The sequence below is a fragment of the Methylobacterium sp. A49B genome (assembly GCF_053346215.1).
In genome coordinates, this window is sequence record NZ_JBKFBO010000070.1 from 1 (window position 1) to 115,343 (window position 115,343).

General features: G+C 68.4%; 93 protein-coding genes and 3 pseudogenes (1 of these 96 running past the window's edge). 44 read left to right on the forward strand and 52 right to left on the reverse strand.

Features of this window, described 5'->3' with window-relative positions; genetic code table 11:
• Positions 1–18 precede the first annotated feature (18 nt).
• From ACLBX9_RS06500 to ACLBX9_RS06510, 3 genes are read left to right on the forward strand one after another with little or no spacing between them, the layout of a single operon-like run.
• A complete protein-coding gene (locus ACLBX9_RS06500) occupies positions 19–144 on the forward strand; it encodes a hypothetical protein (protein ID WP_447718403.1) in 126 nt (41 codons plus the stop codon).
• A gap of 23 nt (positions 145–167) precedes the next feature.
• A complete protein-coding gene (locus ACLBX9_RS06505; RefSeq protein WP_447718328.1) occupies positions 168–821 on the forward strand; it encodes an IS3 family transposase in 654 nt (217 codons plus the stop codon).
• Complete coding sequence (locus ACLBX9_RS06510; protein WP_447718329.1) at positions 743–985, forward strand: integrase core domain-containing protein; 243 nt, start codon at positions 743–745, stop codon at positions 983–985. The genes ACLBX9_RS06505 and ACLBX9_RS06510 overlap by 79 nt, the downstream gene beginning before the upstream one ends.
• 150 nt (positions 986–1,135) lie before the next feature.
• Here ACLBX9_RS06510 and ACLBX9_RS06515 read toward each other — a convergent pair whose 3' ends face one another.
• From ACLBX9_RS06515 to ACLBX9_RS06525, 3 genes are all read right to left on the reverse strand, one after another.
• Positions 1,136–1,666, reverse strand: a complete 531-nt coding sequence (locus tag ACLBX9_RS06515) for an AAA family ATPase (protein ID WP_447718330.1) — start codon at positions 1,664–1,666, stop codon at positions 1,136–1,138.
• Positions 1,667–1,677: 11 nt separating this feature from the next.
• Positions 1,678–1,803, reverse strand: coding sequence for a hypothetical protein (locus ACLBX9_RS06520; protein ID WP_447718331.1), 126 nt, complete (start codon positions 1,801–1,803; stop codon positions 1,678–1,680).
• Between the two features lie 198 nt (positions 1,804–2,001).
• Positions 2,002–2,931 (reverse strand): crotonase/enoyl-CoA hydratase family protein, encoded by a 930-nt coding sequence (locus ACLBX9_RS06525; RefSeq protein WP_447718332.1) that lies wholly within the window; start codon positions 2,929–2,931, stop codon positions 2,002–2,004.
• A 186-nt stretch (positions 2,932–3,117) separates the two neighbouring features.
• Here ACLBX9_RS06525 and ACLBX9_RS06530 point away from each other — a divergent pair, with 186 nt between their 5' ends.
• The 10 genes from ACLBX9_RS06530 to ACLBX9_RS06575 all read left to right on the forward strand — a co-directional run bounded on the left by ACLBX9_RS06530 (position 3,118) and on the right by ACLBX9_RS06575 (position 15,095).
• A complete protein-coding gene (locus tag ACLBX9_RS06530) occupies positions 3,118–4,212 on the forward strand; it encodes an efflux RND transporter periplasmic adaptor subunit (RefSeq protein WP_447718333.1) in 1,095 nt (364 codons plus the stop codon).
• A complete protein-coding gene (locus ACLBX9_RS06535; protein ID WP_447718334.1) occupies positions 4,209–7,322 on the forward strand; it encodes an efflux RND transporter permease subunit in 3,114 nt (1,037 codons plus the stop codon). The genes ACLBX9_RS06530 and ACLBX9_RS06535 overlap by 4 nt, the downstream gene beginning before the upstream one ends.
• 239 nt (positions 7,323–7,561) lie before the next feature.
• Entirely contained in the window at positions 7,562–8,104 is a 543-nt protein-coding gene (locus ACLBX9_RS06540; protein ID WP_447718335.1) for a TetR family transcriptional regulator, read from the forward strand.
• 170 nt (positions 8,105–8,274) lie between these two features.
• Positions 8,275–9,246, forward strand: coding sequence for a Vgb family protein (locus tag ACLBX9_RS06545; RefSeq protein WP_447718336.1), 972 nt, complete (start codon positions 8,275–8,277; stop codon positions 9,244–9,246).
• A 90-nt stretch (positions 9,247–9,336) separates the two neighbouring features.
• Positions 9,337–9,885 (forward strand): PaaI family thioesterase, encoded by a 549-nt coding sequence (locus ACLBX9_RS06550; RefSeq protein ID WP_447718337.1) that lies wholly within the window; start codon positions 9,337–9,339, stop codon positions 9,883–9,885.
• Between the two features lie 48 nt (positions 9,886–9,933).
• Positions 9,934–11,118: a thiolase family protein gene (locus ACLBX9_RS06555; RefSeq protein WP_447718338.1), complete on the forward strand. Its 1,185-nt coding sequence runs from the start codon at positions 9,934–9,936 to the stop codon at positions 11,116–11,118.
• Between the two features lie 77 nt (positions 11,119–11,195).
• Positions 11,196–12,617: an MATE family efflux transporter gene (locus ACLBX9_RS06560; protein WP_447718339.1), complete on the forward strand. Its 1,422-nt coding sequence runs from the start codon at positions 11,196–11,198 to the stop codon at positions 12,615–12,617.
• An 18-nt stretch (positions 12,618–12,635) separates the two neighbouring features.
• Positions 12,636–13,007 carry a DoxX family protein gene (locus tag ACLBX9_RS06565; protein WP_447718340.1) on the forward strand — a complete coding sequence of 124 codons (372 nt, stop codon included), beginning with the start codon at positions 12,636–12,638 and terminating at the stop codon, positions 13,005–13,007.
• Positions 13,008–13,176: 169 nt separating this feature from the next.
• A complete protein-coding gene (locus ACLBX9_RS06570) occupies positions 13,177–13,998 on the forward strand; it encodes an oxidoreductase (protein ID WP_447718341.1) in 822 nt (273 codons plus the stop codon).
• 170 nt (positions 13,999–14,168) lie between these two features.
• Positions 14,169–15,095, forward strand: coding sequence for an SDR family NAD(P)-dependent oxidoreductase (locus ACLBX9_RS06575; RefSeq protein WP_447718342.1), 927 nt, complete (start codon positions 14,169–14,171; stop codon positions 15,093–15,095).
• A 68-nt stretch (positions 15,096–15,163) separates the two neighbouring features.
• On the opposite strand, the pseudogene ACLBX9_RS06580 reads toward ACLBX9_RS06575, so the two are convergent.
• Positions 15,164–15,475, reverse strand: a pseudogene (locus ACLBX9_RS06580) (SAM-dependent methyltransferase); the annotation flags it as partial.
• 1,231 nt (positions 15,476–16,706) lie between these two features.
• Here ACLBX9_RS06580 and ACLBX9_RS06585 point away from each other — a divergent pair.
• Positions 16,707–17,456 carry a flavin reductase family protein gene (locus ACLBX9_RS06585; RefSeq protein ID WP_447718343.1) on the forward strand — a complete coding sequence of 250 codons (750 nt, stop codon included), beginning with the start codon at positions 16,707–16,709 and terminating at the stop codon, positions 17,454–17,456.
• A gap of 205 nt (positions 17,457–17,661) precedes the next feature.
• Here ACLBX9_RS06585 and ACLBX9_RS06590 read toward each other — a convergent pair whose 3' ends face one another.
• Together ACLBX9_RS06590 and ACLBX9_RS06595 are read right to left on the reverse strand one after the other, a co-directional pair.
• Positions 17,662–18,723, reverse strand: coding sequence for a DMT family transporter (locus ACLBX9_RS06590; protein WP_447718344.1), 1,062 nt, complete (start codon positions 18,721–18,723; stop codon positions 17,662–17,664).
• 263 nt (positions 18,724–18,986) lie between these two features.
• A complete protein-coding gene (locus ACLBX9_RS06595; RefSeq protein WP_447718345.1) occupies positions 18,987–21,386 on the reverse strand; it encodes a putative bifunctional diguanylate cyclase/phosphodiesterase in 2,400 nt (799 codons plus the stop codon).
• 680 nt (positions 21,387–22,066) lie between these two features.
• Between ACLBX9_RS06595 and ACLBX9_RS06600 the strand changes: the two genes are divergently transcribed.
• From ACLBX9_RS06600 to ACLBX9_RS06620, 5 genes are all read left to right on the forward strand, one after another.
• The gene (locus ACLBX9_RS06600; protein ID WP_447718346.1) at positions 22,067–23,185 is read left to right on the forward strand and encodes a PAS domain-containing protein; all 1,119 of its coding nucleotides are present in this window, start codon (positions 22,067–22,069) and stop codon (positions 23,183–23,185) included.
• Between the two features lie 792 nt (positions 23,186–23,977).
• The gene (locus ACLBX9_RS06605) at positions 23,978–25,438 is read left to right on the forward strand and encodes a methyl-accepting chemotaxis protein (protein WP_447718347.1); all 1,461 of its coding nucleotides are present in this window, start codon (positions 23,978–23,980) and stop codon (positions 25,436–25,438) included.
• Positions 25,439–25,572: 134 nt separating this feature from the next.
• Positions 25,573–27,306 carry a putative bifunctional diguanylate cyclase/phosphodiesterase gene (locus ACLBX9_RS06610; protein WP_447718348.1) on the forward strand — a complete coding sequence of 578 codons (1,734 nt, stop codon included), beginning with the start codon at positions 25,573–25,575 and terminating at the stop codon, positions 27,304–27,306.
• Positions 27,307–27,608: 302 nt separating this feature from the next.
• Positions 27,609–27,824, forward strand: coding sequence for a hypothetical protein (locus tag ACLBX9_RS06615; RefSeq protein WP_447718349.1), 216 nt, complete (start codon positions 27,609–27,611; stop codon positions 27,822–27,824).
• Between the two features lie 588 nt (positions 27,825–28,412).
• Positions 28,413–28,550: a hypothetical protein gene (locus tag ACLBX9_RS06620; protein ID WP_191991848.1), complete on the forward strand. Its 138-nt coding sequence runs from the start codon at positions 28,413–28,415 to the stop codon at positions 28,548–28,550.
• Between the two features lie 286 nt (positions 28,551–28,836).
• Here ACLBX9_RS06620 and ACLBX9_RS06625 read toward each other — a convergent pair whose 3' ends face one another.
• From ACLBX9_RS06625 to arsH, 4 genes are all read right to left on the reverse strand, one after another.
• On the reverse strand, positions 28,837–29,019 hold the full coding sequence (locus tag ACLBX9_RS06625) for a hypothetical protein (RefSeq protein ID WP_447718350.1): 183 nt from the start codon (positions 29,017–29,019) through the stop codon (positions 28,837–28,839).
• 27 nt (positions 29,020–29,046) lie between these two features.
• A complete protein-coding gene (locus ACLBX9_RS06630; RefSeq protein ID WP_447718351.1) occupies positions 29,047–29,748 on the reverse strand; it encodes a GntR family transcriptional regulator in 702 nt (233 codons plus the stop codon).
• Between the two features lie 305 nt (positions 29,749–30,053).
• Positions 30,054–31,355 (reverse strand): oxalate/formate MFS antiporter, encoded by a 1,302-nt coding sequence (gene oxlT / locus ACLBX9_RS06635; RefSeq protein ID WP_010684149.1) that lies wholly within the window; start codon positions 31,353–31,355, stop codon positions 30,054–30,056.
• A gap of 789 nt (positions 31,356–32,144) precedes the next feature.
• Entirely contained in the window at positions 32,145–32,891 is a 747-nt protein-coding gene (gene arsH / locus ACLBX9_RS06640; RefSeq protein WP_010684150.1) for an arsenical resistance protein ArsH, read from the reverse strand.
• Positions 32,892–32,941: 50 nt separating this feature from the next.
• Here arsH and ACLBX9_RS06645 point away from each other — a divergent pair, with 50 nt between their 5' ends.
• Both ACLBX9_RS06645 and ACLBX9_RS06650 read left to right on the forward strand, forming a co-directional pair.
• Positions 32,942–33,301, forward strand: a complete 360-nt coding sequence (locus ACLBX9_RS06645) for an ArsR/SmtB family transcription factor (RefSeq protein WP_447718352.1) — start codon at positions 32,942–32,944, stop codon at positions 33,299–33,301.
• A pseudogene (locus ACLBX9_RS06650) lies at positions 33,294–33,497 on the forward strand (arsenate reductase); the annotation flags it as partial. The gene ACLBX9_RS06645 and the pseudogene ACLBX9_RS06650, both read left to right, overlap by 8 nt.
• A 29-nt stretch (positions 33,498–33,526) precedes the next feature.
• On the opposite strand, the gene ACLBX9_RS06655 reads toward ACLBX9_RS06650, so the two are convergent.
• Positions 33,527–33,802 carry a hypothetical protein gene (locus ACLBX9_RS06655; protein WP_010684152.1) on the reverse strand — a complete coding sequence of 92 codons (276 nt, stop codon included), beginning with the start codon at positions 33,800–33,802 and terminating at the stop codon, positions 33,527–33,529.
• Positions 33,803–34,297: 495 nt separating this feature from the next.
• Between ACLBX9_RS06655 and ACLBX9_RS06660 the strand changes: the two genes are divergently transcribed.
• Together ACLBX9_RS06660 and ACLBX9_RS06665 are read left to right on the forward strand one after the other, a co-directional pair.
• Positions 34,298–35,896 carry a porin gene (locus ACLBX9_RS06660; RefSeq protein ID WP_010684153.1) on the forward strand — a complete coding sequence of 533 codons (1,599 nt, stop codon included), beginning with the start codon at positions 34,298–34,300 and terminating at the stop codon, positions 35,894–35,896.
• A 681-nt stretch (positions 35,897–36,577) separates the two neighbouring features.
• Entirely contained in the window at positions 36,578–36,874 is a 297-nt protein-coding gene (locus tag ACLBX9_RS06665; protein ID WP_010684154.1) for a hypothetical protein, read from the forward strand.
• Between the two features lie 83 nt (positions 36,875–36,957).
• Here the strand turns inward: ACLBX9_RS06665 and ACLBX9_RS06670 are convergent, their stop codons facing one another.
• The 4 genes from ACLBX9_RS06670 to ACLBX9_RS06685 form a co-directional block, all read right to left on the reverse strand.
• Positions 36,958–38,343, reverse strand: coding sequence for a sensor histidine kinase (locus tag ACLBX9_RS06670; protein WP_010684155.1), 1,386 nt, complete (start codon positions 38,341–38,343; stop codon positions 36,958–36,960).
• Positions 38,330–39,010, reverse strand: a complete 681-nt coding sequence (locus ACLBX9_RS06675) for a response regulator transcription factor (protein WP_010684156.1) — start codon at positions 39,008–39,010, stop codon at positions 38,330–38,332. Before ACLBX9_RS06675 ends, ACLBX9_RS06670 begins: the two co-directional genes overlap by 14 nt.
• A 176-nt stretch (positions 39,011–39,186) precedes the next feature.
• Positions 39,187–40,575 carry an efflux RND transporter periplasmic adaptor subunit gene (locus tag ACLBX9_RS06680; RefSeq protein WP_447718353.1) on the reverse strand — a complete coding sequence of 463 codons (1,389 nt, stop codon included), beginning with the start codon at positions 40,573–40,575 and terminating at the stop codon, positions 39,187–39,189.
• A complete protein-coding gene (locus ACLBX9_RS06685; protein ID WP_447718354.1) occupies positions 40,575–43,844 on the reverse strand; it encodes an efflux RND transporter permease subunit in 3,270 nt (1,089 codons plus the stop codon). The genes ACLBX9_RS06680 and ACLBX9_RS06685 overlap by 1 nt, the downstream gene beginning before the upstream one ends.
• 638 nt (positions 43,845–44,482) lie before the next feature.
• Here ACLBX9_RS06685 and ACLBX9_RS06690 point away from each other — a divergent pair.
• Complete coding sequence (locus tag ACLBX9_RS06690; protein WP_039893307.1) at positions 44,483–44,770, forward strand: hypothetical protein; 288 nt, start codon at positions 44,483–44,485, stop codon at positions 44,768–44,770.
• Between the two features lie 368 nt (positions 44,771–45,138).
• Positions 45,139–45,459: a PsiF family protein gene (locus ACLBX9_RS06695; RefSeq protein WP_447718355.1), complete on the forward strand. Its 321-nt coding sequence runs from the start codon at positions 45,139–45,141 to the stop codon at positions 45,457–45,459.
• A gap of 221 nt (positions 45,460–45,680) precedes the next feature.
• On the opposite strand, the gene ACLBX9_RS06700 is transcribed toward ACLBX9_RS06695, so the two are convergent.
• Positions 45,681–45,932: a hypothetical protein gene (locus ACLBX9_RS06700; RefSeq protein WP_447718356.1), complete on the reverse strand. Its 252-nt coding sequence runs from the start codon at positions 45,930–45,932 to the stop codon at positions 45,681–45,683.
• A 183-nt stretch (positions 45,933–46,115) separates the two neighbouring features.
• Here ACLBX9_RS06700 and ACLBX9_RS06705 point away from each other — a divergent pair, with 183 nt between their 5' ends.
• The 3 genes from ACLBX9_RS06705 to ACLBX9_RS06715 all read left to right on the forward strand — a co-directional run bounded on the left by ACLBX9_RS06705 (position 46,116) and on the right by ACLBX9_RS06715 (position 48,256).
• Positions 46,116–46,526, forward strand: a complete 411-nt coding sequence (locus ACLBX9_RS06705) for a response regulator (protein ID WP_447718357.1) — start codon at positions 46,116–46,118, stop codon at positions 46,524–46,526.
• A gap of 442 nt (positions 46,527–46,968) precedes the next feature.
• Entirely contained in the window at positions 46,969–47,442 is a 474-nt protein-coding gene (locus tag ACLBX9_RS06710; RefSeq protein WP_010684162.1) for an SRPBCC family protein, read from the forward strand.
• 100 nt (positions 47,443–47,542) lie between these two features.
• Entirely contained in the window at positions 47,543–48,256 is a 714-nt protein-coding gene (locus tag ACLBX9_RS06715; protein ID WP_447718358.1) for a hypothetical protein, read from the forward strand.
• 44 nt (positions 48,257–48,300) lie between these two features.
• Here the strand turns inward: ACLBX9_RS06715 and ACLBX9_RS06720 are convergent, their stop codons facing one another.
• The 5 genes from ACLBX9_RS06720 to ACLBX9_RS06740 all read right to left on the reverse strand — a co-directional run bounded on the left by ACLBX9_RS06720 (position 48,301) and on the right by ACLBX9_RS06740 (position 54,986).
• Positions 48,301–48,687: a hypothetical protein gene (locus ACLBX9_RS06720; RefSeq protein ID WP_010684164.1), complete on the reverse strand. Its 387-nt coding sequence runs from the start codon at positions 48,685–48,687 to the stop codon at positions 48,301–48,303.
• A gap of 293 nt (positions 48,688–48,980) precedes the next feature.
• Positions 48,981–49,676, reverse strand: a complete 696-nt coding sequence (locus ACLBX9_RS06725) for a VIT1/CCC1 transporter family protein (protein ID WP_010684165.1) — start codon at positions 49,674–49,676, stop codon at positions 48,981–48,983.
• Positions 49,677–50,212: 536 nt separating this feature from the next.
• Entirely contained in the window at positions 50,213–53,377 is a 3,165-nt protein-coding gene (locus ACLBX9_RS06730; RefSeq protein WP_447718359.1) for an efflux RND transporter permease subunit, read from the reverse strand.
• A gap of 9 nt (positions 53,378–53,386) precedes the next feature.
• On the reverse strand, positions 53,387–54,733 hold the full coding sequence (locus ACLBX9_RS06735; protein WP_447718360.1) for an efflux RND transporter periplasmic adaptor subunit: 1,347 nt from the start codon (positions 54,731–54,733) through the stop codon (positions 53,387–53,389).
• 55 nt (positions 54,734–54,788) lie between these two features.
• Positions 54,789–54,986: a polyhydroxyalkanoate synthesis regulator DNA-binding domain-containing protein gene (locus ACLBX9_RS06740; RefSeq protein ID WP_447718361.1), complete on the reverse strand. Its 198-nt coding sequence runs from the start codon at positions 54,984–54,986 to the stop codon at positions 54,789–54,791.
• Positions 54,987–55,232: 246 nt separating this feature from the next.
• On the opposite strand from ACLBX9_RS06740, the gene ACLBX9_RS06745 reads away from it, so the two are divergent.
• Together ACLBX9_RS06745 and ACLBX9_RS06750 are read left to right on the forward strand one after the other, a co-directional pair.
• Positions 55,233–55,910 (forward strand): response regulator transcription factor, encoded by a 678-nt coding sequence (locus tag ACLBX9_RS06745; RefSeq protein WP_447718362.1) that lies wholly within the window; start codon positions 55,233–55,235, stop codon positions 55,908–55,910.
• Entirely contained in the window at positions 55,903–57,288 is a 1,386-nt protein-coding gene (locus ACLBX9_RS06750; protein ID WP_447718363.1) for an ATP-binding protein, read from the forward strand. The genes ACLBX9_RS06745 and ACLBX9_RS06750 overlap by 8 nt, the downstream gene beginning before the upstream one ends.
• Before the next feature lie 492 nt (positions 57,289–57,780).
• Here ACLBX9_RS06750 and ACLBX9_RS06755 read toward each other — a convergent pair whose 3' ends face one another.
• The 13 genes from ACLBX9_RS06755 to ACLBX9_RS06815 form a co-directional block, all read right to left on the reverse strand.
• Positions 57,781–58,704, reverse strand: a complete 924-nt coding sequence (locus tag ACLBX9_RS06755; protein WP_447718364.1) for a hypothetical protein — start codon at positions 58,702–58,704, stop codon at positions 57,781–57,783.
• Between the two features lie 246 nt (positions 58,705–58,950).
• Positions 58,951–62,139, reverse strand: coding sequence for an efflux RND transporter permease subunit (locus ACLBX9_RS06760; RefSeq protein ID WP_447718404.1), 3,189 nt, complete (start codon positions 62,137–62,139; stop codon positions 58,951–58,953).
• 139 nt (positions 62,140–62,278) lie between these two features.
• The gene (locus ACLBX9_RS06765) at positions 62,279–63,448 is read right to left on the reverse strand and encodes an efflux RND transporter periplasmic adaptor subunit (protein ID WP_447718405.1); all 1,170 of its coding nucleotides are present in this window, start codon (positions 63,446–63,448) and stop codon (positions 62,279–62,281) included.
• Between the two features lie 64 nt (positions 63,449–63,512).
• On the reverse strand, positions 63,513–63,830 hold the full coding sequence (locus ACLBX9_RS06770; RefSeq protein ID WP_244625548.1) for a hypothetical protein: 318 nt from the start codon (positions 63,828–63,830) through the stop codon (positions 63,513–63,515).
• An 815-nt stretch (positions 63,831–64,645) separates the two neighbouring features.
• Positions 64,646–65,953, reverse strand: coding sequence for an MFS transporter (locus tag ACLBX9_RS06775; RefSeq protein WP_447718365.1), 1,308 nt, complete (start codon positions 65,951–65,953; stop codon positions 64,646–64,648).
• An 81-nt stretch (positions 65,954–66,034) separates the two neighbouring features.
• Positions 66,035–67,207, reverse strand: a complete 1,173-nt coding sequence (locus ACLBX9_RS06780; protein WP_447718366.1) for a CaiB/BaiF CoA transferase family protein — start codon at positions 67,205–67,207, stop codon at positions 66,035–66,037.
• Between the two features lie 59 nt (positions 67,208–67,266).
• Positions 67,267–68,055 carry an enoyl-CoA hydratase gene (locus ACLBX9_RS06785; RefSeq protein WP_447718367.1) on the reverse strand — a complete coding sequence of 263 codons (789 nt, stop codon included), beginning with the start codon at positions 68,053–68,055 and terminating at the stop codon, positions 67,267–67,269.
• Between the two features lie 2 nt (positions 68,056–68,057).
• Positions 68,058–69,446, reverse strand: coding sequence for an MFS transporter (locus ACLBX9_RS06790; protein WP_447718368.1), 1,389 nt, complete (start codon positions 69,444–69,446; stop codon positions 68,058–68,060).
• A 14-nt stretch (positions 69,447–69,460) separates the two neighbouring features.
• Complete coding sequence (locus ACLBX9_RS06795; RefSeq protein WP_010684180.1) at positions 69,461–70,804, reverse strand: MFS transporter; 1,344 nt, start codon at positions 70,802–70,804, stop codon at positions 69,461–69,463.
• Positions 70,805–70,874: 70 nt separating this feature from the next.
• Complete coding sequence (locus tag ACLBX9_RS06800; RefSeq protein WP_010684181.1) at positions 70,875–72,248, reverse strand: MmgE/PrpD family protein; 1,374 nt, start codon at positions 72,246–72,248, stop codon at positions 70,875–70,877.
• Positions 72,249–72,253: 5 nt separating this feature from the next.
• The gene (locus ACLBX9_RS06805; RefSeq protein ID WP_447718369.1) at positions 72,254–73,057 is read right to left on the reverse strand and encodes a class II aldolase/adducin family protein; all 804 of its coding nucleotides are present in this window, start codon (positions 73,055–73,057) and stop codon (positions 72,254–72,256) included.
• A gap of 86 nt (positions 73,058–73,143) precedes the next feature.
• Positions 73,144–73,929, reverse strand: coding sequence for an IclR family transcriptional regulator (locus ACLBX9_RS06810; RefSeq protein WP_447718370.1), 786 nt, complete (start codon positions 73,927–73,929; stop codon positions 73,144–73,146).
• Between the two features lie 122 nt (positions 73,930–74,051).
• Entirely contained in the window at positions 74,052–74,945 is an 894-nt protein-coding gene (locus tag ACLBX9_RS06815; protein WP_447718371.1) for an amidohydrolase family protein, read from the reverse strand.
• A gap of 200 nt (positions 74,946–75,145) precedes the next feature.
• Here ACLBX9_RS06815 and ACLBX9_RS06820 point away from each other — a divergent pair, with 200 nt between their 5' ends.
• From ACLBX9_RS06820 to ACLBX9_RS06865, 10 genes are all read left to right on the forward strand, one after another.
• Positions 75,146–76,402 (forward strand): alpha-hydroxy acid oxidase, encoded by a 1,257-nt coding sequence (locus ACLBX9_RS06820; protein ID WP_447718372.1) that lies wholly within the window; start codon positions 75,146–75,148, stop codon positions 76,400–76,402.
• 34 nt (positions 76,403–76,436) lie between these two features.
• The gene (locus ACLBX9_RS06825; protein ID WP_447718373.1) at positions 76,437–77,420 is read left to right on the forward strand and encodes a 2-hydroxyacid dehydrogenase; all 984 of its coding nucleotides are present in this window, start codon (positions 76,437–76,439) and stop codon (positions 77,418–77,420) included.
• Positions 77,421–77,473: 53 nt separating this feature from the next.
• Positions 77,474–78,943, forward strand: a complete 1,470-nt coding sequence (locus tag ACLBX9_RS06830) for an MmgE/PrpD family protein (RefSeq protein ID WP_158169202.1) — start codon at positions 77,474–77,476, stop codon at positions 78,941–78,943.
• Between the two features lie 73 nt (positions 78,944–79,016).
• Positions 79,017–79,190 carry a hypothetical protein gene (locus ACLBX9_RS06835; RefSeq protein WP_447718374.1) on the forward strand — a complete coding sequence of 58 codons (174 nt, stop codon included), beginning with the start codon at positions 79,017–79,019 and terminating at the stop codon, positions 79,188–79,190.
• Positions 79,187–80,086, forward strand: coding sequence for a LysR family transcriptional regulator (locus ACLBX9_RS06840; protein ID WP_051072195.1), 900 nt, complete (start codon positions 79,187–79,189; stop codon positions 80,084–80,086). Before ACLBX9_RS06835 ends, ACLBX9_RS06840 begins: the two co-directional genes overlap by 4 nt.
• 188 nt (positions 80,087–80,274) lie before the next feature.
• Complete coding sequence (locus ACLBX9_RS06845; protein WP_010684190.1) at positions 80,275–81,000, forward strand: PIG-L deacetylase family protein; 726 nt, start codon at positions 80,275–80,277, stop codon at positions 80,998–81,000.
• On the forward strand, positions 80,997–81,686 hold the full coding sequence (locus tag ACLBX9_RS06850) for a 4-carboxy-4-hydroxy-2-oxoadipate aldolase/oxaloacetate decarboxylase (RefSeq protein WP_447718375.1): 690 nt from the start codon (positions 80,997–80,999) through the stop codon (positions 81,684–81,686). The genes ACLBX9_RS06845 and ACLBX9_RS06850 overlap by 4 nt, the downstream gene beginning before the upstream one ends.
• 123 nt (positions 81,687–81,809) lie before the next feature.
• A complete protein-coding gene (locus tag ACLBX9_RS06855; protein ID WP_447718376.1) occupies positions 81,810–83,117 on the forward strand; it encodes an MFS transporter in 1,308 nt (435 codons plus the stop codon).
• 551 nt (positions 83,118–83,668) lie between these two features.
• A complete protein-coding gene (locus ACLBX9_RS06860) occupies positions 83,669–84,721 on the forward strand; it encodes a hypothetical protein (protein ID WP_447718377.1) in 1,053 nt (350 codons plus the stop codon).
• A 40-nt stretch (positions 84,722–84,761) separates the two neighbouring features.
• Positions 84,762–85,865 carry a TAXI family TRAP transporter solute-binding subunit gene (locus ACLBX9_RS06865; RefSeq protein ID WP_447718378.1) on the forward strand — a complete coding sequence of 368 codons (1,104 nt, stop codon included), beginning with the start codon at positions 84,762–84,764 and terminating at the stop codon, positions 85,863–85,865.
• 621 nt (positions 85,866–86,486) lie between these two features.
• Here ACLBX9_RS06865 and ACLBX9_RS06870 read toward each other — a convergent pair.
• The 9 genes and pseudogenes from ACLBX9_RS06870 to ACLBX9_RS06910 form a co-directional block, all read right to left on the reverse strand.
• Positions 86,487–87,233 (reverse strand): ABC transporter substrate-binding protein, encoded by a 747-nt coding sequence (locus ACLBX9_RS06870; RefSeq protein ID WP_447718379.1) that lies wholly within the window; start codon positions 87,231–87,233, stop codon positions 86,487–86,489.
• Between the two features lie 153 nt (positions 87,234–87,386).
• Positions 87,387–88,436 carry an Ldh family oxidoreductase gene (locus tag ACLBX9_RS06875; RefSeq protein WP_447718380.1) on the reverse strand — a complete coding sequence of 350 codons (1,050 nt, stop codon included), beginning with the start codon at positions 88,434–88,436 and terminating at the stop codon, positions 87,387–87,389.
• Between the two features lie 128 nt (positions 88,437–88,564).
• Positions 88,565–90,277 (reverse strand): IlvD/Edd family dehydratase, encoded by a 1,713-nt coding sequence (locus ACLBX9_RS06880; protein ID WP_447718381.1) that lies wholly within the window; start codon positions 90,275–90,277, stop codon positions 88,565–88,567.
• A gap of 552 nt (positions 90,278–90,829) precedes the next feature.
• A complete protein-coding gene (locus ACLBX9_RS06885; protein WP_447718382.1) occupies positions 90,830–91,987 on the reverse strand; it encodes an SRPBCC domain-containing protein in 1,158 nt (385 codons plus the stop codon).
• A gap of 35 nt (positions 91,988–92,022) precedes the next feature.
• Positions 92,023–93,621, reverse strand: coding sequence for an MFS transporter (locus tag ACLBX9_RS06890; protein ID WP_447718383.1), 1,599 nt, complete (start codon positions 93,619–93,621; stop codon positions 92,023–92,025).
• A 157-nt stretch (positions 93,622–93,778) separates the two neighbouring features.
• Positions 93,779–94,270 carry an ArsR/SmtB family transcription factor gene (locus ACLBX9_RS06895; RefSeq protein ID WP_447718384.1) on the reverse strand — a complete coding sequence of 164 codons (492 nt, stop codon included), beginning with the start codon at positions 94,268–94,270 and terminating at the stop codon, positions 93,779–93,781.
• A 287-nt stretch (positions 94,271–94,557) separates the two neighbouring features.
• Positions 94,558–95,894: pseudogene (locus ACLBX9_RS06900) on the reverse strand (LLM class flavin-dependent oxidoreductase).
• Positions 95,895–95,908: 14 nt separating this feature from the next.
• On the reverse strand, positions 95,909–96,961 hold the full coding sequence (locus tag ACLBX9_RS06905; RefSeq protein WP_447718385.1) for an LLM class flavin-dependent oxidoreductase: 1,053 nt from the start codon (positions 96,959–96,961) through the stop codon (positions 95,909–95,911).
• Between the two features lie 5 nt (positions 96,962–96,966).
• Complete coding sequence (locus tag ACLBX9_RS06910; protein WP_447718386.1) at positions 96,967–97,974, reverse strand: ABC transporter substrate-binding protein; 1,008 nt, start codon at positions 97,972–97,974, stop codon at positions 96,967–96,969.
• A 634-nt stretch (positions 97,975–98,608) separates the two neighbouring features.
• On the opposite strand from ACLBX9_RS06910, the gene ACLBX9_RS06915 reads away from it, so the two are divergent.
• From ACLBX9_RS06915 to ACLBX9_RS06930, 4 genes are all read left to right on the forward strand, one after another.
• Positions 98,609–99,832 carry an acyl-CoA dehydrogenase family protein gene (locus tag ACLBX9_RS06915; RefSeq protein ID WP_447718387.1) on the forward strand — a complete coding sequence of 408 codons (1,224 nt, stop codon included), beginning with the start codon at positions 98,609–98,611 and terminating at the stop codon, positions 99,830–99,832.
• 118 nt (positions 99,833–99,950) lie between these two features.
• Complete coding sequence (locus tag ACLBX9_RS06920) at positions 99,951–100,910, forward strand: aliphatic sulfonate ABC transporter substrate-binding protein (protein ID WP_447718388.1); 960 nt, start codon at positions 99,951–99,953, stop codon at positions 100,908–100,910.
• A gap of 345 nt (positions 100,911–101,255) precedes the next feature.
• Positions 101,256–103,598, forward strand: coding sequence for a TonB-dependent siderophore receptor (locus ACLBX9_RS06925; RefSeq protein ID WP_447718389.1), 2,343 nt, complete (start codon positions 101,256–101,258; stop codon positions 103,596–103,598).
• Positions 103,599–103,608: 10 nt separating this feature from the next.
• On the forward strand, positions 103,609–105,165 hold the full coding sequence (locus ACLBX9_RS06930) for a PepSY-associated TM helix domain-containing protein (protein ID WP_010684207.1): 1,557 nt from the start codon (positions 103,609–103,611) through the stop codon (positions 105,163–105,165).
• Between the two features lie 48 nt (positions 105,166–105,213).
• On the opposite strand, the gene ACLBX9_RS06935 is transcribed toward ACLBX9_RS06930, so the two are convergent.
• The 9 genes from ACLBX9_RS06935 to ACLBX9_RS06975 form a co-directional block, all read right to left on the reverse strand.
• Positions 105,214–105,765: a copper chaperone PCu(A)C gene (locus ACLBX9_RS06935; RefSeq protein WP_447718390.1), complete on the reverse strand. Its 552-nt coding sequence runs from the start codon at positions 105,763–105,765 to the stop codon at positions 105,214–105,216.
• A 51-nt stretch (positions 105,766–105,816) separates the two neighbouring features.
• Complete coding sequence (locus ACLBX9_RS06940; RefSeq protein ID WP_447718391.1) at positions 105,817–108,147, reverse strand: TonB-dependent receptor family protein; 2,331 nt, start codon at positions 108,145–108,147, stop codon at positions 105,817–105,819.
• Between the two features lie 69 nt (positions 108,148–108,216).
• The gene (locus ACLBX9_RS06945) at positions 108,217–108,618 is read right to left on the reverse strand and encodes a hypothetical protein (protein ID WP_447718392.1); all 402 of its coding nucleotides are present in this window, start codon (positions 108,616–108,618) and stop codon (positions 108,217–108,219) included.
• A gap of 25 nt (positions 108,619–108,643) precedes the next feature.
• Positions 108,644–110,023, reverse strand: coding sequence for a PepSY-associated TM helix domain-containing protein (locus ACLBX9_RS06950; protein ID WP_447718393.1), 1,380 nt, complete (start codon positions 110,021–110,023; stop codon positions 108,644–108,646).
• 38 nt (positions 110,024–110,061) lie between these two features.
• A complete protein-coding gene (locus ACLBX9_RS06955; protein WP_447718394.1) occupies positions 110,062–110,433 on the reverse strand; it encodes a hypothetical protein in 372 nt (123 codons plus the stop codon).
• 152 nt (positions 110,434–110,585) lie between these two features.
• Entirely contained in the window at positions 110,586–110,915 is a 330-nt protein-coding gene (locus ACLBX9_RS06960; RefSeq protein WP_447718395.1) for a CsbD family protein, read from the reverse strand.
• Between the two features lie 167 nt (positions 110,916–111,082).
• Positions 111,083–111,424, reverse strand: a complete 342-nt coding sequence (locus ACLBX9_RS06965; protein WP_447718396.1) for a hypothetical protein — start codon at positions 111,422–111,424, stop codon at positions 111,083–111,085.
• Positions 111,425–111,584: 160 nt separating this feature from the next.
• A complete protein-coding gene (locus ACLBX9_RS06970) occupies positions 111,585–112,832 on the reverse strand; it encodes a DUF2254 domain-containing protein (RefSeq protein ID WP_447718397.1) in 1,248 nt (415 codons plus the stop codon).
• 70 nt (positions 112,833–112,902) lie between these two features.
• Positions 112,903–115,343, reverse strand: the 3' portion of a protein-coding gene (locus ACLBX9_RS06975; RefSeq protein ID WP_039893321.1) for an efflux RND transporter permease subunit. It continues 724 nt past the right edge of the window; the window shows 2,441 of its 3,165 coding nt (coding positions 725–3,165); its start codon lies beyond the right edge, outside the window; the stop codon is at positions 112,903–112,905.

Consider the following 115,343-nt stretch of genomic DNA (forward strand, 5'->3'; position numbering starts at 1 on the left):
CGTTCGCGCTTCGGCGGCATGGAGGTCTCGGACGCGCGCCGCCTCAAGGCGCTCGACGAAGAGAACCGCAAGCTCAAGAAGCTGCTGGCCGAGGCGATGCTCGACGTAGCGACGCTGCGTGAGGCGCTGGGAGAAAACTTCTGACGCCCGGCGCACGGAGAATAGCCGTGAGCTGGGCCATCGAGGAGAAGGGCTATTCGCAGCGTCGCGCCTGCAGGCTGATCGGCCTGGAGCCGAAGACGTACCGCTACGCCTCGACCCGTGACGACGACGCGGCCGTGCGGGTACGCCTGCGCGGCCTGGCCGGCGAGCGCCGCCGGTTCGGCTACCGACGCCTGCTCATTCTGCTGCGGCGGGAGGGCCTCACGCTCAACCACAAGAAGCTCTTCCGGCTCTACCGAGAGGAACGGCTGTCGGTGCGCAAGCGCGGGGGTCGCAAGCGAGCACTGGGCACGCGAGCGCCGGCCGCGGTGCCGCAGGAGCCGAACCAGCGCTGGAGCCTCGACTTCGTCTCCGACACGCTCGACGACGGGCGCCGCTTCCGCATCCTCGTCGTGGTCGATGACTGCACGCGGGAGTGTCTGGCCCTGGTGGTCGACACGTCGCTGTCTGGACAGCGGGTCGCGCGCGAACTCGACCGGATCATCAAGGGCCGAGGCAAGCCGCTGATGATCGTCTCGGACAACGGCACCGAGCTGACCTCGCATGCCATCCTGCGCTGGCAGGAGGAGCATGCGGTCGAGTGGCACGACATCGCCCCCGGCAAGCCGCAGCAGAACGGTTTTGTCGAAAGCTTGAACGGGCGCGCGACGAGTGCCTGAACGAGCATCTCTTCCGGAGCCTGTCAGCGGCCCGGACCATCATCGAGGCATGGCGGGTCGACTACAACACCTGCCGCCCGCACACGAGCCTCGGCGGGCTCACCCCGAACGCGTTTGCAGCCCGGTCCCGACAGGACCAGAACCAGAACGGACTCTGGTTATGAACGGGGGCAAACAGGGGGCAAGGTCAACCTCGCCTGCAACCTCGCGAAGAACAAGTACGGGCAGGAGCAGTTCGACGATTGGGTTCTCGCCGTCCGTGGTGTCCAGCCCGAGGCGAACCTTGACCCATCGCCGCCTCGGGCGCGAGGTGATTAGGATATTACGAATTCAACCTGACTTGGGGGTAGCGACCGCCACCATGCGTCTGGTGCCCGAAAGGCGTCGTAGGTCAACTGCAGGACGGTCTCCGACTGCCGATGCGACGGGTCGATCCTGCCGCGCTCCTCGTTGCGGGCGAGGAGCATTTCCCACGACAGGTCGAACACCTTCCACTCGACCGACAAGCCGTATCGCTCGATGACCTGAAGCTCGGCCTTGAACACCTCGCGGGTCAGGTGGGTGTCGGCCATCACCACGCTGAACCCCGCTGCCAGGGCCGCATCCAGGGCAGCGACCTTCACGCTGTGAAGGAGCCCGCGCGCCTCCTCATCCCAGCCCGTCCGGCGCACTTGCCAGTAGACCTGACGGTCCGGCGGCCAGAATGTCTGGCGCAGATCGTCCAGGGTGAGGTGCACCCAGCCCTGCAGCGGGTCGTACCGGCGCGCGTAGGTCGACTTGCCCGCGCCGGGGCACCCGATCAGCCCCGCCACCCTCTGCCGGCGCGGGGGTGCCTCAACGTCCATCGAGCGTGGGTTTAAGCATTGTTGGCGGCATCCTCGTTCTCGTCGAACTCGGGGTCGGCCTCGACGGTCTCGCCGCACAGGTAGCGCGCCTGGACCTCGGCGACACGGCGAGCCGCCTGCGCGTGGCGGTTCGACACGAGGCTGTCCGGCGGGAGTTCACCGCTGTGCTTGGCCGAGAGTGGATCCAGATCACCCCGCCGGTCGATCGGAGCCTGGAAGGTATCAAGTCTCGTGCGGTACACCGCGATGTGCAGTCACAACATGCCCTTGATGGGAGGCGCCGCATGACCGCGGCGGAAGCAAGCCAAGCAGTATCGCTCGTCGCATCAGTGAGCTTATCGGCCATGGTAGACGGGCGGCCGCCCCTCGGCCTCGGCCTTCCGGCCTTCGAGAAAGTCCTCTGTGCCATAGAGGGCGCGATACTGCTCCCCGAGGTTGGAGAAGGCCCTTCCCTCCCACTGGTCGACCGCATTGCGGGCGGATGCCAGGGTGGCCTTGATTCCCAGTGGACCGCATTGGGCAATCCTAGCCGCCATGCCCAACCCCAGTTCCAAGGCGGCGCGAGGGTTCGGGGCGATCTCCTGTACCAGCCCCATGCGGCGCGCCTCCTCGGCTCCCCAATGGTCGCCGGTCAGCATGTAGCGCATCGCGTTGCCCCAACCGGCCTCCCTCGGAAACCGAACCGTCGAACCTCCCCCTGGAAACCGTCCATGGGTGTTCTCGTCCTGGGCGAAGCGCGTCTCGGCGGACGCGATGCGGAGGTCGGCCACGAGGAAGAGTTCGTGCCCCATGTTCCAGGTGTCGCCGTGGACGACCACGATAAGCGGCTTCTTCAAAAGGGCTCGCCGTCCAAGCGGATCGATCCCGTCGGCATCAGGCGCCCGAGCCTTGCCCGTTCTCAGGAGCTCGGCGAAGGCATCGACGTCGATGCCACGCGAAAAGTCCTCTCCGTGCCCGAACAACACGGCGGCGCGGAGATCGTCGTCGGCATCGTACGTGGCGTATGCCCGTGCCAAGGCGCTGAACGCCTCGGGATCGACCCGATTGTGAACATCGGGCCTGTTCAGGCCGATCAGGCAGATCTGACCGCGTCGCTCGACCGTGACCTTGCGCCCGATGGGCGGTGGGCTCGGGCCGTCGACACCGCGTTCCGAGGCCTGCGAACCCTCGGCCGGAGCACCCTGGGCGAGCAGGCCTGACGCCGACCCGACAAGGGAAGACATGACGACCGCGCGCCGCGACGGTCGGGGCATCAGAATTGACATCGGCAACACCTTCAGCTTCGAGGTCGTCTCCTTGTCCCAGCCTCGCCAGCCGCGCCGAACGAGGCCTGAACCCCGAATACCGCGGCATCCTCGACCGCGAGAACGGAGGCCATTGACGATAGATGTCGACCATAATAGATGATGATCTTAATTTCAAACCGTCGACTGGCCGTGGGGGAACTGGCTATGGATGCGAGGTGGGTGATCGGTCTGGCCGGGGTGGTCGTCACGGCTGTCTCGGCCTGCTCGCCGGCCGAGACAGCCGTGCCGCCGGAGCCTCCGTTGGTGCAGGTCGCCGAGGTCGCCCCGGGCGTCGGTGGGGTGTCGCGCTACACCGACGTGATCAGGGCTCGGACCGAGAGCAATCTCGGCTTCCGCGTCGGCGGCAAGATCTTCGAGCGTCTCGTCGATCCGGGCGATCACGTCCGCCTCGGTCAGCCCCTGATGCGCCTCGACCGCACCGACTTCACCCTTGCGCTCAACGCCGCCCGCGCCTCCGTCGAGGCTGCGCGCGCGCAAATGATCAAGGCCAAGGCCGATGAGGAGCGCAGCCGCAAGCTCGTGGGTGATGGCTGGACCTCCAAGCAGACCTACGACCAGAACAAAGGCGCGGCGGACGCTGCCATCGCCCAGTTCGCCAATGCCGAGGCGCAGGCGAACCAGATCGAGAACCAAGCCGGCTATTCCGAGCTGAAGGCCGACGCCGACGGCGTGGTCATGGACGTGCCCGTCTATCCGGGCGAGGTGGTCACGGCCGGCCAGACCATCGTGAAGCTGGCGCGCGACGGCGCACGGGAGGCCGAGATCTTCCTGCCGGAGGCGAGCCGGACGCTCGCGAAGGGCGAGGCGACGGCGGCACTGTATGCCGAGGGCGAGACGACCTTCCAGGCCCGGCTGCGGGAATTGTCGGCCATCGCCGATCCGGCCACGCGGACCTATCGCGCCCGCTACATCCTTTCGGGAGGCGGCGAGGATGCCCCGCTCGGCGCCACGGTGACCCTGCAACTCAAATACCCCGATACCGCCCGCGCCCCGATGGTCGAGGTGCCGCTCGCGGCCCTGTTCAACCAAGGCCCCGGTACATCGGTCTGGCGCTACGACGCCGCCACCGAGACGGTCAGGCCACAAGCCGTGAAGGTCGACCGCATGGGCGAGGAGCGCGCCGACGTCGTCGCCGGGCTCAATCCCGGCGACCGCATCGTGGCGCTGGGCGCCCACCTGCTGAAGCCCGATCAGAAGGTCCGCCTCGCTCCCTCAAGCATGACGGGGGCGGTCCAGTGAACGCGTCCCACTTCAACCTCTCGGCCTTGGCGGTGCGCGAGCGCGCCGTCACCCTGTTCCTCCTGATCGCGCTCGTCGGCGCCGGCTTCTTCGCCTTCGAGAAGCTCGGACGCGCCGAGGATCCGGCCTTCACCGTGAAGGTCATGACGGTCGCGGCCGCTTGGCCAGGCGCCACCGCGGAGGAAATGCAGCGCCAAGTCGCCGACCCTTTGGAGAAGCGGCTGCAGGAGCTCTTCTACTACGACCGGGCCGAAACGACGGTCCGCCCCGGCTTGATGACGACCAAGGTCATCTTCAAGGACAACATGCCGCCGTCGAAACTCCAATCGGAGTTCTACCAGGCTCGCAAGAAGCTCTCCGATCAAGCCTCCAGCCTACCGCGGGGCGTAATGGGCCCCCTCTTCAACGACGAATTCTCTGACATCTACTTCGCCCTCTACGCCGTGCAGGCCAGGGGCCTGCCGCAACGACAGCTGGTGCTTCGAGCCGAGGACCTTCGCCAGCGGCTGCTGCGGGTGCCCGGCGTCGAGAAGATCAACATCCTCGGCGAGCAGGCGCAGAAGATCTTCGTCGAGGTCTCCTACCAGCGCCTCGCGACGCTGGGCATCACCGGCCAGCAACTCCTGGCGGCGCTCGCCAACCAGAACGACGTGACGCCGGCGGGCTTCGTCGAGGCCGACGGCCCGCGGGTGTACCTGCGGCTCGACGGCGCCATCGACAACCTTGATGCGATCCGCAACCTGCCGGTGGCGGCGGGCGACCGCAGCCTCAAGCTCGGCGACATCGCGCAGGTGAAGCGCGGCTACGAGGACCCGAAGACGTTCGAGATCCGCAACGACGGCGAGCCGGCCCTGATGCTCGGCCTCGTGATGAAGCCCGGCTACAATGGCTTGGCCCTCGGCGAGGCGCTGAACGCCGAGGAGGTGGCCATCCACCACGAGACGCCGCTGGGCATCACCTTCACCAAGATCACCGACCAGGCGAAGGTCATCGACGATGCCATCCATGAGTTCATGGTGAAGTTCTTCACCGCACTGGGCGTGGTGATCTTCGTGAGCCTCGTGGCGCTGGGCTTCCGGGTCGGCATCGTGGTCGCCCTGGCGGTCCCGCTCACCCTCTCGGCCGTGTTCGTGGTGATGATGCTCACGGGTCGCGACTTCGACCGCATCACGCTGGGCGCCCTCATCATTTCGCTCGGCCTGCTTGTGGACGACGCCATCATCGCCATCGAGATGATGGTGGTGCGCATGGAGGAGGGCTACGACCGGATCGAAGCCGCGACCTACGCGTGGAGCTCGACCGCCGCGCCGATGCTCACCGGCACGATCGTGACCATCGCGGGCTTCCTGCCGGTCGGCTTCGCCGCCTCCACGGCAGGCGAGTACGCCGGCAACATCTTCTGGGTGGTGACCTTCTCGCTGCTCATCTCGTGGATCGTGGCCGTGACTTTCACGCCCTACCTCGGCGTCAAGCTCCTGCCGAACATCAAGAAGGTGGATGGCGGGCACGACGCCATCTACGCCACGAAGAACTACGAACGCCTGCGCCAGCTCGTGCGGATGTCGGTCGACCACAAGTGGATGGCGGCGGGCATCACCCTGGCCCTCTTCGCCGGGGCCGTGGTCGCCATGGGCAAGGTCGAGCAACAGTTCTTCCCGAACTCGGAGCGTCCGGAACTCATCGTCGAGGTGACCCTGCCGGCAGGCTCCGCCTTCGCCACCACCGAGGCCAGCGTGAAGAAGGTCGAGGCGGCCGTCCGGCAATTGCCGGAGGCGCGCGAGATCACGAGCTACATCGGCCAGGGCATGCCGCGCTTCGTCCTGTCCTTCGATCCGGAACTGCCGGACCCCGCCTTCGCGCAGATCGTCGTCCAGGCTGCCGACGCCCATGCCCGCGACGTGCTGCGCGGCAAGGTGCGCCAGCTCGTCGATGAGGGCCGCTTCCCCGAGGCACGGGTGCGGGTGCTGCAGATCGTGTTCGGGCCACCGGTGCGCTTCCCCGTGGCCTTCCGGGTGGTCGGCCCCGACCTCGACGTCATCCGCCGCATCGCCGTGGAGGTGCGCGACGTCATGTTGACCAACCCGAATATGCGGATGGTCCACCTCGACTGGGGCGACAAGACGCCGACCCTGCACCTCGCCTTCGACTTGGAGCGCCTGCGCCTGATCGGCCTGACGCCGAAGGAGGCCGGCCAGCAGCTGCAGAACTACCTCAACGGCACCCTCGCGACCCAGGTCCGCGAGAACCTGCGCTCCGTGGACGTCCTCTTGCGGAGCCCCGGTCCGGAGCGGCGTTCGCTCGGCGACATCGGCGACCTGACCCTGACGACCCGAGACGGGCGGCAGGTTCCCGTCTCGCAGGTCGCCCACCTCGAAACCCGGTACGAGGATGCGGTGCTCAAGCGCTACAACCGCGAGACCTACATCCGGGTGCAGGGCGACGTGGTGGACGGCAAGCAACCGCCGGACATCCACGCGCAGGTCTCCCCTCTGCTCGACCCGATCAAGGCGAAGCTGCCGCCGGGCTACCGCATCGACACGGCTGGAGCGGTGGAGGAGAGCGCGAAGGCGCAGATGTCGCTGGCGGCAGTGTTCCCGCTGATGCTGATCGTGACCCTGACGGTCATCATGCTGCAGGTGCGCTCGTTCGCCACCATGTTCATGGTGCTCGCGACCGCACCGCTCGGCCTCGTCGGGGCCGCGCCGACCCTGCTGCTTTTCAACCAGCCATTCGGCTTCAACGCGATCCTCGGCCTCATCGCGCTGTCGGGCATCCTGATGCGCAACACGCTGATCCTGGTGGACCAGATCCACCACGACCAGGCGGCGGGCCTGGGGGACTACGACGCCATCGTCGAGTCGACGGTGCGGCGTGCCCGTCCGGTGATCCTGACGGCGGCCGCCGCGATGCTGGCGTTCATCCCGCTCACCCACTCGGTGTTCTGGGGGGCGCTCGCCTACGTCCTCATCGGCGGCGTCGGGGTCGGCACGCTCCTGACGCTTCTCTTCCTGCCCGCGCTGTACGCCCTGTGGTTCCGGGTGAAGCGGGAGTCGCGAGAGGCAAGGGACGCCACCCGAGCGGACACGATGCCGATGCCGGCCAAGAGCTGAGGCTCTTATGACCACCATTGACGTCCCGGCGACGGGACGTCCCGAGATCGCGCGTTTCTCCTCCGACCGCGCGGTGCATTGACCGAGCTGCGCTTCGCCCCCTCGCGCAGGTCGGTCGACAGCCTATTCCCGAAGCCTGGGGAGGATCGGACGGTGAAGCGCGTCCAACCTTCCCCAGGGACTTTAATACATGACCGATTGCATCTATATTGAGCTCATTCGCTTCGAAGGACAGTAGGATGCCGAGGGTCTCGCAAGAGCAAGCCAAGCTCAACCGCCAGCGTGTCGTGGAGGTGGCTTCCTCCCTGTTCCGGGAGCGCGGCCTGAACGGCATCGGCGTCGTGGACATCATGGCGGCCGCAGGCCTGACCCACGGCGGCTTCTACGGCCAATTCGCCAACAAGGAGGCCCTCGCTGCCGAGGCGTTCGACGCCGCCATCGGCAACGAGTACAGGGCGGACCTCGACACCTTCATCGAAAACTATTTGTCCCTAGGCCATGTACGCACACCCGGCAGGGGCTGTCCCGTCGCCGCACTGGTGAACGATATCGGGCGTGAGCCGCCGGGGAGCATGCTGCGGTCCCGGTTCACCCATGCGGTCAAGGGGCTCGCCGGCCTCATCGCGGATCGACTTCCCAAGTCCTCGAAGGAGCGGCGCCGGCAGCGGTCCTTGATCGCGTTGTCGACCATGGTCGGTGCGGTGGTGCTCGCGCGCGGTGTCGACGACGAGGCTTTGGCCGACGAACTGCTCGCGACTGCGCGCGCTACCATCACCGGCTGAACCATTCCCGGGTAGCAATCTTCGACGCCTGCCGCTTTCGGAGACAATATCCGGTTGACCCGTTCAGCGCGCTCCAATAGATTACGAATATAATTTTAAAGTGTCGATTTCCTGCCGGGGCCGATGGGTCCGGCAGCCCGGCACGCCTGATCCACGCAAGGGAGCGCACGATGAAGAACCCACCTCGTCTGGCGCGACGCGGCTTACGCTTTCCGGCGGCGGTGGGACTGTCGCTCGTCATCGCGTCCTTGAGCGTGCCCGCCCTCGCCGCGGGCGGGACGACGAGCGTCCGGTTGCCGGACGGCAGTCGCTTCCCGGAGAGCGTGACCTCCGACGCGAACGGCACCCTCTTCGTGAGCAGCATCGCGGATGGTGGAGTGCTCGAGGTCGCTACAGACGGGGCCGTCACGTCGCAGTTCCTGAAGCCGGGTGACCACGGCACCCGGTCCACCTTCGGTTTGCTGGCGGATCCCAAGCGCGGGGTGCTCTGGGTCGCCTCGAACGACGCCACGGTCCTGGGAGCGAAGGGGCCAACGGACACGGAAGGGGCGTGGATCAAGGCCTTCGACGTCGCGACGGGCGCCATGAAGACGAGTGTCAGGCTGCCGGGCGCCAAGGCTCTCGCGAACGACATGGCCCTCGACGGCGACGGCTCGCTCTACGTCACCAACACCTTCGCCCCTCAAATCCTGCGGCTCAAACCCGGTGCCACGGAGTTCGAGGTGTTCGTCGAGAACCCTGCGCTCGCCAAGGGGCTGGACGGCATCGCCATCGGCAGCGACGGCAACCTCTACGTCAACACCTTCATGGGCGGCGAGCTGTTCCGCATCGCCATGAACCAGGGTGTCGCCGGTGAAGTCACGCAACTTGAGACGACACGGCCGCTGAAATTCCCGGACGGGCTGCGGACCTTCAAGGACGGGTTCCTCATGGTCGAGGGCAGCGGTGCCCTGAGCCGCATCACTGTCTCCGGCAACGCCGCCAAGATCGAGCCTGTCCACCAGTTCGCCGGTCCCACCGGTGTGACGGTCGCAGGTGACAAGATCTGGGTGGCCGAGGGGCAGTTGGGCCTGATGTCCAAGCCGGTCGAGGCCGGCAGCGAGGCGCCGAGCTTCCATCTCCGCTTCGTGGACGCGCCATAGCGCGTCGCCCGACTGTCTCCGTCGAACGGGGCTGCGTCGGGCGCAAAGCTTCATGCCCGACGTTCGATAGTTCACCGTGAAGGTCCAGCGATGATCGACGAAGTACCTCCGAAAACGCATGCGCCTTCACGGCGCAGGACGGTCGAGTGGGCCGATCCACGCACCATCGCCACGGCGGGACAGAGCCTTTCGGGTATCGACTTCCTGCGCGCACTCCTGGCGGGGGAAATTCCGCCGCCGCCTGCGATCCAGCTGCTCGGCATCGAGTTCGTCTCGGTCGATCCTGGCACGGCCAGCATGCGCATGCCGGCCGCGGAGTATCTCTTCAACCCGCTGGGGTCCGTCCATGGCGGGTCCCTCGCCACGCTCCTCGACAGCGTCATGGGGTGTGCCGTGCATTCCACGTTGCCGGTCGGTCGCGGCTACACGACGCTTGAGTTCAAGATGAATTTCATGCGTGCGGCGACTGGGAGGTCCGGTCTGCTGACCGCCTCCGGACAGGTCATCCACTCCGGGCGGCAGCAAGCCGTGGCCGAAGGCCGTCTTAGCGACGAGTCCGGCCGCCTCGTCGCGACCTCAAGCACGACCTGTCTCGTGTTCGATCTGCCCGAGGCCGCGAAACATGGGTCGGCCGGCTGACCGAGCAGAAGCTTTGACGCCCACAGTCCACGCGAGCGAATTCCACCGATGACGTCACGCCAGATCGTTCTCTGCCATCCCGTCCGCACAGCGATAGGGGCCTATGGCGGTAGCCTCAAGGATGTCGCCGCGACCGAACTCGGTGCGGCTGCGGTCCGGGAAACCCTGCGCCGAGCCGGCCTCGACGCGGGCCGGCTCGGCAGCGTGACGATGGGCAACGTCGTGCAGGCCGGCAACCGCATGAACCCGGCCCGGCAGGCTGCGGTGAACGGCGGCGTGCCGGTCAACGTGCCGGCGCTGACCGTCAACCGCGTGTGCGGCTCGGGCGCGCAGGCCATCGCGACAGCGGCCGACGAAATCCGGCTTGGCCATCACGACGTCGCGGTCGCGGGCGGGATGGAGAACATGGACCGGGCGCCGTACCTGATGGATGGCGGGCGCTGGGGCCATCGGATGGGTCACGCCCAAATCCTCGACAGCATGCTCAACGACGGCCTCGTCGATGCATTCTCGGGCGAGCATTCAGGCTGGCACACCGAGGACGTGGCAAGCCGGTCCCAGATCGGCCGTGAGGCGCAGGATGCGTGGGCGGCCCTCTCTCAGGCACGGTTCGCGAGGGCACAAGCGGCGGGCGTATTCGAAGCCGAGATCGCACCCATCGAGGTCAAGGGCCGCAAGGGCGCCGAGACCTTCGCGCGGGACGAGGCGCCGCGTCCCGAGACGAGCGTCGAGTCGCTGGCCAAGTTGAGGCCGGCCTTCCGCAAGGACGGGACGATCACGGCCGGCAACGCACCGGGCCTCAATTCGGGCGCGGCGGCGATGATCGTGGCGGAGAAAGGTTTCGCCGAGGCCAACGGCCTCGACGCCTTCGGCCGCCTCGTCGCCTACGGCGTCGGCGCCTGCGAGCCGGGTCTGTTCGGTCTCGGGCCTGTCCCGGCGGTTCGGCAGGCGCTGGAACGGGCCGGCTGGTCACTCAGAGACCTCGACCGGGTCGAGATCAACGAGGCGTTCGCGGTCGTGCCGCTCGCCGTCGCGAAGGAGCTCGGCCTGCCCGAGGACATCGTCAACGTCGAGGGCGGGGCCATCGCCCACGGCCACCCCATCGGCGCGACCGGCGCGGTCCTGACGACCCGCCTGCTCCACTCGTTGCGCCGAGATGGCCTCCGGCGCGGGATGGTCACGCTGTGCATCGGCGGCGGCCAGGGTATCGCGCTGGCTATCGAGACGGCCTGAGCCGATGCGCTAGACGGCGCCAACCCGCCGTTCTGAGCGCCTGGGCTCGCGGTTCATGATCTTGCGAGAGTTCCACCATGGACACACGCACACGCCGCCTGTTGGAAGCGCCTCTCGTGCCGACCCTGGCTCGGATGGCCGCACCCAACGTCACAGTGATGGTGGTCCAGACTTCAGTCGGGCTTATCGAGACGTACTTCGTGTCGACGCTCGGCACCGACGCACTGGCCGGAATGGCCCTCGTCTTCCCGGTGGTGATGCTGGTCCAGATGCTCTCCGCCGGCGGGATGGGCGGCGCGATCCAGTCGGTGGTCTCGCGAACCCTCGGTGCCGGCCGGCAGGCGGACGCCGGACTTCTGGCCTGGCACGCGACGGCGATCGGCCTGGCGCTCGGGATTGCGACGAGCCTCGTCGCAATCCCGTTCGGACCATCCCTCTACGCGCTCATGGGCGGGGAAGGCGGTTCGCTCTATGCTGCGACCACCTATGCGGGCATCGTCCTCGGCTGCGCGGTCCTGATCTGGCTGTTCAACGCCCTGTCGGCGGTGATCCGTGGCACCGGCAACATGGGGCTTCCGGCCTTGGTCACCTGCGTCGGGGCTCTGGTGCTGGTCCCGCTCTCGCCCGCGCTGATCTTCGGCTGGGGGCCCCTTCCGGCGCTCGGCATCAGAGGTGGGGGCGTCGCGTTCGCCGCCTACTACGCCGTCGGTACGGCGGTATTCGCACACTACCTGTGGTCTGGCCGCGGCGTGCTGCGGCCGACCCGGCGAGTGCCGAGACTGACCTGGGCCCCGTCGCGGGAGATCCTGCGCATCGGGCTGCTCTCCGGCATCGCCAGCGTGACCTCCAACGTCACGGTCATCGCCGCCACCGCCTTCGTCGGGGCGGCCGGCCCTGCCGCCGTGGCCGGCTACGGGACCGGCGCACGGCTCGAATACCTACTCGTGCCCCTCGTCTTCGGTCTGGGCTCGCCCATCGCGGCCGTCGTCGGCACGGCGCTGGGGGCCGGCGACCACGCCCGCGCGCGTCGGGCCGCCCTGACCGGTGCGGCCGTCGCGGGCGCCCTGACGGAGGGCATCGGCGTCGCGGCCGCCCTGTATCCGGGGGCTTGGCTCGGCCTGTTCGGCGACGATCCGGCGATGCTCGCCACGGGCACGATTTACCTGCGTATCGTCGGTCCGTTCTACGGGTTCTTCGGAGCCGGCCTAGCGCTCTATTTCGCCGCCCAGGGTGCGGGTCGCGTGGGCTGGCCGCTCGCCGCCAGCCTGCTCCGGATGGGGGTGGCACTCGGCGGGGCCTGGACCGCCTCGGTGCTCGGGTTCGGACTGACCGGCACTTTCCTCGCCGTCGCCGCCGGGTTCGTCGTCATGGGCCTCGTCAATGCCGCCGCTTTCGCGTCCGGCCGCATGTTCCCGGGCGGTCCTACGGAGGAAACCATCCCGATAGCGCCGACCCTCGCCTACGCCCCGGGGGCGGTCGCGGATCGCCGATTTTCCTGAGCAAAGGAGAATACATCGATGTCCGCGACATCCGGTTGGAAAGGGTTCGGGGAACTTGCCTTACGGCTCCTTCTCACGACCGTCTTCCTGGGGGCGGCCGTGATGAAGCTCGCGGCGTCGGGGTTCGAGGTCTCGAACTTCGAGCGCTTCGGCTACGCGACCTGGTTCATGTACGCGGTGGGCGTCGCCCAGTTGATAGGTGCGATCCTGCTTTGGGTGCGAGGCTACGTCGCCTACGCGGCGCTGTTCCTGGCCGCCCTGATGGCCGGAGGCGCCGTCAGTCACCTCCGTGCCGGCGATCCGGTGGCGATGGCCATCCCGGCGCTCGGGCTGACGGCGCTCCTGGGCGGCCTCGCCTTCGCCCGCCGTCGTGAGATCGCATCGGTCTGAAGCCGGTTCGGCGACCGCTTCGGTTCGGGGGCGCGGTCCTCGTCGGCCCCCGACGTCGAGTGTGACGGCGGCGGGAAAAAGATGGCCCTCTTGGCTTGCCGCTTAAGATTATGAACTTAATTTATTAGTGCGCATTGCAGCAGGCATCTCGCCTCAACGGGAGGGCATCATGGCCCAGAAAAGCAACAGGACCGCAATCGTCACGGGAGCCGCCTCGGGCATCGGGCTATCGACGGCGAAGGCTTTGCAGGCCGAGGGCTACCGGGTGTTCGGGACCAGCCGGAGGCCCGTCCCGGACGCAGGCGGCGGGATCAGGATGCTGGTGTGCGACGTCACCGACGAGGCGTCCGTCGCCGATATGGTCGAGACGGTCTTCGGCGAGACTGGCCGGATCGACCTCCTGGTCAACAACGCCGGCTTCGGCATCAGCGGCTCCGCCGAGGAGACCTCGGTCGCGCAGGCCCAGGCCATGTTCGACGTGAACCTGTTCGGCGTCATCCGGACGACCCAGGCGGTACTCCCGCTGATGCGTGCCCAGAAAGGCGGACGGATCGTCAACGTCAGCTCGGTGCAGGGCTTCATACCGGCCCCCTTCATGGCGCTGTACGGCGCCAGCAAGCACGCCGTCGAGGGCTACTCGGAGTCGCTCGACCACGAGGTCCGCGGACAGGGTATCCGGGTCGTGCTCGTCGAGCCCGCCTTCACGAAGACCGCCTTCGACCAGAACCTAGTCCAGCCGGACCGACCCCTCGACATCTACGCGGCGGACCGTGCCGGTCGAGGCAGGTTCTGGAGCGAGGTCATGAAGACCGCCGATGAGCCGGAGGTCGTGGCGAAGGTGATTGTGAAGGCCGCGACCGCCGAGCCACCGAAGCGCCGCTACGCCGCGGGACCGAAGGCACGACAGGTCAGCTTGCTGCGCCGGTTCGTTCCGGCGGGTGCGTTCGACAAGGCCATCCGGAAGGAAATGCAGCTTCCGCCGATGGCGTGAGGACCCAGGCCCGTCCGAACCGACGCCCGCCCGCCGGAATGACGTTCGCCTGGCCTTCGAGGCCGAACGGCGCCGCCCGCCCACGGCCGATCCGACCGCAAGTGTCGATCCAGGTCGGACCCGGCTCGCCGGATGATTCAAATCAGCATCGCAATCACCCGAGGCAATACATGAAGCTCGAAGACATCGACTACGCCCGCTCGACGGCCCTGGTGACGGGCGCAAGCTCTGGCATAGGCCGCGCTATCGCCTTCGAACTCGCCGTCCGCGGCATCCAGAAGATGGTCGTCGTCGCCCGCGGCGAGGAGAAGCTCGCCAAGGCCGCGTCCGAACTCAGGCAATCAGCGCCCGGCATCGACGTGCGCGAGATCAGCATCGACCTGTCCAAGCACGACGCTCCGGCGGAGGTGCAGCGGCAGGTCGAGGCGTGGGGATGGCAGATCGACTTCTTGGTGAACGACGCCGGCCTTGCCCGAAAGCAGTTGTTCGCCAAAGACATGGAAACGGATATCTCGCTTCTGACCGTCGACCTGATGATTCGGGCGGTCATAGACCTGTCCCTCCGCTTCCTTCCGCCGATGGTCGAGCGGGGTCACGGAGGCATCCTGAACGTCTGCTCGACGGCGGCCTACAACCCCGTCCCCTTCACCGCGATGTATGCCGCCAGCAAGGCGTTCATGCTGTCCTGGTCTCAGGCGGTCCGCGAGGAGAACCGCGACACCGGCGTCCGGGTGACCTGCATCGTGCCCGGCGTCACGGAGACCAACCTCGACGGCGATGGCCACGGCGAGCGTCGCGGGCTCCTCGATGCTGTCGGCATCGACCAGCCCGAGGATGTCGCAAAGGCTGCCGTCGATGCCCTCGAAGAGAACGCCGCCCAGAGCATCGTCGGCGCCAACAACAAGCTCTTGCAAATGGCCCAGGGACTGTTGCCGGACGCGCTCAAGGCACGTCTCATCAGCAAGGCCCGGGGGGCACCCGAGGAAAGCGACAACATCGGTCCGAAGGCTGACCACGTAACCCAAGGGGCTCGACGCCTGCCGCGGGACACTGATCCTGACGCACGGCAAGTGCGAACGGGAAGGACGACGGACTGATCACGTCCATCCTTTTCACGAGACCGAAAACTAGCCATCGGGATGGGACGTCCTGGTTGTCGGCCCCGTCAACCTGCATGAATGCGCGCCATGACGATCCCCGCAGTGCCATCCATCATCACCGACCGCTCGAAGAGGCGGACCGCGAAGGCGGCACGAACCGCGGCCAAGGAGCAGGTTCGAACGTCGTCGGGCTGGTCGGCGAGTGCGCGTGTCAGCGGGCCGACCTCGAACGTCATCTCAACAGCGAAGTCGAATGCAGCGTTCCGCGTGTCGCCTTCGCCGAACGGGACGGCGGTATCGAACGGCACCATGTCGATATCAGTGAAGGCCGCTGTCGACAGAATGCGCTCCACCCGGCCCCGGTCGCCGAACGAGAAGGCTTACGGTTGCGTGGGCAATGCCTTCACTGAGCGGCTTAAGGCGGTACCGTCGCCTTCCCCGTCGCCCGGGGATCTCCGCTCGGCTTTCTGCCAGGCAACAGACCTGTCCCCAGGAGCTCGCCTCGCTTGGATCTGCCGACGCTTGCAGGGGCGCATGGACAAGCCCATTGGGGTGGTACACACGCCGTCGAGGCGGATCGCCTAAGTCATTGCCGCAGTTCAATATTCTGGATCATCTGGCGGAATCCCCCCCCTCTCCGCCAGTCCTTCCCTAGGCCTTTGATCCGGAATAAAGCTAAAGCATCTCTGGTGCTTATGGCCGTCGCGGTGGTGCACAAAGGTGGTGCACACCAGGCCGTGCCGTCCGCGCGCCCGTGGCGCCATCCGAAGACGGCCATGGACTGGTTCCGGCGCCGAGTGCTCAAGGAATTGTAACCGCTGCTCGGAAGGTGCGAGGAGCGCAGGCCGCTCGTAACGGAGGAGTCGGCTCTTTCCAGGATGCGGTACCGCCCGGCAGCCGTCGAGAGCGACGAGCGGTGGAGGCTTCTGAGGCGATCGGCGGCTGGCTTGGCCGCCCTCGCGCCGCTACCCGACGGTGTGCCCGGAGGCGGCGTGCAGGCTCCTTCCAATCGGCGTCGATCCGATTGTGCCTTGCGAAGCAACTCGAGAAGGGCCGCTTCTGGTCCTTCAAGCATTCCGGCCGTTCCGTTCGCACCGACGGGATCCGTTCCCCGGCGTCCGGTCTTCGAGGCCTACGCGCTCGAAGCGAAGCTCGCGCCATCCACCATCAGGCGCTGGGCCGGCGTCCTGACGGCGCGCGGGGAAGCAGACCTTTCGTCTGGACAAAGCCGGCCACCAACAGCCTCGCCGCCGTCAGCCGGTCCCCTGAACCATCCGTCTGAGTCCGTGCACCAGTCTCTCTGCATTGCTTCAGCATGTCGCCCCGGAAGGTTTGCATCCCGAAACCGACCGGCGGAAAGCTACCCCGAGCCGCTGTTCTGCATCCGACTCATGCCGGTCGTGCGAAGAGCCCGTGGGTGCATCCTGGGAGCGGTCATCCGAGTGACCGCTCTGCAATCGCGGTTTGGGGTGACTGTGCGCCGGTCCGCGTTCGAGCGGCATGCGAATCGATGCGGCGCGCGAAAGTTGAATTGCGGCGCAAGAAGCGGGAAGCGTCGCAGACTGGGCAGTCGCATACGTGGTCCATCGCCAAGCCACGGAGCCACTCGTGAACGGTCCCCACGTCACAATCGAGCCGTCGATCCTCTACCTCGGAACCCCGGTGGTCCTCATCAGCACGCAGAACGAGGACGGCACCGCCAACCTTGCGCCGATGTCCTCCGCGTGGTGGCTCGGTTGGCGGTGCATGCTCGGTCTCCAGACCGCCTCGCAGACGCCGCAGAACATGATCCGCACGGGTCAGTGCGTCCTCAATCTGGCGTCACCGAGACAGGCTGACGCGGTGAACAGGCTGGCGCGCCTGACGGGCACCGAGACGATACCCGAACTGAAACGGCGGCTGGGCTACACGTATGAGCCGTCCAAGTTCGAGGTGGCCGGCCTCACACCCATCGCGTCGCAGACCGTGGCCGCACCGCGCGCGCTGGAGTGCCCTATCCAACTGGAGGCCGTCGTCGCGGCCCGGCACGGGATCATGGACGACGATCCCCAGGTTGCGGGCCTGATCTCGGCCTTCGAGGTGCGCATCACCCGTGTCCATGTTCATCCGGGCTTGCTGATGGATGGACACGAGAACCGCATCGATCCAGGCAAGTGGCAGCCGTTGATCATGAACTTTCAGAAGCTTTACGGCGTGTCGAGCATCGAGATCGTTCCGTCCCGGCTCGCGGAGATCGAGGAGAAGAGCTACCGCATGCCCGACGTGGAGAGGGCTCGCGACGGTGTCCTTGACCCGGCGGGATGGCGCGAGACCGGCCGCGATGCGTTCGATCCCAATAGAGATCTCAGGCTCGGTTAGCTTCGGTCCGTATTCATTCCTCGTCGCTCGAAAGCAGATCGGCCGAAGCTCACCCCGTGCAGCCTGCCCGCTTTCGACCCGTGCCAATCGTGCGGACGGCCGGCACCGTTGCCCGAAAGCCGTCATTCCTGGGCCATTCCGCACCTTCGGCTCGGGAGCAGATACTGATCCGTCGCCCCGCAGCCGACGCCCCGGCTCCGAACCTTCAGGCATGGCCGTGCTGATGGTGTAGGTCGGGGTAGTGCGGATGGGTGTGACGCAGCGGCTCATGCCGGTGCCAGTGGGTGTGCGGCTCCGTCACGGGCCCATCGTGATGATGCTGGTGGTGCTCGTCGTGGACGTGGGCGTGCTCGTGCTCCATCACCTCGTGGATGTGCTCGTGCTCGTGCCGCTCCGCGAGGTGCAGCCAAAGGCCCACTCCCATCAGCAGACCGGCCACGACAAGCTGCGCCGTTATCGGCTCGCGCAGGAGCGCCACGGCGATCACCGCGCCGATGAAGGGCGCAAGGGAGAAGTAGGCTCCGGTGCGCGCTGCACCGAGGTGGCGCAACGCGAGCATGAACAGGACGAGGCTCACGCCGACGCCGAGGAAGCCGACCAGAGCCGTTGCCCCGATGACCGCCATCGGCGGTACGGCTGCGCCCAGCAGCAGCGCCAGAACGACGTTGACGCTGCCCGCTACCACCCCTTTGATCATGGCCGTTACAACCGGGTCGGCCGAGGAGAGCTTGCGCGTCAGGTTGTTGTCGATGCCCCAGGCCAGACAGGCAGCGGCGATCAACGCCGCGCCCGCATCGAAGGACACACCTTCGCCGTTCCACGATAACAGGACCGCGCCCATAAGGATGGCGGACGCACCGAGCAGGAGCCGCCGATCGACGTTCTCCCGGAACACCACCCACGCGATGAGCATGGTCGCCAACCCTTCGAGGTTGAGCAGAAGCGATCCGGAAGCGGCAGAGGTGCGCGACAGCCCTAGCATCAGCAACAGCGGCCCGGCCAACCCACCCGACAGCACCACCGCCGCCAGCCAGGGTCGATCGTGACGGCGTAGAGGAGCTTCCCGGGCCGGAACGCCGAGAGCAGCCCGGCCGCCATGCACCGCTGCCAGACCGACGCCCGCACCGAGGTAGAGCAGCCCCGCGAGCAGTTGGGGCGACACCGAGCCGAGCAGGAGCTTCGCGAACGGGGTCGAGGCACCGAACAGGACGGCCGAAACGAGGGCCAGCGGCACCCCAGGCCACAGGTGAGAATAGTCGTGCTTCATCCCGCACCTGTAGCAGGACTCCCTCGAGCGCCCGAGATCGAATCCTCCGACCTTCCGCGAAGGAGCGGAAGCAGGCACGGCGGCGGCGTTCGCGTCTCTGCATTCGTCCCCGAAGCAGACCGGCGGCCATCACCCAACTCAGCCGTTCATCCGTGCCCGTGGATGCGGCCGGAGCCGGCCGAAAGCCGCTGGCCCGCTCCGGGATCCGTTCGTCGCAAAGGCAGATGGGCCTCCGCGCGTCCAAGCGAACGTGCGCCTGTTGGTCAGAAGGCGCGAACCAGCGACAGCACCGGGCGCGCGTTGGAGGGCGGCTTCCCCTCAGCCGCTGCATCGGAGGCTCTTACGACCGGCCGGCCCCTTGGCGCATCCTCGCGCGCCGGCGGCGGCAGGGGCACGCCCTCGATCCGCGCGATGAGGGTCGCGACCTCGGAGGCCGGGCGTGCCGGACTGTAGAGGAAGCCCTGGGCGATATCGCAGCGCTTCTCCCTGAGGACGTCGAGTTGCTGGCGGGTCTCGACGCCCTCCACCGTCACGTTCATCGAGAGGGCGCGCGCCATCCGAGCGATGGCCTCGACCACCGCAACCTTCTCGGGGCGGCCCTGAAGGTCGCGCACGAACGAGCGGTCCACCTTCACCTTGTCGAACGGAAACTCGGTCAGGTAGCTCAGGCTGGAGTAGCCCGTTCCGAAGTCGTCCAGCGCGATCCTGACGCCCGTCGCGCGCAGGCGCTTCAGGTTCTCCAATACCTCCGGACCGTGATCCAACAACACCGACTCGGTGATCTCGATCTCCAAGCGTCCCGGCGCGAGGCCGGTTTCGCGCAGGACGGCCGCCACCTCCTCGTGGAAGCTCGGCATGCGCACGTGAATGGAGGAGATGTTCACCGCGACCCGCAGGTCGGGCCAGTCGCGGGCGTCGGTGCAGGCGCGGCGCAGGGCCCAGCGCCCGATCTCGACGACGAAGCCGGTCGTCTCAGCGATCGGGATGATCTCGCCGGGCGAGACCCAGCCATATCCTGGCTTGTTCCAGCGCAGCAACGCCTCGAAGCCCGTGACGCGGCCGCTCCTCATGTCGACCAGGGGCTGGTAGTGCAGTTCCATCTCGTCGGCCGCGAGGGCAGCGCGCATGTCCAGATCGAGCTGTCGCTGGCGGACGACCCGCTCCTCCAGTGAAGGATCGAAGGTGCGCCAGCATCCCTTTCCGTCCGCCTTGGCCGCGTAGAGGGCAAGGTCGGCGCGCATGAGCAGGCTCGCCGGCTCGATCGCATCGTCCGGCACGTAGGCGATGCCGACGCTGACCCCGATCTCCAGCTGGGCTTCGTCGATCTGGAACGGTCGCCGAAGCTCGGCCACGATGCGTGAAGCCAGCGCCTCGGCCTCGGCGCGCTCGACGTCACGGACGACCACGGCGAACTCGTCGCCGCCGAGGCGATAGCCGCCGTGTGGGCCGCCGATCGCGAGCAGGCGCACGGCGACCTCCTTCAGGAGGCGGTCGCCGACGAGATGGCCGCGGCTGTCGTTGACGGCCTTGAAGCCATCGAGGTCGAGGTAGAACAGCGCGCTCCGGCGCTCGGACGTGCGGACCTCGCGGCAGAGTGCCGCCAGCATTTCCTGGAAGCCGCCGCGGTTGGGCAGGCCCGTCAGGCTGTCGTGCCCCGCGAGGAAGGCGATGCGGGCTTGCGCCTCCCGGCTCTCGGTGGCGTCCGAGCCCACGCCGCGATAGCCGGCGAACGCCCCTTGTGCGTCGAAGACGGGCTTGCCGTTGAGCGTGAGCCATCGGATCCCGTCTGCCGTACGAAGCCGGATGGTTCGGTCGCGGAACGGCGCGCGGGCCTCGATGGCCGCAGCGACCGCGGCCGCATCCGCACCATCGCCGTCGGGGTCGGCGAATTCCCGGAGAAGCGCGGATAGCGTCCGGTGGCGCAGCCAGGCCGCCTCGATGCCGAGCAGGGCGGCGACCGCCGCGCGAGCCTGCCGCAGACGCCCGACCGTGTCGGTCTCCCAGAGCCAGTCGCTCGTGCCCTCGGCGAAATCCCTGAGGAGGAACCCGATGGTCTCGCTCTGCGCGCGTACGATGACCCGGTCTCGGATTCGCTGGTAGGAGTGACAGCATATCCGACGCGCACTGACGAACACGAAAGCCGCGTAGATCGCGAGAAGGATCCCGACATACTGCCCGACCGGGCCTTCGCAGCCGGCGAGCCCGACGAACAGGCCGATCACGACGGGGGCCACGGCGAGCACCGCCAGGGAGAAGATCGGGCCCGCGACATAGGCGTGCGAGATCAGGGCGGCGCAGACCGCGCCGACCACGATCCGGTAGGCATTGTCGAGGGATGGCAACAGGACCGCCGGCATGCTCGCCCACGCGAGCCCCCGACCGAGCGCGAGGCCATGGAGCACCACGAAGGACTCGCGGGCGATGGCGTCCTCGCCGAGACGGCCGTGGTAGCGCCGCAAGGCGACCATGGCCAGAGTGCACAGCGCGGTGACCGACGCGGACAGGCCGGCGAGGTACTGGTGCGACGCGACCTCCCAGAAGATGGCCGTCAGCACCAGCACGACGGCTGCCTGGGTAAACGCCGTGTATCTTCCGAGCTGCAGCGTCTCGGCCAGCATCGCAGCGCGCGTTGCCTCGCGCAGGCGCGTGTCCTGGTCGGACATGGTCAATTCGTCGGTGTCAGCCGGCAATATGATCTCACTCATCACCGCGCACCCCGCGCGGCCGTACGCGGCGCCTCGATCGCCGGCCCGGCCATCACGCCAGCCCGGTCCACCGCATGGGGGACCCGAGAGCTGTCGCCGGGGGCAGCCTGGAGATGGGCGTGGATCGCCGATCGCGTGCCCTCGACGCCGGACGCGACCGGCAAGGCGTTCGGCGGAAGCGGCCGGATTGGGAGATCGTGATTCTGAAGCCGCATGTGATGCCCCTACGCCGAAGAAGTCCCTTGCCGTCCTGTTTCATGAGGATGAGCGACGCGCGCTGCTGGAGTCTCAAAGCGATCGGCGAAACACGGGTCGATTCGTCGATTTTTGGATCGAATTTTCTGTCTTTTCGAAGCTTGCGGCTCGAGAGCCGACGGAGATGGAGATTTTCATGCCATCACCGGCTGTCTTGAGCATTCATGGCCGGGCTGTTCGTTAGCGAGGCATGAAATTCGAAGACACATGATCGGAAAGCGTCGATCGAGAACACGAAGACCGTTCGACCCTCGTCGAAAACGGCCGCGGGCCGCGATCGTGCAGTCTTAGCGACAGAAATCGTGCATTTTAATAAATTGTAAACCGGCGCCATGACATGAAGACTGCCACAACATGCGACATCGGTGTCGGGAGGCGGAGCGGTGCCCACACGTGCCTTGATGCGGCGCTCCGTGCCTGCGGAGGTGGGCGTGCCGCCGCGCCAGATCTCGTCGCGCCATTTCCTCAAGTTGATCGAAGACACCGGCAAAGTCGGCTTCTGGTCGGCAGACCTGCGCGCGGACCGGTTGGAGGCCTCGCCCGGCCTCTACCGCATCCTCGGCCTGGACCCCGCCTCCGAACTCACGTTCGGCTTCGGCCTCGACATGATCCATCCCGAAGACCGGGCCGCGCATGGCGACCAGATCGCGGTCCTGCGGTCCGGCCAGCCGATCAGCCGCGAGTTCCGCATCATCCGGCCGGACTGGACCCAGCGCTGGGTCCTGCACCACGCCGAGGTCGTTCTCGGTCCGGACGGCATTCCGAGCCAGGGCCTTGGCGTCGTCTTCGACGTCACCGCGCAGCACGATGCCATGATCGCCCTCATGCAGCGCCATGATCGGCTGAATGCACTCGTCGCCGCCACCGCCTCGGTCTTCTGGGTCAACAAGGCCAATGGCGAGCCCAGCGAGATGCCGCAGTGGATGGCGCTGACCGGCCAGACCCACGCGCAGATGCAGGGGTGGGGATGGCTGGATGCTGTGCACCCGGACGACCGCGCCCGCACGCTCGCCGCCTGGACCACGGCGGTCGAGCACACCGAGCCCTACAACACCGATTATCGCGTGCTCTGCGCGGACGGCATCTACCGTTGGTTCAATGCCCGCGGTGCGCCGGTGCTCAACCGCGATGGGTCGGTCCGCGAATGGGTCGGCGTTTGCCTCAAGGTGGCGGGCCGCAGCCGCTACGGTGCCTCGCCGTCGACGACCGACGCGGCGACGGATTGGCCGAAGGGGGCGAACGCCGCCCACAGGCCGTCCGAGATGGAGGATCTCCTCACGCCCGGACAGATTCGGGCGGCACGCGGCTTGACCGGCCTGTCGAAGGACGAGTTGGCGGCCTTGGCCAAAGTCTCGGTGTCCACGCTCAACCGGCTGGAGGATCCCGCTTCCGAAGTCCGGTCGCGCCCCGACACGCTGCTGGCCGTGCGCCGTGCCCTGGAGGGTGCCGGCGTCGAGTTCATCTTCGAGGCAGGCAAGAGGCCCGGTATCCGCGAGGCGTGACGGCCCAGCGCCCCGCATGACGGCGGCGCCAGGCACGTACGCCCGGCTCGGATCGCAGCCGTGGTTCGCGTGCGGCGCCCGCGCTCCGTCCTCATCGTGACGGCCGGTGAAGGCGTTGCCGTAAAGCCGCCCGGGCGCCGATGCGCCGACCCCTTTCGGTGAGACCCGATACAGTCCGCGCCCACGGCACAGGCCCATCGGGGTCGCTCAGGGGGCACGGTCCTTCTGATCGCACGATACGATCGCTCCGGATGCCGCGCAGGCGTGAGGAAGACCTCGTTCCTTCGCCGGCTATCGCCACAACGACCATCGCGCCATTGGCCGAACCCGGCCAACGCCGGATCCGGATCAGACCCTTCCGAACGACCGTGCTGTCCAATGGACACGGATCACCGGATACGACGCAGGGCAAACACAGCATCGCGCCGGACAATCGACGGCCATGCAGAGCCGGTCTGTTCGAGCACCCGCGTTCCGTATTTCGAGCGTCGATCCAAGTTGATGCAGGGCGAGAACCTGTTCAGCCCGCCTTCGAACGCGGTTGCCCGGAAACGGGAAGAGGCAGGCCTGCCCTCTCGGCGCCCGCAGGTAGCGAGGTACCCGCTGGCGTCGCGAAAAATTCGTTCCAATCGAAACGATTTCTTCCATCGACCACCGAAAGCGGAAGGTAGGATCATATTCACGGTCGAATGACATGCATTCGTTCATGCCGCGCTCGAATCCGGGATCGCCATTTAATGCTGCATTCAAATCTCCGGAGATATAAGCAATCGATCACTTGAGAGCCTGGCCATGTTTTTCCGTGCGACCTACAATGAATCGCAGTCGACACTCGACGCGCTGAGAAAGTCTCTCGCGATCATCGAGTTCGAGATGGACGGCACGATACGGGGTGCCAATCCGATCTTCCTGTCCATGGTCGGCTACGAGCTGGCCGCAATACAGGGCCAGCATCACCGTATCTTTGTCGAGGATGAGGTCGCCGAAAGCTCCGACTACGCGAGCCTGTGGAAGAAGCTTCGCAGCGGCGAGTTCGTCGCCGGGGAGTTCCAGCGCAAGGCGCGATCGGGCGCGAAGGTCTGGCTCGAAGCCACCTACAACCCGGTCCCGGGGCCTGATGGACGCCCCCTTAAGGTCATCAAGTTCGCCAGCGACATCACGGACAAGAAAAAGGAAGCGAGCCGGCTGCTGCGCATGATCGACGATATGCCCGTCGCGGTCATGACGGCAGATCCACGAAACGATTTCAAGATCGATTATATCAACAACACCTCGCGCAAGACGCTGGAATCGATCGAGAAGTATCTGCCGATTAAGGTGTCCGACATGATGGGCAGGTCATTCGACGTCTTTCACAAGAATCCGCACCACCAGCGCAACATGCTGGCCGATGCCAGCCGCCTGCCGCATCGGACCAAGATCAAGGTCGGGCCGGAAACCCTCGATCTGCAGGTTTCCGCGATGACCGACTTGGACGGCACCTATCTTGGACCGATGCTGACGTGGTCCGTGGTTACCGCGCAGGTCGCGATGGCGGGCGAGGTCGCCGGCGTCGTCGATGCGCTCGGTATGGCCATCGGTGAGATGAAGGACTCGGCCCAGGGATTGAACAGGTCGGCCGACGAGGCGAGCGAGCGCGCCAACTCGGTCGCAGCCGGCTCCGAGGAGATGACCAGTTCGATCCACGAGATCTCGGGGCAGGTCGGCCGGGTGTCGGAGCGCACCCAGCAGATCGCCACCCAGGCCGCGGCCACGGACGCGACGGTGCGCAATCTCGCCGCGAACGCGGCCGAGGTCGACACGGTGGTGGGCATGATCAAATCCATCGCCGACCAGACCAACCTGCTGGCGCTGAATGCCACGATTGAGGCGGCGCGCGCCGGGGCCGCCGGCCGCGGCTTCGCCGTGGTCGCCACCGAGGTCAAGGAACTGGCCGGCCAGACCGCCAAGGCGACCGGCGAAATCACCGACAAGGTCCGGGCCATCCAGGAAGCCACGGGCGAGGCCGTGACGGCGATCCGGATGATCACCGACGAGGTGGCCGAACTGTCGAAGCTGACGCTGGCCATCGCGAGCGCGGTCGAGGAACAGGCTGCCTCGACGCAGGAGATGTCCTCCAACATCACGGGTGTCTCGGCCGCGGCCGGAGAGACCGGTAAGCTTGCCGAGATGGTCCGGCAGATCTCGGAAACGCTGGCCGCCCGATCGGCCGGCCTCGGTGCCAGCATGGAAAAGTTCCTCAAGACCGGCTGACGGCTCACGCACGGGACCGGTCGCGGACAGATGTGGGCGAACACGGAAGGGTGCTGCCGAGTGCCTTGCTCGTCGAGTCAAGCAATAGCTTGGCTCGATGTCCGACGCGCGCAGGTGCTTGATTTGGTGATCTCATGGCTCATTGCCTTCCGGAAGACAACAGTCTCAGAACAGCCAATGTCGAGGAGAATTTCTGGATCGACGCCGTCAATGATGTCTTGATCGTGGCCGTCACGGATCCGGCCGGTCGGATCATCCAAGTCAACGATCGGTTCTGCGCCATCAGCGGGTACAGCCGTGGGGAACTTCTCGGTCGGAACCACCGCATCCTCAACAGCGGATGTCACGGCAAGGCGTTCTTCGAAGAGATGTATCGGACGCTCCGTGCGGGCCGAACCTGGCGGGGCGAGATCTGTAATCGCGCCAAGAACGGTACCTTGTACTGGGTTGCGACGACCATCATTCCGGAATTCGACGCCGGTCGCAAAATCGTTCGGTACGTTGCCTGCCGCTTCGACATCTCGGAACAGAAAGCCGCGCAGCAGCGTCTCAGCGACATGGCGAGCCGTGACCCGCTGACGGGTCTGCTCAATCGGAATGGCCTTCAGGCCCTGCTCGCTGACCTGATGACGAGCTCGGAACGGCACGAGCAAGGCTTGCGCGTCCTCATGCTCGATATCGACCATTTCAAGGACGTGAACGATGTCAATGGACACGACGTCGGCGACCGCGTCCTCCGAACGGTGGCGGATCGGCTCCACGCGGTCCTGGTCGGACGAGGATTTGCCGCACGTCTTGGCGGAGACGAGATTGCCGCTGTCCTGCCGGATCACGGTGCGGAGACCTCCGCCCTCATTCAAGAGGCCCAGGATACGATTCGGCAGCCGATAGAACTCGACCAAGGCGTGTTCAATGTCACGGCCAGTATCGGCTTGGCGCGTTTCCCGGCCGACGGCACCTCGGCCGGAGAACTGATCAAATGCGCTGACATCGCCCTCTATCAGGCGAAACGTCTCGGACGGGATCGCTGCGTGACCTTTCAGGCCCCCATGCTCGCGGCGACCCAGCGCCGGGTCGACATCCAGGAGCAGGCCAAGATCGGCCTCGTCCGGGGTGAATTCGAATTGTTCTACCAGCCGATCGTCGCATCGGACTGCAAGTCACCCGCTTCGTGCGAGGCTTTGCTGCGATGGCGGCACCCGGAGCATGGCCTCCTCACGCCGGGACGGTTCAAGGACGTTTTCGACTCTCCACGCCTGATGTCCGCCATTGGCCAGATGGTCCAGAGGCAGGCGATCCGACAGGCCGCCATATGGCTGCGAGCGGGTGTCCCGTTTGAAAAGATCAAATTCAACACGTCGGCAGCCGATTTCGATCTGCGGGGCTTCTCGACGCGCTTGTTGGCTCAATTGGCCGCCGAGGACGTGCCCGTGAGCTGCATCGGTGTCGAAGTGACGGAAGGACTGTTCCTGGGGCAGCGGTCCAGTTCCGTCCGGCAGGAACTCGCCCTGCTCAGCGAGAGCGGTATCGAGGTCGCGTTCGACGACTTCGGCACCGGCTATGCCTCGCTGACGCATCTGCGGGAACTTCCGATCGCGCGGCTCAAGATCGACCGCAGCTTCGTCATGAACATCGGCCATTGCGATCGCGATGAAACGATCGTTCGAAGCATTGTCGAGTTGGCTCACCGACTTGGTATGTTGGTGACAGCGGAAGGCGTCGAGACCGAAGAGCAGTATCGCAAGCTCGTCGAGATCGGCTGCGATCGACTTCAAGGCTACTTTTTCTTCCCCGTCATGCCCGTCGCGGAGGCGGCCGCGGCCCTTCACCTCCTCGTGGAGAATCCCCGCTCCTCTCTGGCGGCTTGAGGTCAGACTTCACCGGCTCGGCGAAGGCATCATGAAGTCACAGGGGTTCAGGTTGGCGTAACGCTCTGCGCGCTCGCCGTGGCGCCGCGCGCCAGATGCTGTCGAGCGCGCCCTCGGATCTCGACAATTGAGCGCATGCCGAGCGATGCCCAATAGGTTTCGCTGTTGAGAGCCTTCGAAGTCAGCAACTTCCTGAATGTGGCGCGATGACTGTACGTAGGCGAACGGGCGAACAAGTCGGCGCCCTCTTGAAACGGACGCAGGACGCACGCCTATCCCTGATCGCGGCCCGCAATCGCACCATGGCGGCCGATGATGTGCGGAATCTGCTCCTGGAACGGCTCGGCCTGATCGAGCGGAATGATGTGGCTTGGCCGCACCCTCTGCGAGGCCAGTCCGTCGTCGAGTGGACCATCACCGACGCAGGCTTGTCGGCGCTGGCTGAGGCCAGGGCTTCAAGGACGTTCAACGGCGCCGATGGCGAAATGCCTCGAGTCTTGAGCCACGATGACCTGTGATCGATGATGCCTTGCGTGCCTCCGGATACTGTCTGCTGCTGCGCAACCGGAACACGACAAGTAATCTCTGCCGAAATCCGCTCCGGCAGTGCCGGGAAAGGCCAACGCTTGGCCGATGCGGGCGCAGAGCGGGTGACCGGAGCTGACCGCAAGCCGCAGGCCCGCTCCGACGAGGGGCGCTGTAGAATTGGACAGGCTCATGCCGATTTATGTCAGCCGCGCAGACAGCCTCCAGCAGATCGCGAGAGCGGCCGTCCGTCGACTCGGCGCCGTCGGCTCACCGTCGAGCGGAATGCAATGGCCCTGCGTCCCGGCGTGCACGGAGATGAGCCTCACTCGCGCGCGATGAGCACTGATCGGACGATGAGGCGGTGGCCAATCGAAGGAGGCTCTCTGGTCTGCGGCTCGACGGACTGCCTACGAGGCGTTCGTGCGGCGACGCTCACTGGATGATCATCGCTCGCGGCCGACGATGGTGTCGGCCTGCCTATGCAATATCTGCATTTCTGGCGTGCGGCATGTGGCATACCAGTCCGTTGTGTGCAGTGCGATATCAATTCTCACGCACCGCACAACAGGACGCCGCCGATGACCCTCCTCACCGCTCTCGCTCTCCTTCCCTTCGCGGGTCTCGCCAACATCGCGATCGTGGTGGCGCTCGCCAATCATTTCGATGGCGACAAGCCGGCCGCCGGCTTCACCGGCCCGGTCCCGACCCTGGCCTGAGCCAGAACGGGCTCGCCGGGCGCAAACGGGACACGGGGGGCGGACTTTGTCCATCCTGTAAGGTGGGCCTCCTGTGCCTGGAGCGGCCTGTCATGCCGCTGCGGCCGACGCGGAGTTTGCATCCGCTTCGACGGATCCCGTCTTCGGACGCAGAGTGGGAAACATCCACTCTGCTCACACGCTCGACCCTGATGAGGGGCCGGAAGTGGGGCCGGTCGACCGTCGCCGGCCCGAAGCCGGGTCGGTGTCGAACGGGAAGAGCTCGATCTTACGCAGGTTGCGTTGCTCATTCGGCGAGCACGAAGGCGAGGCCCAGGATCGCCACCAACAGTGCCCCGCCCGCGAGTTCCTCGCGCGGCTCCTCGGCGAAACGCGGCAACCAGCTTGCGCGGGCGACGCCCGCTCCGACGAGCCCGATGATCAGAAAGCCCAGACCGAGCAGGTCGGTGGTCTGAACCGTCGGTAGCATAGGTCGCTCCTCCAACAGGGATGACGCTTATCGCTCGGGCCAAGCCCAATGCGATTCGACGTGCGCGATCAGCCCGAGAGCATGATCCCGGACGAGGATTGCAGCCTGCTCTGCGTCGCGGGCCTGCAGCGCGACGATGATGGCCGCATGCTCGCGCAACGAATCCGCAATCCTCCCCGGCCGATGGAGGAAGATCGATCGAAGTGCCCGCATGTGGATGAACAGGTTGGCCGTCATCTCGACCATCAGCCCACAACCGCCGAGACGGATGATCGTCTGGTGGAAGTTGAGGTTGGCCTCTTCATAGGCCTTCACGTGCTCCGGCAGGGTGGAAAGCTCAAAATCTTCGAACGCTCGACTGAGCTGGTGAAGATCGGCGTCCGATGCGTGCCTTGCCGCAGCATGTGCGGCCCCGCCCTCGAGCGCGGCCCAGACTGTGATCATCTCGATGATCTCACGCTTAGTCTTGCGCGTCACGAAAAGGCCGCGGCGTGGCACCGTGGACACGAAGCCCTCCCGTTCCAGAAGTGTCAGGGCTTCTCGGACGGGCGTGCGGCTGATGCCAAGCTCTTGCGCAATCTGATGTTCGTTTAGCCGGATCTGCGCCGATCCGTCGTAGAGGTCCATCGCGAGGATCGATTGCTTGATGCTGTCGTAGGCCTGCTCACGCAGGCTCACCGTCTGCCCGATCGAGGTGAGGCCCAGAGAGGTGTCGGAGGGCTGCAGCACAGTAGAACTCCGGGAACGCCAGAATTGATCTTGGACTCGGGTCCGAGGAATGCGCCGAAGCGCCGCCGGGATGTCGAGCAGAAGTGCGGTGCTCGGGAAGCCGTGCATCCCCCAATCGAGGGTGCACCCGCAAAGCCTCGGGACGGTCTGCGCTGAGCAGGCGTGCCGTGGAACAAACGGTCTGCGTGCCGAAGACGCGCGACTGGGCCGGTCGTCTCGACCCCGGCTCCAGGATTCCGGAGCCGGGGCGTCGAGACTTTCATCGAGGCTTTCGCTGAGCCGCTGAGAGCGGCCGCGCCCTGCGCTCAGGCGTGCGCCAGCGTCAGTGCCGGAGCCGCCGCGTTGTTGTTCGCCGCGTGGTGCTGCTTGAGCATCGGCCGCAGCACCGCGATCGCCAGGATGGCGGCGATCAGGTCCATGGTCGCCACCGTGTACAGGACCGTGGCCCAGGTGCCGGTCGCCTGCATGATCAGGTTGCCCACCGGCACGAAGAGCGCCGCGAAGCCCTTGGCGCAGTAGAGCACGCCGTAGATCTTGCCGATGTGCTTGGAGCCGAAGGTGTCGGCCGCGGTGGCGCTGAACAGCGAGTAGACCTCGCCCCAGGCCAGGAACACGACGCCGGACAGGATCACGAAGGCCCACGGGTTCGAGCCGAAGTAGCCCAAAGCGACGATGCCGATACCCTCCATCGCGAACGCGATGAACATCGTCTTCTCCCGTCCGATCCGGTCCGAGATGAAGCCGAACAGCGGGCGCGAGATGCCGTTCATGATCCGGTCGAGCATCAGCGCGAAGGGCAGTGCCGCCATGGCGAAGAAGTACAGGTTGACCTGGAAGTTCTTCACCCCGAGGTCCTGGGCGATCACGCCGAGCTGGGCCACCGCCATCAGCCCGCCCGTCACCGTGCAGGTGAACATCAGCAGCATCACCCAGAACACGGGGGTGCGCAGCGCCTCGCCCAGCGTGTAGTCGCGGCGCGACTGCAGGACCTTGGTGGAGAACGGCACCTGATCCTTGCGCGGCGCGCGCATGGCGATGGCGGCGGCGATGATGATGGCGCCCTGGATCAGGCCGAAGACGAAGAAGGCCTGGGCGTAGTTGCCGCTATCGATCATCTTGGCGATCGGCAGGATGGTCAGCGCCGAGCCGGCGCCGTAGCCGCCCGCCGTGAGCCCGACCGCCAAGCCGCGCTTGTCCGGGAACCACTTGAGCGCGTTGTTGACGCAGGTGGCGTAGACGCAGCCGACGCCGATACCGCCGGCCACCGAGCCGAGGTAGAAGCCGCTCAAGCTGGTGGCGTAGGAGTTGATGACCCAGGCTAGGCCCGTCATCAGACCGCCGAACATGACGACGCGGCTCGGGCCGTACTTGTCGATGAAGTAGCCCTCGATCGGGGTCAGCCAGGTCTGGACGACGACGAAGATGGTGAAGGCGACCTGGATTGCGGCGCGGTCCCAACTGAAGGTCTTCTGAATCTCGGGAACGAACAGCGTCCACGCATATTGAATATTGGCCGCCGCAACCATGCAGATCACGCCGAGCACGATCTGCAACCATCGGTTGGTACTGGGTGTCGCCGTATCCGATCTCGCCTCTGGCATGGCCATGAGCTTCCTCCCTCGTCCCTGCGCTGACGTTCGGCGGCGTGCTATAGGATTGGCGTGCACGTCGCCGTATCGCTTGCCCTCGCCGGAACCACGTGTCGGGCTCCGATACTGGCATGACGGCATGCATTATTCTGTGTGCCAGTATCGGCTGGCAAGAGAAATAATTCAACATCTTGAGTTTTTGAAGTGGGATTATAATTGATCTTCGGACGTGCTGCTCGAATGTTCTGCCGGCGTCGCGTCAATCCAGACCGAAATTCGAAAGTGTTCATCGCCCGCGCCGACGTCACCGACGCCGGGATTGGGTTTGAGGGCGACGCGTGAGGTCGTCCATGTTGCGCCCGTTCGCTTCGGATGTTCGACGATGCAGATGGCTTGGCTGGTTGAAGAAAGACCAGGCCGGATGGCAGGGTCAGCTCGGGCCGAAGCGTTCGAAGTCAAACAGAGGATAAACTCGAAACGTGGAGCGGGCACTGCAGCTTCGTATTCGAAGCTTGGTGCGACCTTCAGGTAAGAGGGTGACCCTGGCGCGCAGGCAACGACTGGCTGCCCGCAGAAATGGTACCTCAGACGTACAGCGTGGGGCGGACCGAAGATCGATCAGGCCCGGACAATGACGGGTCCGATGCGCAAGAGCATCCGCCCGCGCTGGCTCCTGGCTCACGGTCTCCAGATCCAAGACGCTGCAAGAGCCATCTGAATGGCCGCGATGGGCGCAGTGCTGCCGGTCCGAGTGCACCCCATTTCGGACCTTTGAGCCGCGGCCCGTCGATCTCTGTAGGAAGACGTCTAACGCTTTCCGAAACCGACGTCGGCAGCGACGTCGCTCAATCGATCCGGCTCGCGTTCCTTCCGCTCGCTGTATCGGTCCACGAGGTAGTCCGCCCGCTCGCGGGTCAGCAGCGTGAACTTCATCAATTCTTCGCAGACATCGACGACGCGCTCGTAGAGCGGCCCCGGCTTCATCCGGCCGGCCGCATCGAATTCTTTGTAGGCCATCGGCACCGAGGACTGGTTCGGGATGGTGATCATCCGCATCCAGCGGCCGAGGATGCGGAGGCTGTTGACGGCGTTGAAGCTCTGTGAGCCGCCGGAGACCTGCATGACGGCCAGAGTCCGCCCCTGGGTCGGCCGCACGCTGCCCTCGGAGAGCGGCAGCCAATCGATCTGGCTTTTCATCACGCCGGTCAGGTTGCCGTGCCGCTCCGGAGAGACCCAGACCTGTCCCTCGGACCAGATCGAGAGGGTGCGCAACTCCTGCACCTTCACGTGGTCGGCGGTGGTGTCGTCGGGCAGCGGCAGACCGTGGGCGTCGTAGATCCGCACCTCACCGCCCATGGCCTCGAGCAGGCGGGCGGCCTCGTAGGCGAGGAACCGGCTGAACGAGCGCTCCCGCAGCGAGCCATAGAGGATCAGGAAGCGCGGCGGGTGCGTGAACGGCGTCGCCGCTTGCACGCGTTCGCGGGTTGGCACCGCGAAGTGCGCTGTGCTGAGGTTCGGTAGGTCATCGGTGAAGGGTCGTGCGGGCTTGTCCAAGAATCGGCCTTCCGATACGTTCAAAGCTTCATTTGAAGATTGAAATGAAAATGGACGAACCGCAAGCCCTCGCCGCGTTCGCGGCCCTCGCGCAGGAACACCGCCTGCGCTTGGTACGGGCGCTCGTAGCCGCCGGCCCGGAGGGCCTGGCCTCAGGCGTCTTGGCCGTCGCGGTCGGCGTCTCCGCCGCCACTGTGTCCCATCATCTCAAGGAGCTCAGCCGCGCCGGCTTGGTTGCCTCGCGGCGCGAGGGCCGGTTGATCGTCTACAGCGCTGCCTATCCGGCCTTGTCCGGATTGGCCGAGTTCCTGATGAAGGATTGCTGCCAGGGCCGACCCGAGGTCTGCGAGCCGGCCGTCGCGGCTCTGTCCAGCTGTTGCCCGATCGCTGGAGACGTTGCCCATCCCTGAGCCGTTCGATGTGGTGACCGGCCCCGCCCCGGACTGCGGCACGTCCCGAAACGCCCAGGCTGTGATCAGGAACGCCGGGATCGAGCCTCACGGGATCGCGTCCCTCAAGACGCCGTCGAACCGGGCTGCGATCCGGTGCCTCGCTGCGCGAGCCGGGATCACCGTGCGCGATCTCCCACGCGAGAACGGCACGCCCTCATCGGGAGCCCTCCGAACGGCGCAGCCTCAAGCCGGCGGGGTGGCGGCGCTGGCGACGCGCAGGGCCCTGATCAGCCCGGCTCGGATCGCCCAAACGATCCGAATGAGCACGGCGGCCACATAGGCAGAGCTGACCGCGATCAAGGCCACGCCGGTCAGGGTGTTGCCCGCGTCGTCGTACTTCAGCGATTCGCTCAGTGGCAAAAACATCACGTAGGAATGCGAGAACGCGAGCAGGCCGAACAACGACCAAGCCAGGATCATCAGGGATGCGCCGGCAATCCAAAAATCCAGCTCACGCATAGTCTATTCCCCTCAAATGCCGATTTCATACTCGTAATGATCTTTAAAGACCATACCGGCTCCCGATTTGTAAATTGAAATCGGCGCACGACTTCGAAAATCGATCACAAAAGCGAATGAAGATTTCAAAATTTGAAGCTTCGAGGGGCGGCTTGCGAATGGACGGACGTTCATCCCGTATGCGGATCCCGTCCCGACATGCACTCCAAGCCGCTCCAAGCCGCCCCAGGCCGGAAGTCGAAGGGCGTGCGCTATCGGACCGATTTGTAATCGAAAATGTATTTTACGAACATAATATCGATTTTAAATCCAAATCGCATTTTATTTGTCAAACATAGACAGTTTCGATACGGTCAAGCTGTCGATCTCGTGATCGGCCAAATCTCCTAATTACTGTGACAGGCCGCTGGAAACGGGAGCGCCCCGTGGCCCAATCGCAGAGCTTTGGGTTGACGCTTGCACGTATGTGCTCGCGGCGTCGTACGTGGGGACATGATGACTGATCTCAAGACGCTCTTGTTGTGCGGTTCGGCCGTTCTCGTCTCAGGCGTCGCGGCCGAGGCGGCTGATCTTCCAACAACGAAGGCCGCGCCGATCGAGTACGTGCGCGTGTGCAACGCCTATGGCGCTGGATTCTTCTATATTCCCGGCGGCGATACCTGCATCCGCATCTCGGGTCGTGCGCGCTACGATTTTCTGTACCAGACCAGCAAGGTCCGCACGGGGGCTGGCGGCGACCTGACCGGCTATCTGGGCCTGCTGCGCATCAACCTCGATGCGCGCACGCAGACGGATTACGGCACGCTCCGTGCCTTCCTGCGCCTCGACGTCGCCAACCGCAGCGGCCCGTTCCTGACCTCCGGATCGCGTCAGCGCGAGAGCCTCGCGGTTCCAGGCCTGGGTGCTGACGCATTCGGTCGGACGCAGTCCTTTATCAACGCCGACAAGGCGTTCATCCAGTTCGCCGGGCTGACGGCCGGTCGGGCAGCCTCGTTCTTCGACTTTTACGCGCATGACTTCGAACTGATCGGCGGCACGGCCGGCTCGGACACATTCAGCACGAACCTGCTCGCCTACTCGGCGACACTCGGGAACGGCTTCACACTGACCGCGTCGATGGAAGATCCGACCTATCGCCGCTTTCCGATCTTCGGGACCGGTTCCGCTGTCGGCGCCTTCACGGGCACAGGCGGGTTCGCGGGTTACAGCAACGCCTTCAATCCATTCACTCCGTCGACCTTCCTGGCTCCCATCGTCGTCGGGCCCGGCAACGTCGCCTTCGTCGACGTGACCCAGAAGAGCCGCATGCCCGATTTCATCGGCGTCGCGCGCATCGACCAGGCCTGGGGATCGGCACAGGTGTCAGCGGCCGTTCACGAGATCAACGCTGGCGATGCCGGAAGCACGGTGGCCGGTGTCACGACAGCGACGACCGCACTGGGTATCTCGCCCACCGGTCGCGCCTCGAACGCCTACGGCTGGGCGCTGCAGGGCGGCCTGAAGGTCAACCTGCCGTTCATAGCGACGGGCGATGCCCTCTACCTCCAGGGTGCGTACGGCCAGGGCGCTATCACATACACGGGCATCGCCAACTACACGGCTCCGTACGACGCCCTCGGAGCCGCGCCAGTGGGCGGTGGCTCCTTCGCCCAGTACTACGCCGACGCCGTGCTGAATCCCACCACGGGACGGCTTGAGCTATCGACGAGCTTCTCGGCCGTCGCCTCGATGCTCCATTACTGGACGCCCACCTGGCGCTCGGCGTTCTTCGGAAGCTACGCGGAGATCGACTACAACCCGAAGGGCCGCAACGCCCTCGGTCTCCTGGGCTTCGGCTTCGCGCCTGCGGGCGCCAGTGCGGCCAATGCCCTGGCCTTCGCGACGAGCCCGGTGCTGCGCGGCAACAACCAGATCGTCACCGGCGCGAGCCTGATCTGGACGCCGGTGAAGGACCTCGATATCGGCGTCGAGGGTGAGTACATCCGTACCGCTCTCAACAGCGGTGTCACGCCGGATATCTCGAAGAATTCGTTGCGCTACGTGAATGCACAGGACGCGGCGCAATTCCGGTTCCGCGTGCAGCGGGATTTCTAGCGCAGCCGCTCCACGTCTCGTCCCGCGCGCGATCCCGCGCTCGATCAGGCAGGGCCCAGCCGAACGGCTGGGCCCTCAGTTTTTTGCAGGCGACACAGTATCGATCGCGCTTTCAGCATTTAAAACCGATTTTTATTGCCGATAAATCACAGTATTATACAAGTGAATCAGCTCTTCGGAGGCCATTCTTGTCGCCGAGCGAGCGTTGGCTACGGTTTCGAAGTTGACGGGCTCAGGTACCGGGGCAGGTCAAATCGAACCCAAAGCTTCAGACCCATACGACTTCGCCGACCGGGAAACCGGTCGGCATTTTCGTGTTGCGGCCTCGATCTCAAGCACCTGACCGCTGGCGCCTCTCCGCGGGCGCCCTGACGCGATAGACGGGTCCCGGCCGATGGTGCCTCACGGATTGCCGCCGCTCCCGCTATCCCCTTCGGCAGGCCCACACGGTGGGACGTTCATGGCCGGGCACCGGGATTTGAACCCGATCGGCCGCCGATAGGAGCGTCGACCGTTGCGGCGGCACGCGCGCCAGGACGCGCTTGAAACAGAATTTATAAATTCAAAGCACTTCAAAGACCGAAAGAATTATTCTGCAATAAAATATGGAATTTAAAACGAGACTCCCTCACATTGTACTCCCGTCGCCGAGACGCGACAGCTTAAATCTGAGATCGGATCATGAAAAATCTTGTTCTGGTTTGCTCGTTCGGCGCGATGCTGATCTCGGGCGCCGCTTTCGCCCAAGGTTCCGGCGCGCAGATCGATCCCAGCCTCATCACGAGGACGAGCGGCAGCGGGCTCGACGCGTGGTCCTCTGCCGAAGGCAACGACAAGGCGGGCGGCATGTGGGAGGGAGCGACCGGCTACCACGCCTATGCGCCCCAGCAGCCTGCCTACGTCGAATCCGTTCCGTCGAACCGGCAGTGGAGCCATCTGAATACCCGCGTGCGCCGTCACAGCGCTCCGTCTTACTGATCGATCACGCCGGTTCGTCGCCTGCCGCTGCCGCGGCAGGCGACGCCGGTCCCATCCGGCGCAGACCGGGGAGGGCGCGGGCCTCAGCCGGCTTCGACCGGGGCGGCGCCGAGAAGAACGGACCCGCGGTCCTGATGAGGCCACAGCAGGGTGACCCGGCAGCCGGTCCCGTCGCTCGCGATGTCAAACACCGCGCTGTGCAGCCGCGCGATCGAATCGACCAAGCTCAGTCCGATGCCGAACCCGCTCTTGTCGGTTCGGGACGCGCCGCGGCGGTAGCGAGCTCGGACGGCGGTCAGCTCCTCGGCCGGGATGCCGCAGCCGTTGTCCGTGACGCGGATAGCCGTAGGGTTCTGCAGGAGCGCGACTTCGACCCAGCCTCTCGATGGGGTAAACTTCAGGGCGTTGTCGATCAGGTTGCTCACGGCCTCGAAGATCAGGCTGCGGTCACCCTCCACGTCGGCGGCACCGTCTGGCCGCTTCCACCGGAGCTGGATGCCCCGTTCGGCCGCCAGCGGCTCGTAATACTCCACGGCATCCTCGAGCAACCGGCCCAGGTCGACCTGCGTAAACCCGGATCGGCGCAATCGATCCTCCATCTCGGAGATGCGCAGCAACGCTGAGAACCGGATGACGATCGACTTGACTTCCGCGAGCGCGTCCTCGTTGCAGGCGCGGAACGCCTCGACGCTGTCGGCCTTGCGCAGGGACCGTTCCAGCGTCCCGACGACCCGGGTGAGCGGCGTCCGCAGGTCATGGGCGATGTTCTCGTTCACGCCCTTGATCTCCAGCATCAACCGCTCAAGCTGGTCGAGCATGTCGTTCACCACGCGGGTGAGGTGAGCGAGATCGGCCGAGACGCCACGCGTCGGCAGCCGTTCGCTCAGGTCGCCGCGCATGATGCGGACCACCGCGGAGGTGATTGCCTCGTTCTGACGAAGCGATCCGACGCCGAAGATCACGGCGCCGATCAGGCCGATGACGATCGTGGCCGCCATACCCCAGGAGAAGGTCTCGACCAGGGCGTTCTCCAGCGACTGGAGATCCTTGGCTGAGCGGCTGACGAGGACGTACTCGCCGCTCGGCAGCAGCGTGAGCTGGCTGAACAGCGTGCGTGCCCCGTGGTCCGTCTGCTGCGTCAGGACGAAGGGGTGCCCGACCGGTGCCGTCGCCGGATAGGGGATCGGGGCGCCGGCGCGGCGCGCATGATCTGGTCCGAAGAGCACAAGCGGGCGCCCGCCTTCCGCGAAATCCTCCGATGCGTCGATACGCTCGCGCAGGGCCCGGGGAGGCAGGTTCAAGAGATGCTTCGACTCCCACTCCACCCACTCGAAGGCGGCCTTGCGGCCGTAGCTGCGCGTGTCGACGTACAGGAAGCCGCACAGGGCGAGCGATGCGCCTCCGAAGGTCGCGAAGAACAGGCTGGCGACCCGGAAGCCGCTGGTGCGGCGAACCTCAAGAAGGCGCACGGAGGATGAAGCCCGTGTTGCGGACCGTGTGGATCCGGGGGTTCATCCCGTCGGGATCGAGCTTCTTGCGGATCTTGCCGATGTGCACGTCGATGACGCTCGACTGGTGATTGAAGCTGTAGCCCCAGACCGACTCGAAGATCATCTTGCGGCTCACCAGCACGCCGGCATTCTGCATCAGGAACTCGATGATCGCGAACTCCTTGGGCAGCAGCTCGACCGGTCGGCCGGCGCAGTGAAGCACGCGCTCGATCAGGTCGAGGCGCAGGTCACCGACCACGAGCTCGTTGACCGCCTCGGCGGCCATCTTGCGCCGGGCCAGCGCGTCAACGCGGGCGGTCAGCTCGATGAACTCGAACGGCTTGGCGAGGTAGTCGTCGCCGCCCGCGCGCAGGCCGTCGACGCGCTCGTTGACGGCCGAGAGCGCGCTGAGGATCAGAACGGGCGTCGAGACCTTCGCGGCACGCAGCCTGGTGAGCAGCGACAGGCCGTCGATCTCGGGCAGCATGCGATCCAGCACGATCACGTCGAAGTTGCCTTCCATCGCCTTGCGAAGGCCGGTCGTCCCGCTCGGCGCCTCATCGACCTGGAAGCCGTATTCCGCGAGCGCCGAACCGATCTCGGCGGCGACGCGGCGATCATCCTCGACGACCAATACACTGGGCATTCTTTTTTCCTTCTTATTTTGTATTCGACCGCCCGACTTGTTCTCCTGCGCTGTTGCAGGGCAGCCGGGATTATCCTCTCCGGGCGCGCTGTCAAATGGCAGCCGGTCTGCGTTGGCGGAATGCGTCATTTGGCCGGCAAAGCTTACGAGATCGTGATTGGACTGGACCATCCGTCTCACTCCGCACTGGCCTGCTCGGAGAGCTTGGCGATTGGCGCCTCAGAGGCGGAACCGCCCTTCGAAACGACCCGGGCGCCGTCCTGCAGGGTCGCCGGTGGGTTGAGGACGACCGTTTCGCCGCTCTTCAGCCCCGAGCGCAGCTCCAGCCGGGTGCCGAGATCGCGCGCGATTGTGATCGAGCGGAGCTGCACGGTGTCGTCGGGCTGAACGACCGCGACGCGCGTACCCGTCGCATCGAAGATCAGCGCCTCGGACGGCACGGTCACGCGGGGATGCGTGCGCGGCACCGCGAAGGTCACGGCGACGTAGAGACCGGGACGCAGGACCCCGTCGGGGTTCTTCACGTCGACCTCGGTGTCGAGGGTCCGGACGGAGGAGCGCAGGGCGACCGAACTGCGCGAGACCGTCCCGTCGAACGCGCGATCCGGCATCTGCGCGACGCGCACCCGCGCCTGGACGCCGTCGTGGATGCCCACTGCCGCCGATTGCGGCACCTGGACCGAGACGCGCAGGATATCCGTGCTGTCGATGGAGAAGAGCGGCGTCCCTCCGCCGGAATCGGCGTGGACCAGATCGCCGACATCGACCATGCGGGCGGTCACGACACCGTCGAAGGGCGCGACCACATTCTCGAACGTGGTCAGCGTCCGCAGCCGGTCGACTTTGGCCTGCTGTGCCGTGATGTTCGCCTCGGCGACCTGCACCTTGGCGTCGGCGGCGGTCAGGGCCGCGGTGGCCGTCAGCATGCCGGCGCGGGTCTGATCGGCGTTCTGCTTCGACGCCCAGCCCTGGCCGGCCAGCGTCGAGGTCCGGGCATCGGTGGCGTTGGCCAGCGTGACGTTGGCTTTGGCCTGCTCGACATCCGCGCGGGCGACGGCGAGCTGGGCCTGGAACTGGCCGAGCTGGGCCTCGGCCTGGCGTGCCTGCTGGTCGAGGTCGGGGGCGGCGATGCGCACGAGCAGATCGCCCTTTTTCACCCGCGAGCCGATATCCACCCGGCGCTCGGCGATGTAGCCGGTGGCGCGGGCGAAGATGTCGGCATGGTCGAACGCCTCGGTCTGGCCGGGCAGGGTCAGCGTCATCGGCCGATCGTCTTCGGTGGCCGACAGGGTTCGCACCGTCGGGACGAAGTCGGCCGTCTCGGCCTGCGTGACCAGCGAGGCCTGGTAGGTTTGCCAGTGGTGCCAGCCGCCGAGGCCGAGGGCGCTTCCGAGCGCCAGGGCAGCCACCAGGAAGGGCCGCTTGCGCGGGGGCGGCAGATCGGCATGCGCCAGCGTCTCCCCGACCCCGTCCTGCCGCAGGGGATCGATCTCGACGGCGTGGCGATGCGCACGCCCGGCGGCCACGTGGGCGTCGAACGCGTGGACGTCGGACTCTGGGCGCATCAATAATCCTCGAGGGGCTTGATCGGGTTGTGCCGGAGCAGGGTGTAGAGGAGCGGGACGAAGAGCAGCGTCGAGAGCGTGCCCATGCCGATCCCGCCCATGACCGCGCGGGCGAGGGCGGCGTTCTGCTCGGCGCCTTCGCCCGAGCCGATCGCCATCGGGATCAGGCCGAGAAACATCGCCGAGGCGGTCATCAGTACCGGCCGCAGCCGTGTATGGCCGGCCATCAGGGCGGCCTCGCGCGCCGAGCAGCCCGTGGCCTCCCGGTGCTCCTTGGCGAAGGTGACGAGTAGGATCGAGTTCGCGCTCGCCACGCCCACCGACATGATCGCCCCGAAGAGAGCCGGGATCGAGAAGGCCGTGCCCGTGATGAACAGGCTCATCACGATGCCGCAGAAGGCGAGCGGCAGCGCGGCGATGACCACGAAGGGATCGACCCAGGTCTGGTAGTTCAGGACGAGCAGCAGGTAGACCGCCACCAGCGCGATCCCGAGCCCGATCTCGATCCGCGTGAAGGCGCTCTCCATGCTCTCGATCTGGCCGCGGACCAGGATCTTGTCCGGGGCCGGCAGCCGGGCCTGGGCGTCGGCGACGATCCCGTCCACGGCGGTGCGGACGCTGCCGAGATCGGCGTTCTGGACGTTGGCGAGGATGTCGAAGGTCGGCTGCTGGTTGACGTGATTGATCACCGTCTGCTCCGGCTGCCGCTGCATCGTGGCGATGTTCGACAGGAGGATCGGAATGCCCGGCCGGTCATGGCCGGTCGCATGGACCGAGACCGGCGTATTCATCAGCTGGTCGATGTCGGCATTGCGCCATTCCGGCGTCTGGACCCAGAGCTGATAGGGCATCCCGGACTTCGGATCGGCCCAGAAATTCGGACTGACCTGGAAGGAGCCCGACAGCGAGACATTCATGTTCTGCGCGATGGACTGTTCGCTGACGCCCATCTCCGAGGCGAGCCTGCGGTCGACGTTCACCGACATCTGCGGCGCGTCGACGATCTGGTGCAGATGGACGTCGACGGCGCCCCGGACGGCAGAGATGCGGCGGACGAGGTCGCGCGCCACGGCAAGGTCCTCGGCGTCGTGGCGCCCGGACACCTGCACGTCGATCTGCGCGATCGTGCCGAAGTTTAGGATCTGCGTGATGATGTCGGAGGGTTGGAAATAGAAGACGTCGTCCGGGAAAGCGTCGCGCAGGACTTTGCGCAGGCGCGCCTCATAGAACGAGATCGGCTTGTGCTCGCCCTTGAGGTTGATCAGCATCTGACCGTCATTGTAGGCGACGAACGACGCGTCCATGAACGCGAAATTATAGTTCGAGGCCGGCAGGCCGATATTGTCCAGGATGAGGCCGAGCTCGTCCTTCGGGACCACCTGCCGGACAACGTCCTCGACCTGCGCGAACCGTTTTTCGGCCTGCTCGATCCGCTGGCCCGGCCGGGTGCGGATATGCAGCGTCATCTGGCTGGATTCGATCTGCGGGAAGTAATCCTGCCCGACGAAGGGGAAGATCGCCGCGGTCAGCGTGAAGACGGAGAGCACGCCGCACAGGGCGCGGCCCGGGTGCCGGAGCACGGCGGAGAGAAGGCCGACATAGCCCGCGTGGAACCGCGTGAAGCCGCGCTCGAAAGCAGCCCGGAAGGCGAGCGCGCCGCGCAGCGGATACCGCAACACCCAGAGGAGCGGGCGCCGCGCGAAGCCGAGCAGCCGGCCGAGGATCGAACGCCGTCGCTGCGGCGCGAGGCCGTTGGCTGCCAGCTCCGCGCCGCCGTGATGCCGGGCGTATTCCGGGGCGACGAGGACGTCGATCAGGATGGCGACGAGCGTCCGCGACAGCAGGTAGGACGTCAGCATCGCGAATACCACCGCCTCGGCCTGCGGGACGAACAGGTAGCGGGGGGCGTCTGTGAGGAAGAAGACCGCCGAGAAGGCCGAGCAGATCGCCAGCGTCGAGATCAGCGCCGGCTTGGCGATGCCCGCGACGCCCTCCACCACCGAGCGCCGAAACGGGAACCCCTCCTCGAACATCCGGTAGGTGTTCTCGATCGCCACCGTGGCGTCGTCCACCAGGATACCGACCGCGAGCGCCAACCCGCCCAGCGTCATCACGTTGATGGTCTGCCCGATGGCGACCAGGATCGAGAGGGATGTCAGGATGCAGAGCGGGATCGAGACGAGCACCACGAGGGTCGAGCGCCACGAGCCCAGGAACAGCAGGATCGCGAGGCCGGTGAGGCCAGCCGCGATGACCGCCTCTCGCACCACGTCGGAGATGGCGTCCGAGACGAAGACTGATTGATCGAACAGCGGCGTGATCGTCATGCCCTTCGGCGCGGCCGCGTGGATGTCGGGCAGGGCGGCCTTGACGGCGTTCACGACATCCAGCGTCGAGGCCGCACCGTTCTTCAGCACCTGCAGGAGGACGGAGTGGCGACCGTCGGCGCGGACGATGTTGATCTGCGGCGGCGCACCGTCCCGCACCTGGGCGACGTCCCGCAGAAGGACCGGCTGATTGTTCTCGACCTTGATCGGGATGCGATTGAGCTGATCGACGAGAAGCGGGCTCGAATTGAGCCGAACCGTGTATTGCTGCCGCCCGATCTTCGCGAGCCCGGACGGCACGACGAGGTTCTGCTTGAGCACCGCGTTCAGGATATCGAGCGGCGTCATGCCGATCGCGCGCAGCTTGGCGGGGTCGAGATCGACCATCACCTGACGCGGGGCGCCTCCGTACGGGGACGGCAGGGTCGAGCCCGGCACCTCGGCGAGCCGCCGGCGGGTCCGGTACTGGGCATAATCGAAGACCTTGGTGAGGGGCAGCTTGGACGACGACAGGGCCATCTGGATGACCGGCACCGATGACGCGGAGAACCGCATGATCACCGGCGGCTGCACCCCAGGCGGCATACGCGAGCGGATGGCGTTCATTGCCGAATCGACCTGCGTCATCGCGAGATCGATGCTGACCGCCGAATCGAAGTAGATCCTCTCGGTCACGGTCCCCTGGATCGACGTCGACTCGATCCGCCGGATGTTGTTCACGTTGCTCGACAGCGAAAATTCGCTGTAGTTCGTGATGCGTTGGACCATATCGGTGGCGTCAAGACCGTTATAGGTCCAGACCACCACGACGACCGGTATGTCCACGGACGGCAGCACGTCCTTCGGTGCCACCGCGATCGAGCCGATGCCTGCGAGGAACATGACGACGGCAAGAACATAAAAGCTCTTGCGGAACTTCAGGGCAAACCGAACAAGATCCATGCGGCCAATCGCACTCTTCGCCCCTGTTCTGCGGATCTCCGGGCCCCGTCTCCGGCCTCGGTCTAAGATGGCAGAAAGAGGCTCGCGGTGTGGAGGATGAGCGAGGCTTATGCCCGGCTTCACGACGATATAAATCAACCTCGATAGTGCTTCGAATGAATTCGGACTTACATCTTGAAGCAATTTTTATTTTCGAAAAATGACGTGTTCGAAATTTCAAAAACTGCACGCTGATCCGAGAGTGCATCATCGACACTCAGGTCGTCCGCAGACCATGACGTTCAGCAATAAAAATAAATTTTATAAATAAAATACGCCTTGAGATTTTGGCATCGTATTTACTTGCATTTCATCGATCGGAAAAGACAGCTGGCGGGAACTCTCCGTCGATCGATCGGGTCCCGATTTTCGTCGCGTCAACACAACGAGTATGAAGAGAACAGAGTATCGATCTCTCTCGATCGCGCTGGAGCGGACGCCTTTACAATGGCTCGGCGTCCGCCTCGGCATCAGCTTACGCGGTCCAACGACCGCTGATTGATGCGGCCTCACCCAGTGACGCCGATCAGCGATGCCTCCGAGACACATCGCTCAAACACCGGAAGCCCTCTCAGACTTGGTCTGCTCGGGACAAATCGATGTCGCATCAGAAGAAGCTTATCGTTCTTATTCTCGCTGCCTTGTACGGTTTCATGGCGCCAGCGTGGTCCGAAAGCGAGATGGCTGCCGGAGGCGCGTTCATGAGCAGCTACACGTCGGACCCCTACTTCGATCCGCGATCGCAATATTCTCAGCGTCACGCGCTGGGCGACATCGGCGGACAACCCATGCTGGCCGAACCTTTGGGCGCTCAGCCTCCGTGCGCGCTCTTCGATAAGCCCTGCGCCGACAGGTTCGAGCGCACACGGCGCCATGCCTATCCTTAGGACAGGTTGATGGCAGCCTGCAGAGACACCACCCAATCTCCGCGAGCCGATACCGAGCGCTTCGAAAACCTGTCGTCATGTCCAGCGCAAGACTGCGGCTGGGATGAAGGTGTGACGGTGCAGGACACGTCCGCTTTCAAAATCTTGCGCAAGGCCGGTCAGAGTCGGAAAGGACGCACATCCGAACGCCGCTTCATGAGCGCCTAGAGGGGGTTTCCGAGTCGCTGTTCTCGTGCCGGAGCCCGTCGCGATGGGTGGCCGGATAGGACGGCCCTCGCCGCAAATTGATGGGATAGCATCAGCTTCAATCCTGACTTGCGCTGTCGCAATCGGCTACGGTCCGCCTCCATCAATGGAGGCCTTTCGCCGTGCGTACGCTCGCTTTTGCCTCGGCTCTCGTCCTTGCCTGCACGCTTCCCGTCGCGGCGCAGAGCCCCGCACCCTCGGCAGCTCAGACGGCGCAGCGGGATCGGATGAAATCCTGCAACGTGGATGCTGGTACACAAAAGCTGACCGGCGCCGCACGCAAAGACTTCATGGCGGACTGCCTCGCCGGGAAAACCGCCGCGCCGGCCAAGGACCTGACCCCGCAGCAGGCCAAGATGAAAAGTTGCAACGCGGATGCCTCGGCCAAGAGTTTGAAAGGTGCCGAGCGCAAGGCTTTCATGAGCACTTGTCTGAAGGGTTAGGTGCCGGAACCACAGCGATCTCTGCGGACCGCCGAGGCGGCTCGTTCATGGCGCGTTCGGCCTGCGTCGACCGGGTATGTGACCCGCTGCGGGCAACGTTCGCCGAGAGGGCGGGGGCGTCCTTGCTGCGGTCATGGGTCCACGAGGCGAAAGGGTCCCGGCGGTGGGCCGAGGCCCTTCCTCCCCGTGCGATGACTGTCCCGCTGGACGGGGCGCGACGTTCAGTAGGAGCGTGACGGGGTGGTCGTGGTCGCCGATCCTGCGGAGGTCGGAACCGTATTCGTCGTGGTGGTGCGGTTCGCACGATGGTGGCCGATGGCACAACCCGCCGCCGCCCCTGCCACGCCGTGCCCGACCATGTGGCCGGCGAGGCCGCCGACGACGGCACCTTTGAGGCAGCCCTTGGCCTCGGCCTGACCGAGGCCGGCGAAGGCCGTGAAGGCCAGAACGGAAGCGATTGTCACTGCGCGCATAGCGTCTCTCCAGGACTAGGATTCGCCCTCAAACGTGCTGCTGCGGCACCTCGTTCCAAGGCCTCGCACGGATGTCATGGGCGATCTGCGGCGGGCCGCATCCGGCCCAGACCGCGCGCGTGGTCGGTAGCCATCCGAAACGCGCGTCTGGACCCTTTCGTCTGGTTTCGGACTTGAGTGTCGATGACCGATCCAGCCGATGCCTCAGCGCCTTGCGCCCTCGTCGTGGACGACGACGGCCTCATCCGCATGGATGCGATGGACATCCTGGGGGACGCCGGGTTCCGCACCTTTGAGGCCTGCGATGGCGATAGGGCGATGGCGTTGCTCGACCGCGAGCATGCCTCGATCGTCCTGCTCTTCACCGACGTACAGATGCCGGGATCCCGTGACGGCTTCGCCCTGGCTCGCGAGACGGCCCGGCAGTGGCCCCACATCGCCATCGTCGTCGCCTCGGGCCAAGTGCATCCGGGACCCGGAGACATGCCGGACGGGGCCCGCTTCATCGGCAAGCCGTTCACGGCCGAAATGGTGCACGACCACCTCAAGGACATCCTGCCGGATGGCCAGAAGCCGGAGCCCCTGCGCGAGTAGCGTCGGCCATGGGCCGCCCCGGATATTGGCCGCGGTCGGGCCTGCGGCGGTAATCGGGATCAGGCATATCGGATCAGACCCGCGAACCCCTTCCGCCACGAGATCGAACTTTGATTTCGAGAAGCGCGGCAGGCTGGTCGTGTCCTTCGGCAGCCCCGGCATGGGCTGATGCCCGACCTTGGTCATTTCGAAGATGTGCCGATGAACGTGGACCGGGTGCCCGACGCCTCATGTCGGTCCCCGCTTCAACCCCTGCCATCGGAGATTTCGCCGAAGACGAGTTCGGGCGTGAGCTCACGCCACCGGGTCCCAGGGGCCTGGCCGTCCCGCGAAGGCCCTCGTTCACCGATCCGTGGGTGGGAATGTTCGGCCCGATGCCGCGCGCTACCTTGGCGGAATCCCCGCGAAGGGGCGAACGACGACATCTTTGAGGAAACGCCAGATGCTGAAGACTATCGTGCCTGTCGTGGCTCTTGCCTCCGTGCTCGCCACGCCGGCCCTCGCCCTGGAAGTCACGAAGACCGCGACCGTCGCGGCCTCACCGGACACCGTCTGGAAAACCATCGGCGGGTTCTGCGGCATCGGCGATTGGCACCCCGTCATCGAGAAGTGCGTGCTCTCGAAGAAGGGCGGCAAGGAGGAGCGCACCCTGTCCCTGAAGGGCGGCGGGACCATCGTGGAGGAGGAGCAGTCCCGCAACGACAAGAAGATGGACTACACCTACACGATCCTCTCGGGCCCGCTGCCGGTGCAGGACTACAAGTCGACCATCAGGGTGGAGAAGGACGGCAGCGGATCGAAGGTCACCTGGACCGGCACCTTCAAGGCCAAGGGTGCGCCGGACGACAAGGCCCAGGAGGCGATCGCGGGCGTCTACGACGCGGGCCTGAAGGGCATCGCCGACAAGGCCAAGTAACCGCGCCAGCGGGTCAGGGCGGCCCCCGCCTCGCCGTCGGGGCGGGGCACGCCTCGGGCAACACGTCACCTCCGTCGGGACAGCGCGGGAACGGCCAGGCATGCGACAGGTGAAGTTCAGGCTGATCGAGCCTGGGTTGCGACCCCGGCGCACGCGTCTCGAGATTCCCGGCTGGGCCGGCAAGGCCGAACCCCGGGCAGATGGCTCACAGGAATATGCCTGGCACTGCATTCCCTTCTCGGAGGCGGCCAAGGGCGGGATCGAGCTGTTCTACCCCTACGAAGCCGAGCTGCGGGTCAGCACGCGGGACGGCAAGCTGGCCTTCGAGGGCGATTTCGGCGAGTCGCCCGAGCCAGGCCTGCAGTGGCCGCCGTTCCGGAGCTTCGGCGACGCCTACTACACCTACCAGATCCTCATAGACCTCAAGGTTGAGGAAGGCTGGGCGATCAAGACCGAGACGCATCCGCGCTTCTACACCGACCGGACGGGAACCGTGCCGGTCGCGGTTCCGGCCCTCCTGAGGCACTGGTGGCCGATGATGTACTTCATGGTGTTCAAGGCTCCCGACGAGGGCCAGACCCACGTCTTCCGCAAGGACGAGCCATTCATGCAGGTGAGCATCGTTCCGGCCGAGGCTGATTTCGAACTCGTGCGGATGTCCGAGGCGGAGGCGGCCGAGCGCGAGCTGCAGTCGCGGCGCATCTACGCGAGCCGCCAGACTCTGTCGGCCGATACCCAATGGACCTCAGCGACCAATACGGTTTTCGACGGCACCTACAGGCGAATTCTGGGCGCCGCGAAGAGCTCCCGCTGAGACGCGTCGCGACGGGAGCCCTGTCCCGCCCCGACGCGGCGTGCTCAGTAGCCGTAGGGCACGAAGTACCCGTGGTGATGATGGTGATGGTGGTGGTACCGCCGGTAGTACCGGTGGTGATGATGGTGATGGTGATGATAAAACGGCCGGAAGAACCGGTGGTGATGGTGATGGTGGTGATAGTAGTATTGAGCCTGCTGAACGGTAGCCTCGCCGTCGGAGGCGGCCGGTAGGAGTTCGGCCTTCGCGGCCGCCTCGTCGGACTCCCTCAGGAGCGCTACCGCATCCGGGATGGGCTTGAGCAGGTCTCCGTAACTCTCGACCTGCATGGCCTCCCTCAGTCCGGTCGGGGCGGGCATGGCGGCCTGCGCCGGGTCGGCAGCGGCCAGGAGCGTGACCGCTCCGATCAGGCCAGCGACTGTCTTGTCCATCGACGGGATCCTTTCTCCACTGCGCGGCCCGCCACCCCGCAAGGGTCCCGGACATGAGCGCCGCCGGAAACACCACGCGTCGGCGAGCCGTTCCGGTTCGAAGCAGCCCGATCAATCACATCTCCGGCATGAGCGACGAAGTGCTTGACGATACTTATGAAGAGAACCGGCAAGGCAGGATGAAATGGATTTCAGTTGATTTTATCAGCCATCCACGTCTCAGGCGTGACGCAGAACTCAGGCTCCGGGATCCTGCGGTGCCAAAGCGGCCTTGCCGCGGCCCGAGGTAGCAATCAGACGGCCCTGCCGACCAAGCTTCCGATACCGGCCGTCACGGCCATGGCCAGCACGCCCCAGAACGTCACGCGCGCCGTGGCCCGCGCGACGGGGGCGCCGCCCGCCTTGGCGCCGAGCGCCCCGAGCACCGCTAGGAACACCAACGAGGCCCCGGACACCGTGTAGACCGCGAGACTGCCAGGCGAGAGCGCCGCGGCCGTCAGCGGCAGGGCTGCACCGGCCGAGAACGTCGCCGCCGAGGTCAGCGCGGCCTGGACCGGGCGCGCCGTGGTGACCTCCGAGATGCCGAGCTCGTCGCGGGCGTGGGCGCCCAGCGCGTCTTTCGCCATGAGTTGCTCGGCGACCTGAAGCGCCAGCGCATGGTCGAGACCGCGGTCAACGTAGATCCGGGCCAGTTCCTCCCGCTCCGCCGCCGGGTCGTCGGTCAGTTCGCGACGCTCGCGAGCGAGGTCGGCCTGCTCGGTGTCAGCCTGGGAGCTCACGGAGACGTACTCGCCCGCCGCCATCGACATCGCGCCCGCCACGAGGCCGGCGCTGCCCGCGACCAGGATCTCGCCCGTGTTGGCGGCGGAGGCGGCGACGCCCACGATCAGGCTTGCGGTGGAAACGAGGCCGTCGTTGGCGCCGAGCACGGCGGCGCGCAGCCAGCCGATACGGTCGATGAGATGCCTTTCGGCGTGGACGGGGCGCATGGTCGTCAGTATCTCCAGGGTGGCGTTTGACTCAGCACGGCGTCGTGCCGGAGGCCGTGAGGGACGAGGACGGCAGCCGCGTGGAACACGCCTGCTCGGCGGGCTCACGATGCCGTGCCTCAACCGTGCGATCCGTCATGAGTTCGCGCGCTTCTCTGCGGTTCGACTGACGGCCGGCTCATCGTCGGCCAAGCGCGAACAACCGTTTCCAAAGGGACGGTCAAGGGCCCGCATGCCGGGCGGTTCACGGCGCGCGCGCCGCCCAGCCGGGTGCGGGTGCGGGCGATGCGGGGGGCGAACCTGACGACGACCGTCCCGGTGATCCGGCACGACACGTACGACCGTCCGGTCGCGGGGGCCAAGCCCAGGGTCGAGGGCCTGCAGATGGCGATCGTGACGGATCCGCCGGGCGAGGAGACCCACCGCGGCGAGTTCGGGCGGGTGAAGGTGCGCTTTCCCTGGGAGTGGCTCAAGCGGGCCTCGTCGCGAGATGGGTTGGCCGTCCCGGCCCGGAGCGAACCCGGCCTTGACCGCGCTCATCCATCGGCACCTTCCCGCGCATGCTGGTGGCGCGGCGAAGGCCGTCGCTCCTGCACTGCGCCGCCTCGCGAACCACCGAAGGGCAGACGCAACGCCGCGACCACCGGGTAGACCGCCGGCAGGACCACGAGGGTCAGGAGCGTCGCGGAGATCAGCCCGCCGATCACCACGGTGGCCAGCGGGCGCTGCACCTCGGCCCCCGCGCTGGTCGAGAGGGCCATCGGCAGGAAGCCCAGCGCCGCGACGAGTGCGGTCATCATCACCGGACGCAGGCGCATCTCCGCCGCACGGGTCGCGGCCTCTCTCGGGTCGAGGCCGGAGCCTTCGAGGTCGCGGATGTAGCTCGTCAGCACCACACCGTTCAGGATCGCGATGCCGAAGGTCGCGATGAAGCCGATCGCCGCCGAGATCGAGAACGGCATGGCCCGCAGGGCCAGCGCCAGGATACCGCCCGTGGCCGCCATCGGCACGTTGAGGAAGATCAGGCCGGCGAGCCGGATGTCGCCGAACATCACGACGAGGAGGACGAGGATCCCCGCCAGGGCTGCAGGCACCACAACCGAGAGGCGCGCCGTCGCCTCCTGCAGGTTCTGGTATTGGCCGCTCCATTGCAGCGCATAGCGCGGCGGCAGTTTCACTTGGTCGGACACGGCCTTCTGCGCGGCATCGACGAAGCTCTGCACGTCCCGGCCCCGGACGTTGGCCTGGATCGAGATCCGCCGCTGCAGCCGTTCCCGGCTGATCTGTGCCGGGCCGGAGGTGACGTCCACCGAGGCCACCATCGCGAGCGGCACCGTCATCGAAGAGCCGTTCTCCTTTCCCGGCCGGCCCACCGGCAGGGCGCGGATGCGCTCGATGTCGCTGCGGTCCGCCGGATCGAGCCGGACGACGATATCCGTGATGGCGTTGTCGTCGCCGTAGACCATCCCGGCGTTGCGTCCGCCGATGCTCTCGACCACGTCGAGCACGTCCGAGACGTTGATCCCGTAGCGCGCGGCCCGCGCGCGGTCGACCTGGATCGAGAGGGCCGGCATCCCGGCCTGCGCCTCGGCCTTCACGTCGGCCGCACCCTGGAGTCCCGACACCACCCGCACGATGGAATCGGCCGTGTCTCTCAGGACCTTGAGGTCGTCACCGTAGAGGCTGATCGCGACGTCGCCGCGCACGCCCTCCAGCAGGTCGTCCATCCGCATCTGGATCGGCTGCGAGAAGCTGTAGGAGACGCCCGGCACGTCCTCCCGGAGGCGCTTGTCGAAGGCCGCGACGAGACCCTCCTGGCTGTCGGCGGTCGTCCAGGTGGAGGGATCGGCGAGGGTTATGAAGCTGTCGGTCGATTCGACGCCCATCGGATCGGTCGGGATCTCGGCGCTGCCGGTGAGGGAGACGATCCGCTTCACCTCGGGGAAGGATTTCAGCACCCGCTCGATCCGGGTCACCGTGGCGAGTGAGGCGTCCAGCGAGATGCCGGGCAACTTCTCCGATGTGATGACGATCGAGCCTTCCGACAGCTTCGGCAGGAATTCGCCCCCGAGCCGCGTGGCCACCACGCAGGAGCCGGCGAACAGGGTGAGCACCGTGATCACGGTCACGAGCACGTGCCGTTCGGCCCAGCGCAGCACGGGCGTGTAGGCGCCGCGCACGGCGTGGACGAGGCGCGTCTCGCGCTCGCCGATCCCGCGTCCGGAGAGGAAGATCGCCGCGAGCGCCGGCATCAGGGTCAGGGTGACGATCAGCGAGGAGCCGAGCGCCAGGATCACCGTGAGCGCCATCGGAGCGAACATCTTGCCCGCGACGCCCTCGAGGGCGAGAATCGGCACGTAGACGATGATGATGATCGCCACCGCGAAGATCACCGGGCGGGCCACCTCGGCGGCGGCGTCGCGGATGAGGTCGTGGGCCGGGCGGTCCGGGTGCTCGCCCCGGGCACGGAGCACGTTCTCGATCATCACCACGGCGCCGTCGACGATCAGCCCGAAATCGATCGCCCCGAGGCTCATCAGGTTGCCCGACAGGCCGAGCAGCCGCATCCCGGCGAAGGCCATCAGCATCGAGAGCGGGATCGCGGCGGCGACGATCAGCCCGGCGCGCAGGTTGCCGAGCAGCAGGAGCAGGACCACGATCACCAGCACCGCCCCTTCGAGGAGATTGTGCTCCACCGTGTGGATCGTGCGGTCCACGAGGGCGCTGCGGTCGTAATAGGGGACGATCTCGACTCCCTGCGGAAGCTGCTTGCGCAGATCCGCGACCGTCTTCTTCACCTCCTCGACAACCGCGCTGGCATTTCCGCCGTAGCGCATGAGCGCGATGCCGACGACCGTCTCACCCTGCGCATCGTGGGTGACGGCGCCGAGCCTGACCTTAGGAGCCTCCTGCACCGTGCCCAGCGTCCCGAGCGTGACGGGCACGCCGCCGGGCCTCGTCGCCACGACGATGTTGGCGATGTCCTCCGGGCCCTTGGCGAGGCCGAGGCCGCGGATCGTCTCCTGCTGATCGTTATGCTCGATGTAGGCGCCGCCGCGGGCGGCGTTGTTCTCGGCGAGCGCCGTGTAGACCTGGGCCAGGGTCACACCGTAGCGGCGCAGCGCTTCCGCCGAGACGCGGACCTCGTCGGTCGGCATCTGGCCGCCGTAGATGTTCACATCGGCGATCCCGGGGGTCAGCTTCAGCTTCGGCGCGATGGTCCATTGCAGGATGCGCTTCAGCTGCATCGGCGTGTAGGCCGGTCCGCGCAACTCGAACTGGTAAATCTCGCCGAGGCCGGTCGCCATCGGGCCCATCTGCGGGTCGCCGACTCCCGCCGGCATCAGGCTCTTGGCCTGGGGCAGGCGCTGGAACACCTCCGCCCGCGCCGCCGTGACCGGGACGGATTCGTCGAAGGTGACGTAGACCGCCGAGACCCCGGCCCGCGAGGTCGAGCGGACGCTGGAGAGCCCCGGAGCGCCGGCCATGGCGCTCTCGACCGGGAATGTGACGAGCCGCTCGACCTCCAGGGGGCCGAGACCCGGCGAAAGGGTGAGAACCATCACCTGCTTCGGCGAGATGTCCGGCACCGCGTCGATGGAGAGCCCGTCGAGATTGGCGACCCCGCCGGCCGCCGCCGCGAGGGCGATCATCAGAACCAGGAACCGGCGGCGGACCAGCAGGGCGAACCAGCTCCTCATCGCCGCCCCTCAATCCGTCGAGCCGAGGAGGCCGCGCAGCAGAATGGCTTTGAGGTCGAAGCTGCCCGCAGTCGCGACCGTCTCGCCCGCCGCCACCCCGTGGCGCACTTCCACCCAATCCGAGCGCTGGATGCCGAGCGTCAGGGAGCGCCGCTCGAACTGATCGGGGGCCTTGCGCACGAAGGCGATCGGGCCGCCTTCCGTCTGCTGCACGGCGGCCGCCGGGATGGTCGCACCGTCGCGGCCGAGATCGGCGGTGACCGTGACGGAGACGAACTGGTTGGCGCGCAGCAGATCCTGCGGGTTGTCGAGCTCGATCCGCGCGGGGGCGGTATTCGTCGCCGGATCGAGGGCCGCGTTGACCGAGCGGACATGGCCCTCGAAGGCCGGATGACCGGGCATCGGGCTCTCCACCGAGGCCGTGTCGCCCGCCTTAACCCGGGCAATGTCAGCCCCGTAAAGGTGTGCCAGCACGACGACGCGGGCAGGATCGGCCACCGTGAAGGCGTCCCGCCCGGTGTCGACCACTTCGCCCAGCGTGATGCCGACGCTCGTCACCACGCCGCTGATCGGCGTGATCACGGCGCTGGTGCCGGGCGCGGCGCCTTCGGCCGGGGCGAGGCGCTGGTACTGGGCCCGGTAGAGGTCGGCATTCGCCTGCGCCGACTTCACGGCCGCTTGCGCTTTGGCGAGATCGACCTGACGCCGCTCGACCTCGGCCTGGGCGACGCCGCCGAACTTCAGCTGCTCCAGTCCGCGCTTCACCTGCAGCGCGGCCACCGCTTCGGAGGCCTGTGCCTCCCCTAGCGCGGCCTGCGCAGCCTGCAGCCCGTTGCGGGCGTCGAGGATGCCGCCGGCGTCGAGGGTCGCGAGGGTCTGGCCGGCCGCGACCCTGTCGCCGGGCTGGACCGCGAGGCTCAGAACCCGCCCCTGCGTGCGCGGCTTGAGATGCGTGACCCGCCGCTCATCGAAGGCGACGGTGCCGGGGGCACGCACCGGCAGCATGATGCGGCGGGTCTTAGCTTGACCGAAGGAGAGGCCAATCCGTTTCTGGCCGGCCTCGTCGAGGGTGACGAGATCGGCATTCGCCGGGGCGTCGTCGGGCTTGTCCGCCTTCGCATCGGAGGCCGCCGGGAGCGGAGCGAGACCGAGCGCGTCGAGGACCGGTCCACGATAGCTCCAGCCCGCGAGGGCCGCCGCGGCGGCCAGCACGACCAGGGTGAGGAGCGTCCCCGGCGCCCAGCTTCGCCGCACGACCGGAGACGGCGGTGGAGCGGCATCGCGCTCCGGGCGGTCGTTGTCGGTCGACTCCGCGGTCTCGGCATGGCGCGCGGACGACTCGGCATTCAGCGACATGGACAGGAGGGCGGCCGACCGGGCGGGACGGAGGCCGCGGATGTGAGAACAGGGCTCATGCGTCGAAGCCCGAGGGAAGAATCTCGTCGCTGACGTAGCGCCCGGTCTCGACCTCGCGGATCACCACCTCGAAGCCCTCGACGCGCAGTTCCCGCAACTGCTCGACGCTGACATAGGTCCGGGTCTCGACGTCGTAGAGCCGTCTCTGGGCGTAGCGATTGATAAGGCGGCGGGGCCGCCGCTTCCGAGGCATGGGCGACACTCCCTCAGCGACTGGGGATTGCGTCGGATGCGGCGAAGCCGCGAGGCGAGAACGACATCGGAGAGCCCGGCAAAGTATCGCCCCCCGCCCGGGACGAGCCTGAGGTACGTGCTAGAGTCATTCTAATGTGGGACGAGGCCAATGAGACGCCACTAAATTCGGGTTCACAATCGTTTCCCCGCGCAGACCGCCGGGCCGACATGCGACACAACGGGATGGTGGGGAGGAACGCGCGGCGTGGCGAGGCTGCTGCTGATCGAGGATGACGGAGACACGGCCGGGGACGTGCTCGACGACCTGCGCGGGCGCGGCCACGAGGTCGCCTGGGCGACGAACGGACCGGATGGAGCGAAGGCAGCGCGGGAGGCCAGCTGGGACGCGATCATCCTCGACCGGATGTTGCCGGGCCAGGACGGGCTCGGCGTGCTGCAGGATCTGCGCCGGGACGGCGACCGGACCCCGGCCCTCGTCCTCAGTGCCCTGGGTGACGTGGACGAGCGCATCCGCGGCCTCCGGGCCGGCGGCGACGACTATCTCGCCAAGCCCTTCGCCCTCGGGGAGCTGGCCGCACGGATCGAGGCTCTGCTTCGCCGCCCGGTCGACAGCCGGGAGACGCTCCTGCGGGTCGGAAGCCTGGAGGTCGACCTCATCGCCGGGACCGGTCGGCGCGGCGCCCGCGACCTCGACCTGCTACCCCGCGAACTCAAGCTGCTCGCCTACCTGATGCGCTCGCCCGGCCGGATCGTCACCCGGGCGATGCTGTTCGAGGAGGTCTGGAACTACCGGTTCACGCCGAAATCGAACCTCATCGACGTCCATCTCGGCCGCCTCCGCCGGAAGCTGGAGGCGGCGGGGGAGGCGCCGCTGATCCAGAACGTCCGCGGCGTCGGCTTCACCCTCACCCCCGATGACTGATTTCTGGAGCTCGACCACCCTGCGCTGGGCGCTGGGGATTGCCCTGTGGTCGGTGCTTCTCGCGCTGACGATGTTCGCCTTCATCTACTGGCAGACGGCGTCCTACCTGCGGGAGGAACTCGCCGAGACTCTGCAGCTCGAAGTCCGCGCCGCCGCCGCCGACCCCGCCGCCACGGCTTTGCGGGTCGAGACCTGGACGGCCATGGACCCGCACGCGCGACATTACGGTGGCCTGTTCGGGCCCGACGGGACGCGCCGCGCCGGCAACCTCGACAGGGTGCCGGCGGGCCTGCCTCAAGACGGCGACGCCTACCGCGTGAACGCCACGGTGGAGGTCGGGGGCCGCAGCCTTGCCGACGAGATCTGGGCGGCGGCCCTGGCGCTGCCCGGCGGCGGCACGGTGGTGATTGCCCACGACACCGACGACATCGACAAGGTCCGGGCTACGACCCTGCGGGCGTTGGGCCTCGGCCTCGTGCCGATGCTGGCGCTCTCCGGGATTGGCGGGATTGTCCTCGCCCGCCGGGGCCGCAGGCGGCTCGCCGCGACCGAGGCGGCGCTCGCCGAGGTGACGCGCGGCAACCTCGGCAAGCGCTTGCCGGTCGGGAGCCGGGGCGACGAGTTCGACCGGCTCGCCGCGAACGTGAACCGGATGCTCGACGAGATCGAGCACTTGATGGGCGAGGTCCGCAGCGTCGGCGATGCCGTCGCCCACGACCTGCGCACGCCGCTCACCCGCTTGCGAGCCCGGCTGGAGCGCAGCCGGGCGCAGGCCAGGACGGTCGCGGAGTTTCATGAGGCGATCGACCAAGGCCTCGCCTGGATCGACCAGACGCTCGCCATGGTCACCGCCGTGCTGCGGATCGGCGCGATGGAGGAGGGCCGCAGGATTGCCTTCGCCCCGGTCGATCTCGCCGAGTTGGCCGCCACGGCGGTCGATTTCTTCGAGCCCGAAGCCGAGGAGAAAGGCGTCCGCCTCGTGCTTGCGGTCAGGGAGGGGCGGCACGCCGTTCAGGGGGATCGAGACCTCTGCTTCGAGGCCCTGTCGAACCTCATCGACAACGCCGTGAAGTTCACCCCTCCTGGCGGTGCCGTGCGCGTCGAGGTCGCCTGCACCAGCCAAGCCGTCGAGGTGGCTGTGGAGGATACCGGCCCGGGCCTACCGGTCACCGAGCACGATAAGGTCTTCCGACGCTTTTACCGCGCCGAGATGTCCCGCCAAACCCCTGGCAACGGACTTGGCCTGAGCCTAGTGGCTGCCATCGCCAAGCTTCACGACGCAACCGTGCGTGTCCGCGCGGCAAAGGAGTGTGGTTGCCGGTTCACGATGACTTTCTCGACGTCGGCGACCGGCTACCGAACGCTCCCTGCTGATTGAATCAATTTGACGGAATGTCCCGTTTCATATCGCTTGAACGAGCGCCTCGTCACGACTTACCGGCTCTTCGGCTGACAGGCTTGCGCAGCGAAAAGCGGTGCGGCTGTGTCCGCCTTCCTGGCCCTGCCATCTCCAAAGGAACAGTCTCAAATCTACCCAGAGCGATCATCAGCCATGAGCTCAGCGAAAATTGTCTGGTGCCAATAGTATGCGATCTGCGCTCTATGGGACGATGTCTTGCATAATCGGTATCTATTTGTTGATGTCACAGGCAGACGATACGCATCAAGTACCAATGAGATGTTGTAAGATGATGGATTTTAGGACATCTCAGGAGGTTGCGCGTCTCGCCGCCAGTCTCTTCTTCGATGTGCCCGAAGACCGGAGTGTCGACCGTCTTGCGAAAACCGCAGGCAGCGGCGTGGGGATGGTGTCGCCTCCGCAAGGCGCGCGGGCAAATTTGCAGTTGCCCGACATGGGCCCGGGTCGCGATTAGAAACTGTACCCCACGCGCAATCGCATCTGATGGCGGTCGAAGCTCGTCAGGTCGAGCGGGCCGGGCTCGCCCATCGCCTGCCCGGCGGCCTGAAAGCTCCACGTGAACGAGGCCCAGGCCTGAGTTGACAGGGTCGTGTAGGCCGTCGGTCCGAGATACACGGCCTCGCCCGCGAACCGGTCGAACACCAGACCGTCGTAGGTCCGGGCGTACCGAGCCTCGCCGCCGAGGAAGAGGCCGGGCCGGACGCAATAGGCCAGCGCCCCCGCCACCTCGATCCCCGATCCGCGCACGGGCGCGTCCATCACGGTCAGCCGCGTCGTCGAGAGCGCGAAGCCGACATTGACGGCGGCGATCAGCTTGCCGGGGATGATCTCGCGGTCCGCCAGCAGGCCGATCTCGGTGCCGAAGCTGCGCGCCGGCACGCCCGACCCGCCGTCGACGGTGCCGTAGCCGGGCACGAGGTTGAGGGTCAGGCCGAAGGGGGCCGTCCGGCGATCCATCAGGCGCACCCGGGTCTCGAGGAAGCCGCCGTTGAAGCCGCCCGTGGTCCGGGCCGGGGTGCCGGGCGCGCCGATGTCGTAGGCGTTGAAGGTGACGCCCGGGGCCAGGCGGACATCGTGGGTCAGCGGCACCTTCAAGGCCAGGGAGCTGTCGACGGTGAGGAAGCGGGCGACGCGCCTGCCGAGGCGCCCGCTCGTCTCCCATTCCAGCTCCATCTCCCCGGGAACGCCGAGGTCGCTGCCCTCGGTGAAGCCGAACAGATGCTCGCTGTCGAGGTCGCCCGACGTCAGGTTCTCCGCCGCGGTTGGCAGGGACTGGCCCAGCGCTGGTGCCGCGGCCAGTCCGAGCGTCGCGGCGAGCCCGCACAGGACCGATCCCGAGGCCGACAGGCGACCCGAAGCGCCAGTGTGCCGCATAGCCCTGACCCATCTTTATAGCTGATGCTATATCTAATAGGATGGGCGATGCCAGGCCGTCAACTTGGGGAGATCGGGCGGCCTATCGAAGGAGGTCCGGTCGCGGCCCCCGCGCCGTGCGTGTCGGAGGAGGTCCGGTCGCGGCCCCCGCGCCGTGCGTGTCGGAGGAGGCGGCGGCGCGCGCTGGCCGCCGCGCCGGTCGCGAGTCTTGGCGATACGGGGCCGCTCACGCGCCCAAGCTCCGGCTCACGCCCGTCCGGTCTCGGCGGTTGTCCCGGCCGGGGGTGTAGACGCGACGGGCCCGGGCTGCCCCCTGCGCGCGCGGCGCTCCTCGATGCGCTGCAGGATCACGTAGAAGGACGGCACGAAAAGCACCGCCAGGCAGGTCGAGGCGAGCATGCCGCTGAACACCGTGATGCCGATCGACTTGCGCGCCGCGGCGCCGGCACCAGCGGCGGTCACGAGGGGCAGCACGCCGAGGATGAAGGCGAACGAGGTCATCAGGATCGGGCGGAAGCGCAGCCGCGCCGCCTCGACGGCGGCGGCCGTGATGTCGAGGCCGGCCTGCCGCTTCTCGCGGGCGACCTCGACAATCAGGATGGCGTTCTTGCTCGCCAGCGCGATCAGCAGGATCAGGCCGATCTGCGTGTAGAGGTTGTTGGCGACGCCGAGGAGCAGCAGCGCCCCGACCGTGCCGAGCAGCGCCAGCGGCACGCCGAGCAGGACCGCCAGCGGCAGGATCCAGCTCTCGTACTGGCCGGCCAGGACCAGGTAGACGAGGAGGATGGCCAGCGCGAACACGAGGTAGATCTGCGCGCCGACCGCCTTCTCCTGGTACGACATCGCCGTCCAGTCGTAGCCCGTGCCCGGCGGGAGCACCTTGGCGGCGATCTGCTGCATCAGGTCCAGCGCCTGCCCGGAGCTGAAGCCCGGCGCCGCCCCGCCGACGATCGTGGCGGTCGGGTAGAGGTTGTACAGGCTGATCAGGGACGGGCCCTGCACCGTCTTGATCTCCACGACGGTGCCGAGCGGCACCATCACGCCGTTGCCGGCGCGCACCTTCAGGTTCTCGACGTCCTCGGCGCGGAGCCGGTAATCGGGCGCGGCCTGCACGTAGACCTGGAAGGTTCGGCCGAACTTGTTGAACTGCGTAACGTAGGACGACCCGACGTAGCTCGAGAGCGTCGAGAAGACCTGCCCGACCGTCACGCCGAGCGCCTCGGCCTTCACCCGGTCCACGGCGATCGCGATCTGCGGCACGCCCGCCCGGAACGAGGTGTTGAGCTTCCGCAGCCCGGATTGCGAGTTTCCGTCGGCGACGACCGTCCGGGCGAGGCTCTCCAGCAGCGGGTAGTCGAAGTCGCCGTTGCGCAGCTCGATCTGCATGGTGAAGCCGCTGGCGTTGCCGATGCCCTGGATCGGCGGCGGGATCAGCACGAAGGTGGCGGCGTCCTCGACGCCCTCCAGCATCGCGTTGAAGCGCTCGTAGAGGCTGCGCAGATCCTGGCCCTTCTCCTTGGCCCGAGCGTCCCAGTTCTTGAGAACCACGTAGGCGACCCCGGCATTGGGCAGGGTGGCGTTGGAGTCGAGGACCGAGATCCCGCTGATCGACAGAACGTTGTCGACGCCCGGCGTCGCCTTCGCCTGGGCGCTGATCCGCTGCATCACCGCGTCGGTGCGCTCCTTCGAGGCCCCGTCCGGCAACTGGGCGCCGATCAGGACGTAGCCCTGATCCTCGGTGGGCAGGAAGGCGGTGGGCAGGCGGGTCAGCCCCCAGCCGGCGAGCCCGATCAGCAGGAGCGCGACGGCGACCATGAGGCCGCTGCGCCGGACCATGGTGGCGATCAGCCGGGCGTACCAGTTCTCCAAAACGCCGTAGACGCGGTTGAAGCCGCGGTAGAACACGTTCCGCTTCTCCGGTGGCACCGGTTTGCGCAGCCACAGGGCGCACTGGGTCGGCTTCAGGGTGGCGGCGTTGACCGCGCTGATCAGCGCGGTGGCGGCGATCACCAGGGCGAACTGCTTGTAGAGCTGCCCGGTCAGGCCGGGGAGGAACGCGGCCGGCACGAACACCGACATGAGCACCAGGGTGATGCCGATGATCGGGCCGAACAGCTCCTCCATCGCCTTCTCGGCCGCCGCCCGGGGCGACAGTCCCTCGTCGATGTGGTGGGACACCCCCTCGACGATCACGATGGCGTCGTCCACCACGATGCCGATGGCCAGCACGATGGCGAACAGCGTCGAGAGGTTCACGCTGAAGCCCATCGCCGCCATGGCGGCGAAGGCGCCGATGATCGTCACCGGCACCGTCGTCGCCGGCACCAGCATGGCGCGCCAGTCCTGGACGAAGACCAGGATGACGATGAGGACCAGCACGGCCGCCTCGAACAGCGTCCTGTAGACCTCGTGGATCGAGGCCTGCACGAACTCCGTCGTGTCGAACGGGATGGCGTAGACGAGGCCCGACGGGAAGGTCTTCGCGAGCTCGGCCATCCGGGTGCGGACCGCGTTCGCCACCGTCAGCGCGTTCGCCTCGGGCAGCTGGTAGATGCCGATGCCGGCGGCGGGCTGCCCGTTCAGCGTGAACGACTGGCTGTAGGTCTGCGCGCCGAGCTCGACGCGGCCGACGTCGCGCAGGCGGGTGATGCGGCCGCCATCCTGCGCGTCCGCCTTGATGACGATGTTCTCGAAATCCGGGGCGTTGTTGAGCCGTCCGTTGACGTTGAGTGTGTACTGGAAGTCCTGGCCGGCCGGGACCGGCGGCATCCCCACGGCGCCCGCGGTGACCTCCTGGCTCTGCTGCTGCACGATGTTGATGATGGCGTCGGGGGTGAGGCCCCGGGCCTGCACCAGGTCGGGATCCAGCCAGATCCGCATCGCGTACTGGCCGGCGCCGAAGACCGTGACGTTGCCGACGCCGGGCAGCCGGGCCAGCTCGTTCTGCACGTTGATGACGCCGTAATTCGACAGGAACAGGCTGTCGAATTTCCCGTCGCTGGCCGACAGCGTCACGAATTGCAGGACCGCGGTGGACTTCTTCTGGGTCGTGACCCCCTGGACCTGGACCGCCTGCGGCAGCGACGACATCGCGATCGCGACGCGGTTCTGCACCAGCACCTGGGCCTGGTCGCCGTCCGTCCCGATGGCGAAGGTGACCGTGAGCGTGTAGGTGCCGTCGCTCGCGCTGGTCGACTGCATGTAGAGCATGCCCTCGACGCCGTTGACCTGCTGCTCAATCGGCAGCGCCACCGTGTCGACCACCGTGCGCGCGCTCGCGCCCGGATAGCGGGTGGTGACTTGGACCGTCGGCGGCACGACGTTAGGATACTGGGACACCGGCAGGTTGAGCAGCGACACCGCGCCGATCAGCACCATGACCAGGGCCAGCACGTTGGCCAGGACCGGCCGCTCGATGAAGAAGCGCGAGATCATGCCGTAGGCCCTCGGTGCCAGCGTCTCAGGGGCGTCCCACCGCATCGGCGGGCCACGGTTTGGCGGAGGCCGACCCCCGGGCACGGGGAGGATCGGACCCTCGGCCGCGTCGGCGCGGCCGTGTCCCGCGGCCGAGGTCTCACCGCTGGGGCGGCGGCTCGGACGAAGCCTCGGCCACCACCACCTTCTGGGGGGCGACCTTGGCGCCGGGGATCGCCCGCTGGATGCCCTCCGTGACGACCCAGTCGCCGGGCGCGAGCCCCGTCTCGATCACCCGGTAGCGCCCGTCCCGGGGCCCGAGCGTCACCACCCGCTGGGTGACGACGTCGTCGGCGCCGACCGTGAGCACGTAGCTGCCCTGCTGGTTCGTCCCGATGGCGTCGCCGCGGACGAGCAGGGCCTTGTCCTGGCGCCCGACCGGGATCCGGACCCGCACGAACAGGCCCGGGAGGAGCGCGTGGTCGCCGTTCTCGATGAGCGCCCGGGCCATCAGCGTGCCGGTGGACGGATCGACCTGCGGCGCGAGGTAGTCGAGCTTGCCGGCATGTGGATACCCGGTCTCGGTCTGCAGGCCGATCTCCACGGGGATCTTGGACAGGTCGCCCAGCGTCCGGTGGGTCGCGAGCAGATGCTCCTTGACCAGCAGTACCTGCTGCTCGCTGACGTTGAAGTAGACGTAGAGCGGATCGATGCGCACGAGCTGCGCCAGCTTGGTCGGTCCGCTGATGCCGACGAGCGCCCCGACATCCGCGAGGTGATTGGTGACCACGCCGTCGAAGGGCGCGGAGACCTGCGTGTAGCCGAGATTGATGGTGGCGATGTCGAGATTGGCCTGCGCCTCCATCACGGCGGCGCTGGCTTGGTCCTGCTTGGTCTTCGCGTCCTCGACGCGCGCCTGCGAGGCGAATTCCTGCCGCCCCAGCGTAGACTGGCGCTGATACTCGGACTGGGCATTCAGCAGGGCGGCCTGCTGTGCCGCCAGGGCGCCCTGCGCCTGCTTGAGCTGCGCCTCGTAGGTGTTGCGCTGGATGGAGAAGAGCGGCGTGCCCTTCTTCACCACGGCGCCGTCCTTGTAGGTGATCGCCTCCAGGAAGCCCTGGACGCGCGCCTCAAGTTCGACGGCCGCGTACGCCTTGGTGTTGCCCGTGAGTTCGAAGTAGCGCGTCACCGTGCGCAGGGCCGGCTGCGCAACCGAGACGCTGGGCGGCGGCGGCGGCACGTATTGATTTGCGTCGCGACACCCGGCAGCGAGTCCGGCGATCGTCGCCAAGGCGAGAAGATGGACGGATCGGGGAAGCTGCAAAACGATCGGCACGGTCGGCACTCAACCTGAGATCGTCACGGGGAGGCGTTCGGTCTTGGTGCTGCCGCGGTCACTGACCGTCCTCGGCCTTGGCTTCCCGGGCAAGGGTCAAGCACTCGAGCAGGTCGACATAGCTCGGCAGGCCATCGAGCTGTGCTTCGGCGGCACAGCGTGTTCGGTCACCGGCAGGATAGCTGGACCAGCGCTTGGCGACCTCCGCACGCGCCGACGCCTCGTCCTGAAGGCAGAGCTTCTGTCGACCGGCATCGAGGGTCATCTGCTTCGTCGCCGCCTGGCAGCTGCCTCGAACGTCGAACGTCGGCACCCGGTCCGAGACGGGCGTCGTCAGCGTCAGCTGCATCAGTACGGCGGGCACGGCAAACATCATGATCGATCCACCCGCACGTCATGCCGACCGGACAGCCCGGTCGATCCTAGCTGTGGCTTTCCCGACAGATGCCGTATCCTGCGGAAATCCAAATTCGCTGCGCAAGATCGATCTGATTCGGATGCCTATACTATATATGTATCACATCATGCGGGACCTATGTTGCATCAAAATTTGTTATCCACGAGTTTGCACTACGCAAATTTATTGCGATCTGACAAGACATAATTAATGATCGCTGAATCGGCAAAACATACAAGCGTGTATAGATCTAAATCTAATTTGATTGGAATAATTCGCAATGAATATATCGGCGATGAGTGTAAGTTCATAATTGAACGGTGCTCACCCCGCGAAACTGCCGATTGCGTATCGGACCGCTGTCGTGGTTATCACCGATCTCAGGGAGGCCGAGGTCGTCGGCTCCCCGTTTCGTCCGCACTCCTAGGCCCGACATGACCCCGCGTGGGTACCGGCAGGCGCATATACTGGGCGCCGGCCCAATCGTGTTTGCAGACGGGCCATCGTCAGAACGAGCTGAGTGACCGCCTTGGGTCGATCCAGGACTGTTCGCCCGGCCGGCAAGCCGCCTCCGAAGCGGACCCGCCGCTTCCGGCCACGCACGTTCGGCCCCCTCGCGCTGATGCCGGCCGTTCCGACACGCGGTTCGTCTGAAGGCGGACGCGGCCGCGCTCAGTGCGATCTGTTCTTGTCCGCTTGCTTGTCGTGGAAGGAGGCGACCTGAGCCGGCCGCCGGGTTACGCGCATCGCGTAGAAGCATCCGCTCCGGCGCGGGCGTTTCACTCTCGGGCGGCTCAGGCTGGAAGCTCCTTGTTCGCGGTCTCGGGAGCCAGCCAGATTGTCGGCAGGCCGAGGAGGTAGATCAGCGAGATGATCGCCAGGGCCTCCGGATAAGATCCCGTCACCACCACGAGGCCGCCCACGATCGTCGGACCCAGTGCGCCCAGCAGGCGCCCGAAGCTGAAGGCGAAGCCGGATCCGAACGCCCGGCGGCGCGTCGGGAACAGCTCGGGCAGCCAGATGGTGTAAAGCGCGAACACCGCGTTGGTGAAGAAGCCGACGAGCGGAAGCAACGCGATGAACAGCGTCACGCTATCGAACCAGACGGCGGCGCCGAGATAGGCGACGAGGTTGATGGTGAAGGCGCCGAGGAAGAAGGCCGTGGCCGTCCTGCGGCGGCTGCCGAACCACGTTGCGATGAACGGCATCGCGAGGCAGCCGATCAGCGTCCCGATGTTGGTGATGATGCCGCTGATCGCCGCCACCTTCTGCGCGGCGGCCGGCGTCGATCCGGTCGCCACGAGCTTGCTGATCACCAGGGTCGGCGCCCAGTAGGTCGAGGACCACAGGCCCAGGATGATGCACGACATCATCAGCCCGGCCGCCCAGGTGGTGCGGGCCTGCGGGCCCACGAACATGTCGGCAAGGCTCGGCGCATCGGTCCCGCGCGCGGTCCGCGCCTGCCGCGCCCGGGGCGGCTCCTGGACGGTGGCGCGGATCGCCACCACGAGGAGGGCGGGTAGCACGCCCAGGAAGAACATGCCCCGCCAGCCGATCACCGGGGCGAGGAAGGAGGCGGCCGCGCCCAGCAGCAGGCCTGTCGGGGTCGCGGTGTGGAGCCAGCCCGCGAGCCGCACGCGCTGGTGCTCGCTCACCGATTCGTGGAGCAGCGGCGTGCCGGCCGCCCATTCGCCGCCGACGCCGAACCCCGCGCAGAACCGGAACACCGCGAAGGAGGCGAGCCCGCCCGCGAGGCCGCAGAGCCCGGTGAAGATCGAGTAGACCAGGATCGTCAGGCACATCACCTTCACGCGCCCGATCCGGTCGGCGAGCCAGCCCCAGAACATCGAGCACGCCCAGCCCAGCATGAAGATCGAGAAGAAATAGCCGCCGTAGAGCGCGATCGTGCCGCGCGCAGGCTCGATGCCCCCGGCCGCGAGGAGCTCCGACACCGCCGGGACCAGCACGAAGATATAGATGGCCGAGTCGAAGCCATCGAGCATCCAGCCCGCCCAGGTGATCCAGAAAACCCGGGTGCTCGAGGCCGCCCGCGCGGCCGGGGTGGCGCGGTCCGGGACCGCGGCGAGGCTCAAGCGGTCCATGGGCGTCTCCGATCCGGCATCCGATCCGTCATGAGGTCCTCCCTCGTGGCCGCCCGGCCTCGGGGCCGGGCTGGCGCGCCTTCAGATCACGCGTTTCTCCCGCAGCGCCGTGACCGCCTGCGCGTCGAAGCCGAAGGCGTGCAGGATCGCCTCGCTCTGCGCGCCGAGATTGGGCGCCGCCGTCCGCACGTGCCCGTCCGAGCGGGACATCCGGATCGGCTGGGCGACCAGATCGATGCGCCCGAGGCGCGGGTGCTCCACCGTCTCGGCCATGCCGAGATGCTGCACCTGCGGATCGGCAAAGACCTGATCCATCGTGTAGACCGGACCGCAGGCGATCTCGGCGTCGTTCAGGGCCTCGACCCAGTGGGCGGCGTTCCGGGTCCGGGTCACAGCGGCGATTGCGTCGGCGAGGTCGTGGCGGTTGCGGCCGCGCGCCGGCTGATCGGCGAAGCGCGGGTCCTCGGCCCATTCGGGATGGCCCAGCACCGCGCACAGGCGCCGCCACATGGCCTCGCCGATCGGCGCGATGTTGACGTGCCCGTCGGCGGTCGGGAACGCGCCCATCGGGCTCGCGGTCGGATGGTGGTTGCCGATCTGCGGCGGGATTTCGTGGTCCATGGTCCAGCGCGCCGCCTGGAAGTCGAGCAGGGCGATCTGCGCCTGCAGGAGCGAGGTCTGCACCCACTGCCCCTGGCCCGATTGCTCCCGCTCCAGGAGCGCGGTCAGGATGCCGAGGGCGCAGTACAGGCCGGCGCTCGAATCGGCGACCGCGATGCCGGCCCGCACCGGCCCCCCGCCGGCCTCGCCGGTGATCGACATCAGCCCGCCCATCCCCTGCGCGATCTGATCGAGCCCGGGACGCATGCGGTAGGGGCCGTCCTGCCCGTAGCCGGAGATGCTGGCGTAGACGAGCCGGGGATTCTCGGCGGCCAGCGCCGCGTAACCGATGCCGAGGCGGTCCTTCACGTCCGGCCGGAAGTTCTCGACGAGCACGTCGGCCGAGCGCGCGAGCCGCTTCAGCACGGCGACGCCCTCGGGCTGCTTCAGGTCGAGGGTGAGGCTGCGCTTGTTGCGATGCAGGTTCTGGAAGTCGGAGCCGTCGCGGTTGCCGCCGATCCGGTCGCCCCCGGGGGGCTCGATCTTGATGACGTCGGCGCCCCAGTCGGCGAGCTGGCGCACGGCCGTCGGGCCCGAGCGCACGCGGGTGAGGTCCAGCACCGTGAAGCGGCTCAACGCATGGGCGGAGGGCATGGACGTCTCCCGGTTTCGCGCGGCGTGATGAATGGGGGGCCGGTTCAGGGGCAGGGCGCTCAGCGGCCCTTGAAGTTCGGCGGCCGCTTCTCGCGGAAGGCGATCGGGCCCTCCCGGTAATCCTCGCTGGCGAAGCAGGCCTTGATCGCGCGGTCGATGGCGGCGAGGGCGTCCGGGCCGGGCTCGGTGGTGGCCGCGTCGATGGCGAGCTTGGCGGCCGCGATGGTCAGCGGCGCATTGGCGGCGACGCGGGTCCCGTAGGCTCGGACCTCCTCCTCCAGCGCGTCCTTGGGAACAATCCGGTTGATCAGCCCCATGCTCAGCGCCTCGGCGGTGTCGAACTGGCGTGCCGAGTAGAAGATGTCCTTGGCGCGCGAGGGGCCGACCACGTCGACGAGGCGGCGCATGCCGGCGTAGCGGTAGCCCAGGCCGAGCCTGGCCGCGGGGATAGCGAAGCGCGTGCCCTCCGCGGCGAAGCGCAGGTCGCAGGCCAGCGCGAGGGCCAGGCCGCCGCCGATGCAGTAGCCGCGCACCATGGCGAGGGTGGGCTTGGAGCAGGTCTGGATGATCGCGGTCGCCGCGTCCGCGGCGGCGTTGTAGGCCATCTGGGCCTCGCTGGAGCCGCGCTTGGTCTCGAACTCGGAGATGTCGGCGCCGGATACGAACGCCTTCTCGCCCGCGCCCTTCAGCGCGAGGATGCGGATCTCCGGATCCTCCGCGAGGCCAGCGATCACCTCGGGAACGCCGCGCCACATCTCGAACGTCATGGCGTTGTGCTTGGCGACATTGCTGAAGATCAGCCAGCCGATCGGCCCGTCCCGCTGCACGATGAGTTGGGGGTCTGCCATGGCTATCCTTGAGCGGTGCGGGGCGAGTCGGCTAGCGGCGCAACGCCGGTCACGAGATCCTTCGACGGGTGGGGCTCGCCGCCGACCCGCTCAGGATCGAGACTCGCGGTGCCGCCCTCCTTGAGGAACAGCGTCGTGACGAAGGTGCAGGCGATGCAGGCGCTGACGTAGTAGAAGAACAGGGTCTCATGGCCGAGATGCTTGAACCACAGCCCGACATACTCGGCGCTGCCGCCGAAAACGGATGTCGCCAGGGTGTAGGGAAGGCCGACGCCGAGGACCCGCACGCTCGTGGGGAAGAGTTCGGCCTTCACGACCGAGTTGACCGACGTGTAGCCGGACACGATGACCAGCGCGATCATCAGCAGGATCAGCGCCGACCGCGCATCGTGGACCCGGGTCATCGCGGTCATCAGCGGCACGGTGCCGAGCGTCCCGAGGACACCGAAGGCGAGAAGCAGGGGCTTGCGCCCGATCCGGTCCGACAGCGCCCCGAGCAGCGGCTGCAGCAAGGCGAACACGAACAGCGTGGCGCAGGAGACCAGCGTCGTCTGATCTCGCGTCAGCCCGGCCGAGTTCGACAGGAACCGGTGCATGTAGACCGTGTAGGTGAAGAACGCGACCGTGCCGCCGACCGTCATGCCGGCGACCAGGACCAGTGCGCGCGGTTGGGCTAGGAGGCGCAAGGTCGGCCGCTCCGCCGTGCCCCGGCGCTCGAGCGCCCTGAACTGGTCGGTCTCGTCGATGTTCCGGCGCAGGGCGTAGCCGATGACCGCGCAGGCTGCACCGATGGCGAACGGGACGCGCCAGCCCCAGGCGGCGATCTGGTCGGAACTCAGGAGCGCCCGCATCACCACCAGCAGGAAGGTCGCCAGCAGCTGGCCCGAGATCAGCGTCACGTAGTTGAAGCTGCTGAAGAAGCCGCGGCGGCGCGGATCCGCGATCTCCGTCAGGTAGACCGAACTCGCCCCGTACTCGCCGCCGAGCGACAGGCCCTGCAGCATGCGCGCGAGCAGGAGCATCGCAGGCGCCAGGATACCTGCCTGCTCGTAGGTCGGGCAGATCGCGATCAGCAGCGACCCCGCGCACATCAGGGTCACGCACAGACTCAGCGCGGTGCGCCGCCCGTGCCGGTCGGCGTAGACGCCGAAGATCCAGCTCCCGAGGGGCCGCAGCAGGAAGCCCAGGGCGAAGATCCCGGCGGCGTTGAGGAGCTGCACGTTTGGCGAATCGCCGGGGAAGAACTGCGGCGCGAAGTAGAGGGAGAACGCCGTGTAGATGTGCAGGTCGAACCACTCGATCAGGTTGCCCACCGACCCGCCAAGGATCGAGGCGACGCGGTGGTGGAGGGCGGGGCGCGCCTCCCCGAGGGCGGTGTCGGTTGCGAGCATCGCGGATCGCTCCGTCATCGTGGCGCGGAGGCGGCGAGGCGCCGCTCGAAGGCGGGGGCGAGCAGGGCCTGCACGCCCCCCAGGAAGGCGATCGCGGCCAGGAACAGGAGGCCGTAGGTGAATTGCCCCGTCGCATCCTTGATCCAGCCGACGAGGTAGGGGGGCAGGAAGCCCGACAGGTTGCCGAGCGCCGTCACCATGGCGATCGAGCCGGCCGCCGCCGGGCCGGGAAAGCTCTCGGTGTAGAGAGCGAGCGAGGGACCTTTCAGCCCGTAGATGCCGATCATCACCACGCAGATCGCGGCGAACTGCGCGAGCGGCGCGGCGAGCCAGACCGAAGCGGTGAGGCCGGCGGCGACCAGGAAGGTCATGGCGGCGGTCGGCACGATCCGGTCCGCGTGCCGGTCCGACCACCAGCCGCCCAGCACCATCGCGAGGGTGCCGAACGCGTAGGGGATCGCGGTCACGAAGCCGGTCTGGGCGTTGGTCAGGCCGGCGGCCTTGACGATCTGCGGCAGCCACAGGCTCAGGCCGTAGCTCGCCGTCGTGACGTTGAAGAACAGGAACGCGTAGAACAGCACCCGCGGATCGCGGATCGTCGCCCAGACGTTCGGCGCGGCATGCGGCCGGGCCGGCTCGGCCGCAAGCGTCCGGCGCAGCCAGTCCCGCTGCTCGCGGTTGAGCCATTCGGCCTTGTCGGGCGTGTCGGTCAGGACGAACAGCAGCAGCACGCCCAGGAAGACCGCCGGCAGCCCTTCGAGGATGTACATCCACTGCCAGCCGGACAGCCCGAGCCACCCGTCGAGACCCAGCAGCAGCCCCGAGATCGGCGCGCCGACGAGGCTCGACACCGCCATGCCCACCAGCATGATGCCGATGCAGCGGGCGCGGTACGCCTTCGGGTACCAGAGCGCGGCGAACAGCAGCAGGCCGGGGAAGAACCCGGCCTCCGCGACGCCGAGCAGGAACCGGGCGATGCAGAACGAGACCGGCCCGGTCACGAGTGCCATCCCGGCCGAGATGAAGCCCCAGGTGATCATGATGCGGGACAGCCAGAGTCGGGCGCCGACCCGGCCCATCATCACGTTGCTCGGATACTCGAACAGGAAGTAGCCGAGGAAGAAGATGCCCGCGCCCCAGCCGTAGGCGGTGGCCGAGAGGCCGAGCTCCCGGTTGGCGGTCAGCGCCGCGAAGCCGACATTCACCCGGTCGATGAACGAAACCATGTAGGCGACGACGAGGATCGGCATGAACCGCCGGTTGATCCGGCGGATCGTGTCACGCTCCAGGTCCGTCACCCCGTCCGACCGCGTGCCGTCCTGTACGGCGAGGCCGGCGGGGATTGCCCGCGTGTCCATGCGCTCTCCTCCCTGGAGGCCGCCGGCCGGTCTCGCGGCTCTGGCGGGTGTGGTCTTGCGGCCGGAACGCCTAGTCCGGTCCCGGCCGCCCGAGCTGCGCCACGGTTTCCGCCGGGGCGGTGTCGAGCACGCGCAGGGTCGCGAGGAGATCGGCCGCCGCTGCGTCCCCCACGGCGGGGCTTGCGAGTTCGCGGAATTTGTCGGCCAGCTCGTTGTCGGTGAGCGGCGCGTCCGGATCGCCCTTGCGGGTCGGCTGGCGCTGCGCGAAGCTCCTTCCATCCGTCAGGGTGACGGTCACGACGGCCGAGCGCCGGGCCGGGAACGCGGCCTCGCAGTCCGGATCGACCACCATGGCGACGCGGCGCATCAGCGCCTGGACCCGCGGATCGGCGAGGCGCTCCGGCGAGACCGCGTCGAGCCGCACGCTGCCGTGCACGAGGGCGCTCGCCACCGTGAAGGGCGTCGAGAACCGCCCCTCGAAGGGCGTCGCGACCGCGCGCCGGTCGGTGACGTCGAGGGCCGTCCGGTAGGTGCCGATGGTGATGGCCTCGATGGCGTCGAGGTCGAGACCCGGCCGCAGCGCCAGGGCCGCGTCGATGGCCGCGAAGGCGTGGCCGCAGCAGCCGTGGTTCTTGAACGTCATGGCGCAGATGTTGTAGCGGCGCCCCAGATCCGCGACGGCGCGTGGCCAGTCCGCGCCCCGGCTCATCGCGGCCCCGAAGCCGGCCTCCCCCTCCAGCACGTCGAGGGCGCCGGTGACGCCGCGGCTGGCCGCCAGGGCGGAGAGCGCCCCGGCCTCCGCGGCGTGCCCGGCATGGAGCGGCTTCGACATGGCGTCGGAGCGGAAGGCTTGCTGGAGCCCGGCCGCCATCGTGGCGGCGGTGGCGAGCGCATGGGCGAAGCGCCCGGCATCGAGGCGGAGCAGGGAAGCGGTCGCGGCGGCGGCCCCGAAGGTGCCGATCGTGCCGGTGGTGTGCCAGTAGCGGTAGTGCGAGGGCTGCACCGCCACGCCGATGCGCGTCGAGACCTCGTAGCCGATCACGATGGCGCGCAGCAGCGCCGCCCCGTCGGCGCCGACCGTCTGCGCCGCCGCGAGCGCCGCGCCGATCACCGGGCAGCCCGGATGGTAGATCGCATCGCGGAAGATGTCGTCGAACTCGATGCTATGCGAGGCGGTGGCGTTGATCAGCGCCGCCGTGCGCAACGGAGCCCGGCGCCCGGTACCGTACACCACGGCGCCGCCTTCCGCCCCGAACTCGTCCGCGAGGGCCGCGGTCAGCAGGGTCGCGGGCGGGAGCTGTGCGCCCGGCAGGAGCGCGGCGAACCAGTCGATCAGGGCGCGCTTGGCGTGGTGCAGCACTTCCTCCGGCAGCGATCGCTCGCCCTCGGAGGCGGCGTAATCCGCCAGCGCTTCGATCACCGTGCCCGAGTGAGCCGCGGTCATGGCGGTCAATCCCGGTAGGTCGGGTCGATCCGGTCGAGCTTGCGCAGGAGCGCGGGCCATTCGAGCACGCCGAACGGGCGGCGCACCTCCGGCCGGTAGAGGTGGTTGGTCTTGGCGATGACCGCGTCGGAGGGCAGGACGAGGTCGGCGCTCGCCGCCATCGCCATGAGCTGCGCCTTGCAGGCGAGTTCCGCGCGGTAGATGTTGCTGAAGGCCTGCGGCACGGTCGGTCCGACCACCAGCAGGCCGTGGTTGCGCAGGATAATCAGGTCGGCGTCGCCGAGATCCTCCACGATGCGCTTCTGCTCGTCGAGATCGACCGCCACGCCCTCGTAATCGTGGTAGGCGACCGTCGAGAAGCGCATCGCCGTCTGGGTCATCGGCAGGAGGCCGCACTTCATGGCCGAGATCGCCATGCCGGCCGGCGTGTGCGTGTGGATCACGCAATCGACCTCGTGCCGCGCCCGGTGGACCGCGCTGTGGATCACGAAGCCGGCCCGGTTCACGCCGTAATCGAAGTCGGGCTTGTCGACGATGTTGCCGTCGAAATCGATCTTCACGAGGTTCGAGGCCGAGATCTCCTCGTAGAGCAGCCCGTAGGCATTGATCAGGAAGTGCTCCGGCTCACCGGGGACGCGAACCGAGATGTGGTTCGCGATCATGTCGGTCATGTCCCAGAGGGCGACCAGCCGGTAGCAGGCCGCGAGGTTGACCCGCGCCTCCCATTCCTCGGTTGAGACTCGATCGCGCATCGAAGGAAGGTCGAGATCGTAGCGCTTCCCCCGAAGCTCGGCGATGCCGTCCGTCATCCGCGCCTCCCGTCTGTCCGGCGCGGGGCCTGTTGGTCCGGCGCATCGGCGTGTCTTGACCGGAGGGTCGCGCACTTCCGCAAAATTTACAACCGTGAATTTTTAGGATCGATGAGAGGTGGCCCGACGATGCCACGCAGGCTCGCCAGGATTCGCTCCCGGTTCGGTTCGAGCCGCGACAGGGGGCCGGCGACGCCGAGAACGGTGGCCCGTCCGTCGGCCATCTTGGGCGCCAGTACCGCCATGGTCCCGGCACCCTCGGTGACTTGGTTGGCCGACCACGCGTGGCCGGCGGCGCGGATCTCTTGGAGGCCGTCCCAGAAGGTATCGAGATCGAGGCTCACGCCGCCGCGCCGGTCGAGCTGGCGCACGAGGCGGGCGACGGCATCGCGGGACTGGTGCGCCAGCAGCATGCGCCCGGCCGCCGTCGAGTGGATCGGCCGGAACGTGCCCGGGTGCAGGTGGTAGCGCAGCAGATGGCGGGCCTGGACGACGTGAATGTACTGGACGTGGAGATCGTTCTGCATGCCGAGCACGACCGTCTCGCCGGTCGCCTCCTGCAGCGCCTCCATCAGCCGGATCAGAACACCGTCACGGAAGACGCAGGCCTGCACCCAGGCGCCCAGCATCGCGACCCGCATGGTCGGGCTGTAGGTGCGACGCTCGAAATCGTAGGAGAGATAGTCGAGGGTGAGCAGGCTCTTGAGCAGGGCCAGAGTGCTGGAGGCCGGATAGCCCAGCGCCCCCGCGATCTCGGTCAGGGATTGCGGGCACTGCACGCGGTCGAAATGCTCCAGCACCTCGACCACCCGGCGCGCCGACTTCACGGCCGCGCCCTGCGCCTCGGGAGGGACCTCCGCGCGCACCGTCACGACGCCCGCACCGCGATCTGGTCATTCACATATATGAAACGCATGTCCCGGTCCGGCCGGCCCGTCACCCGAGCGACCGCTCGTTGATACCGGAAGGCGAGGGGACTCGGTAGCGTCGGCACTCACGGGAAGCCGTAGAGCGCGCCCGGGTTGTCCACCAGGATGCGGCGCAGGACGCGGTCGTCGGTCCAGCGCCGCAGCGCCCGCAGGAGGTTCGCGTCGGACGGCACGCCGCGGTCAGTCGCGCCGCCGAAATAGTTGATGTGCGGCCAGTCGCTGCCCCAGACGAGGCGTTCCGGGTTGGCCGCGATCAGGGCGGCGGCGAACGGGTCGACGTCGCCATAGGGCGGCCCCGTGACGGTGAGGCGGTCCGCCCCCGAGATCTTGGTCCAGGCCGCGCCGTCCGCCACCAGCCGGCACAGCAGCGCGAAGCCCGGGTCGTCGACGCCGCGGGCGGTGCTCATGCGGCCCATGTGGTCGATCACCACCGGCATGCCGCAGGCGGCCAGGCTCGGCCAGAGTTCAGGCAGGTCCGGCGCGTGCAGCCATGCCTGGAGGTGCCATCCCCGCGCTCGCAGCCGGGGCGCGAGCGTCTGCAGGGCCTCAAGCCCCATGCCGTTGCGGTAGACCTGATGTCCGTCGCGCCGGAACAGGTTGACGCGCACGCCGCGCACGCCGGCCTGCGCCATGGCGTCGAGATCGGCCTCGCCGACGCCCTCGGACAGGACCGCGACGCCGCGGAGGCGGTCTGGGGCCAGCGCGAGCGTCTCCAGCATGGCGTGATTGTCGGCACCGTAGGCGCTGGCGGTGACGATCACGCACCGCGCGAGGCCCATTGTGTCGAGCTGCCTCAGAAGGGCGGGGCCGTCATTCTCCGGCGGCGTGTAGCTGCGCTCCGCCGACAGGGGATGGCGCGCGTAGGGCCCGAACACGTGGGTGTGGCTGTCGCAGGCGCCCTCCGGCAGCGGGAAACCCGGCGGCTCGGGTGCCGGAGGGGGCAGGCAGTCGCGGCTCATGGGATTCTCCGACCCGGATCGGCCACCTCTCATGGCGCATCGCAGATCCGGTAACAATGCACAGACATGAATTAAGTCGTATGAAACCCCCTACGGCTGGACACCTTCGCGCGTTTCTTACACATTCGTGAAACTGGCGGCTGTGACGCCGTCAATCTGGGGTCCAGGTCGGCCCGGCCCGATCGACGAACGGGAGACTCATGACGTCAGGCGCCAAGCCACTGGCGGGGCATACCGAGGCTGTGCCCGGCACGGCGGCGACCGGGATACCTGCGGCAGCGGGTCGGCGCAGGAGGCCGATCGCCCTGGCGCTGGCGGATTACGAAGCGGCGGCGCGTCGCCGGCTGCCGCGCCCCGTCTTCGGCTACATCGCCGGCGCCGCGGAGACGAACGCCGCGTTGGACGACAACCGGCAGGCGCTGCGTGAATACGGTTTCGTGCCGCGCGTGCTGGTCGGGGTGGTCGCGCGCAAGACGGCCACGCCGCTGTTCGGCCGCGACTACGCCGCGCCGTTCGGCATCGCCCCGATGGGCCTGAGCGCCTTGGCGGCCTATCGCGGGGACATCGCCCTGGCCGCGGCCGCGCGTTCGGCCCGGGTGCCGATGATCATGAGCGCGTCCTCCCTGATCCGCATGGAGGACGTCATCCCTCACAACCCGGAGGCGTGGTTCCAGGCCTACCTGCCCGGCGAGCCCGACCGGATCGTGGCCCTGATCGACCGGATCGCCGCTGCGGGCTTCGGCACGCTGGTGGTGACCGTCGACACCGTGATCTCAGGCAACCGCGAGAACATCACCCGCACCGGCTTCTCGACCCCGCTCCGGCCGAGCCTGCGGCTGGCCCTCGACGGGCTCGCGCGCCCGCGCTGGACCGCGGGCACGTTCTTGCGCACGCTGGCGCGCCACGGCATGCCGCATTTCGAGAATTCCCATGCGGCACGCGGGGCGCCGATCCTGTCCGCGTCGGTGCTGCGGGATTTCGGCAACCGGGATCACCTGTGCTGGGATCACCTGCGGCTGGTGCGGGATCGCTGGCGCGGCCGGCTGGTCGTCAAGGGGATCATGGCGGCCGCCGACGCGCGCACCGCCCGGGATCTCGGCGCCGACGGGGTGATCCTGTCGAACCACGGCGGGCGCCAGCTCGACGCGACGGTCTCGCCATTGCGCACGCTCCCCGCCGTGGTGCAGACACTCGGCGGCACGATCCCGGTGATGATCGATAGCGGCTTTCGCCGCGGCACCGACGTGCTCAAGGCGATGGCGCTCGGCGCCGCCTTCGTCTTCGTCGGGCGGCCCTTCCTGTACGCCGCCTCCCTGGGTGGCCGGGCCGAGGTCGAGCGCGCGATCACGATCCTGAAGGACGAGGTCGGGCGCAACATGGGCCTTCTGGGCGTGAACGCCTTGTCCGAGCTCGGGCCCGATCGGCTGCACCGGATTCCGTCCGGCCCGAACAGCTGACAGTTCGAGGAAGCCGCCCGAGGAAGCAGCCCGCATGCGTGCTCCATCATCATCGCCGGTCGGATCGGATGCGCCGAAGCCGGAGGTGCTTCTGGCGATCGACCTCGCGCCCTTCGCCCTCGATCGGCTGCGGACGCAGTGCATCGTGCACCAGGCGGTCACCCCCGAGGCGCGCGCGGAGGTCGCCGCGCGCGCCGGCGGGCACATCCGGGCGATCATCACGAACGGCACGACGCCGATCCCGGCCGCCCTGATCGACCAGTTGCCGGATCTCGGCATCATCTGCGCCCAGGGCGTCGGCTACGAGGGCGTCGACCTCGCGGCCGCCCGCGCCCGCGGGATCGTCGTCACGCACGGCACCGGCACCAACGCCGATTGCGTGGCCGATCACGCGCTGGCCCTGTTCCTGGCGGTGCTGCGCGACATCCCGCGCTTCGACGCCGCCGTGCGGGCGGGCCGCTGGCGGGTGGGCGGGACCGCCAGGCCGGGCGCGCACGGCAAGCGTGCCGCCATCCTGGGCCTCGGCGGGATCGGCAGCCGCATCGCCCGGCGGTGCGCCGGCTTCGACATGGCGGTGCGCTACCACAACCGTCGGCCTGTTCCGGATGTCCCGTGGGCGTACGCGTCGAACCTCGGCGAGCTCTGCGCCTGGGCGGATGTGCTGTTCGTGGCGCTGCCGGGCGGGGCCACGACCCGCCACTGCGTCGGACGCGCGGCCCTCGCCGCACTCGGACCGTCCGGCTTCCTCGTCAATGTCGGGCGCGGTTCCGTGGTCGACACCGACGCGCTGGTCGAGGCCTTGACGGCGGGCGGCCTCGCGGGGGCGGGGCTCGACGTGATCGAGGGCGAGCCCGAGGTGCCGGCGGCGCTGCGCGCCCTGCCCAACGTCGTGCTGTCGCCGCACATCGCCGGCCGCTCGCCGGAGACCATGGAGGCGACGATCGGACAGGTCGTCGGAAACCTCGCCGCCTTCTTCGCGGGTGCGCCCGTGCTCTCGCCGATCCCCGACCTCGCCTGAACCGCCCACCGCACCCGCCGTCCGGAGCACCGATGTTACACCAAGGCCATCCGATGAGACCGAGCCGCCGGGCCCTGCTGCAAGGCGCCGGTGCCCTCCTGGGAACCGTGCCACTGCGCGCCGCCGCGGCCGACGCGACTGCCCGCGGCGCCGTCGGAGGAACCGTCAGCCCGGTCATGGCCAGGCTCAGTGCCTATATGGGCGAGGCCCGGGACCGCGCGCTCCCGGACGGGATCGTGGAGAAGGCCAAGCACCACATCCTCGACACCTTCGCCGCCATGGTGTCGGGCTCCGGCCTTCCGCCGGCCAGGGCCGCCTACAGCTTCGCGACCTCCTACGGCGGCTCGGGCGAAGCGACGCTCGTCGCCTCCAGGGGCACGGCCGATCCGCTCGTGGCCGCCCTGGTCAACGGCATGCTGGCCCACTCCGACGAGACCGACGACTCGAACGAGTTCTCGCAGTCGCATCCGGGCGCGCCGATCGTGCCGGCGGCGCTAGCCGCCGCCGAGACGTTCGGGATCGACGGCACGCGCTTCCTGCGCGCCGTCACGCTGGGCTACGACGTCGGCCCCCGCGTCACCCTCAGCTTCGACGCGATCCCGTTCCGCAACACCAGCCACAAGAGCACCCACGCCATCGCGGGTGCCTTCGGGGCTGCGGCCGCCGCCGCCTGCGCCGCCGGGCTGGACGCGCAGCAGATGCGCTGGGTGCTCGACTATGCGGCCCAGCAATCCTCCGGCATCGGCGCCTGGACGCGCGACACGCAGCACATCGAGAAATCCTTCGTGTTCGCCGGCATGCCCGCGCGCAGCGGGCTCACGGCAGCGCTGATGGTGAAGGCCGGCTGCACGGGCATCGACGACATCTTCTCGGGGGCCGACAACTACTTCCTGGCCTACGCGCCCGACGCTCGGCTGGACGAGCTGACGGCCGGCCTTGGCACGCGCTACGAGATCGCCCGCACCAACATCAAGAAATGGACGGTGGGCTCGCCCATCCAGGCGCCGCTGGATGCCTTGAGCAACATCCTGCAGCGGCATCGCATCGAGCCCGAAGCGGTGACATCGGTCACCGTCCGCGTGGCCCACACCGAGGCGCGGATCGTCGACAATCGCGACATGCCCGACATCTGCCTCCAGCACATGGTGGCGATCATGCTGCTCGACGGGACGGCCTCGTTCCAGGCGGCGCACGACAGCGACCGCATGGCCGACCCGACGGTGCTGCGCCTGCGCGCCAAGGTCCGGCTGATCCCGAGCGACGAGCTGGAGCGCCTCGAACCGGCGCGGGCCGCCATCGTGGACATCGCGCTGAACGACGGGACGGTCCTGTCCGACAAGGTGCTGGCGGTCCGCGGCACGGCCGACAACCCGATGCCGCGGGCGGAGGTGGTCACCAAGTGTCGCGACCTGATGGCGCCAATCCTCGGCGCGGACAGGACGTCCCGGCTGATCGACGCCGTGCTGGCGATCGAGACGGTCGGGACCATGCGCGACGTCGCGGGCCTGCTGCGCCTGGGCTGAGTGATCGCGAAGGCGCGTCGAAGACGGTGCGTCCCGCACCCCGCGACGGGACCCGAGCCGGGCGGATCCCACGATGACACGAATCCGCAGGCGTTCCCTGACCGGCCTGGCCGCGCTCGGCAAGCCGCTCATCCGCAACGCGTTCGGCCTCGCCATCGCCGCCAAGAAGGCCGAGACCGGTCCGAGCGCGCGCCGCTGCCTCGCCGATCTTGGCGGGCGACTGCGCGTCGTCGCCGGTGAGGGATGATGGAGCGGATCGATTTCCTGGGCCTGCAGGCCTTCCTCAGCATCGCCAATTGGGGCAGCTTCAACCGGGCCGCGGCCAGCCTCAATCTCTCGCAGGCCGCCCTGAGCCACCGCCTGAAGAAGCTGGAGGACGAACTCGGCGTCAGGCTCGTCGCGCGGACGACGCGGCAGGTGACGCTGACACCCGCCGGCGTCGAACTTCTGCCGAGCGCGCAGCGCATCGTCGACGAGCTCTCCCAGATCTTCGGCACGCTGCGGCGGCAGGGCCGCGAGAGCCAGGACGTCGTCAGGTTCGGTTGCCTGCCGACGATCGCCGGCCACCATCTCCCCGTCATCCTGCAGGGCTTCAGCGCCGCCCACCCGGGCGTGCTGGTGCGGGTCCTCGATCAATCGGCCACCGCGATCATCGAGCGCGTGCGGGCGGGCGAGGCCGAATTCGGCATCACCATCATGTCGGCCCAGCACTACGACCTCGACATCACGCCCATCCACCAGGAGGCCTTCGTGCTGGTGTGCCGGGCCGATCACGCGCTCGCCCGCGCGAAGGTGGTGACGTGGTCCGACCTGGACCGCGAGATCCTCATCAAGATCGGCGAGCAGACCGGCAACAACCTGCTCATCGCGGCAGGGCTGGGGGGACGCTACGCCGACGTGACCTGGACCTACGAGGTGCACCGCGTCGCCACCGCCATCGGCATGGTGCGCGGGGGCTTGGGCGCCACCGTCGTGCCGCGCCTCGCCTTCCAGGCCGCCGACGAGGGAAAGATCGTCGCCGTGCCGCTCCGGGCCCCGAGCATCGCGCGGACGATCGGCATCGTGACGCGCCGCAATCACACCCTGTCGCCGGTGGCGGAGAGCTTGGCCCGGATGATCCAGGCGTACTTCAACGCGCTCTGATCGCGCCGCGTGCCGGCCGTATCCGGTCCGGTGGCACCGCGCCAAGCTGCCCGCGAACGACCAGTTATTCTTCGATCTTCTGCATCAATCCCCTCAATCTAATCATTTGTTTGCGCGACCCGACCGCCTTAGCCCTGCATGCACGATAGTGCCGCGAGCGGCGGTGCATCCTTCGGGAGCGATGAGACATGGCGGCTGCAGCGCGATCGGGCCTCGTCGTGACGGCCCATCCGGGCGACTTCGTCTGGCGCGCCGGCGGCGCCATCGCCCTGCACGCGCGCAAGGGCTACCGGATGAAGATCGTCTGCCTGTCGTTCGGCGAGCGCGGCGAGAGCCAGTGGGCCTGGAAGAAGGCCGGCGTGCGCCTCGAGGACGTGAAGGCCCAGCGCCGCGCCGAGGCCGAGGAAGCGGCCGGCATCCTCGGAGCCGAGATCGAGTTCCTCGACGTCGGCGACTATCCCCTGCGCGTCGACGAGGCCGTCCTCGACCGGCTGGTCGACGTCTACCGCGAGGAGCGTCCGGCCTTCGTGCTGACCCACGCCCTCGAAGATCCCTACAATTTCGACCATCCGGTCGCTGCCCACGCGGCGCAGGAGGCCCGGGTGATCGCCCAGGCCGCCGGGCACAAGCCGGACCCGGGCCGCAGCTACGCCGCACCGCCCGTGTTCCTGTTCGAGCCGCACCAGCCGGAGCAGTGCAACTTCAAGCCCCAGGTCATCCTGAACATCGATGCCGTGTGGGAAACCAAGGTCCGCGCGTTCCAGGTGCTCGCCGCACAGAAGCACCTCTGGGAGTACTACACGCGCGTGGCGCTCAACCGCGGCGTCCAGGGCGGCCGCAACTCCGGGACGGCGATGACCTACGGGGAGGCCTATCAGCGCCTGTTCCCGATGACGCTGGAGGAGCTGGCATGAGCAACGTCGTCGTCCGCAACATCCCCCGCGTCGCACCGGCCGTCGCCGACACGCTCGCCGGGCACGGCGTCTCCACGGTCCACGAGGCGCAGGGGCGCACCGGTCTCCTGAAGACCTACATGCGGCCGATCTGGCCGGGCGCCGCGATCGCCGGCAGCGCCGTCACCGTGCTGGCGCAGCCCGGCGACAACTGGATGCTGCACGTGGCCATTGAGCAGTGCCGCCCCGGAGATGTCCTGATTGTGGCCTGCACGACCGACAACACCGACGGCATGTTCGGCGACCTGCTGGCCACCGCGCTGACGGCGCGCGGCGGCGTCGGCCTGGTGATCGACGCGGGCTGCCGCGACGTGCGCACGCTCAAGGAGATGGGCTTCCCGGTGTGGTCGCGGGCCATCTCCGCCAAGGGCACGGTCAAGGCGACGCTGGGCAGCGTCAATGTCCCCGTGGTCTGCGCGGGCGCCCTGGTCCGGCCGGGGGACGCGATCGTGGCGGACGATGACGGCGTCGTAGTCGTGCCGCACGCCGAAGCCGAGGCCGTCGCCGCCAAGGCGGACGAACGGGCTGCGAACGAAGTCGCCAAGCGCGCCCGGCTCGCGGCCGGAGAACTCGGCCTCGACCTCTACGGGATGCGCCCGGCGCTGGCGGCTGCCGGCCTCGAATACCGCGACGCTCCGCAGGACTGAGACAGAAGCCGGCAGACCGTTCGCGAAGAGACGGCACCGGCCGAACCGTGCAGCCCGCCCGGCCGGCAGCCCGGCCGACCGCCCGAGCGGCGCGCGATCCCGTATGGCCGGAGGAGACCCATCATGATGAAGCTCGGCTGGTACCACACGCTCGATCAGACCGAGCGCCGAACCTACTGGGCCTGCTTCGCGGGGTTCGGCCTCGACGCCATGGACACGACGATCTACGCCCTCGTCATCCCGGCGCTGATCGCGACGCTCGGCCTGACGCAGGCCGAGGCCGGATACCTCGCCACGGCCTCCCTCGCCGGGGCCGCGGTCGGCGGCTGGGCCGCCGGCATCCTGGCCGACCGGATCGGCCGGGTCAGGATCCTGCAACTCACCATCCTGATGGTCGCGGGCTTCACCTGCCTGGCCGCGTTCATGAGCGACTTCTGGTCTCTCGCCGTCGTCCGCTTCCTTCAGGGCCTCGGCTACGGGGGCGAGGCCGCAGTGGGCGGCGTCCTGATCAGCGAGGTGATCCGGCCCGCGCTTCGCGGGCGTGTCGCCGCCTCCGTCCAGAGCAGCTACGCGGTCGGGTACGCGATCTCGGTCAGCCTGCTGCCGGTCATCGCGTCCCTGTTCTCCGAGGAGATGGGCTGGCGCGTCTTCTTCGCCATCGGCATCGTCCCGGCCGGGCTCGTCTTCTTCATCCGCCGGCTCGTCCCGGAATCCGGCATCTACGCCGAGGCGCGGGCCGCGCAGCGCGACGGCGTCGTGCCGCCGCCGTTCTGGACGATCTTCACCGGCCGGCACCTGCGCCGCACGGCCGCCGCCGCGATCATGTCGACCGGCATCTTCGGCGGCGCCTACGTGATGATCACGTGGCTGCCGACCTACCTGCGCACGGCGCTCGGCCTCTCGATCAAGTCGAGCACCGGTTACTTGGCGATGAACATCCTCGGCTCCCTCGTCGGCCCGCTCCTCTACGGCTGGCTGTCGGACCGGATCGGGCGGCGGCCCGCCTTCATGACGTTCCTGCTGCTGCAGTCCGGCAACGTCGCGATCCTGCTGCTCGCACCGGTCGGCCTCACCACGACCATCGTCCTGAGTTTCTTCCTCGGCGCGTTCCAGGGGGCCCTGGCCTCGGGCATGCTGCCGACCTTCGCGGAGCTGTTCCCGACCTCGATCCGGGCGAACGGTCAGGGCTTCTGCCTCGGGGGCGGCCGCGGCTTCGGCTCAGTCGTGCCCGCCACGGTGGGCATCCTGGCCGCGAGCCTGCCGCTGGGGACGGCGATGGGCGCCTGCGCCCTCTGCGCCTACGGGGTCGCCTTCTGCGCGGCTCTGCTCCTGCCCGAGACCGCCGGCACGGACCTGCACGAGCAGGGTCGCGGTCAGACTGCGAGGACCGGTCATCAGGAGCACCCGTCAGACATCGTCTCGGCCTCGTAGGGACGCGGCCGGGCGGCTGCTTCGCGCCCGTCCCGGCCATCTGGCTGGCCCTGGCTGTGCGCGGAGCAACTCATGGAACCCGGCATCTCCCGTGCGACCCGCACGGCGGACGCGGCGTGGGCGGTGCTCGAACCGCTGCCGCCCACCGTTGTGCACGGCAGGGAGCGCGTGGGCTCGCTCTGCGCGCGTCGTCCGAAATCGCCTCGTCCTCAAGGCCTCCGGTCGGGGCTGATCCTCTCCATCAGCCCCGTCCAGAGCCGACCGGTCCGGTCGAGGCTGACCGACCGGGCGTTCGGTGACGGACCAACTCGCCGGGCGCCCGACGTGAAACCGGCTGGTCCACACCCCACCGCTGCCGTTCAGGCGGATCTATCCAGTGTTCGATGCATCCACGATTGCGGGTCTCGCCGGCCGGCTCGTCGATCGGTGCCGCTTTGTCAGTTTCCGACTTTTGGTTTGACGCGTTTTAACCATCTTTGATTGACTGACAGGCTCGGTAATTTTAACCTTTAGAAAAACCGAGGACACGTCCAGGCTCAGGAGTGACTCCGATGGACTCACGCACGGGAAGCGGGGCCTGCTCCAGATCGCTCGCGCTCACGAGCCTCGTGGCCGTCCATCTCGCCGTGCCGGCTGCGGCGCAAGATGCCGACGTGGTCCACCCGACGGGCCGGACGGCAGCCTACAGCGATCGCGACACGGACGTGCGGCAGCCCGCGACCTCCGATCTCACGGTCGTCACACGGGATGTCCTCGGCAGGCTCGGGGTCGCCCTTCCGTTGCAAATCCAGGTGGTCCGCACACGGGAAGTCGCGGTCGAGGCGATCAAGCTGTTCGGATTGCCCCCCGGAGCGACGATCAGCGATTCGATCAACGCGTTCTCGCCGTCGAGCGAGGTCGCGGATGTCGACATAACGTCGTGGGATCTCTCGAAACTCCAGCTGACGCAGCGTGGCGACCGCGAGCGGAGCCTGTTGCTCGCGGTCGCGGCGATCTGGTCGCCGGCGGGCGGCAGCGCCTTCGAAGTCACGTCGAGTCGCTTCAAGGTCAGCTTCGTGCGGGCAGAGGCCGAGCAGGCCGCCGCTTCCACTGGCGCGCCCGGTCGTCTCGATGCACCCAGCGCCCGGACCCAGGCGCCTCCGCCGGCTGCCGGGGTGACGCCGAGTTCGCATGTCTTCGTCCCGGAGACGCATGTCGCACCGCTTCAAACCGGGGCGATCGATCGCCCGGCAGTTCCACCGCTCGGCGAAGGGAACCGCGCCGAGAGGATTGACGGAGCACCCCGTCCGCGGCCGGCGCCGTCATCGCCGCTATCACAGCCGTCAGCGCAGCCGGCACCATCGGTCGACCCGCTGGTGGAGCGGGCCCGGGGCCTGATCCGTCTCGGCGACATCAGCGGTGCTCGCCTCCTGCTGGAGCGCGCGCAGGCGCGCAACGCGCCGAACGCGACCTTCCTGCTGGCGCAGACATGGGATCCGGCCGTCCTGCGCGCCTGGAACGTGCGAGGCCTGCGGGCGGACCCGGATCTCGCCAGGAGCCTGTACGCGAAGGCCGCCAGTCAAGCCCGATCGGATGAGCAGCGGCTCACCGCGACGGATCGCTGACGCGCGGCGAGGCACCGGGGGATCATCGAGGAGCGCGGACATGCCGAGACTCGCAACATGCGCAGCCCTCTTCGGGCTTGCCGTCCTTGCCATCGGTCCCACCGCAGGTGCCCGGGAGGCCGCGGCGCCCGAGGGCGAGGCCCAGACGGAGGTGGCGCTCGGTGAGCGCATGAATGCCAGCACCGTCACGGTGGTGACGGGTACGCCCGGTGGGACCTATTTCCGCGTCGGCGCCGATCTGGCCTTCGTGCTGGATGACGGCGACAGACTGCGCATCCTGCCGATCCTCGGCAAGGGCGCGGGCGAGAACGCCTACGACATCCGCTTCCTCAAGGGTGTCGATCTGGGCTTCGTCCGCACCGACACACTGGAGCAGCTGCGCCAAGACAAGCGTCTGAAGAACATCGAGCGGCACATTCAGTATATCGCCAAGCTCTTCGACGACGAGCTGCACGTCATCGCGCCGAACGCGATCAAGACGGTGGCCGATCTCGCCGGCAAGCGGGTCAGCTTCGACGTGAAGGGGAGCGGGACAGACTACAGCGGCCGGGCGATCTTCCGAGAACTCGGCGTCAGCGTGGAGGCGATCAACGTCGATCAGCCCACCGCCCTCGAAATGCTGCGCAAGGGCGAGATCGAGGCGGTCGTTTCGGTGGCGGCCAAACCGGTCGCCTTCATCGCGGGCTTCGATCCGGGCGATCGCTTCCACTTCGTCAAGACGCCGTATCCGGATACCATCAACCAGGCCTACGTGCCCGCCAGCCTCAGCCATGCCGACTATCCGAAGCTCGTGACCGGGGAGGCGGTCGAGACCGTCGCGGTCGGCACGATCCTGGGTGTCTACAACAGCCCCAAGGGCTCGGCGCGCTACGACAAGCTCGTCCGCTTCGTGGATGCGTTCTTCGGGCAGTTCGACAAGTTCCTGGCCCCGCAGCGGCACCCGAAGTGGCGCGAGGTCAACCTCGCCGCGTCGGTCAATGGCTGGACGCGCTTCCGGCCGGCTCAGGATTGGCTCGACCGGCATCGGGACCAAGAGGTCGCCGGTCAGCCGGAACTGGAGCGCTTCTTCCGGTCCCAGCCCGATCGACCGGCCGGGAAGGAGGAGATCTATCAGGCCTACCTGAAATGGCGGCAGGCGCGGTGATCGCGCCGGGGCACTGAGCACCGCGAGCGGCGCGCCGTACGGGAGGTTGATGACGGGTCCGAAGCAGACGGAGGTCAACCCGTAGAGCCGTGCCCGATCGTTGTGCGATCGGTACACACCGCCACGGTGCCGAGGTTAGGATGCCCTGCGCCTGAGCCAAGGATGCATTCGCCCTTCAGCCGCCACGCCGTCATCCCGGGGCCGCGCAGCGGAGCCCGGGATCCAGAACCATCGACGCGCCTTGAATCTCCGCCCAAAGCGGTTCTGGATTCCGGGCTCGCCTTCGGCGCTCCGGAATGACGGCGCATGAGCGGGTGGAGCAGTTCACCCCAGCCAGCCGTGTAAACACGTCTCATGCCATGAAGGCGCGCTGTCGCGTGCCGTACGCGTTGCAATCGGGCACGGCTCCAAGCCTTTGTTGTAACGCGCGCTCTGGCGCCGAACCGGCGTCCATTTCGGCGGAGAGCTCTCGAGCCGAACGGCGAACGGCCACCTCGCATGGAGGGCCGAGAGTGACCGGTTTGCTTTCAGGGTAAATGGCCCGGGAACCGGCCGGCGTCCCGCCATCCGGAGCCCGCGCGGAGGGCTGATCGGGTGAGGCTCGCCCCGCGGAAGACGTCGCTACGGAACCTCGGCTTTTGGCGCGACGGCGGCGTCGTGCTGGCCGCTGCGGGCGAGGGCGGAGGCCACGAAGCCCGACGCCTTCATTTCCTCGATGAAGCGGCTGAGGTCGGCCAAGGCCGCGTCGCGTCCCTTCGGCACCGCCACGGCCTGCTCGATCACCATGAACCGACCGGGAAGGACGCGCATGTCCGCGTGTTCAAGCGCGTAGATCTCCAGCGGCTGACGGACCGAGGCGACCGCGTCCAGCCGCTCCTGCCGGAACAGGTCCAGGGCCGCCTGCGAGGTGGGCGCGAAGACGCGCTCGGCCGACGTGAGGGCGCGCGCCAGGTACAGGTCGTAGGCTGTGTTCCGGCCGACCGCGATCCGCACCCCGGGCCGGTCGACTTGTCCGTTCTCCTGGAGTGGGGAATCCTGCGGGACCATGTAGGCGCCCTCGATGATCACATAGGGCGGGGTGAAGGCGATCGTCTCGGCCCGCTTCGGGTCGATGGCCAGAAAGGCGACATCCCAGGTCTGCGGGCCGTTCAGCGCATCGACGACCTTGCCGGCGGTATCGAAGGTCGTGAACGACACCGGGACCTTGAGCCGGCGGCCGAGTTCGCGCGCCAGATCGGCCGAGATCCCGGCCGGCTCCCCGTCAGGCCCTTTCTGGGCCAGAACGATATTGCCGTAATTGATGGCGGCGCGCAGCGTTCCCGTCGGCGCGAGGCTGCGTGCGAATCCGTTGTCGTCCGCGTCCGCCATTCTGAGGCCTCCGGCGATGAGAATGATGAGGGCCGCGCAGAGGGCGGCCGGCCTTGTCACGGTGGGGATGCGCATCGTGGTGAGTTCGTCCTTCCGGCCGGTCGGCGTAGCAGCCCGGCGGGGTCCATGCGGGCGCGGCGGATCGCGCCCGCCCTACCAGCCGAACGGGATCCCGGCCTCTCCGGCGAGCCGGCGGAGGTCGGCCAGGGTGTCGTCGGGCAGGGCCAACCCCTCGGCGCGGTTCCGCGCGTCGTTGCGGGCCTCGATCTCCCCTGGATAGAACACCTCCTCGAAGCCCTGCGCCAGCGGCACGGCCTTCAGCTCGGCGATCAGCTGGTCCATGCGGGCGTTGAACTCAGGTAGCGGCTGAATCTGCGCGATGTCGATCGCGATCATCAGCTGCCCCGCCCCGCTGCGGTGCTCGGTCTGGTAGGGGCCGGTGACGCGCGGCCCGAAGGCGCTGCCGGTGAGCACGCCCGAGAGCATGTCCATCATCAGCGCGATGGCATAGCCCTTGTGCTGGGCCATCGGCAGGATGATCCCGTCGATGGCCGCCGCCGGATCGGTGGTCGGCCTGCCCGCCGCGTCGAGGGCCCAGCCGTCCGGGATCGGCTGCCCCTTCTGCTTGGCGAGGTAGACCTTGCCCCGGGCGACGCCGGTGTTGGCGATGTCGAGCGCCATCGGCGCGTGCGCGCCGGCCGGGCAGGCCCAGGACCACGGGTTGGTGCCGACCGTCTTCGTCCGGCCGCCCCACGGCGCCATGGCCGGGCTGGCATTGGTCGCGAGGAACGCCACGCAGCCCGCGTGGGCGGCCATCAGGGTGAAGTACAGGGCCGTGCCGAAGTGCCCGGAATTCCGCAAAGCGACGGCGCTGACCCCGTGCAGCTTCGCCCGGCGGATTGCCTCCCTCATCGCGTGGGCGGTGAGCACCTGCCCCATGCCGTCATGGCCGTCGATCACCGCGAGGCCGCCGGCATCGACCACCGTCTCGGGCCGGGCCGCCGGGGCGCAGACCCTCGCCTTCAGCCGGGCCGTGTACCACGAGAGCCGCATGACGCCGTGCGACTGGTGCCCCCAGAGGTCCGCCTGAACCAGGGTGTCGGCGGCGAGATAGGCCTCAGGCTCCGGCATGCCGGCGGCCGCGTAGACGGCACTGGCGAAATCGCGGAGCCGGTCGGCGGGGATGCGGGCGGGGCTGGCCATGGGACGCTCCTTCAGTCTCGGCGGGAGGGGCGGGTGCGGAACCGGAACGCGCGGTTGAGGAAGCCGCCGGCTATCGCGGCGTCGGCGCCCGGGCCGGTCGACGCGACGGTCCCGGACGGCCCGGGCCGTCAGCCCTCGGCCTTGGCGGGGACGTCTTTGGCGAGGAAGTCGAAGTCGCAGCCCTCCGGGGCCTGCGTGACGCTGCGCCGGTAGAGGGCCTTGTAGCCGCGGGTCGGGGCCGGCGGCGGCCGATGGTCGGCGAGCCGGCGGGCGATCTCGTCCTGCGCGACCAGGAGATCGACGCGCTTGTCTTGGATCGACAGGCGGATGCGGTCGCCGTCGCGTACCGCCGCCAGCGGGCCGCCGACCGCGGCCTCCGGCGCCACGTGCAGCACGATCGACCCGAAGGCCGTGCCCGACATCCGCGCGTCGGAGATGCGGACCATGTCCTTCACCCCCGCCTGGGCCAGCTTCTTGGGGATCGGCAGGTAGCCCGCCTCCGGCATGCCGGCCGCGTGCGGGCCAGCATTCTGCAGGACGAGGATGTCGCCGGGCGCCACGTCGAGCGCGGGATCGTCGATCCGCGCCGACAGATCCTCCAGGCCGGTGAACACCACCGCCCGGCCCTCCGACTCGAACAGCTCGGGCGTCGCTGCCGCGCGCTTGAAGATCGCCCCGTCGGGCGCGAGGCTGCCGGACAGAGCCACGAGGCCGCCCACCGGCGACACGGGATCCGCCGCGGTGCGGATCACCGCGCGGTCGACCCAGGACTCCGGCTCGTCGAGCCGCTCTGCGAGCGTCCGGCCCTCCACGTCCACGGTGTCGAGGTGGAGGAGCGGGCGCAGCTCGCGCAGGAGCGCGCCCATGCCGCCGGCGGCGTGGAAATCCTCCATGTAGCCCTGGCCCACAGGCTTCAGGTCGACCAGCACCGGCGTCTCGTCGGAGATCTGATTGAAGCGCTCGGGCGAGAGCCGGATGCCGAGCCGTCCTGCGATGGCGGTGAGGTGCACGATGGCGTTGGTCGAGCCCGACACCGCCATCAGCACGCGGATCGCGTTCTCGACCGACTTCTGGGTGATCACCTGGGAGGGCCGGATCCGCGTCTCGATCAGCCGCACCGCCGCGCGGCCCGTTTCCTCGGCAGCCACCAGCCGGTCGGAATGCACCGCCGGGATTGCCGCGGTGCCCGGCAGCGACATCCCGAGCGCCTCGGCGATGCACGCCATGGTCGAGGCCGTGCCCATCACCGCGCAGGTGCCCGCCGTGACCGAGAGCCGGCCCTCGACCTCGGCGATCTCCTCGGCGTCGACGGTGCCGGCCCGGTACTTGGCCCAGAAGCCCCGGCAATCCGTGCAGGCGCCGAGCCGCTGGCCGCGGTGGCGGCCGGTGGACATCGGGCCGGTCACCAGCTGGATCGCCGGCAGGTCGGCGGAGGCCGCGCCCATGAGCTGGGCCGGCACGGTCTTGTCGCAGCCGCCGATCAGCACCACCGCGTCCATCGGCTGGGCGCCGATCATCTCCTCGGTGTCCATGGCCATGAGGTTGCGGTACATCATGCTGGTCGGGTTGAGGAAAACCTCGCCGAGCGACACGGTCGGGAACGGCCGCGGCAGGGCCCCGGCCGCCAGCACGCCGCGGGAGACCGCCTCCACCAGCTCGGGCATGCCCCGGTGGCAGTTGTTGAAGCCCGACGGCGTCATGGCGATGCCGACCACCGGCTTGTTCAGCAGGTCGACCGAGATGCCCATGGAGCGCGCGAAGGAGCGGCGCAGGTAGCGGGCGAAGTCGCGGTCGCCGTAGTTGGTCAGGCCGCGGTCGAAGCCGTGCGGTTCGTCGGTCATGATCGTCTCCTCGCGTGGGCGGCTCGGGTGTCCCGGCCGACCGGTCGGTGTCGGCGGTCGCCTTGCTCCCGGCTCCTTAAGCGCGCGCCGGGCAGGTCCTCCGACGCGCGGCTCATCCCGCCCCTGTCCTTCTCGCCGCGATCCCGGCGGAGCGCCGCCTGATAGGTTGTGGTGGCCGCCAGAACCGGCATCGGGATGCAGAAGGCCTCCGGTTCGGCGCCGCCGACGAGATCCGTGCAGGCATGGCCCATCGGAGGGCCGTCCGAGAAGGGGCCACGCGGGATCCGGGGCACGAAAACGCCGCGGCGTAACTGCGTCCGCTGCCCGGATTGACGACAGCGCCGGCTACGGGCCGGCGTGCGGATGAGGGCGCTCCTCGACCGCGAATTGGGTGACGGGAGCCTCTTCGCGGATGTCGACCGCGGGGACCATCGCACCCGATGCGGTCTTCAACTGGGCTGCGATGGCCAATGCCTGACGCCGAAGGACGCCGTGCTTCGCCAGATCGGCGAAATCAACGTCGCGTGGCAGGCATCGATTCCGGGCCGAGCATCAAGTCTCCCCGCGCTCCAGCAGCGCGCGGTAATCATCCAGGGTCAGTGCTTCGGCCTGGCGTGCGTCGATCGCGAGCCGATCCCGATCGGGCAGAACATCCCCGAACACGTCGATGCGCTTCCAGGCCGGAAGCTCGCCGGCTCGCTCCTGCCCCGGCACGAAGCCGGAGGTCGATTGCCGCTCGTAGCGATGGATGTAGCGCGGACAGTTCACGAAGACCTCGGCGATCCCGATCCGGATCACCAGTTCGGCGCCGGGATGCCGCGCGAGGATCTCCGCATCGCGGGACATCTGCGCCGTGCCGTGGAGGCGCAGGCGATGCGGTGTCTCGAAGTCGACGAACAGGAGGCCGAGCTTCGGGTTCGCCGCGAGATTGCCGGCGGTGAGGTACATGCCGTTGCCGTCGTAGCTCGGGAGTTCGAGTTGGCGCGGGCTCACCACGCGCACGAAACCGCGCGCCCCGCCCTTGTACGAGCAGGTCGGAAACCCGCGATGGTCGATCGAGGTGACGAACGCCAGATCCTGCCGGGCGATGAAGGCCTGCTGGCGCGCGCTGAGCTCGCTTGTCACCGACAGGGTGCGCAGCCGGTTCGCGAGATCGCGGGTCTCGAATTCCTCTTGGAAGACCCGGTGCCGGGGACCGTAGAGATTGCTGATCGCCCCCAGCGGTGGCGTGAAGACGGCCGCGTCGGGTTGCGGCGTCGTGCTCCAGCGCAGGCGTTCCAGGCAGATCGCCCAGGCTGCGCCGTACCGGTCGGCCGTCTCCTGGCGGTCGAGGCGGGTGTGGGAGAGCGTCAGCTCGGTGACGTCCGGCCCGAGCGGGCGCAGGTCGATCTGGACCCGCGAGGCCGGGCCGGCCAGCGGCCCGTCTCCGGCGTAGTGCCACGTCATCGCGACGCGTCGCCCCGGCAGGATCTCCAGGAACGCGCCGGAGACCGCGTAGGCCCGCCCGTCCGGGTTGCAGCCCTCGAGGCTGAACGCGCCGCCGACCCGCAGCTCGCAGCGCGCCGCGCGGACCTCGCCGGCCCCCGGTGTCAGCCATTGGACGAGCCGGCGCGGGTCGGTGCAGGCGGCGAACACCAAATCCGCGCAGGCATCGAGCTGGCGGATGAGGGCGATCGCGATCCGCGGCTCGTCGGAGGCGTCATCGGACATGGCTGCGGCCCTTCCAGGATGATCGGGGCGATCCGTCAGACGATCCCGTCGAGGGGGCGGCCCCGCGTCTCGGGTAGGAACAGGGCCGAGACGAGAAAGGCGGCGGCCAGGACGACGAGTGCGTACCAGAGCCCGGCATAGAGATTCCCGGTCATCGTGAACGCCGAGAAGGCGATGGCCGGCAGGAAGCCGCCGAACCAGCCCCCGACCGCGTAGGGCACGGAGAGGGCCGTGTTGCGGATGCGGGTCGGGAAAAGTTCGATCATCCAGGCCGCGAGGGGGGCCGAGGCCAGGGCCACGCAGGCGTTGAGAAGGCTGAGCAGGGCGATCAACGCCGGCAGGTTGGTCTTGGCCGGGTCGGCCTTGGCTGGATAGCCCGCCGCCGCGACCGCGGCCGCCAGGGCCTTGCCGAGATCGGCTGTCCGCGCGTCGAGTGCCTTCTTGTCGAGACCAGTTCCGTCGAAGGCGGCGAGGCTCGCCGTGCCGATCATGATCTGCACCGGACTGCCGGGCGGCAGGTCGCGGGTCGCGTAGGGCACGCCGAGCTTGGCGACGGTCCGGCGGGCGAGGTCGCAGGGGCTCTCGAACCGGGCGAGGCCGAACGGGTCGAACTGGCGGCTGCACCCCGCCGGATCGGCGGCCACCACGACAGGCCTGTCGGCGACCGCCGCCGCGAGGGCGGGATGGGCGTAGCGGGTCACGCCCTCGTAGACCGGCACCGCCAGGAGGGCCGTGCCCAGGAAGCCCGCGAGCATGATCGGCTTGCGGCCGATCCGGTCCGAGAGCCAGCCCGCGGCGATCATGCAGGCGACGAGGCAGGTGCTGTAGCCGAGGATCGTGTAGTGCAGGAGGAACGGGTCGATCTTCAGGTTCAGCATCAGCAGATAGATCGGGTAGGCGCCCGTCGCGCTCGCGACCGACTGCCCGGCGACGAGGCCGAACAGGACCAGGAGCACGATTCGCAGGCTCGACCAGCGCCCCAGGGCCTCCCGGACCGGCTGGCGCGATCCGCCGCCGCCCCGGCGCATCCGCAGGAAGACCGGCGATTCCTGCAGTTTCAGCCGCATGTACACCGAGACCAGCATGAGGACGGCCGAGAGCAGGAAGGGGATGCGCCATCCCCACGCCTCGAACGCCGCCTTGCCGAGCAGCGTCTCGCAGGCGATCACCACGAGGATCGCCAGGACGAGGCCGCAGGCCATGGTGATGCCGACGGCGCTCGTCGCGAGGCCGCGCCGGTCGGCCGGCGCATGCTCGGCGATGTAGGTGACCGCACCTCCGAACTCGCCCCCGAAGGCGAGCCCCTGCACGATGCGCAGGCCCATCAGCAGGGCCGGCGAGAGCACGCCGATGGCCGCGTAGGGCGGCAGCAGGCCGATCGCCACCGTCGCGCCGCCCATGATCACGATCGTCAGGAGGAAGGTGTATTTCCGCCCGACGAGATCCCCCAGGCGTCCGAAGATCAGCCCGCCGAACGGTCGGGCGAGGAAGGTCACGGCGGCGGAGAGAAGGGTGAAGACGTAGGCGTAGGCCTCGTCCAGGCCCGAGAAGAATTGCCGGGCGACGATGGCGGCCATCGGCCCGAACAGGACGAGGTCGTAGGCCTCGAACACTGCGCCGAGGGAGGAGGCCACGATCACCCTCCGGACGCGCGCCCGATCCTCCGGGGCCGCCGCCCGCGCGATCCCTCCGCCGGTTTGTCCCGCGCGCCCTGCGGAACTCGGGACAGCGATGTTCTGGGCCATGGAAGGTCTCCCTGTTCTCCGGTTCGGCACCGTGGGGGACGCGGGCTCAGGGCGGGCCCGCCTCCCGCTTCATCTGGGCGAGCAGGTCCTCCAGCGCGTCGAGGCGCTCCGTCCAGAAGACTTCGTAGGCCTGAAGCCAGCGATGGGCCGCCAGCAGGGCCATCGGCTCGAGCCGGCAGAGGTGCGAGCGGCCCTGCACCTGCCGCGTGACCAGCCCCGCGGCCTCGAGCGTCCGCACGTGCTTCGACACGGCGACGCTCGACATCGGGAAGGCGGGAGCGAGCTCGCCGAGCCCATAGGGTCTCTCGGCGAGCATGCGCACGATCGCACGGCGAGTCGGGTCAGCGAGCGCATGGAAGAGAGCATCCAGGGCCGCCTCAGATGCGTGAACCATGTGGTAATTCATAAAACCATTTGGTTTTAGGTCAAGGATGCTGCCGAGGGTTCGCGCAGGCTGGAATTTCTGGCCCATCGGCAGCGAGATCCGGAGCCTCTTGCGTCGCAGCGTTGCTGTCGGAGTTGCAAATTCCACCGTCATCGCCCGCGCAGCGTAGCGACCCAGGGGAGCGCGGCCGCGACGAAGGTGGCGCCGGCGGGTCTCTCAGCTGGGCTCGCAAGGACGGCGATGCCGAAGTCGTCAACCGAACACGATCTCAGACGTACCGTGCGCCTCTCAAAGGCGATCGACGTCTATAGTCCTACGATGGTCGAGGCGGCCCAGAGGCGCGTTTGTCCGGCATCCGGCAGATCCGGGGTGGAAACCGGACACGCCACCCGTCCGGACCGCGTCGCAATCGCCCCGCTCGAAGGCGGAGCGCTCCGGCGTCATGCGGAGAGGGAGGCCTCCGCTCCGGCATAGCGGCTCGTCGGTCGCGCCAGTCCGAGATGGCCGCGCAGGGTCTCGCCCGCGTAGTCGCGTCGGAACAGGCCGCGGCGCTGGAGGATCGGCACCACCGTATCGACGAATGTCTCCAGCCCGTCCGGCAGCACGTCTGGCATCAGGTTGAACCCGTCCGCGGCGCCGGCCTGGAACCACGCCGCGATGTCGTCGGCGATCGCCTCCGGGGTGCCCGCGACGATACGGTGGCCGACCCCGCCGCCCAGCGCCCGGAGGAGTTGGCGCACGGTCAGACCCTCGCGCCGGGCGAGCGCGACGGTGCCGAGGAACATCGTGTGGTTGGCGTCCGGCGGCAGCGGCAGCGGGTCGGGCAGCGGCTGATCGAGGACGAGGCGGGCCGGGTCCAGCCGCAGCGTCCCGGCAAGGCGGGCGAGGCTGTACGCCTCCGGCACGAGGTCCCAGAGTTCGTCCTGGCGCCGCCGTGCCTCCGCCTCGGTGGAGCCGATCACCGTGGCGAGGCCGGGCAGGATCACGAGCGCGTCCGGTCCGCGCCCGTAGCGCGCCGCCCGCGCGCGCAGGTCCCGGGCGTAGGCGACCCCCTCATCGACGGTCTGGGCCAGGGAGAACACCGCGTCGGCGGTGGCGGCAGCGAGTTCGCGCCCGTCCTCCGAGCCGCCGGCCTGGAAGGTCACCGGGCGCCCCTGCGCGCTGCGCGGCACCGTGAGCGGCCCGTCGACCGTGTAATGCGCGCCCCGGTGGCGGATTGCGTGGACCTTCCCGGTGTCGACGAACCGGCCGCTCGCCTTGTCGCCCACGAAGGCGTCGTCCTCCCACTGTCCCACAGGGCGTGGACCAGTTCAGTGAACTCCCGGGCCCGGGCGTAGCGCGCCCCGTGCGCGGAGGCGCCCGCGAAGCCGAAATTGCGGCCCGCTGCGGCATCGGCCGTGGTCACCACGTTCCAGCCGGCCCGGCCGCGGCTGACGAGGTCCAGGCTCGCGAAGCGGCGGGCGAGGTTGTAGGGCTCGTTATAGGTCGTCGAGGCGGTCGCCACGAGGCCGACATGGCTGGTCGCCGCCGCGACGCTCGCCAGCACCACGGTCGGTTCGAGGGCGTTGAACGGCCGGTAGTCGATCCGGTCGTTGATCGCCGGCGTGTCGGCCAGGAAAATCGCGTCGAGCTTGCCCCGCTCCGCGATGCGGGCGACGCGCACGAAATGGTCGATGTCGACGAAGGCGTCCGGACGGCTGTCCGGCAGCCGCCACGCGGACGGGTAGACGCCCGAATGCAGCAGGTTGACGTTGAGATGCAGCGTGCGTCCGCTCATCGTGGATCTCCGGGTCAGCGGACGCGCGGCAGCACCTGCTCGGCGAAGCGGCGCATCTCCGCCTCGAACGGCTGGAACTGCAGCATGAACAGCGCGATCCCTGCCGCGTGGAACGCCCGGATCCGCTCCGCCACGGTGGCGTAGCTGCCGACCAGCCCGGCGGCCGTGCCGCCGTTGGTGCCGACATGGCGGGCGGCGGCTGCGTCGGTCTTGGCGAACATCACGCTGGCCGCATCGGTCCGGGCGCGGGTGTCGGCGCGTAAGCCTGCGTCGCGCTGCGCCAGGGCGAGGAGCCGCGCGTGTTCGGCCTCCGCCTCCGCGTCGGTGTCCCGGGCGATCACGAAGGCCGAGAGGCCGTAGCGCAGCGGACCGTTCGCCCCGGGGCGCCGGGCGACGTCGGCGATCAGGGCGGCGACGTCCGCCAGCGGCTGGCCGTTGATGAACCAGACATCCGCGTGGTCGGCCGCCAGCGCCCGGGCGGGCTCCGACTCGCCGCCGAGATAGATGGTCGGCCGCGGCCTGAAGGTGCCGGCGGGGCGGAGCTGGTAGTCCTCGACCCGGAAATGCGCCCCCGCGAACGTCACCCGCTCGCCGCGCATCAGCCGGTCCACGAGGCCGATCCATTCCCGCCCGTAGGCGTAGCGGTCGTCATGGGCCGGAAACGGCAGGCCGGCGCGCTCGAACTCGGCCCGGTTCCAGGCATTCACGAGGTTCAGCGCGAAGCGCCCGCCGCTGACGTGCTCGATCTGGAGCGCCATCTTGGCGAGCACCACCGGGTGGTAGAGCCCCGGCTTGATCGCCGCGATGATCTCGATGTGCCGGGTCAGCGCCGCGAGCGCCGCCGCCCCCGTCCAGGCCTCGAGCTGGTCGCGGCCCGGATCGTAGGGGTTCATGGTGTGCTGGGCGACCAGCACGGAATCGAAGCCCAGGGCCTCCGCCTCCAGCACCAGGGCGCGGTTGCGCGCCCAGCTGGCGTCGTCCGGCTCGTCGGGATCGTGGTGGGACGCCCGGGAGCCGTGGACGGCCGCCCAGATGCCGAAGCGGGGCGCGCGGAGAGGTTCGCCCATCGCCTTCAGCCCCGCCCCACGGGCGGCGCCCAGATCGGCACGTCGGTGGCGTCGATCCGGCGGGGGATGAGCTTGGCCTCGTGGAACACGTCGGCGATGGCCTGCTGCTCGCCGAGCTGATTGCGCTCCACCGGCTCGACCGCGTAGGTGCGGCGGCTGTTGGCGGCGGCCACGACGGCCGGCGGCAGGTCGCCCCAGATCGGTGCGAGGAGCGCCACGGCCGCCTCCGGGTTCGCCCGCATCCAGGTCCCGGCCTCGACCAGCGCCCGGTAGACCGTGGCGACCACCTCCGGCTGTGCGGCGACGAAGCTGTCGTTGACGAGGTAGTAGCGGTGGTAGCTTGTCAGGCCGGTGGCATCGGCCACGACCCGCACCGGGCGCTTGGCCTCCGCGAAGGCGAGGAACGGATCCCAGATCGACCACGCGTCGAGGCTGCCCTGCTCGAAAGCGGCCGCGCCCTCCGGCGCCTGGAGATAGGCTGGCTTGATGTCGGCGAAGCTCAGGTCCGCGCGCTTCAGCGCGGCGGCGAGCACGTAGTGGCTGCCTGAGCCCCGCGAGACGCCGACCGTGCGGCCCTTCAGGTCCGCGACCGTGCGGATCGGCGAGTCCGCCGGCACGATGATCGCCTCGGCGGACGGCGCGCCGCGCTCGCGGGCGTAGAAGGTCAGCGGCGCCCTGGCCGACTGGGTGAAGATCGGCACCGCGTCGGCGACGTCGGCGTGGATGTCGACGGCCCCCGCCGTCATCGGCTCGATCACGCTGGTGAACAGGTGCCAGCTCGGCGTGAAGCCCAGCGGCGCGAGGCGCTCGGCGAGGGTCCCCTGCACCTTCAGCACGGTGAACAGCACCGAGGAGCGCTGCATGCTGATCTTCACCTCGCGCGGCGCCGCGTGCAGGGCCGGTGCACCGAGCGCCACGGCGGCGGCCCCGCCCAGGCCCGTGCGCAGCAGGGTTCGGCGGGACGGGGCGCTCCGCCACGGGGTGTCGTCGGTCACGGCGTACTCACGGGTCATAGGGGCTTTCGGGATGGTCGGTCGGAGACGCGGTTGCGGCGCCGGGTCGGCGCAGCGCATCGCCCCCTCGCGGCCGGCCTTATTGAAGACCTGGGCGGAGCTCAGGATCAATGAAACGGTTTTTTGATCTCGCCGCATGTCGTAGAAATAGCTGCTTCGTTCAGGCGCATCGGCAGCGATGCTGTTCCTGTGACGTGAGATGTGTCCGAGCATTGGCGAAAGCCGCGCGCGGCCGGGCTAGTGCCATTTCCGGTCGATCGCCTCAGCACCTCCGTCCTCGAGCGCGGCGAAACGATCCCTTTGCGCCACGCGAGTCGAGGTCGCGCGGCCCCGGGTCAGCTCGCTTCGCCCCCGCTGACGGAGAAAGCGATGCTCGAAGGCTTCCGCCGGAAGCCATAGGCGACGTCTCATCCGAGCCGAAGCCCGGAGCGGCCCGCCGACAGTGCCGCATGCGGAAGATGGATCTTTCCCCGACACCCGTCCGATTGGATGAATGTATTTCTGCTATCGGTTCAAGGAAACGACGCTTCCAAAGCGTCGATCGAACATCGTTCCTCTCTTGAGATCGAAGGCTATCTCATCAATGTCTTGGTTATGCCCGTCCGGGCCGAGTTGGAATCAGGAATGCACCATCATGTCGCAGACGGATGCGGGCTGGGGCGCGGGTCCGAGTGAACGGTACGAGACTTTGGCCGACCGGTTCCGCCCGGTCTTCGCCGAGATCCGCGCCACCGCGGCGGAACGGGACCGCACGCGCGGCCTGCCCCATGCCGAGATCGGCTGGCTGCGGGAGGCGAACTTCACCACCCTGCGGCTCGCGCCGGAGGAGGGCGGCCACGGCGCCAGCCTGCCGGAGCTGTTCGCGCTCCTGATCGAGCTGTCGAGCGCCGATTCCAACGTCACCAACGCGCTCCGGGCGCATTTCGGCTTCACAGAGGACGCGCTCTGCGCCTCGTCGGCCGAGTGGCGCGCCACGTGGATCGCCCGGATCGGCGCCGGCGACACGTTCGGCAGCGGCGTCTCGGAGACCGGACCGGCCAAGGTCGGCGCGTTCGACACGGTGGTCCGGCGCCGCGACGGGGGCCTCGTGGTCGAAGGCCGGAAATACTACACGACCGGCTCCCTGTTCGCCGACTACATCCATCTCTCGGCCGAGGACGAGTCGGGTGGCGCGGTGACCGCGGCGGTGCCGGTCCGGGCGCCCGGTGTGACCATCGTCGACGACTGGGACGGGTTCGGTCAGGGGCTGACGGCCAGCGGAACCGCGACCTTCGAGGGGGTGGCGCTCGATCCGGCGCTGATCAAGCCCGATCCGGCCCGCTTCCCCTACGCGATGGCGTTCTTCCAGCTGGTGCATCTGGCGACGCTCGCCGGTATCGGCCGGGCGGCGGCCGAGGACGTGGCGCGGCTGGTGGCCGAGCGCACCCGCGTCTACAGCCACGGCAATGCCGGGCGCACCGCGGAGGATCCGCAGATCCAGGCGGTGGTGGGCCGCGTCCGGGCCAACGCCTACGCGGCCGGGGCCGTGGTGTTGAAGAGCGCCGAGGCTCTCCAGCGCGCCTTCGCGGCCCATCGGGCCGGTGACGCCCCCGCGGCGGACCGGGCCACGACGCTGGCCGATGTCGAGGTCAACCAAGCGGTGAGCGTGGTGACCGACCTCGTGCTGCAGGCGACGACCACCCTGTTCGACGCGCTGGGAGCGTCGGCGGTGAAGACCGGCCTCGGCCTCGACCGCTACTGGCGTAACGCCCGCACCATCGCGTCCCACAACCCGCGGATCTACCGGGACCGGAGCGTCGGGGCCTTCGCCATTAGCGGCGCGCCGCCGCCGCGACAGTACCGCGTCGGCACCGCCTGAGGCAGGGGGCCGTGCAGGGCCGATCCGGGCGCGCGAGTCCCGGGCGGAGGCCCGCCGCAACCTGTGGCCGGCTCGTGTGGGGCAAAGCGCCCGCCCCGATCCCGAAGGAGACGTCCGCGTGACGATCACTCGACGCCGGTCCGCCGCCCTGCTTCTCGCGCTCGGCGCCGGGCTCGCGACCGCGACCGGCGCGACCGGCGCGGCCGCCCCGAAGGAATTCCGGATCGGCTACCAGAAGGTCGGCGTGGTCGTGGTGGCGCGCCGGCAGGGCAGCATCGAGAAGCGCTTGGCGCCGCTGGGTATCGCCGTCCGCTGGGTCGAGTTCCAGGCCGGGCCGCCGCTGCTCGAGGCCCTCAACGCCGGCAGCATTGATTTCGGCTTTGCCGGGGACACGCCGCCGATCTTCGCGCAGGCGGCCGGCAGCACCCTCGTGTATGTCGGCGCCTCGGTGCTCTCGGGCGACGGCGAGGCCATCGTGGTGCGCGCGGGCTCGGCCGTCCGGACGGTCGCCGACCTCGAGGGCCGCACGGTCGCGGTGGCGCGGGGCACCAGCTCGCACAACCTGCTGGTGACGGCCCTGGAGAAGTCGGGCCTGAGTTTCGCCGACGTGAAGCCCGCCTACCTGCTGCCTTCCGATGCCGGCCCCGCCTTCGCGAACGGCAGCGTCGAGGCCTGGGTGATCTGGGACCCCTACCTTGCCCTGGCGCAGGCGCACGGTGACACCCGGGTCCTGACGACGTCCCGTCAGACGCATGCCGTCTCAGACTTCTTCCTGGCCAGCCGGACCTTCGCCGACCGCTACCCAGGCGTCGTGACGGCGGCGGTAGCGGCCCTGGCGGACTCGGCGGCCTGGGCCGAGACCCACCGCGATCAGGTGGCGCAGGCGCTGGCGACGGTGACGGGCGTCCCGTACGCGATCGAGACGGTCGTCGCCGCGCGGACCGAGTTCGGCGTCGGGCCGATCACGGACGCGCTCGTGGCCAAGCAGCAGGCGACCGCCGACCGCTTCCACCGGCTCGGGCTCATCCCGCGGCCCATCCAGGTGCGGGACGCGGTCTGGACCCCGCCGCGGAGCTGACCGCACCGGCGGTCAGGCAGGTAGCCTCGGCCGCGCGGAGAGCGAGTCGCCGCGACCCTCATCGTCGCGGCAGACCAAGGCGAAGTCCGCGCGGTCCGCACGGGAGAGGGGGCCGCCTTGCCCTTGATCGTCGATGACGCCCCGGAGCGAGGCGAACTCGGCAAGCCGGATGACGCGGCCATCGTCCTGGCCCGGGCGCCGTATGTCCTGCATATTTTCATTAGATCAATACCAAAATTGCTTTCTTGTTTATGTGTCATCATCGGCACATACTGCTCACGGATCCGTGATAGCTGAACGTCAGCGCGCAGATTTGCCCGTACAATCCTGTTTAGAGTCGGTATAATGTCGAGATCTATTGGCGAGCCCGCCGCATCCCGTGCGTTCGTTCCTGTGCGGCGGCTTGTCCGGGTCAGCCTAATATCATCGACATCTCTTCTGGCCCTCGGAACGGGCGCGCTCGCCCAGCCCGCGCCCGTCACGGACGTCGAACTTTCCGAACTCAGCGTGATGGGAGAGACGCGCGGTCGTACCCTGAACGGCGACCTGTACGGGGCCGGCGGAGCCAACGGCGCCGTGCCCGGCTACGTCGCCAGCCGCAGCACGGTCGGCACGAAGACCGACACGCCCATCCTGGAGACGGCACAGTCGGTGTCGGTCATCGGGCGCCAGCAGATCGAGGACCAGAACGCCCTGACCATCAACCAGGCGCTGCGCTTCACGCCGAGTGTCACCACCGAGCAGCGGGGCGGCGCCGGCTCGACGCGCCTGGAGCAGTTCTACATCCGCGGCTTCACCGCGCCGATCTTCCTCGACAACATGGCCCTGCCGACCAACCGCGACGCCTTCCCCACCGTCGATCCCTACCGCCTGGAGCGGGTCGACATCATCAAGGGGCCGGCCTCGGTCCTCTACGGGCAGTCCGGCCCGGGCGGCCTCGTCAACCTCGTCTCGAAGGTCCCGCAATTCGTCCGCCACGGCGAGATCTTCGTCCAGGGCGGCGGCTTCAGCGAGGTCCGCGGCGGCTTCGATATCGGCGGACCGATCGAGTCCGATATCCCGGGGTTCGCCGACCAGTTCGCCTACCGGGTCATCGGCCTCGGCTGGAACGGCGACGGGCCGGCCGTGACCACGAAGGTCGAGCGCGCCTTCATCAATCCCAGCATCACGTGGCGGCCCTCCACCGACACGTCGCTCACGATCTTCGCCAACTACCAGCGCGATCCGTTCTCGGGCTTCTACGGCGGCTTCCCGGCGGTCGGCACGGTATTCGCGCGCAACTTCGGCAACGGAATCTTCGGGCGGCTGCCGGTGAACTTCTACGACGGCGACCGCAATATCGAGCGCTCCGACCGCACGCAGGCCTCCGTCGAGTACCTGTTCGACCACCGGATCACCGAGACCCTGCGCTTCCACTCAGCCGGCCGCTACCTGCGCTCGGAGGGCGACTACCGCAGCGTGTTCACGACCTTCGGCGACGTCAACGGCCCGTACACGAGCGGGCCGATCATCGGCCGCTCGGTCGGCGGCACCCAGGTCGATATCGAAGCCTACACGATGGACAACAATGTCATCGCCGATTTCGACACCGGCCCGATCGCCCACACGGCGCTGCTCGGCGTCGACCACCGGACCTTCAGCACGCGGTCGGTCACCGGACCGTTCCCGGCGACGACGAGCCTCAACGCACTGGCGCCGAACCATGAGCTGCCGATCGCCTTCCCGGCCTTCACGGCGACCGCGCGGATCGACGCCCAGCAGACCGGCGTGTACTTCCAGGATCAGGCGAAGTTCGACCGCTTCATCCTGACGCTCGGCGGCCGCTACGACACCGCCCGGCAGACCGGCCCGACCCGCACCTTCGCGCCCAACGGGCTGACCATCCAGGACGTGCCGGCCGAGGCCTTCACCGGCCGCGCCAGCCTGCTCTACCTGTTCGACAGCGGCGTCGCCCCGTACGTCTCCTACAGCGAGGCGTTCGAGCCGATCGTCAGCGGGCGGATCTTCGACACGGCCTTCGGCTCGGCGGGGCGCGTCCCGGATCCGATCGCCAGCAACCAGTACGAGGCCGGCATCAAGTACCAGCCCCCCGGCACCGACATCCTGCTGACCACCGCGTTCTTCGACATCCGCCGCTCGAACGCGACCACCTCCGACCCGGTCAATCCCGGCTTCTTCGTGCAGACCGGCGAGGTCGGCGTGCAGGGCGTCGAGTTCGAGGCGCGGGCCACCCTCGCCGAGGGCCTCAGCCTGATCGGCGGCTTCTCGCTCCTCGACATCCGCAACATCCGTGACACCGGCTTCACCACCAACGACCTGACCCGCCGGCAGGTGCCGCTCCAGGGCCTGCGCCCTGTGCAGGTGCCGGACACGACCGCCTCGCTGTTCGTCGACTACCGCTTCACCGACGGCCCGCTGCTCGGCCTCGGCCTCGGCGGCGGCGTGCGCTACCTCGGCCCGTCCTGGGGCGATCCGGCCAACACCTTCCAGGTGCCCGAGAGCGTGCTGGTCGACGCCGTCGCCTCCTACGACATGAAGCATCTCGACCCGCGGCTGACGGGGCTCACCGGGCAGATCAACATCCAGAACCTGCTCGACGAGCGCTACGTGACCGGGTGCTTCACCTATTCCGGCTGCTATTACGGCCTGCCGCGCACGGTCTACGCGACCCTGCGCTACCGCTGGTGAGGCGCGCGCCGTGGGCAAGACCTTCCGGCAGTCGATGGCGTGGCTCCACGCCTGGTCGGGCCTCGTCGTCGGCTGGGTGCTGTTCGCCGTCTTCGTGACGGGCACGGCGAGCTACTACCGGACCGAGATCTCGCAGTGGATGCGGCCCGAACTCCGCACCGACCGGACCTTCGGGCCGGCGGAGCTCGCGGCGGCGGCCGAGCGCGGCGTCGCCTACCTGCAGACCCATGCGGGTGGCGCGCGGACGTGGTTCCTCGCGCTGCCGCAGGCCGAGAGGCCGGTGCTGGAGCTGTTCTGGCGGACGGGGCCGGGCCGGCCGCCCGGGCACGTCCTGTTGGATCCCGACAGCGGCGCGCCGGCGGCGGCGCGGGCGACCCGCGGCGGGGACTTCCTCTACCGCTTCCACTTCGAGCTGAACCTGCCGCCGCTCTGGGGCCGCTGGATCGTCGGCGCCTGCGCGATCATCATGCTGGTGGCGCTGATCTCAGGCATCGTCACGCACCGGCGCATCTTCGCCGACTTCTTCACCTTCCGCCGGGACAAGTCCGCCCAGCGCGGCTGGCTCGACGCGCACAACGTCACGGGCGTCCTCGCCCTGCCGTTCCACCTGATGATCACCTATACCGGGCTCGCCACGCTCATGGTGATGTACGTGCCCTGGGGGCTGAGCACGGCCTATCGCGGCGACAGCCCGCGCTACTTCGCCGAATCCGGCCAGATTACCGCGCCGCGTCCGCCCGCCGGCCAGCCCGGCGCGCTGGCTCCGGTCGGGCCGCTGGTGGTGGGCGCGATGGAGAGGATCGCCGAGCCCCTGGAGCGGATCACGATCGTCAACCCGAAGGACGCCAACGCCACGGTGGTGGCGGTGTTCGAGGAGCCGCACGGCCTCTCCCACGAGCACCCGCAGATCGCCTTCGACGGGGTGACGGGCGCGGTCCTGGAGGTGCGCGCGGGCGGCCTGCAGCCGCCGACCAAGACCTTCACCGCGATGGTCGGCCTGCACGAGGCCCACTTCGCCGGCCCGGCGCTGCGGATCCTGTTCTTCCTGTGCGGCCTCGCCGGCAGCGCCATGGTGGCGACCGGGCTGCTGCTGTGGACGGTGGCGCGCCTGCCCAAGGGGGACGCGCCCCGGGGCTTCGGCCTGCGCCTCGTCCAGGGCCTGAACGTCGCGACGGTCGCCGGTCTGCCGGCGGCGATCGCCGGGTACTTCCTGGCCAACCGGGTCCTGCCCGCCACACTGCCGGAGCGGGCGGAGTGGGAGGTTCGGGCGTTCTTCGCCGTCTGGCTCCTCGTCGCCCTGGCCGCGTTCCTCCGCGCGCACCGGCGGGCGTGGCGGGAGACGCTCACGGCGACGGCCGGGCTGTTCGGCGCGGTCGCGGTCGCGGATCTCGGCCGTGCCGCCGCGCTCCGGATTGCCGGAGAGGCGCATGTCGAGCCGGTTTTCCTCGCCTTCGACGGCGCGATGCTGGTCCTCGCGGCGCTGATGCTGTTTGCCGCCCGCAAGGTCGCCCGCTTCGACGGGGCGCCCCGCCGTCTGCCGGGGAAATCGGCCGAAGTCCCGGCCTAGGGCCGCTCCCGATCGGGAGCGGCTCTCGGAGGCCGGCCGGGCGGTCCTTCAGTGCGCGTGGCCACCATGCCCCATGCCACCATGTTCCATGCCGCCGTGGTCCATCTCGGCGGCCCCCGAGGCGGGCGCCTTCGCGGCGATACCCTCCACGGTGAAGTCCACCGGCACGGTGCCGGCCTTGGCGAAGGTCACCGTACCCTTGACCGACTGGCCTTTCTTCAGCGGGCCCTTCAGGTCGAGAAACATGAGGTGGTAGCCGCCCGGCTTGAGCGTGACCGTCTCGCCGGGCTTGATCACGAGGCCGCCCTCGACGGGGGCCATCTTCATCACCCCGCCCTCCATCGACATCGTGTGCAGTTCGGCCCGGCCGGCCTCCTCGATCGTCGCGCCGGTCAGCGTGTCGGGTTCAGAGCCGGTGTTGGTGACGGCGAGATAGCCGCCCGCGACCTGGGCACCGTTGGGCGTGGCACGCGACCAGGGATGGCCGATCTTGAGCGGGCCGGCCGCATAATCCGCCGCCGCGCCGGCGGTGGTGGCGGCGAGCAGCGTGGCCAGGCCGAGGGCGGCGCGCGCGAGGATGGGACGGTTCGTGAATCGCATGGCATGCTCCGTTTGGTCGGTGGCGGATGGGGGTGATGACGGAAGATCCGGTCAGAAGGCCAGCTTCATCCCGCCGACGAAGTTGCGCGGCGCGCCGGCGAAGATCGAGCCGGAGGTGGCGGCCAGCACGCCCGCGCCGTTCTGCAGGCCGGTCGTCCCGCTGATCGTGTCCGCGAGGTTCTGCGCCGCGTTGGTGTAGACCCGGTCGAACAGATTCCGGACCTCGAAGTACAGGCTCAGCCGCTTGGCGAAGCCCACCTCGGCCGCGCCGGAGAGGACCCGGTCGTAGTGCACGTTGAGGTTCACGATCGTGAAGCCCGGTGCCTTCAGCAGGTTGGCGTTGTCGAGGTAGAAATCGCTCTGGTAGACCGTCTCGACGAAAGCCCCCAATCCGGCCCAGGGCCCCGTGGTCTGCTCGTACCCGAACCGGGCCAGAGCCGCGTCCATCGGCACGCCGGGGATCTGCTTGCCCGCCCGGTTGAACCGCGCCGTGCGCGTCCCGGCGCTGAGCTGCTCCGTGTAGGTCGTGTAGATCTGGTCGTCGTGCGTGTAGGCCAGCGTGGCCCGCCAGCCGTCCGGCGACGTCCAGGTCCCGCCGACCTCGACGCCGCGATGCTCGGATGCTGGGGCGTTGAAGAAATAGGTCAGCAGTCCGGCACCCGGCGATTGCGAGATCAACTCGTTGCGGAAGAACTCGTAGAAGCCCGTGACGGAGACCTGCAGCTCGGGCAGCGGCGACCAAGCGGCGCCAAGGTCGAAGCCGAGATTCTCCTGCGTCTGGAGCTGCGTGTTGTTGCCCGGCACGCCCGCCGGGGTGACGGTCAAGTTCGAGGCCGAGGGTGTGGCGTAGCCGGCAGCGACCCGACCGAGGAAGCGCCATTCCTGATCCGGCCGGTAAGTCAGCGAGAACTCGGGCGCGACGTTGAGGAAGGTGCGGTCGAGATTGGCGGTGGTGGCGGTCACGCCCCCGGCGGTCGGGTAGCTGTAGGCGATGTTGCGGCCGTTGATCGCGGTGTTCTCGGCGCTGATGCCGGCGACCGCAGTCCACTGGTCGGACAGCTGCAGCTCGATCCGGGCCCGGCCGCCGAGGTTATCCTGCGTCGCCGCAAGGTTGGCGTTCAGGGCGCCGAGCCTGGCCCCCCCGTAGGGTGCACGGAAGTAGGTGAGCGAGTTGGAATTGAGCGTGTTGTAGGCCAGCGCCACGTAGCCGGTCATCGGCAGCCCGAACAGGTCGCCCCGCCGGGTCACGTCGGAGAGGACGTTGAAGCCGGGGAAGTCACCCCGTGACGACGTGGTGTAAAACGGCTGGTTGATGTTGCGGTCGTCGAACACGAGCTGGGTGCGCCAGGTCGTGTCGGCGTCGAAATCGTGCTCGTAGCGACCGCCGACGATGGTGCGCCGGTCGCCGCGGAAGAAGCCGCCCTCGTCGGCCGTGACCGGCACGGTGGCGCCGTTGCGGCCGTTGATCGGCAGGGTGTAGGTCACGCAGCCGGGCGCCGCGGCGAGCGCCGAGGCGCAGCCGCGCTGGTAGGGATTCTGGTAGAACTGGAGCAGCGAGCTGCGGCCCGGCAGGTTCGCCTGGATCTCGTTGTTGATGATCTTCAGCGTGAAGCGGTTGTCCGGGGTCGGTGCGTATGTGCCGAGGAAGTTGATCGTCTGCGTGTTGAACGCGCTGTGGCCCTGGAAGCCATTGCCCCGGGCGTCGCTGGTGAACAGGCTGTACTCGAAAGGCCCGCTGATCCCGCCGACGGTGGCGTAGTTGTTGAGGTAGCCGAAGCTGCCGGCGTCGACCCCGTACTCGACGCCATTGATCGCCGCTCCGCGCCGGGTGTTGAAGACGAGCGCGCCGCCGGTGGCATAGTTGCCGAACAGCGCCGATTGCGGCCCGCGGAACACGTCGAGGCTGCTGTAGGCGCGCGGGTCGGTGATGTCGAAGCGCGAGGAGCCGTCGGCCTGGGTGACGGGGAAGCCGTCCTCCAGCACGACGACGTTGCGCGAGACGCCGGTGGCGCGGGCGTTGTTGCCGCGGATGGAGATGATCACGTCCCGCGGACCGTTGCCCTGGCGGATGGTGACGCCGGGGCTGTTGCGCGCGACGTCGGCGATGTTGACCGCGGGCCGGTCGTCGATGACGGCCTGGCGGCCGATCGCTGTGTTCACCGTGCCCACGGGGGCGGCGATCGGGGTCGGGACGGCCGGAGCCGGGCCGGCGCTTGCGGGCCGCGCTATTGCCACGGGTCCGGGTGCGCCGCCCTCGCCGACGACGGACAGCTCCTCCAGGGTGACGGCTTGCTGGGCCTGGGCGGCGGTGATGCCGAGCGGACTCGCGGCCAGCAGCAGGGCGACGACGCGTCCCGGTCTGGTGGCAGGGGGGATGGACATGATCTCGGGTCTCGTCTGAACGCAGGCGGGCTGGGCGCGGAATGCCGAGCGGCCCGGACTGGGCCGCACTCAGACGGTCGCGGGAGGCGCGCGGGCCCGGCCGGCGATGCGCGGTGGCCGGACGTCGTGGGCCGGCGGCGGGATCGGCCAGGTGATCCGTTGCCAGACGAGGCACCCGACGCGGGCGTCGGGCACCACCGGCAGGGGGGCGGCCGCGGTGCAGCGGCAGAAGGGGCACCGGTCGCAGACCACAGGGTCGGCCGGCGCGTCCGCAGCGACGGCGCGGTCCTGAACCCGCCCGCAGATCGCCGCGTGGATCAGTGCGTCGACGGCCGTCGCCTGCGCCCGGGCCTGCCGCGCGCGGTCCATCAGGGCGGAGGCGGGCGCTAGCGCCTGAAGCCACAGGGCGAGCAGGATCAGGCCGGTGCTGAGCCGGCGTGCCGATCCCACCGATCGCATGCGCGCGAGCACGGGAGCTGCTCCCGTTCCGGCGCGCTCAGGCCGTCCGGCTCCGGACGGCGCGCGCGGTCGCGACGTCGAGGCCGAGCATGGCCAGGATCGCCAACCCGGTCAGCGGGAACAGGATCCCGAGGCCGAGCACGATCCCCGTCACGGTCGCGGCGACGCGCCGGTCGCGCGGCCCGGGCGGCACGCCGAGGCCGCCACGCGGGCGCCGCTTCCACCACATGGTTCCGGCGGTGACCGAGAGCAGGATCGTGCCGAGGCAGAAGGCCAGCATCGCGAGCTGGTTGGCCCGGCCCCAGTGCTCGCCCTTGTGGATGCCGATGCCGTACTGCACCGCCCGCGCGACCGGGCCGAGATCGGTGAAGCGGACGTCCACGAGCGGCTTGCCGGTGTACTGGTCGAGGGAGATCATCCGCTGCCGGTTCACGTCGCGCGGATAGGCCGCCGCCGCGTAGATCCCGGTCGGGCCGATCGGGAGCGACAGCTCGTAGCCCCGCGGCATGCCGAGGCGCGCGAGGACCCGCGCGGCCTCGTCGACGCCGAGGCTCCGGGCGGCCCCCGCCGACTGCGACTTCGGCGCCGGCGCGTCCTGCAGCGTCCAGCCGGCGGTGGTGAGCATCTCGCCCATGGGCACGTTCGAGACCGGCTTGTTCGCCCACAGGGCGGCCGGCTGGCCGAGCCCGGCCGCGTTCGTCCAGGCCCGGAACTGGTCGCCCCACCAGACCGACCACGGCAGGCCAGTCAGCGCCAGGAAGAACAGGCCGCCCCCGGCCACCAGCCCGGTCACGGCGTGCAGGTCGCGCCACCAGACGCGCCGCCGCGGCGTGCCGCGGACCGAGACGACGCCCCCGTCCTGGCCCCGCGGCCACCACAGATAGACCCCCGTCGCCACCAGGATGATCGCGAAGCCGGCCACGATCTCGATCAGCGCGTTGGCCCAGGGTCCGAAATAGGCGAGGCTGTGCAGGTGCCGCACGACCATGAAGAACTCGCCGTCCCGGTCGACCCGGTCGAGGACGCTGCCGGTGTAGGGATCGAGGAAGACGAGGACCTTGCGGGCGCCGTCCGCGACCGTGACCACCGCCGCGCCGTCCGCGTCGCGCGGGTCGGTGTAGGAGACCGGCGTGCCCTCGGGTACGGCCTGCGTGGCGTTGAAGATCAGGCGGTCGGGGCCGAGCGGCGGTGTGGGCTGCGCGGCGACCCGGGTCCGGTAGGCGAACACCGTCGCGTTGATCTCGCTCTGGAACAGGTACAGCGCGCCGGTCGCCGAGAGCGTGATCAGGAAGGGCAGGCACATCAGGCCGGCGAAGAAGTGCCAGCGCCAGACGGCGCGGTAGACGGCGTCGCGGGACACGCGCGCCGCAGCCACCGCCCCGATGGAGGAGGTGCTGCCCTGAAGCGAGATCGACATGGGAGGGTCCGGGTCTGAGCGATCGGGAAACGGATCGATCAGGCGGTCGGCGGACCTCGGGAGCTGACGGCGGGGTCGGGCGGGGCACGGGGGCCGAGGGGCGCGGTCGGCCTCCAGGGCAGCGCGGTCATCCGGCGCGGCCGGGCAGGTTCCTCGGCCGGCGCGGATGGGGGCTGGGCCAGGGGCTGGGCCACCTGGGCCAGGATGCAGCAGGGATGCTGCCGGCAGGGCGGGCTCCCGTCGTCGGCGGGCACCCCACCCCCGTGTTCGGCACAGATCACGCGATCGGTGCCGGCCAGCGGCGCCGCGGGGTAGACCGCGATCAGGAAGGCCTGGAGCAGCAGCGCGTAGAGCGCGGTCACGGCAATGACCGCGCGGCGGCGAGCCGTTCGGTCGTTGAACCTGCGCATGCGCTGATCTAGTCGGCGGACCGGCTCGAGGTCAACGCGCCCCGGGCGCGGCCCGCGCGGACGACCTGCGCCGTTGCGGCGGCGCTACGGCCTCGCCTCGGCGGCCCGCAACGCTCGGCGCCATGGACGGCGGCGAGCGTGGGCGGCCCGGTTCAGAGCCGGCTGATGAGGAAACCCAGGCCGAAGCCGACGAGGCCCGCGACGAGGAGGGAGGCATGGGGCCACTCGGCGGATCTCTCATGGCCTTCCCACGCGTAGTGGCGGCCCCGATCGTAGGCCTCCGCAGCGTGGTCCGAGACCTCGTCAGCCGCATGCCGAACTGCGTCCTTGGCTTGGCCATAGAGGTTCTCGGCGGCACCGTGGGCTTCGCGAAGGCGCCCCTCGACGGAGACGCCGTTCGAGCCGGCCAAGTCGCCGACCGCGCCCTGCACCTTGCCGCCGAGTTCACGTGCGGCGCCCGCAATCCTGTCCGTGTCGACCATTCGGATGCCCTTTCGGCTGTTCAGGGTTGAAGTTTGGCTGCCCAACGAACCGGCTGCGCGAACGAAGGCTCCGCGCGCTCGGTATTACCCTCGAGCCAGCAATCCGGCGGTTCCCCTCGTGCCGCGCGGGCGCCGGGGGGCGATCGCGCCGCCTGAGGGCGTTCGATCTATCGCTTGTACTCCGGCGGGAGGTGATCGAGCGGGTTGGTGCGCGCATTCTTGCCCCGGCTGGATTCGGAACCGGTGCTGCCGCCCTGCATGACATCCGTCGACGCGGAGATGGCGCTCGGCGGCGACACGGAGCCGGTCGACCGCTCGGCTGGGGAAGCGCCGCCCTTCGTGGTGCTGACACCGGAAGGAAGCGTGCCCGGCGTCGGCTGGTCGATCCGGCTTGCTGCCGACTGAGCCAGCACCGGCCCGGAGAGCAGGATCAGCGCGCTGGCACCGATGGCCGCGCGGATCATGGAAACCCGGGCGGATCTGTCAGAAAGGGTGCGCGTTCCGACCATCGATCCATCCATCCTTGGCAGCCAGCCGGTGATTGTTCGTTGACCCAATGGATCGGCGGATCGGCGGTTCCGATCGGGCGCGGATTGGCGCCGCGGCGCGGTCGTTCCGGAGCGTCGTGGCGGCAGGCGGGAGAACGCGCCTATGGCGCGCCTGGCGGTGTCAGCGGAGCGTCAGGGCCTCCACGGCGGCCTTCTCGGATGGGACCACGAGGGCGAAGCCCGCGTGCTCCGTGACCAGCATCGAGGCGCGCCCGGCCGCGACGGAGAAGCGCTCAGGAGACAGGCTCCGCAGGGCCGCCAGCACCTTCTGCAGCCGCACGCCAACCTGCACGATCCCGCCGCCCTCGCGGGCCAGCGGATGGAAGAAATCGGCGATCAGGTCCTCCGTCGACAGGGCCGGGACGCGGATGCGCGGATGCTCGGGTTCAGGCGGCGGCCGGTCCGGATCCGGGACCCATTCCGAGAGCACGCGCAACCCGGCGCCGATGACCGCGATGGCCGTCCCGTAATCGGCGGCCGTCGGCGGAAGCGCCTTCGATCCGATCTCCGCGAGGACCGACAGCCCGAAGCGCGGATCCTGCTCCCAGGCGCGGTCGTCGGCGATCAGGAAGGCCCGGCGGATTGCGGCCAGTGCGTCTGCCTTCATATCCGGATCCACGAAGGCGAGCGGCGTGGCCTTATGGACGAAGGCGCCGGGCAGCACGGCCACGTCCAGCATCACGTCGCGGCCATCCAGCGCCCGCGTCAGCGACGATAGGTCGACGTGCTGGATGTAGCCGATCCGGTCCGAGAGGACCGGCCGCGCGTGGCGATGCGCCGGATCCGGGGGGATCCCGCCGAGATGTGGCCGGTCGCGCCGGGCGCGCAGGGCCTGCGCCGCCGCGTGCTCGACCAGCCGGATCGTCTCGCCGACCCGTCCGAAGCGGGTGAGCTGCTGCATCCAGCGCAGGAGCGTGACCACGATCAGGCCGATGACCACCACGGTCGCACCCAGCAGCACGAGGCGACCGCCCGGCCCGTAGAGGCGGGTCGACAGGGCGATGATCCCGACCACCGAGAACATGAACGCGCCGAGGAACGTGGCGAGCGCGTCGTGGGCCCGCCGGTCCTCGCTCCACAGGGTCGTGGCGCGCGGGGTCACTCCTGACGAGGCGGAACCGAGGGCGTTCACCAGCACGGTCAGCGAGAAGGTGGTCACCGTCAGCATCGAGGAGGCCAGGATGCTCAGGACGTTGCCGACGGCGTCGGCGCCGACGCTGAGGGCGAAGTTTTCCTCGACGTGAAACTGGAAGCGCCACGCCACCAGGGCCGCCAGGACGCCGCCGACGCAGTAGAGGGCGGCGCGGACCCAGGCCTGGCGGAGGGTTCGGGACAGGATCAGCCGCCAGCGCGGCATGACGGTCTTCATGGCCGCACCGGCTCCCCCTCGCCGTCGATTCCGGGGCCGGCGCGGCCGTCTTCCTGACGGACCAACGCGGCTACTCGGCCGGCTGCGCGGCGCCTTCCGGCCCGGATCGCGTCTCACCGGCAGCGTCGCGGCGTCCGAGCAGCCGCTCGAAGGCGACGTAGAAGGTCGGGGTGATGAACAGGGTGATGAAGGTCGCCACCACGAGGCCGCCGATCACCACCGTCCCCATGGAGACGCGGGCATGCGCCCCGGCGCCGCTCGCGATGGCGAGCGGGATCGAGCCGGTGATGAACGCGAAGGAGGTCATGAGGATCGGGCGCATGCGCAGGCGCGCCGCGTCCTGGGCCGCCTTGAGAACGTCCTCGCCCTGTCGGCGCAGATCCTCTGCGAAGGAGACGAGCAGGATCGAGTTCTTGGCGGCGAGCCCGACGAGCAGCAGCAGCCCGATCTGGCCGAAGATGTCGAGTTCGAGCCCGCGCAAAGCCAGGAAGCCGATCGCCCCGAAGATCGCGATCGGCGTCGCCAGCAGGATCACGAAGGGCAGGCGCAGCGACTCGTACTGCCCGGCGAGCAGCAGGAAGATCATCAGCACGCCGAGGCCGAAGATCAGAGGCGCGTAGCCGCCCGCGACCTTCTCCTGGTAGGCGACGTCGGTCCATTCGACGGCATAGTCCGAGGGCAGGCGGCTCTTGGCCAGCGCCTCGACCTGCTTGAGCACCGTTCCGGAACTCGCGCTGGCGGCCACCTCGATCGCCACCTCGATGGCCGGATAGGTGTTGTAGGACAGGACCGCGGTGGGGCCGGTGGTGAACTCCGCCCGCACCAGGGAGCCGATCCGCACCGGCTCGCCCCGGCTGTTGAGGACCGGCAGGGCCTCCAGATCCTGGATCGTGCGCCGCCCCGTGGCCTCGCTCTGCACGTAGACCTGATAGACGAAGCCGAAGCGGTTGAAGAGATTGACGAAGCTCGACCCGACATAGGTCCCGAGCGCGTCGAACAGGTTCTGAAGCGGCACGCCGAGCTGCTCGGCCTTGGCCCGGTCGATCTCCAGGCGGATCTGCGGGACGCCGTAGCTCGTCGTCGGCAGCGCCTGGGCGATGTTGGGGCTCTTCTCCAGCTCGTCGATGAAGCGCTGGGCCGCCTCGGCGAGCTTGAGGCCCCCGGTGCCGCTGCGGTCCTGGATCTCGAGCGTCAGGCCGCTGCGGGTGCCGAGCCCCGGCAGCGGCGACGGGTTGACCACCCGCACCTTCCCGTCCGGATCGTGCCGGAATTCCTTCTGCACGCGGGCGATGATGGCGTCGGCCGAGGCCGCCCGCTCGCCCCAGGGCTTCAGGACCGGGATCTGGAACCCGTAGAATGGCGCCACCGCGTCGGCGAGGATGCTGCGCCCGACGACGCCGATCGTGTGATCGACCTCCGGCATGTCCCGCAGGCTCCGGCCGAGCCGCTCGACCATCCGGTCGGTGCGCGCCACCGCGGCCCCCTTCGGCAGGGCGACGTCGGCGAAGAAGTAGCCCTGGTCCTCGTTGGGGACGAAGCCGGTCGGGCGCTGCATCACGAGGAGCACCGTGAGTGCCGCGAAGGCCGCGAAGGCGAGGCCGACGAGCACGATGTGGCGGGTGAGCCGCCCGATCATCGCGGTGAGCAGGCCCGCGGCCCGCTCCAGCGTCCGGTTGAACCAGCGCAGCGGCGCCTTCCACCGGCTCCGGTGCGCCCCGGCCCCCTCCGGACGGTGCTTGAGGATCAGGCCGCACAGAGCCGGCGTCAGGGTGAGCGATACGACGGCGGAGATCAGCACCGAGATCGCGATGGTCAGGGCGAACTGGTTGTAGAGCTGGCCGGTGAGGCCCGGGATGAAGGCCACCGGCACGAACAGGGCCGCCAGCACCAGGGTGGTGGCGATCACCGGGCCGGCGACCTCGTTCACCGCCTCGCGGGCGGCCGGGCGCGGCTCCATGCCCTCGTCCATCAGCCGCTCGGTGTTCTCGACCACGATGATCGCGTCGTCGACCACGAGGCCGACCGCCAGCACCATGCCGAGCAGGCTCAGGGTGTTGAAGGAGAAGCCGAGCAGCGCCATCGGCCCGAAGGTCCCGACCAGCGCCACCGGCACGGCGATGGAGGGGATCAGCGTCGCCCGCCAGTTCTGCAGGAACAGGTAGGTGACCACGACCACGAGGATCAGCGCCTCGAACAGGGTGTGAACCACCTCGCGGATCGCCTCCCGGACGAACTCGGTCCGGTCGAGGGCGATCTTGTACTTGAGTCCGGGGGGAAAGCGCTGCGCCAGTTCGGCCATGGTGCTCTTCACCCCGTCCATGACGTGGACGGCGTTGGCGCCGGGCGTCTGGTAGAGGCCGAGCGTCGCCGAGGGCTGCCCGTCGAAGCTGGAGCGCACGCCGTACTGCTCCGAGCCGAGCTCCACCCGCGCCACGTCCCGGACCCGGACCACGGAACCGTCCGGATTGGCCCGCAGCAGGATGTTGGCGAATTCCTGGGGCTGGCTCAGCC

What these genes read in the sequence shown, in the direction of transcription:
- ACLBX9_RS06690 (WP_039893307.1), top strand. Translation starts at nt 44,483, where the DNA reads ATGTCGCATCAGAAGAAGCTTATCGTTCTTATTCTCGCTGCCTTGTAC.
- ACLBX9_RS06610 (WP_447718348.1), top strand. Translation starts at nt 25,573, where the DNA reads ATGGCTCATTGCCTTCCGGAAGACAACAGTCTCAGAACAGCCAATGTC.
- ACLBX9_RS06605 (WP_447718347.1), top strand. Translation starts at nt 23,978, where the DNA reads ATGTTTTTCCGTGCGACCTACAATGAATCGCAGTCGACACTCGACGCG.
- ACLBX9_RS06950 (WP_447718393.1), bottom strand. Translation starts at nt 110,023, where the DNA reads ATGTCGATCTCGCTTCAGGGCAGCACCTCCTCCATCGGGGCGGTGGCT.
- ACLBX9_RS06570 (WP_447718341.1), top strand. Translation starts at nt 13,177, where the DNA reads ATGGCCCAGAAAAGCAACAGGACCGCAATCGTCACGGGAGCCGCCTCG.
- ACLBX9_RS06785 (WP_447718367.1), bottom strand. Translation starts at nt 68,055, where the DNA reads ATGGCAGACCCCCAACTCATCGTGCAGCGGGACGGGCCGATCGGCTGG.
- ACLBX9_RS06645 (WP_447718352.1), top strand. Translation starts at nt 32,942, where the DNA reads ATGGACGAACCGCAAGCCCTCGCCGCGTTCGCGGCCCTCGCGCAGGAA.
- ACLBX9_RS06925 (WP_447718389.1), top strand. Translation starts at nt 101,256, where the DNA reads ATGTCGAGATCTATTGGCGAGCCCGCCGCATCCCGTGCGTTCGTTCCT.
- ACLBX9_RS06500 (WP_447718403.1), top strand. Translation starts at nt 19, where the DNA reads ATGGAGGTCTCGGACGCGCGCCGCCTCAAGGCGCTCGACGAAGAGAAC.
- ACLBX9_RS06660 (WP_010684153.1), top strand. Translation starts at nt 34,298, where the DNA reads ATGACTGATCTCAAGACGCTCTTGTTGTGCGGTTCGGCCGTTCTCGTC.
- ACLBX9_RS06595 (WP_447718345.1), bottom strand. Translation starts at nt 21,386, where the DNA reads ATGTCCGACCAGGACACGCGCCTGCGCGAGGCAACGCGCGCTGCGATG.
- ACLBX9_RS06560 (WP_447718339.1), top strand. Translation starts at nt 11,196, where the DNA reads ATGGACACACGCACACGCCGCCTGTTGGAAGCGCCTCTCGTGCCGACC.
- ACLBX9_RS06735 (WP_447718360.1), bottom strand. Translation starts at nt 54,733, where the DNA reads ATGTCGCTGAATGCCGAGTCGTCCGCGCGCCATGCCGAGACCGCGGAG.
- ACLBX9_RS06700 (WP_447718356.1), bottom strand. Translation starts at nt 45,932, where the DNA reads ATGCGCGCAGTGACAATCGCTTCCGTTCTGGCCTTCACGGCCTTCGCC.
- ACLBX9_RS06960 (WP_447718395.1), bottom strand. Translation starts at nt 110,915, where the DNA reads ATGGTCGACACGGACAGGATTGCGGGCGCCGCACGTGAACTCGGCGGC.
- ACLBX9_RS06770 (WP_244625548.1), bottom strand. Translation starts at nt 63,830, where the DNA reads ATGATGTTTGCCGTGCCCGCCGTACTGATGCAGCTGACGCTGACGACG.
- ACLBX9_RS06825 (WP_447718373.1), top strand. Translation starts at nt 76,437, where the DNA reads ATGCGTGCTCCATCATCATCGCCGGTCGGATCGGATGCGCCGAAGCCG.
- ACLBX9_RS06675 (WP_010684156.1), bottom strand. Translation starts at nt 39,010, where the DNA reads ATGCCCAGTGTATTGGTCGTCGAGGATGATCGCCGCGTCGCCGCCGAG.
- ACLBX9_RS06750 (WP_447718363.1), top strand. Translation starts at nt 55,903, where the DNA reads ATGACTGATTTCTGGAGCTCGACCACCCTGCGCTGGGCGCTGGGGATT.
- ACLBX9_RS06725 (WP_010684165.1), bottom strand. Translation starts at nt 49,676, where the DNA reads ATGCGCCCCGTCCACGCCGAAAGGCATCTCATCGACCGTATCGGCTGG.
- ACLBX9_RS06860 (WP_447718377.1), top strand. Translation starts at nt 83,669, where the DNA reads ATGGACTCACGCACGGGAAGCGGGGCCTGCTCCAGATCGCTCGCGCTC.
- ACLBX9_RS06710 (WP_010684162.1), top strand. Translation starts at nt 46,969, where the DNA reads ATGCTGAAGACTATCGTGCCTGTCGTGGCTCTTGCCTCCGTGCTCGCC.
- ACLBX9_RS06615 (WP_447718349.1), top strand. Translation starts at nt 27,609, where the DNA reads ATGGCGGCCGATGATGTGCGGAATCTGCTCCTGGAACGGCTCGGCCTG.
- ACLBX9_RS06805 (WP_447718369.1), bottom strand. Translation starts at nt 73,057, where the DNA reads ATGACGGACGGCATCGCCGAGCTTCGGGGGAAGCGCTACGATCTCGAC.
- ACLBX9_RS06865 (WP_447718378.1), top strand. Translation starts at nt 84,762, where the DNA reads ATGCCGAGACTCGCAACATGCGCAGCCCTCTTCGGGCTTGCCGTCCTT.
- ACLBX9_RS06755 (WP_447718364.1), bottom strand. Translation starts at nt 58,704, where the DNA reads ATGCGGCACACTGGCGCTTCGGGTCGCCTGTCGGCCTCGGGATCGGTC.
- ACLBX9_RS06955 (WP_447718394.1), bottom strand. Translation starts at nt 110,433, where the DNA reads ATGCGCAGGTTCAACGACCGAACGGCTCGCCGCCGCGCGGTCATTGCC.
- ACLBX9_RS06555 (WP_447718338.1), top strand. Translation starts at nt 9,934, where the DNA reads ATGACGTCACGCCAGATCGTTCTCTGCCATCCCGTCCGCACAGCGATA.
- ACLBX9_RS06885 (WP_447718382.1), bottom strand. Translation starts at nt 91,987, where the DNA reads ATGTCCGATGACGCCTCCGACGAGCCGCGGATCGCGATCGCCCTCATC.
- ACLBX9_RS06880 (WP_447718381.1), bottom strand. Translation starts at nt 90,277, where the DNA reads ATGACCGACGAACCGCACGGCTTCGACCGCGGCCTGACCAACTACGGC.
- ACLBX9_RS06800 (WP_010684181.1), bottom strand. Translation starts at nt 72,248, where the DNA reads ATGACCGCGGCTCACTCGGGCACGGTGATCGAAGCGCTGGCGGATTAC.
- ACLBX9_RS06565 (WP_447718340.1), top strand. Translation starts at nt 12,636, where the DNA reads ATGTCCGCGACATCCGGTTGGAAAGGGTTCGGGGAACTTGCCTTACGG.
- ACLBX9_RS06720 (WP_010684164.1), bottom strand. Translation starts at nt 48,687, where the DNA reads ATGGACAAGACAGTCGCTGGCCTGATCGGAGCGGTCACGCTCCTGGCC.
- ACLBX9_RS06655 (WP_010684152.1), bottom strand. Translation starts at nt 33,802, where the DNA reads ATGCGTGAGCTGGATTTTTGGATTGCCGGCGCATCCCTGATGATCCTG.
- ACLBX9_RS06530 (WP_447718333.1), top strand. Translation starts at nt 3,118, where the DNA reads ATGGATGCGAGGTGGGTGATCGGTCTGGCCGGGGTGGTCGTCACGGCT.
- ACLBX9_RS06915 (WP_447718387.1), top strand. Translation starts at nt 98,609, where the DNA reads ATGTCGCAGACGGATGCGGGCTGGGGCGCGGGTCCGAGTGAACGGTAC.
- ACLBX9_RS06835 (WP_447718374.1), top strand. Translation starts at nt 79,017, where the DNA reads ATGACACGAATCCGCAGGCGTTCCCTGACCGGCCTGGCCGCGCTCGGC.
- ACLBX9_RS06850 (WP_447718375.1), top strand. Translation starts at nt 80,997, where the DNA reads ATGAGCAACGTCGTCGTCCGCAACATCCCCCGCGTCGCACCGGCCGTC.
- ACLBX9_RS06715 (WP_447718358.1), top strand. Translation starts at nt 47,543, where the DNA reads ATGCGACAGGTGAAGTTCAGGCTGATCGAGCCTGGGTTGCGACCCCGG.
- ACLBX9_RS06625 (WP_447718350.1), bottom strand. Translation starts at nt 29,019, where the DNA reads ATGCTACCGACGGTTCAGACCACCGACCTGCTCGGTCTGGGCTTTCTG.
- ACLBX9_RS06550 (WP_447718337.1), top strand. Translation starts at nt 9,337, where the DNA reads ATGATCGACGAAGTACCTCCGAAAACGCATGCGCCTTCACGGCGCAGG.
- ACLBX9_RS06795 (WP_010684180.1), bottom strand. Translation starts at nt 70,804, where the DNA reads ATGGACACGCGGGCAATCCCCGCCGGCCTCGCCGTACAGGACGGCACG.
- ACLBX9_RS06965 (WP_447718396.1), bottom strand. Translation starts at nt 111,424, where the DNA reads ATGGTCGGAACGCGCACCCTTTCTGACAGATCCGCCCGGGTTTCCATG.
- ACLBX9_RS06575 (WP_447718342.1), top strand. Translation starts at nt 14,169, where the DNA reads ATGAAGCTCGAAGACATCGACTACGCCCGCTCGACGGCCCTGGTGACG.
- ACLBX9_RS06525 (WP_447718332.1), bottom strand. Translation starts at nt 2,931, where the DNA reads ATGTCAATTCTGATGCCCCGACCGTCGCGGCGCGCGGTCGTCATGTCT.
- ACLBX9_RS06840 (WP_051072195.1), top strand. Translation starts at nt 79,187, where the DNA reads ATGATGGAGCGGATCGATTTCCTGGGCCTGCAGGCCTTCCTCAGCATC.
- ACLBX9_RS06815 (WP_447718371.1), bottom strand. Translation starts at nt 74,945, where the DNA reads ATGAGCCGCGACTGCCTGCCCCCTCCGGCACCCGAGCCGCCGGGTTTC.
- ACLBX9_RS06970 (WP_447718397.1), bottom strand. Translation starts at nt 112,832, where the DNA reads ATGAAGACCGTCATGCCGCGCTGGCGGCTGATCCTGTCCCGAACCCTC.
- ACLBX9_RS06740 (WP_447718361.1), bottom strand. Translation starts at nt 54,986, where the DNA reads ATGCCTCGGAAGCGGCGGCCCCGCCGCCTTATCAATCGCTACGCCCAG.
- ACLBX9_RS06680 (WP_447718353.1), bottom strand. Translation starts at nt 40,575, where the DNA reads ATGCGCCCAGAGTCCGACGTCCACGCGTTCGACGCCCACGTGGCCGCC.
- ACLBX9_RS06845 (WP_010684190.1), top strand. Translation starts at nt 80,275, where the DNA reads ATGGCGGCTGCAGCGCGATCGGGCCTCGTCGTGACGGCCCATCCGGGC.
- ACLBX9_RS06540 (WP_447718335.1), top strand. Translation starts at nt 7,562, where the DNA reads ATGCCGAGGGTCTCGCAAGAGCAAGCCAAGCTCAACCGCCAGCGTGTC.
- ACLBX9_RS06935 (WP_447718390.1), bottom strand. Translation starts at nt 105,765, where the DNA reads ATGCGATTCACGAACCGTCCCATCCTCGCGCGCGCCGCCCTCGGCCTG.
- ACLBX9_RS06895 (WP_447718384.1), bottom strand. Translation starts at nt 94,270, where the DNA reads ATGACGGTGGAATTTGCAACTCCGACAGCAACGCTGCGACGCAAGAGG.
- oxlT (WP_010684149.1), bottom strand. Translation starts at nt 31,355, where the DNA reads ATGGCCATGCCAGAGGCGAGATCGGATACGGCGACACCCAGTACCAAC.
- ACLBX9_RS06760 (WP_447718404.1), bottom strand. Translation starts at nt 62,139, where the DNA reads ATGATCTCGCGCTTCTTCATCGAGCGGCCGGTCCTGGCCAACGTGCTG.
- ACLBX9_RS06545 (WP_447718336.1), top strand. Translation starts at nt 8,275, where the DNA reads ATGAAGAACCCACCTCGTCTGGCGCGACGCGGCTTACGCTTTCCGGCG.
- ACLBX9_RS06790 (WP_447718368.1), bottom strand. Translation starts at nt 69,446, where the DNA reads ATGCTCGCAACCGACACCGCCCTCGGGGAGGCGCGCCCCGCCCTCCAC.
- ACLBX9_RS06515 (WP_447718330.1), bottom strand. Translation starts at nt 1,666, where the DNA reads ATGGACGTTGAGGCACCCCCGCGCCGGCAGAGGGTGGCGGGGCTGATC.
- ACLBX9_RS06870 (WP_447718379.1), bottom strand. Translation starts at nt 87,233, where the DNA reads ATGGCGGACGCGGACGACAACGGATTCGCACGCAGCCTCGCGCCGACG.
- ACLBX9_RS06780 (WP_447718366.1), bottom strand. Translation starts at nt 67,207, where the DNA reads ATGCCCTCCGCCCATGCGTTGAGCCGCTTCACGGTGCTGGACCTCACC.
- ACLBX9_RS06820 (WP_447718372.1), top strand. Translation starts at nt 75,146, where the DNA reads ATGACGTCAGGCGCCAAGCCACTGGCGGGGCATACCGAGGCTGTGCCC.
- ACLBX9_RS06685 (WP_447718354.1), bottom strand. Translation starts at nt 43,844, where the DNA reads ATGGATCTTGTTCGGTTTGCCCTGAAGTTCCGCAAGAGCTTTTATGTT.
- ACLBX9_RS06875 (WP_447718380.1), bottom strand. Translation starts at nt 88,436, where the DNA reads ATGGCCAGCCCCGCCCGCATCCCCGCCGACCGGCTCCGCGATTTCGCC.
- ACLBX9_RS06940 (WP_447718391.1), bottom strand. Translation starts at nt 108,147, where the DNA reads ATGTCCATCCCCCCTGCCACCAGACCGGGACGCGTCGTCGCCCTGCTG.
- ACLBX9_RS06855 (WP_447718376.1), top strand. Translation starts at nt 81,810, where the DNA reads ATGATGAAGCTCGGCTGGTACCACACGCTCGATCAGACCGAGCGCCGA.
- ACLBX9_RS06730 (WP_447718359.1), bottom strand. Translation starts at nt 53,377, where the DNA reads ATGAGGAGCTGGTTCGCCCTGCTGGTCCGCCGCCGGTTCCTGGTTCTG.
- ACLBX9_RS06665 (WP_010684154.1), top strand. Translation starts at nt 36,578, where the DNA reads ATGAAAAATCTTGTTCTGGTTTGCTCGTTCGGCGCGATGCTGATCTCG.
- ACLBX9_RS06830 (WP_158169202.1), top strand. Translation starts at nt 77,474, where the DNA reads ATGAGACCGAGCCGCCGGGCCCTGCTGCAAGGCGCCGGTGCCCTCCTG.
- ACLBX9_RS06905 (WP_447718385.1), bottom strand. Translation starts at nt 96,961, where the DNA reads ATGGGCGAACCTCTCCGCGCGCCCCGCTTCGGCATCTGGGCGGCCGTC.
- ACLBX9_RS06620 (WP_191991848.1), top strand. Translation starts at nt 28,413, where the DNA reads ATGACCCTCCTCACCGCTCTCGCTCTCCTTCCCTTCGCGGGTCTCGCC.
- ACLBX9_RS06705 (WP_447718357.1), top strand. Translation starts at nt 46,116, where the DNA reads ATGACCGATCCAGCCGATGCCTCAGCGCCTTGCGCCCTCGTCGTGGAC.
- ACLBX9_RS06910 (WP_447718386.1), bottom strand. Translation starts at nt 97,974, where the DNA reads ATGACCCGTGAGTACGCCGTGACCGACGACACCCCGTGGCGGAGCGCC.
- ACLBX9_RS06775 (WP_447718365.1), bottom strand. Translation starts at nt 65,953, where the DNA reads ATGGACCGCTTGAGCCTCGCCGCGGTCCCGGACCGCGCCACCCCGGCC.
- ACLBX9_RS06590 (WP_447718344.1), bottom strand. Translation starts at nt 18,723, where the DNA reads ATGAAGCACGACTATTCTCACCTGTGGCCTGGGGTGCCGCTGGCCCTC.